104 protein-coding genes, 2 pseudogenes and 1 riboswitch (1 of these 107 running past the window's edge) are annotated in these 115,343 nt (G+C 36.1%); of the genes and pseudogenes, 29 read left to right on the top strand and 77 right to left on the bottom strand.

The features are described from left to right. Positions 1–1,097: the 5' portion of a UDP-glucose dehydrogenase family protein gene (locus tag VF726_RS23800; RefSeq protein WP_440172692.1), read on the bottom strand. Its footprint begins 274 nt before the window's first position; only the first 1,097 of its 1,371 coding nucleotides appear in the window; the start codon lies at positions 1,095–1,097; the stop codon falls past the left edge of the window. A 590-nt stretch (positions 1,098–1,687) separates the two neighbouring features. Between VF726_RS23800 and VF726_RS23795 the strand changes: the two genes are divergently transcribed. The 3 genes from VF726_RS23795 (at position 1,688) to VF726_RS23785 (ending at position 6,479) form a co-directional block, all read left to right on the top strand. Next, a complete protein-coding gene (locus VF726_RS23795; protein WP_016718934.1) occupies positions 1,688–2,761 on the top strand; it encodes a glycosyltransferase family 4 protein in 1,074 nt (357 codons plus the stop codon). A 200-nt stretch (positions 2,762–2,961) separates the two neighbouring features. Further along, positions 2,962–3,699 carry a polysaccharide deacetylase family protein gene (locus tag VF726_RS23790; protein WP_440172689.1) on the top strand — a complete coding sequence of 246 codons (738 nt, stop codon included), beginning with the start codon at positions 2,962–2,964 and terminating at the stop codon, positions 3,697–3,699. Between the two features lie 104 nt (positions 3,700–3,803). Next, positions 3,804–6,479, top strand: a complete 2,676-nt coding sequence (locus VF726_RS23785) for a PRD domain-containing protein (protein ID WP_440172687.1) — start codon at positions 3,804–3,806, stop codon at positions 6,477–6,479. A gap of 139 nt (positions 6,480–6,618) precedes the next feature. Here the strand turns inward: VF726_RS23785 and exsM are convergent, their stop codons facing one another. Beyond that, positions 6,619–7,032 carry an exosporium regulatory protein ExsM gene (exsM, locus tag VF726_RS23780; RefSeq protein ID WP_440172685.1) on the bottom strand — a complete coding sequence of 138 codons (414 nt, stop codon included), beginning with the start codon at positions 7,030–7,032 and terminating at the stop codon, positions 6,619–6,621. 189 nt (positions 7,033–7,221) lie between these two features. Between exsM and VF726_RS23775 the strand changes: the two genes are divergently transcribed. Then, the gene (locus tag VF726_RS23775) at positions 7,222–8,403 is read left to right on the top strand and encodes a chromate transporter (RefSeq protein WP_440172683.1); all 1,182 of its coding nucleotides are present in this window, start codon (positions 7,222–7,224) and stop codon (positions 8,401–8,403) included. A gap of 40 nt (positions 8,404–8,443) precedes the next feature. On the opposite strand, the gene chbG is transcribed toward VF726_RS23775, so the two are convergent. From chbG to VF726_RS23750, 5 genes are all read right to left on the bottom strand, one after another. Beyond that, complete coding sequence (gene chbG / locus VF726_RS23770) at positions 8,444–9,148, bottom strand: chitin disaccharide deacetylase (protein WP_440172681.1); 705 nt, start codon at positions 9,146–9,148, stop codon at positions 8,444–8,446. A gap of 49 nt (positions 9,149–9,197) precedes the next feature. Further along, positions 9,198–10,523, bottom strand: a complete 1,326-nt coding sequence (gene celF, locus VF726_RS23765; RefSeq protein WP_264448429.1) for a 6-phospho-beta-glucosidase — start codon at positions 10,521–10,523, stop codon at positions 9,198–9,200. Positions 10,524–10,526: 3 nt separating this feature from the next. Further along, complete coding sequence (locus VF726_RS23760; protein ID WP_000989050.1) at positions 10,527–10,850, bottom strand: PTS lactose/cellobiose transporter subunit IIA; 324 nt, start codon at positions 10,848–10,850, stop codon at positions 10,527–10,529. Positions 10,851–11,033: 183 nt separating this feature from the next. Next, a complete protein-coding gene (celB, locus tag VF726_RS23755; protein WP_440172678.1) occupies positions 11,034–12,341 on the bottom strand; it encodes a PTS cellobiose transporter subunit IIC in 1,308 nt (435 codons plus the stop codon). A gap of 16 nt (positions 12,342–12,357) precedes the next feature. Further along, positions 12,358–12,660, bottom strand: a complete 303-nt coding sequence (locus VF726_RS23750; protein WP_001023567.1) for a PTS sugar transporter subunit IIB — start codon at positions 12,658–12,660, stop codon at positions 12,358–12,360. Between the two features lie 401 nt (positions 12,661–13,061). On the opposite strand from VF726_RS23750, the gene VF726_RS23745 reads away from it, so the two are divergent. Continuing rightward, positions 13,062–14,354, top strand: a complete 1,293-nt coding sequence (locus tag VF726_RS23745) for a polyamine aminopropyltransferase (protein WP_440172676.1) — start codon at positions 13,062–13,064, stop codon at positions 14,352–14,354. 27 nt (positions 14,355–14,381) lie between these two features. Next, positions 14,382–14,753, top strand: coding sequence for an adenosylmethionine decarboxylase (gene speD, locus VF726_RS23740; RefSeq protein WP_440172674.1), 372 nt, complete (start codon positions 14,382–14,384; stop codon positions 14,751–14,753). A gap of 93 nt (positions 14,754–14,846) precedes the next feature. On the opposite strand, the gene VF726_RS23735 is transcribed toward speD, so the two are convergent. From VF726_RS23735 to VF726_RS23715, 5 genes are all read right to left on the bottom strand, one after another. Continuing rightward, positions 14,847–15,251 (bottom strand): DUF3021 domain-containing protein, encoded by a 405-nt coding sequence (locus VF726_RS23735; RefSeq protein WP_440172672.1) that lies wholly within the window; start codon positions 15,249–15,251, stop codon positions 14,847–14,849. A gap of 3 nt (positions 15,252–15,254) precedes the next feature. After that, the gene (locus VF726_RS23730; protein ID WP_440172670.1) at positions 15,255–15,704 is read right to left on the bottom strand and encodes a LytTR family DNA-binding domain-containing protein; all 450 of its coding nucleotides are present in this window, start codon (positions 15,702–15,704) and stop codon (positions 15,255–15,257) included. Between the two features lie 133 nt (positions 15,705–15,837). Next, entirely contained in the window at positions 15,838–16,155 is a 318-nt protein-coding gene (locus VF726_RS23725; RefSeq protein ID WP_440172668.1) for a PTS lactose/cellobiose transporter subunit IIA, read from the bottom strand. Positions 16,156–16,164: 9 nt separating this feature from the next. Then, entirely contained in the window at positions 16,165–17,466 is a 1,302-nt protein-coding gene (celB, locus tag VF726_RS23720; RefSeq protein ID WP_048528124.1) for a PTS cellobiose transporter subunit IIC, read from the bottom strand. Between the two features lie 14 nt (positions 17,467–17,480). After that, positions 17,481–17,783, bottom strand: coding sequence for a PTS sugar transporter subunit IIB (locus VF726_RS23715; RefSeq protein WP_001023539.1), 303 nt, complete (start codon positions 17,781–17,783; stop codon positions 17,481–17,483). Positions 17,784–18,005: 222 nt separating this feature from the next. Here VF726_RS23715 and VF726_RS23710 point away from each other — a divergent pair, with 222 nt between their 5' ends. From VF726_RS23710 to VF726_RS23700, 3 genes are all read left to right on the top strand, one after another. Then, the gene (locus tag VF726_RS23710; RefSeq protein WP_000649373.1) at positions 18,006–19,223 is read left to right on the top strand and encodes a dicarboxylate/amino acid:cation symporter; all 1,218 of its coding nucleotides are present in this window, start codon (positions 18,006–18,008) and stop codon (positions 19,221–19,223) included. A 147-nt stretch (positions 19,224–19,370) separates the two neighbouring features. Continuing rightward, positions 19,371–20,528 carry an acyltransferase gene (locus VF726_RS23705; RefSeq protein WP_440172665.1) on the top strand — a complete coding sequence of 386 codons (1,158 nt, stop codon included), beginning with the start codon at positions 19,371–19,373 and terminating at the stop codon, positions 20,526–20,528. Between the two features lie 42 nt (positions 20,529–20,570). After that, the gene (locus tag VF726_RS23700; protein ID WP_440172663.1) at positions 20,571–20,951 is read left to right on the top strand and encodes a VOC family protein; all 381 of its coding nucleotides are present in this window, start codon (positions 20,571–20,573) and stop codon (positions 20,949–20,951) included. Positions 20,952–20,991: 40 nt separating this feature from the next. Here VF726_RS23700 and VF726_RS23695 read toward each other — a convergent pair whose 3' ends face one another. Beyond that, positions 20,992–22,992: a YhgE/Pip family protein gene (locus VF726_RS23695; protein WP_440172661.1), complete on the bottom strand. Its 2,001-nt coding sequence runs from the start codon at positions 22,990–22,992 to the stop codon at positions 20,992–20,994. Between the two features lie 135 nt (positions 22,993–23,127). On the opposite strand from VF726_RS23695, the gene VF726_RS23690 reads away from it, so the two are divergent. Beyond that, complete coding sequence (locus tag VF726_RS23690) at positions 23,128–24,012, top strand: LysR family transcriptional regulator (RefSeq protein ID WP_440172659.1); 885 nt, start codon at positions 23,128–23,130, stop codon at positions 24,010–24,012. Positions 24,013–24,058: 46 nt separating this feature from the next. Here the strand turns inward: VF726_RS23690 and VF726_RS23685 are convergent, their stop codons facing one another. Together VF726_RS23685 and VF726_RS23680 are read right to left on the bottom strand one after the other, a co-directional pair. Beyond that, positions 24,059–25,144 carry a transcriptional regulator gene (locus VF726_RS23685; protein WP_440172657.1) on the bottom strand — a complete coding sequence of 362 codons (1,086 nt, stop codon included), beginning with the start codon at positions 25,142–25,144 and terminating at the stop codon, positions 24,059–24,061. A gap of 91 nt (positions 25,145–25,235) precedes the next feature. Further along, entirely contained in the window at positions 25,236–25,385 is a 150-nt protein-coding gene (locus tag VF726_RS23680; RefSeq protein ID WP_166702754.1) for a hypothetical protein, read from the bottom strand. A 255-nt stretch (positions 25,386–25,640) separates the two neighbouring features. Between VF726_RS23680 and cydA the strand changes: the two genes are divergently transcribed. The 3 genes from cydA (at position 25,641) to VF726_RS23665 (ending at position 29,763) form a co-directional block, all read left to right on the top strand. After that, complete coding sequence (gene cydA, locus VF726_RS23675; protein WP_440172655.1) at positions 25,641–26,996, top strand: cytochrome ubiquinol oxidase subunit I; 1,356 nt, start codon at positions 25,641–25,643, stop codon at positions 26,994–26,996. After that, positions 26,989–28,014 (top strand): cytochrome d ubiquinol oxidase subunit II, encoded by a 1,026-nt coding sequence (locus VF726_RS23670; protein WP_440172653.1) that lies wholly within the window; start codon positions 26,989–26,991, stop codon positions 28,012–28,014. The genes cydA and VF726_RS23670 overlap by 8 nt, the downstream gene beginning before the upstream one ends. A 390-nt stretch (positions 28,015–28,404) precedes the next feature. Next, entirely contained in the window at positions 28,405–29,763 is a 1,359-nt protein-coding gene (locus VF726_RS23665; RefSeq protein WP_440172651.1) for an arsenic transporter, read from the top strand. A 254-nt stretch (positions 29,764–30,017) separates the two neighbouring features. Here the strand turns inward: VF726_RS23665 and thiC are convergent, their stop codons facing one another. Beyond that, positions 30,018–31,778 carry a phosphomethylpyrimidine synthase ThiC gene (thiC, locus tag VF726_RS23660; RefSeq protein ID WP_440172649.1) on the bottom strand — a complete coding sequence of 587 codons (1,761 nt, stop codon included), beginning with the start codon at positions 31,776–31,778 and terminating at the stop codon, positions 30,018–30,020. Between the two features lie 114 nt (positions 31,779–31,892). Further along, positions 31,893–32,008: riboswitch (TPP riboswitch) on the bottom strand. A 71-nt stretch (positions 32,009–32,079) separates the two neighbouring features. Beyond that, positions 32,080–33,741, bottom strand: coding sequence for an L-lactate permease (gene lldP, locus VF726_RS23655; RefSeq protein ID WP_440172647.1), 1,662 nt, complete (start codon positions 33,739–33,741; stop codon positions 32,080–32,082). A 296-nt stretch (positions 33,742–34,037) separates the two neighbouring features. Between lldP and VF726_RS23650 the strand changes: the two genes are divergently transcribed. Next, positions 34,038–34,355, top strand: a complete 318-nt coding sequence (locus tag VF726_RS23650; protein WP_440172645.1) for a DUF4870 domain-containing protein — start codon at positions 34,038–34,040, stop codon at positions 34,353–34,355. 117 nt (positions 34,356–34,472) lie between these two features. Here VF726_RS23650 and VF726_RS23645 read toward each other — a convergent pair whose 3' ends face one another. After that, positions 34,473–34,964, bottom strand: a complete 492-nt coding sequence (locus tag VF726_RS23645; RefSeq protein WP_440172643.1) for a metal-binding protein — start codon at positions 34,962–34,964, stop codon at positions 34,473–34,475. 50 nt (positions 34,965–35,014) lie between these two features. Next, the gene (locus VF726_RS23640) at positions 35,015–35,380 is read right to left on the bottom strand and encodes a YkvA family protein (protein ID WP_440172641.1); all 366 of its coding nucleotides are present in this window, start codon (positions 35,378–35,380) and stop codon (positions 35,015–35,017) included. Positions 35,381–35,925: 545 nt separating this feature from the next. On the opposite strand from VF726_RS23640, the gene VF726_RS23635 reads away from it, so the two are divergent. From VF726_RS23635 to VF726_RS23610, 6 genes are all read left to right on the top strand, one after another. Next, positions 35,926–37,854, top strand: coding sequence for an LTA synthase family protein (locus tag VF726_RS23635; protein ID WP_440172639.1), 1,929 nt, complete (start codon positions 35,926–35,928; stop codon positions 37,852–37,854). A gap of 507 nt (positions 37,855–38,361) precedes the next feature. Next, positions 38,362–39,246 carry a D-amino-acid transaminase gene (locus tag VF726_RS23630; RefSeq protein ID WP_440172637.1) on the top strand — a complete coding sequence of 295 codons (885 nt, stop codon included), beginning with the start codon at positions 38,362–38,364 and terminating at the stop codon, positions 39,244–39,246. Positions 39,247–39,456: 210 nt separating this feature from the next. After that, positions 39,457–41,223: an SH3 domain-containing protein gene (locus tag VF726_RS23625; RefSeq protein ID WP_440172635.1), complete on the top strand. Its 1,767-nt coding sequence runs from the start codon at positions 39,457–39,459 to the stop codon at positions 41,221–41,223. Positions 41,224–41,569: 346 nt separating this feature from the next. Then, positions 41,570–42,781, top strand: coding sequence for a NupC/NupG family nucleoside CNT transporter (locus VF726_RS23620; RefSeq protein WP_440172633.1), 1,212 nt, complete (start codon positions 41,570–41,572; stop codon positions 42,779–42,781). A 251-nt stretch (positions 42,782–43,032) separates the two neighbouring features. Beyond that, on the top strand, positions 43,033–43,788 hold the full coding sequence (locus VF726_RS23615) for a dGTP triphosphohydrolase (RefSeq protein ID WP_440172631.1): 756 nt from the start codon (positions 43,033–43,035) through the stop codon (positions 43,786–43,788). After that, the gene (locus VF726_RS23610; protein WP_440172629.1) at positions 43,785–45,086 is read left to right on the top strand and encodes a glycosyltransferase family 2 protein; all 1,302 of its coding nucleotides are present in this window, start codon (positions 43,785–43,787) and stop codon (positions 45,084–45,086) included. Before VF726_RS23615 ends, VF726_RS23610 begins: the two co-directional genes overlap by 4 nt. Before the next feature lie 143 nt (positions 45,087–45,229). On the opposite strand, the gene VF726_RS23605 is transcribed toward VF726_RS23610, so the two are convergent. Further along, complete coding sequence (locus VF726_RS23605; RefSeq protein WP_000833067.1) at positions 45,230–45,364, bottom strand: hypothetical protein; 135 nt, start codon at positions 45,362–45,364, stop codon at positions 45,230–45,232. A gap of 283 nt (positions 45,365–45,647) precedes the next feature. Continuing rightward, positions 45,648–47,165, bottom strand: coding sequence for a glycine betaine transporter OpuD (gene opuD / locus VF726_RS23600; protein ID WP_440172626.1), 1,518 nt, complete (start codon positions 47,163–47,165; stop codon positions 45,648–45,650). A gap of 664 nt (positions 47,166–47,829) precedes the next feature. On the opposite strand from opuD, the gene VF726_RS23595 reads away from it, so the two are divergent. Beyond that, entirely contained in the window at positions 47,830–48,702 is an 873-nt protein-coding gene (locus tag VF726_RS23595) for a cell wall-binding protein EntA (RefSeq protein WP_440172624.1), read from the top strand. A 79-nt stretch (positions 48,703–48,781) separates the two neighbouring features. Then, positions 48,782–49,084: a DUF3910 family protein gene (locus VF726_RS23590; protein WP_440172622.1), complete on the top strand. Its 303-nt coding sequence runs from the start codon at positions 48,782–48,784 to the stop codon at positions 49,082–49,084. Between the two features lie 139 nt (positions 49,085–49,223). Here VF726_RS23590 and VF726_RS23585 read toward each other — a convergent pair whose 3' ends face one another. The 3 genes and pseudogenes from VF726_RS23585 to VF726_RS23575 all read right to left on the bottom strand — a co-directional run. Then, a complete protein-coding gene (locus VF726_RS23585) occupies positions 49,224–50,603 on the bottom strand; it encodes a zinc ribbon domain-containing protein (protein ID WP_440172620.1) in 1,380 nt (459 codons plus the stop codon). 13 nt (positions 50,604–50,616) lie between these two features. After that, positions 50,617–50,834 (bottom strand): annotated as a pseudogene (locus VF726_RS23580) (hypothetical protein); the annotation flags it as partial. Further along, positions 50,835–51,135 (bottom strand): annotated as a pseudogene (locus tag VF726_RS23575) (zinc ribbon domain-containing protein); the annotation flags it as partial. Positions 51,136–51,293: 158 nt separating this feature from the next. Between VF726_RS23575 and VF726_RS23570 the strand changes: the two are divergent. Together VF726_RS23570 and VF726_RS23565 are read left to right on the top strand one after the other, a co-directional pair. Next, positions 51,294–52,913, top strand: coding sequence for an SWIM zinc finger family protein (locus VF726_RS23570; RefSeq protein ID WP_421615307.1), 1,620 nt, complete (start codon positions 51,294–51,296; stop codon positions 52,911–52,913). Continuing rightward, positions 52,897–55,653 carry a DEAD/DEAH box helicase gene (locus VF726_RS23565; protein WP_440172617.1) on the top strand — a complete coding sequence of 919 codons (2,757 nt, stop codon included), beginning with the start codon at positions 52,897–52,899 and terminating at the stop codon, positions 55,651–55,653. Before VF726_RS23570 ends, VF726_RS23565 begins: the two co-directional genes overlap by 17 nt. Before the next feature lie 178 nt (positions 55,654–55,831). On the opposite strand, the gene VF726_RS23560 is transcribed toward VF726_RS23565, so the two are convergent. Beyond that, positions 55,832–56,317 carry a VanZ family protein gene (locus VF726_RS23560; RefSeq protein ID WP_001080718.1) on the bottom strand — a complete coding sequence of 162 codons (486 nt, stop codon included), beginning with the start codon at positions 56,315–56,317 and terminating at the stop codon, positions 55,832–55,834. A 110-nt stretch (positions 56,318–56,427) separates the two neighbouring features. Between VF726_RS23560 and VF726_RS23555 the strand changes: the two genes are divergently transcribed. Together VF726_RS23555 and VF726_RS23550 are read left to right on the top strand one after the other, a co-directional pair. Further along, positions 56,428–56,652: a DUF1659 domain-containing protein gene (locus tag VF726_RS23555; protein ID WP_000257706.1), complete on the top strand. Its 225-nt coding sequence runs from the start codon at positions 56,428–56,430 to the stop codon at positions 56,650–56,652. A 102-nt stretch (positions 56,653–56,754) separates the two neighbouring features. Beyond that, entirely contained in the window at positions 56,755–56,970 is a 216-nt protein-coding gene (locus VF726_RS23550) for a DUF2922 domain-containing protein (protein WP_048528096.1), read from the top strand. Between the two features lie 19 nt (positions 56,971–56,989). On the opposite strand, the gene VF726_RS23545 is transcribed toward VF726_RS23550, so the two are convergent. Beyond that, positions 56,990–57,388, bottom strand: coding sequence for a DUF4359 domain-containing protein (locus VF726_RS23545; protein ID WP_048528095.1), 399 nt, complete (start codon positions 57,386–57,388; stop codon positions 56,990–56,992). A 194-nt stretch (positions 57,389–57,582) separates the two neighbouring features. On the opposite strand from VF726_RS23545, the gene VF726_RS23540 reads away from it, so the two are divergent. Further along, the gene (locus VF726_RS23540) at positions 57,583–58,089 is read left to right on the top strand and encodes a competence protein ComK (protein ID WP_440172614.1); all 507 of its coding nucleotides are present in this window, start codon (positions 57,583–57,585) and stop codon (positions 58,087–58,089) included. Between the two features lie 55 nt (positions 58,090–58,144). On the opposite strand, the gene VF726_RS23535 is transcribed toward VF726_RS23540, so the two are convergent. The 16 genes from VF726_RS23535 to fabZ form a co-directional block, all read right to left on the bottom strand. Then, complete coding sequence (locus tag VF726_RS23535; RefSeq protein WP_440172613.1) at positions 58,145–58,615, bottom strand: sigma-70 family RNA polymerase sigma factor; 471 nt, start codon at positions 58,613–58,615, stop codon at positions 58,145–58,147. A 234-nt stretch (positions 58,616–58,849) separates the two neighbouring features. Beyond that, positions 58,850–59,020 (bottom strand): hypothetical protein, encoded by a 171-nt coding sequence (locus tag VF726_RS23530; protein ID WP_440172611.1) that lies wholly within the window; start codon positions 59,018–59,020, stop codon positions 58,850–58,852. 82 nt (positions 59,021–59,102) lie between these two features. After that, positions 59,103–59,771: a Yip1 family protein gene (locus VF726_RS23525; RefSeq protein WP_440172609.1), complete on the bottom strand. Its 669-nt coding sequence runs from the start codon at positions 59,769–59,771 to the stop codon at positions 59,103–59,105. A 16-nt stretch (positions 59,772–59,787) separates the two neighbouring features. After that, the gene (locus VF726_RS23520) at positions 59,788–60,486 is read right to left on the bottom strand and encodes a Yip1 family protein (protein WP_440172607.1); all 699 of its coding nucleotides are present in this window, start codon (positions 60,484–60,486) and stop codon (positions 59,788–59,790) included. A gap of 127 nt (positions 60,487–60,613) precedes the next feature. After that, positions 60,614–61,816 carry an ABC transporter permease gene (locus tag VF726_RS23515; protein WP_440172605.1) on the bottom strand — a complete coding sequence of 401 codons (1,203 nt, stop codon included), beginning with the start codon at positions 61,814–61,816 and terminating at the stop codon, positions 60,614–60,616. After that, positions 61,813–62,493, bottom strand: coding sequence for an ABC transporter ATP-binding protein (locus VF726_RS23510; protein ID WP_086707035.1), 681 nt, complete (start codon positions 62,491–62,493; stop codon positions 61,813–61,815). Before VF726_RS23510 ends, VF726_RS23515 begins: the two co-directional genes overlap by 4 nt. Continuing rightward, positions 62,490–63,683, bottom strand: a complete 1,194-nt coding sequence (locus tag VF726_RS23505) for an efflux RND transporter periplasmic adaptor subunit (protein ID WP_440172603.1) — start codon at positions 63,681–63,683, stop codon at positions 62,490–62,492. The genes VF726_RS23510 and VF726_RS23505 overlap by 4 nt, the downstream gene beginning before the upstream one ends. A 239-nt stretch (positions 63,684–63,922) precedes the next feature. Further along, a complete protein-coding gene (locus tag VF726_RS23500) occupies positions 63,923–65,257 on the bottom strand; it encodes an MFS transporter (protein ID WP_440172601.1) in 1,335 nt (444 codons plus the stop codon). Between the two features lie 19 nt (positions 65,258–65,276). Further along, positions 65,277–66,311, bottom strand: coding sequence for an ABC transporter substrate-binding protein (locus VF726_RS23495; protein WP_440172599.1), 1,035 nt, complete (start codon positions 66,309–66,311; stop codon positions 65,277–65,279). A 149-nt stretch (positions 66,312–66,460) separates the two neighbouring features. Next, the gene (locus tag VF726_RS23490; RefSeq protein ID WP_440172597.1) at positions 66,461–67,240 is read right to left on the bottom strand and encodes a DUF3919 family protein; all 780 of its coding nucleotides are present in this window, start codon (positions 67,238–67,240) and stop codon (positions 66,461–66,463) included. 66 nt (positions 67,241–67,306) lie between these two features. Then, positions 67,307–68,737 carry a HAMP domain-containing sensor histidine kinase gene (locus VF726_RS23485; protein WP_440172595.1) on the bottom strand — a complete coding sequence of 477 codons (1,431 nt, stop codon included), beginning with the start codon at positions 68,735–68,737 and terminating at the stop codon, positions 67,307–67,309. Positions 68,738–68,748: 11 nt separating this feature from the next. Then, positions 68,749–69,420 carry a response regulator transcription factor gene (locus VF726_RS23480; protein ID WP_151631996.1) on the bottom strand — a complete coding sequence of 224 codons (672 nt, stop codon included), beginning with the start codon at positions 69,418–69,420 and terminating at the stop codon, positions 68,749–68,751. Positions 69,421–69,541: 121 nt separating this feature from the next. Beyond that, positions 69,542–70,534, bottom strand: a complete 993-nt coding sequence (gene galE, locus VF726_RS23475; protein ID WP_097844711.1) for a UDP-glucose 4-epimerase GalE — start codon at positions 70,532–70,534, stop codon at positions 69,542–69,544. Positions 70,535–70,725: 191 nt separating this feature from the next. After that, positions 70,726–71,637: a polyisoprenyl-teichoic acid--peptidoglycan teichoic acid transferase TagU gene (gene tagU / locus VF726_RS23470; RefSeq protein ID WP_440172592.1), complete on the bottom strand. Its 912-nt coding sequence runs from the start codon at positions 71,635–71,637 to the stop codon at positions 70,726–70,728. 395 nt (positions 71,638–72,032) lie between these two features. Then, positions 72,033–72,230: a hypothetical protein gene (locus VF726_RS23465; RefSeq protein WP_000982278.1), complete on the bottom strand. Its 198-nt coding sequence runs from the start codon at positions 72,228–72,230 to the stop codon at positions 72,033–72,035. Positions 72,231–72,615: 385 nt separating this feature from the next. Continuing rightward, positions 72,616–73,050 (bottom strand): 3-hydroxyacyl-ACP dehydratase FabZ, encoded by a 435-nt coding sequence (fabZ, locus tag VF726_RS23460; protein ID WP_000884321.1) that lies wholly within the window; start codon positions 73,048–73,050, stop codon positions 72,616–72,618. 503 nt (positions 73,051–73,553) lie between these two features. Between fabZ and VF726_RS23455 the strand changes: the two genes are divergently transcribed. Next, positions 73,554–73,997, top strand: coding sequence for a CoxG family protein (locus VF726_RS23455; RefSeq protein ID WP_097840467.1), 444 nt, complete (start codon positions 73,554–73,556; stop codon positions 73,995–73,997). A 58-nt stretch (positions 73,998–74,055) separates the two neighbouring features. On the opposite strand, the gene galU is transcribed toward VF726_RS23455, so the two are convergent. The 33 genes from galU to nuoA all read right to left on the bottom strand — a co-directional run bounded on the left by galU (position 74,056) and on the right by nuoA (position 110,691). Beyond that, positions 74,056–74,937 (bottom strand): UTP--glucose-1-phosphate uridylyltransferase GalU, encoded by an 882-nt coding sequence (gene galU, locus VF726_RS23450; RefSeq protein WP_253621686.1) that lies wholly within the window; start codon positions 74,935–74,937, stop codon positions 74,056–74,058. Between the two features lie 197 nt (positions 74,938–75,134). Continuing rightward, complete coding sequence (tagH, locus tag VF726_RS23445; RefSeq protein ID WP_440172589.1) at positions 75,135–76,769, bottom strand: teichoic acids export ABC transporter ATP-binding subunit TagH; 1,635 nt, start codon at positions 76,767–76,769, stop codon at positions 75,135–75,137. Between the two features lie 15 nt (positions 76,770–76,784). Further along, complete coding sequence (locus VF726_RS23440; RefSeq protein ID WP_440172587.1) at positions 76,785–77,591, bottom strand: ABC transporter permease; 807 nt, start codon at positions 77,589–77,591, stop codon at positions 76,785–76,787. Next, positions 77,588–78,871, bottom strand: coding sequence for a nucleotide sugar dehydrogenase (locus VF726_RS23435; RefSeq protein ID WP_440172585.1), 1,284 nt, complete (start codon positions 78,869–78,871; stop codon positions 77,588–77,590). The genes VF726_RS23440 and VF726_RS23435 overlap by 4 nt, the downstream gene beginning before the upstream one ends. Positions 78,872–78,918: 47 nt before the next feature. Beyond that, a complete protein-coding gene (locus VF726_RS23430) occupies positions 78,919–80,571 on the bottom strand; it encodes a DUF6270 domain-containing protein (RefSeq protein ID WP_440172583.1) in 1,653 nt (550 codons plus the stop codon). Between the two features lie 70 nt (positions 80,572–80,641). Continuing rightward, entirely contained in the window at positions 80,642–82,807 is a 2,166-nt protein-coding gene (locus VF726_RS23425) for a CDP-glycerol glycerophosphotransferase family protein (RefSeq protein ID WP_440172581.1), read from the bottom strand. After that, complete coding sequence (locus VF726_RS23420) at positions 82,770–83,957, bottom strand: glycosyltransferase family 2 protein (RefSeq protein ID WP_440172579.1); 1,188 nt, start codon at positions 83,955–83,957, stop codon at positions 82,770–82,772. Before VF726_RS23420 ends, VF726_RS23425 begins: the two co-directional genes overlap by 38 nt. A 4-nt stretch (positions 83,958–83,961) precedes the next feature. Beyond that, positions 83,962–86,685 (bottom strand): bifunctional glycosyltransferase/CDP-glycerol:glycerophosphate glycerophosphotransferase, encoded by a 2,724-nt coding sequence (locus VF726_RS23415; RefSeq protein WP_440172577.1) that lies wholly within the window; start codon positions 86,683–86,685, stop codon positions 83,962–83,964. Between the two features lie 65 nt (positions 86,686–86,750). After that, positions 86,751–88,049 (bottom strand): glycosyltransferase, encoded by a 1,299-nt coding sequence (locus tag VF726_RS23410; RefSeq protein ID WP_440172575.1) that lies wholly within the window; start codon positions 88,047–88,049, stop codon positions 86,751–86,753. Next, positions 88,000–89,259, bottom strand: coding sequence for a glycosyltransferase family 4 protein (locus VF726_RS23405; RefSeq protein WP_440172573.1), 1,260 nt, complete (start codon positions 89,257–89,259; stop codon positions 88,000–88,002). The genes VF726_RS23410 and VF726_RS23405 overlap by 50 nt, the downstream gene beginning before the upstream one ends. A gap of 343 nt (positions 89,260–89,602) precedes the next feature. Further along, positions 89,603–90,604, bottom strand: coding sequence for a rod shape-determining protein (locus VF726_RS23400; protein WP_016085501.1), 1,002 nt, complete (start codon positions 90,602–90,604; stop codon positions 89,603–89,605). A 161-nt stretch (positions 90,605–90,765) separates the two neighbouring features. Further along, positions 90,766–91,038: a sporulation transcriptional regulator SpoIIID gene (gene spoIIID, locus VF726_RS23395; RefSeq protein ID WP_000544012.1), complete on the bottom strand. Its 273-nt coding sequence runs from the start codon at positions 91,036–91,038 to the stop codon at positions 90,766–90,768. A gap of 349 nt (positions 91,039–91,387) precedes the next feature. Beyond that, positions 91,388–92,236 (bottom strand): polysaccharide deacetylase family protein, encoded by an 849-nt coding sequence (locus VF726_RS23390; protein WP_440172570.1) that lies wholly within the window; start codon positions 92,234–92,236, stop codon positions 91,388–91,390. Between the two features lie 165 nt (positions 92,237–92,401). Beyond that, complete coding sequence (locus VF726_RS23385) at positions 92,402–92,536, bottom strand: hypothetical protein (protein WP_000008903.1); 135 nt, start codon at positions 92,534–92,536, stop codon at positions 92,402–92,404. A gap of 141 nt (positions 92,537–92,677) precedes the next feature. Beyond that, positions 92,678–93,583: a peptidoglycan DD-metalloendopeptidase family protein gene (locus VF726_RS23380; protein ID WP_440172567.1), complete on the bottom strand. Its 906-nt coding sequence runs from the start codon at positions 93,581–93,583 to the stop codon at positions 92,678–92,680. 161 nt (positions 93,584–93,744) lie between these two features. Beyond that, complete coding sequence (locus VF726_RS23375) at positions 93,745–94,452, bottom strand: ABC transporter permease (protein ID WP_440172565.1); 708 nt, start codon at positions 94,450–94,452, stop codon at positions 93,745–93,747. Further along, positions 94,452–95,294 (bottom strand): ABC transporter ATP-binding protein, encoded by an 843-nt coding sequence (locus VF726_RS23370; protein WP_000170842.1) that lies wholly within the window; start codon positions 95,292–95,294, stop codon positions 94,452–94,454. The genes VF726_RS23375 and VF726_RS23370 overlap by 1 nt, the downstream gene beginning before the upstream one ends. 180 nt (positions 95,295–95,474) lie before the next feature. Beyond that, complete coding sequence (locus VF726_RS23365) at positions 95,475–96,482, bottom strand: LytTR family transcriptional regulator DNA-binding domain-containing protein (protein WP_440172562.1); 1,008 nt, start codon at positions 96,480–96,482, stop codon at positions 95,475–95,477. A gap of 127 nt (positions 96,483–96,609) precedes the next feature. Then, entirely contained in the window at positions 96,610–97,629 is a 1,020-nt protein-coding gene (gene spoIID, locus VF726_RS23360; protein WP_440172560.1) for a stage II sporulation protein D, read from the bottom strand. A 207-nt stretch (positions 97,630–97,836) separates the two neighbouring features. Next, positions 97,837–99,141, bottom strand: a complete 1,305-nt coding sequence (gene murA / locus VF726_RS23355) for a UDP-N-acetylglucosamine 1-carboxyvinyltransferase (RefSeq protein ID WP_000411268.1) — start codon at positions 99,139–99,141, stop codon at positions 97,837–97,839. 39 nt (positions 99,142–99,180) lie between these two features. After that, positions 99,181–99,885, bottom strand: a complete 705-nt coding sequence (locus tag VF726_RS23350) for a YwmB family TATA-box binding protein (RefSeq protein WP_440172558.1) — start codon at positions 99,883–99,885, stop codon at positions 99,181–99,183. A 51-nt stretch (positions 99,886–99,936) separates the two neighbouring features. After that, entirely contained in the window at positions 99,937–100,173 is a 237-nt protein-coding gene (locus VF726_RS23345; protein WP_000940742.1) for a DUF1146 family protein, read from the bottom strand. 212 nt (positions 100,174–100,385) lie between these two features. Further along, positions 100,386–101,900: an NADH-quinone oxidoreductase subunit NuoN gene (gene nuoN, locus VF726_RS23340; RefSeq protein WP_440172791.1), complete on the bottom strand. Its 1,515-nt coding sequence runs from the start codon at positions 101,898–101,900 to the stop codon at positions 100,386–100,388. A gap of 7 nt (positions 101,901–101,907) precedes the next feature. Then, positions 101,908–103,410 (bottom strand): NADH-quinone oxidoreductase subunit M, encoded by a 1,503-nt coding sequence (locus tag VF726_RS23335; RefSeq protein ID WP_440172555.1) that lies wholly within the window; start codon positions 103,408–103,410, stop codon positions 101,908–101,910. Continuing rightward, on the bottom strand, positions 103,407–105,269 hold the full coding sequence (gene nuoL, locus VF726_RS23330) for an NADH-quinone oxidoreductase subunit L (protein WP_440172553.1): 1,863 nt from the start codon (positions 105,267–105,269) through the stop codon (positions 103,407–103,409). Before nuoL ends, VF726_RS23335 begins: the two co-directional genes overlap by 4 nt. Positions 105,270–105,298: 29 nt before the next feature. After that, complete coding sequence (nuoK, locus tag VF726_RS23325; protein ID WP_440172551.1) at positions 105,299–105,613, bottom strand: NADH-quinone oxidoreductase subunit NuoK; 315 nt, start codon at positions 105,611–105,613, stop codon at positions 105,299–105,301. Beyond that, entirely contained in the window at positions 105,606–106,130 is a 525-nt protein-coding gene (locus VF726_RS23320) for an NADH-quinone oxidoreductase subunit J (RefSeq protein WP_440172549.1), read from the bottom strand. Before VF726_RS23320 ends, nuoK begins: the two co-directional genes overlap by 8 nt. Further along, positions 106,127–106,546 carry an NADH-quinone oxidoreductase subunit NuoI gene (nuoI, locus tag VF726_RS23315; protein WP_000677191.1) on the bottom strand — a complete coding sequence of 140 codons (420 nt, stop codon included), beginning with the start codon at positions 106,544–106,546 and terminating at the stop codon, positions 106,127–106,129. Before nuoI ends, VF726_RS23320 begins: the two co-directional genes overlap by 4 nt. A 25-nt stretch (positions 106,547–106,571) precedes the next feature. Continuing rightward, a complete protein-coding gene (nuoH, locus tag VF726_RS23310; protein ID WP_074651572.1) occupies positions 106,572–107,573 on the bottom strand; it encodes an NADH-quinone oxidoreductase subunit NuoH in 1,002 nt (333 codons plus the stop codon). Continuing rightward, entirely contained in the window at positions 107,573–108,673 is a 1,101-nt protein-coding gene (nuoD, locus tag VF726_RS23305; RefSeq protein WP_440172546.1) for an NADH-quinone oxidoreductase subunit NuoD, read from the bottom strand. Before nuoD ends, nuoH begins: the two co-directional genes overlap by 1 nt. 4 nt (positions 108,674–108,677) lie before the next feature. Next, on the bottom strand, positions 108,678–109,817 hold the full coding sequence (locus VF726_RS23300) for an NADH-quinone oxidoreductase subunit C (RefSeq protein WP_440172544.1): 1,140 nt from the start codon (positions 109,815–109,817) through the stop codon (positions 108,678–108,680). Further along, positions 109,814–110,332 (bottom strand): NADH-quinone oxidoreductase subunit NuoB, encoded by a 519-nt coding sequence (gene nuoB / locus VF726_RS23295; protein ID WP_000236331.1) that lies wholly within the window; start codon positions 110,330–110,332, stop codon positions 109,814–109,816. The genes VF726_RS23300 and nuoB overlap by 4 nt, the downstream gene beginning before the upstream one ends. After that, entirely contained in the window at positions 110,323–110,691 is a 369-nt protein-coding gene (nuoA, locus tag VF726_RS23290; RefSeq protein WP_000179273.1) for an NADH-quinone oxidoreductase subunit NuoA, read from the bottom strand. Before nuoA ends, nuoB begins: the two co-directional genes overlap by 10 nt. 268 nt (positions 110,692–110,959) lie before the next feature. Here nuoA and VF726_RS23285 point away from each other — a divergent pair, with 268 nt between their 5' ends. After that, positions 110,960–113,689 carry a putative bifunctional diguanylate cyclase/phosphodiesterase gene (locus VF726_RS23285; RefSeq protein ID WP_440172541.1) on the top strand — a complete coding sequence of 910 codons (2,730 nt, stop codon included), beginning with the start codon at positions 110,960–110,962 and terminating at the stop codon, positions 113,687–113,689. Positions 113,690–113,722: 33 nt separating this feature from the next. On the opposite strand, the gene VF726_RS23280 is transcribed toward VF726_RS23285, so the two are convergent. Beyond that, positions 113,723–114,376, bottom strand: coding sequence for a DUF975 family protein (locus VF726_RS23280; RefSeq protein ID WP_440172539.1), 654 nt, complete (start codon positions 114,374–114,376; stop codon positions 113,723–113,725). Positions 114,377–114,420: 44 nt separating this feature from the next. After that, positions 114,421–115,215 carry a DUF975 family protein gene (locus tag VF726_RS23275; protein WP_440172537.1) on the bottom strand — a complete coding sequence of 265 codons (795 nt, stop codon included), beginning with the start codon at positions 115,213–115,215 and terminating at the stop codon, positions 114,421–114,423. Positions 115,216–115,343 lie beyond the last annotated feature (128 nt).

Raw genomic sequence — 115,343 nt, 5'->3', positions numbered from 1 at the left:
GCCTTTGGATCATATAGAACTACATCCGCACCCATATGAATTAATTCTTGTATCATAATAAGGGACGGTGCGTCTCTTATATCATCCGTATTCGGTTTAAATGCCGCTCCCAGCACGGCAATCCGCTTCTTTTTCATATTTATTACTTGCTTCGCTTTCTCAATCAATAACAACTGTTGTTTATTATTCACCTCAATGACTGCTTTTAATAAGCGAAAATCATGCGCCACATTCCCTGCAATTTGCACAAGTGCTTTCGTATCTTTTGGAAAACACGATCCCCCATAACCAATGCCCGCATTTAAAAATGACGCACCAATTCTCCTATCCATTCCCATCCCTTTTGCAACATCCAATACATTTGCTCCTACCTTCTCACAAATATTTGAAATTTCATTGATAAAACTAATTTTTGTCGCTAAAAAAGCATTCGATGCATATTTAATCATCTCTGCACTTTTTATATCTGTAACATATGTTTTTAAGCGTAATTCACTATACAAATTCTCAACTTTTCTTGCTGCTTCCTCATTATCTGCTCCAATTACAATACGATCTCCTTGAAAAAAATCGTAAATACCTGAACCTTCCCGTAAAAATTCTGGATTTGATACGATATGTAATTCATATCTATTTTGTAATTTCTCCTCAATCCATCCCCTCATAACATCATTCGTCCCTACAGGAACCGTACTTTTTGTAACAACAATGACATCGTTAGTCGCATATGTTCCAATATCGTCACAAGCACTTCGAATATATGTTAAATCCGCTGTCCCATCTAATAAAGATGGCGTTCCAACTGCAATAAATATAAATTCTGCATCATTAAATGCTTTTACTCTATTTGTTGTAAAAGTTAAATGATTATTCTCACATGCATCATTTATTAATTCATATAAACCAGCTTCATAAATAGGCAAATCCCCTTGCTTTATCCGTTCAATTTTCTCATCATTTATATCAAAACATGTGACCGAGTGGCCTAACATCGCCAATCCTACTCCTGTAATCAATCCAACATATCCGGTACCTATTATTGTAATTTTCATTTCCTTTTCGCACAGGAATATACAATAGAAAATATACGAATACATAGAATTCTCCCTGTGCTTCCCCCTCTCACATTAAAAATGAGAAAACTCTTTTACTTCTTTATTATATGAATTACTTTTCCCATTCTTTTTTAAGTTTTTGTAAAATTAAATGCACCAATATAAAGTGAAATTTTATTCAGTGAAAGAGCATCTATTCTCCGCTCATTATTAGCTAAACCAATCAAGATTTCACAGGAATTAAGGTTCCCACCTCACCTCTTTGCTCCAACTGAATTTTGAGGCGCGAACCTTACTGCCCGTTCATGCGGATAAATTCCCACATTTTAACACGGAACTTACTCATTTCTACGTGTAACACTTATAATACTGAAATAAAAGTATTCACTATTAAAGAAAAAGAGAAAATGTCATATTCCAAAGCCTAATACGATTAACCTTCTCAAATGATTCAACATTCTGTATACAATTGTCATATATTCTATCTGCTTCCATTTACCGTAAATAGAAAAAAAGATTGAATTCTAATCTTTTTGTGATACCATATGTTATGAGCCTGTAAATAAACATCATAATTTTCAGATAAATATATTAAAAAAAATTACGTTAGACTATAAAAGGGTGGGGTATTAATGGACTCACAAGTGATTTATGCCATTTTGGCATCTTTCATCACTGTACTCGTCGTTACTCCTTTAGTTATTAAGTTAGCTTTTAAAATAGGAGCAACAGATAAACCAAACGCTCGTAAAGTGCACCAAAAGATTATGCCTCGTCTTGGCGGGTTAGCGATATTTATTGGTGTAGCTGTAGGATTTGTTGTCGGCGGCTTATACGAACAAAGAATGTTATCGATAACGCTAGGTGCGATTATCATTGTAATCATCGGTATTTTAGATGATATGTACGAGTTATCTGCGAAGGTAAAATTCGGTGGACAACTACTAGTTGCCATTATGATTGTTAAAAGTGGATTATTAGTGCAAGTATTATACATCCCAATCCTCGGGGATACTGAACTTGGATGGCTCGCTTATCCAATTACAGTATTTTGGATTGTAGGTATTACAAATGCGATTAACTTAATTGATGGCTTAGATGGATTATCTGCTGGTATTTCATCTATCGTACTTGCAACGCTAGCATATATGGCCTTCACTAGCCCATGGGGCACTGGAGCTGCTATTATCTTACCACTAGCATTAATTACATTAGCAAGTACAATCGGATTTTTATTCTACAACTTCCATCCAGCAAAAATCTTCATGGGAGATACAGGCGCACTATTTTTAGGATACTGTATTTCTGTTATATCGTTACTTGGGTTATACAAAAGTGTAACGTTATTCAGCTTTATCGTTCCAGTTATCATTTTAGGCGTACCTGTATTTGATACGACATTTGCAATTATTCGTCGTATCGTAAATAAAAAACCTATTTCAGCACCAGATAAATCGCATTTACATCACCGTTTACTTGCAATGGGCTTCTCTCATCGTAAAACGGTACTAATTATATACGCATTCGGTATTTTCTTTAGTGTAAATGCAATTATTTTCTCTAGTGCAACATTATGGTTATCCATTATTCTTCTTTTCGTTTTAATCTTCTTTACAGAGATTATTGCTGAAGTAATCGGGCTTGTACACGAACGTTACAAACCACTTATTTCCTTTTATAAAAAAGTGAAAAAACGCGAAGACTAATGGTAGTATAGCCTTTACAATTAAGAAATATTCAAATAGCATCCTCTTTCTTATAAGAGGATGCTATTTTTTATTCCTTATTTTATATTTCCAAAATATAGTTTGTTTGAGAGTCCCGCTATTGGAGAAAGATATACATAATAAGAAAAGGATTATATTTTCTTTTTTACATCTTGATTGTCAAACTGAGGGTGAATGTTATGATCAAGCGAGTATTTCAATACATGATTTTATTTTTAACGATTACGATGTACGCGTCATCTCATGCAGGGGCAACTACAATTCCCTCTGCTGAACATCATCCAAATACTGAAACTACCTCTTCTATCCAAAAAATCGCGTACTTAACATTTGATGACGGACCAAACAAATATACTACGCAAATTTTAAACATCTTAAAAGAAAAGAAAGGAAAAGCAACTTTCTTTGTTATTGGTGGAAAAGTGCCACATTATAAAAAAACAATGCAACGATTAATTAAAGACGGACATTATATCGGACTTCATAGTATGTCACACGATGTAAAGCGCCTTTACACTGGTGATCCATCTGCTTTAATTACAGAAATGGAACAAACACAAAACATCGTTCAGCAAGTTACAAAATTAAATTCACATCTCGTTCGTGTCCCGTATGGTAGCATGCCTTACTTAAAAAAGAATTACCGTGATGCACTTGTATCAGCTCAGTATAAAATGTGGGATTGGACAATCGATACATACGACTGGAAAAGCTATGATAATCCTTCTGCCATACTTGAAAGAGTACGTAATCAGAGTGATGAACAAGTCGAAGTAATTTTAATGCATGATTCGAGTGTAACTGTACAAATACTGCCACAAGTAATTGATTACTTACAGTCACAAGGATACAAACTTCTTCCCTATAATCCATCTTCCCACCTTGAAGTAAACTTTTGGAAAGACACAAGATTGTAACAGCTTTAGTGCCTATGTGCTAAAGCTGTTTTATTTTTCTCTTCCCACCCTTCCCATTTTTGTGTAAAATTTTAAATAGTGATGAAGTTTCGAGGTGAATAGAAATGAAACGAATAGATCTCATTTTTAACGCAATACAAAAAGGCAATTATACAGAAGGTGTAACCGCATCAGAACTAGCTACCCTGTTACAACTAGATCGCGCCAATGTAAGTAGTGACTTAAACAAACTTGTAAAAGATAAACGTTTATTAAAAACAAATACGCGCCCTGTTCGTTTTTATATAGAAACGAACGGTTCGTTGGAAACGCATTCAAAAGAAGTAACTTCATTAGATACATTTGCAATTGAAAATACGAGCCTTAAAATCGCAATTGAAAAAGCGAAAGCTTCTATTCTCTATCCTCCAAACGGTATGCATACTTTACTGCTCGGAGAAACAGGAGTCGGAAAATCTATGTTCGCTTCTTTAATGCACGAATATGCAATTGAAGTTGAGCAACTTCCTAAAAATGCACCATTTATTGTCTTTAACTGTGCTGATTATGCAAATAATCCACAGCTACTACTCGGGCAGTTATTTGGGATTAAAAAAGGAGCTTATACAGGGGCAAGTGATCAAAAAGGGTTAATTGAAAAAGCACATGAAGGGATCCTTTTCTTAGATGAAGTACATCGTCTTCCTCCAGAGGGACAAGAAATGCTTTTCACCTTTATTGACCGCGGAGTATACCGCCGCCTTGGAGAAACAGAAAACGAACGTAAAGCACAAGTATTAATCATTACTGCAACAACAGAAGAACCAAATTCATTTTTATTAAAAACATTTACAAGACGTATCCCGATGACTGTTACGCTGCCACCACTTCGTGAGCGTACGCATAAAGAACGCTTTGCTTTACTACAACTATTTTTCACAAATGAAGCAATTCGCTTGCGAAAAGAAATTCACGTTAGTCCGAATGCAATGCGAGCTTTCGTCTTTTACAATTGTCCCAATAACATCGGTCAATTAAAAACGGATGTACAAATCGCCTGTGCAAAAGCCTATTCTGACTTCGTGACAAAGAAACGTGATTCTGTCCATGTTTCAAGTACAGATTTACCTTGGTATATGAAAGAAGGGCTATTCATTGAAAGAAAGAGCCGTCATCTATACCAAATACCAAATGAAACATTTATATTTACAGGTAATGAAGGTTGGAGTAATCATAAAATAGAAAATGAAAAACAGTCTTCTATTTACGATTATATTGACTATAAATACGAAGAACTTCAAGCTCGTGGTATTGAAGAGGACGAATTAGAATTACTTATAGAAAATGATCTTCAAAGCTTTTTCGTACAATATTTTAACCAAATGTCCAAAAAAACAAGTCATGAAAATGTTTTTAAAATTGTGGATCGCAATATCGTTTCTGTTTGTGAAAGAATTGCAGAACTTGCTGAAAAGCATTTATCTAAGACGTTTGATGAAAAAGTATTTCTCGCTTTAAGCTTACATGTACAGACAACTCTACAACGTTTGCAAGCTGGGAAACAAATTCATCACCCACAATTAAATCAAATTCGTACAAAATATAAAGAAGCGTTTTCCGTAGCTATGCAATGCATTCAATTACTGGAAGACGAATTACAAATAACAATGCCTATTGATGAAGCGGGCTTTTTAACAATGTTCTTCGTTGTTGACCCAATTCCTTCTTCACAAACAGAAGTAAAAGTATTAATATTAGCGCACGGTAACGGTATCGCAACAGAAATGGCCAACGTCGCAAACGAACTGCTCGGCATTGAGGAAGTAACCGGTATCGATATGCCGTTACATGAATCGCCGAAAGATTTCTTAGAGCGTGTGAAAGTGTATATGAAAACACTCCAAAATGTAAACGGGCTTCTCTTACTCGTTGATATGGGATCGCTCGCTTATATTGGTGATATATTAGAAACTGAGTTCAAAATTCCAGTGCGTGTTCTTTCCATGACGAGCACTCCACATGCACTAGAAGCAGCTCGAAAAGCTCAGCTTGGCTACTCGTTAGATGCCTTATATGAAACAGTGAAGAATTTAACACCGTTTTACTTAAACGTACAAGAAGAAAAGAAAAAGCCACTATCGCCAATGAAATCTGTTATTTTGACAGCTTGTTTAACTGGAGAAGGCAGTGCTTTAGCTATTCAAAAAATGTTAGAGAACTATTTGCGATTTGACAAAGACTTAATTGAAATTATTCCGATTAGTATCGTCCATGAAAAAGATTTAACGAAAATGATTGAGAACATAAAAAAAGAGCGTAATATCATTTGTATCGTCACGAATTTCGATGTGCAGGTGCCATGCTTAACGTACCATTTCCAAGACATTGTAAACTACACAGCAATTCAGCCAATTCAAGAATTAATTACGTATGAAGAAACATATGCAAAAATGGCTGATATTCTTGAACAACAAATGCAGCGTAACGACGGAGCATTACTTATTAAAACGATCCGTTACGCATTGAATACAATTCAAGAATTAATTTCCTTACAGCTAACTCCTGACAGTTTAATGGGTGTTATTCTGCATATGAGCTGTATGGTGGACCGTCTTCAAAAAGGAGAAAGCCTCCTCCCTCATCCAGATAAAGAGAAACGAAGACAAGATGAGTACTGGATGTATATGAAAGTGAAAAAAGCATTGCAACCGATTGAAAATACATTTGAAATACAAATACCCGATGACGAAGTGTTTTATGTTATGGACTTCTTTATTAAAAATCAGCCTGTAAAAAATTAATCGAGGCAGTTTTTTAGTATATCGACTGTAACTTGGATTATATCAGCGATTTTCAAAATATATCGATTTACCGACAATAACCGATAACATTTGCACCTTATAGAAAAAAGGCTGTTCCAAAATATGGACAGCCTTTTTTCTACTTCTTTACCTTCCTGATTCTCCCCCTGATTTCGCCCTTCTTATTGGACTTCGTATACACATTTACATATACATTAGCCTGAATGATTTCTTGTAGTAAGCTATCAAACGCTCTCCCCTGTAAAGGCCCTTCAAAATCATCCACATTGACTACACCGGTCACAACTCCCTCATTTACACTAATCCCTTGCTTTAACGGACCAAATAAACTTAAAACAATTGGACCAATTTGATCCGCTTTTCCTAAATGAATTTGGCATGATGTAACTTTTTCGATGTTTTTCAATATGACCCGATATTGCAATTTCTTTAAATCACCACTAAATATAAACTCTGCTACGCCAAAAGCTTCTGTATTTACAGGAGGTATTTCCCTCTTACCTGTTAACCTCGCAAAGAAATGTGTTGTCATACGGGCATTCTCCTCATATAAATTTCCCAGCACTACTTCTACTACTTTATGGTTTATACATATTCATTTATGACTTTTTCAAGTGTTAATTACGAAGAAAAGATTCACACAATCTTTACATTAGAATCGTTCCTTTTGCTTTACTACCTCTTGTATAATGCACATAGAAAAACATTTTAGGAGGGCATTTTGGAAAATAACAAATACACTTTTCACACATTATTAGAGATTTTTCTCGTCTCATTTAAATTAGGACTTACTTCGTTTGGTGGTCCTGTCGCCCATCTCGGCTATTTCCACCACGAATATGTACAAAAAAGAAAATGGATGGATGAACGAAGCTATGGAGATTTAGTAGCATTATGTCAATTCCTCCCTGGTCCTGCTAGCAGCCAAGTCGGTATGGGTGTTGGATTATTAAGAGGCGGGGTATTAGGAGCTATTATTTCATGGATTGGATTCACTTTACCTTCTGTGCTCGTTTTAGTTTTCTTCGCCTCATTCCTTAATCAGTTCGATCTTGGAAATGCTGGCTGGATTCATGGACTAAAACTTGTAGCCGTCGCTATTGTTGCTCATGCCATATGGGGAATGGCACAAAAATTAACGCCAGACCGAAATCGTGCGACAATCGCTATTATAACTGCCGCAATCGCCTTATTATGGCCAAGCAGCTGGACACAAGTCACCCTCATTATAATATCTGGCTTTATCGGTTGGTTTTTATATCGCAACCAACCAATTAGCCAATCTCAACATATAAAAGTACCTATTTCAAAAAAGATAGCAGTTTCTTGTCTCGTCTTATTCTTTGGACTATTACTGCTGCTACCAATATTAAGACCGTTCTCTTATTACATCGCTTTATTTGATAGTTTCTATCGCTCTGGTGCACTTGTATTTGGAGGCGGACACGTCGTGCTTCCCCTTCTTGAAGGTGAGTTCGTACAAAACGGAATGATGACGAAAGAACAGTTTCTAGCTGGATACGGATTAACACAAGCAATGCCAGGCCCACTATTTACATTTGCTTCTTATATAGGAGCTGTACTAAACGGGGCGCTTGGGGCCATACTCGCAACAATTGCGATCTTTCTTCCTGCTTTCTTACTCGTTATTGGTGTTTTACCATTTTGGGACAGTGTAAGAAAAATATCTTTCATACAAGGGGCACTACTTGGAGTCAATGCAGCTGTCGTCGGTATTTTATTAGCAGCGTTTTATGATCCTATTTGGACAAGCACGATTATGAACGCTGTAGATTTCGTTTTTGCGTCTCTTCTATTTTGCTTGCTCGCTTTTTGGAAAACAGCTCCTTGGGTTATCGTTATACTCGGAGCCTTTGGCGGATATGTTCTATCTATTTTATAAATAAAAAAAACGACGGCATGATGTAGCCGTCGTTTTTCTATTAAAACTTCATAAGCTCTATTCCTTCAGGCAACTCGTTCTCTGTTAAAATACGCAATTCTTTCACGCGATCCATTACGTAAGAAGAACGTTTCACAAGCTCCGGATCAATATAAGCTGGATGAACCATAATTTCTACCGATTGCCCGTCTTGTACGCGTGCTCCTAACTTCTCAAAATAGTCTTCCGTCACACCATCCGCATAAAAGTCACTGTAAAATACGTCAGAAAATGGGCGTACTGCTCGCTCTTTCTCACAACGACGAATTGGAACATTATATGTAGCCGCTAATCTCTCCAGAACATCGTGCAAAATCGGTAAACTGTGCACATGATGATGACTATCTAAATGAGTTGGTGTTAATCCGTAAGATAGGAATTTCTCAATTTGAGCAGTCCATTCTCGCTCGACTTCTTCTGGGTTTATCTTCCCTTCCCATACGACGCTTTGTTTATGAAACAACCCATCGCTACTTACAAGTGATGGTACGTCTCCAAGAAGCGGTTTCCCTGCTGTTAATACGAGATGTACGCCTACTCCGAGTGTGTTATGCTCTTTCGCTAAGCGTACCGCATGCTCTGTTCCTGGCATATTCATCATCATCGTCGTTGAATTTACAAGTCCATTTATATGCCCATCAATAATGCCGTAATTTGTACCTTCTGTAAGACCGAAATCATCTGCATTTACAATTAACTTAATCATCGTAATACCTCCTATTGAAATAAAAAAAGCGGGCTAAATAGCGCCGCTTTTATTTCTCTATCTTTTTGAAGAACTGTGGAAGATGCTCTTTATGCGCTTCCAACATTTCATCTAAAATTTGTTTTGCCACTTTATCTGATGGTACAAGTGGATTAATTGTCATAGCAAGCAGCGCTTTATGATAATCCCCTGTAACAGCAGCTTCAATTGTTGTGCGCTCAAATGATTTAATTTGCTGTACTAAACCGCGAACTGGTACTGGAAGATCTCCGACCGCAATTGGTTTTGGACCTTCTTTCGTAATAATACAGTTCACTTCAACAGCTGAATCATGTGGTAAGCTTGCAATTGTTCCGTTGTTTCGTGTATTAACAGGCTGAATATCACCTTTATTATTGTAAATAGACGTAATTAAGCTACATGCTGCGTCACTATAATAAGCGCCGCCACGTTTTTCTAATTGTGGTGGTTTAATATCTAAGTTCGGGTCTTTATATAACTCGAATAAATCATCTTCTAATTGTTTTACTACTTCTGCACGTGTACCTTTTTCAATCGAAGCTTCTTTCTCTTCTTCTAACATTTCACGTGTTTTGTAGTAGTAACGATGGTATGGACATGGAATTGCACGAAGGCCTCGAATAAAGTCTGGCTCCCAGTTAAGCGCTGCAATATTTTCCATCGTAATTTGCTTTTCTGGATCTGTTACAAGCTCTAACACACGATCCATTACACTTACGCCATCTAAATATACGTCTAATCCGTATACCATGTGATTTAAACCTGCAAAATCAACGTGGACACGACTTGCATCTACTTCAAGTAATCTTGCAAGACCCATGCGGATTCCGATTGGAACGTTACATAGACCAACTACTCTTTGAATATTTGTATAACGAAGGACAGCTTCTGTTACCATACCAGCTGGGTTCGCGAAGTTAATTAACCATGCATTCGGACAAAGCTCCTCCATATCCTTACAAATATCTAAAATAACAGGAATCGTTCTCAATGCTTTGAATAAACCACCAGGACCATTCGTTTCCTGACCGATTACATCATATTTTAATGGGATTGCTTCATCTTTTGCACGAGCTTCTAATAAACCTACGCGAAGCTGCGTTGTTACGAAATCAGCATCTTTTAATGCTTCGCGGCGATCAAGCGTTAAGTGTACCTCAATTGGTAAACCAGATTTTTTCACCATACGTTTCGCTAAGTTACCAACGATTTCTAACTTTTCTTTTCCTGCCTCAATATCTACTAACCAAATTTCACGAACAGGAAGCTCATCATAACGTTTAATAAATCCTTCAATTAACTCTGGTGTATAACTAGACCCACCGCCGATTGTAGCAATTTTAATTCCAGTCATGCTTTATTCCCCTTTCGCTTCTAACTTTTTATAAAGGTCAATAAACTCTGCTGCTAGTTCTTTTACTGTAATCGCATTCATTAAATGATCTTGTGCGTGAATTAAAAGAACACTAATCTCTGTTTTTTCTCCTCTTGCTTCTGATTGTATGAGCTCTGTTTGGAAATGATGCGCTTCATTAATCGCTTCTTTCGCCTTTACCATCGCTTCATCAGCCTCTGCCATTTTCCCCTGTTTGGCAAATTGAAGTGCCTCCATTGCAAAGCTTCGTGCATTACCACTATTTAAAATCAATTGGAATGGAATTTGTTCTGCTGTAGTCATCATAATTACCGCCCTCTCTATTATGGTTCAACCGATTGAAATACCCCTTCAGTTTGAACATGTCTATTAAATTATTATTTTATGAATGATAGTTTGGTGTTCTTGTAGATGGGTTTCATCTTTTTGAACATGATATAAAGGTGATTGTTCTCACAGACAATATTGTCTGTGAGAACAATCCCTATGTTACATAGGTACAGAGTTGTTATTTCCTTGCGCTGCTGCTTTTTCAGTACGAACAACAGAACGGTCGCATAATACAACGAATGGATAGTAGATTACCATCGCAATTACAAAGTTGAATAACTGTAGAATTGCACCTGAAAGATGTCCACCTGTTACAAGATAACCACTAATAATTGGTGGTGTTGCCCATGGAATCATCACAACTGTTTTTGGTACCCATCCAATAGATATAGCTGTATAGGAAGTAATTACTAATACAATTGGTGTTACGATAAACGGTAAGAATAAAATTGGATTTAAAATAATTGGTGTACCAAAGATTACTGGTTCGTTAATGTTAAATGCACCAGGTCCAATTGATAAGCGAGATACACCACGTAATTGTGCACTTTTTGCTACGAGTAATACCACTACTAAGAATGCTAATGTCGCACCAGAACCACCAAGGTATACGAAAGTATCAAAGAATGGTTTTGTAACAATGTTTGGAACATCAAATGCAGATGTACCACCTTTGAATAAATTCATATTTTTTTCTAATGCCGGTAAGTATAATGGCTCAATAATACCACCAACGATATTTGGCCCATGTAAACCGAAGAACCAAAGAAGATGAACAAGGATTACAATGATAATTGCACTTGGTAATGTCCCTGCTAAACTTTGCAGTGGTGATTGAATCGTATTAAAAATAAATTCATGAACACTTGTACCAGCTAATTTCACTGCTAATTGAATACCTGCAACTACTGTTAAAATAACAAATGCTGGAACTATAGCTGCGAAAGATCTTAAAACTGCTGGTGGTACTCCATCAGGCATTTTAAAAGTAATGTTTCTTTGTACAAAGAAACGGAATACTTCAGTAACAAGGAGTGCCACAATAATTGCTACGAATAACCCTTGTGCACCTGTCCAAGCTAAGTTCAATCCGCCTTCTTTCGGTGTTGTTGGCGTAAGAATAATTAACGCACCAAATGAAATAATACCTGCTGACAAACCATCAACGCCGTAAGATTTTGCTAAGTTATAACTTGTTGTAAATGCTATGATTAGTGCTAGAATCGCGAAAGAACCAGTCCACATTCCACCGCCAACTTGTTTCCACGTTTCACCAAACAAACCTTTCATGAAATCTTGGAAAGCTTCAGACGGAAAACCATTAATTAGTGATGCCAGTGCACCAACTAAAATAAGTGGCATAACTGCAATAAATCCGTCACGGATCGCAGCTAAGTGACGTTGCGATCCGATTTTACCAGCGACAGGAACAATATATTTCTCCATGAATGCAATAAACTTTTGCATTTCGCTTCCCCCCTAATTATTTTTTAAGTGTTAATGCGTGATCTAAAACTGCTTCTCCATTCATCATGCCGTAGTGCATTGGATTGATAACGTCGATTCCAACGTTCTTCTCATCAGCAAGCGTTTTCATTGAAGAAAGCATGTAACGAACTTGTGGTCCTAATAATAATACGTCTGCTTGATCGATATTTGTTTTTACTGCATCCCCAGATACAGCCCAAATCTTTCCTTCTAGACCGCGAGCTTTTGCAGCCGCTTCCATTTTTGTAACTAGTAAACTTGTAGACATCCCTGCTGAGCAACATAATAAAATATTCATTTGAAAATCCCCCTTGTGTAGTATAAAAATTTTATGTTTTATTTATTTTTCTTTACGCTATTTATTAATGCAATTAGCGTGCCAACTTTTTAAAACCACTAAAATCAGCACTTTTTCGACTGTTTTCTTTGTGTGTTAACGCTTTCGATTAGTGTGTCACTCAAAAAACACACAGTGTGTTATAAAACAACACGCTTTTCACACATAACTGTATGAAAATAGATTAGTGTTTAGTTGTCTAGTTGTGTTTAAATCAAAAAAACACTAAAAAATTTTTTTAGCGTGAAAATCTAGTAAAAAAATAAACCTTTCTTGAACACACTCTTCTATCTATTGTCCAAGCAAACTCTATTAAATTACATAGAATAGAGTAAAATAACACAATTCGAAAGGGGATTCCTATGCCAAAACATAGAAAACAGAACAAAATAAAGATTTATAGAATAACAAGCTATAAAAAAGACAAGCGTTCTGAATTAGACTCTGACAAATTTGAACTAGAACAAGAAGAAATAGAAAATAAGCAGGACAAACAGGATAAACAAGAAAAACAGAACAAACAGGACAAACAAGACAAACAAGACAAACAGGACAAACAGGATAAACAGGACAAACAGAACAAACAGAACAAACAGGACAAACAGGACAAACAGAACAAACAGGACAAACAGGACAAACAGGACAAACAGAACAAACAGGACAAACAGGACAAACAGGACAAACAAGACAAACAGGACAAACAAGACAAACAGGACAAACAAGACAAACAGAAACAATTGGAACCTATAATAGAAACAAGTTCACACAACTTAGATGTATGGGATGCAATTTCTCTACAACAGATAGAAAATGGCGAGCATACGAGTTTATTTGCAGAACAAAGTAATTATCAAAATATTACTTTGTTACAAGTAAGCGATGTTCGTTTATATTTGGACAAGCAACTACAATTTAGTTCCGTCGATGAGCAAATTTATCATGAAGCACTCGTTCATCCAATTATGTCAAAGGTAATTGACCCAAAGCGTGTTCTCATATTAGGTGGTGGCGATGGTCTTGCCCTGCGAGAAGTTTTGAAATATGAAACTGTCCTACATGTAGACCTTGTTGATTTAGATGGATCGATGATTGATATGGCTCGTAACGTTCCTGAATTAGTTTCTTTAAACAATAGCGCATTTTTTGATAATCGTGTGAATGCACACGTATGTGATGCAAAAGAATTTCTGAATTCTCCTTCCTCTTTATACGATGTAATCATTATTGATTTTCCAGATCCAGCGACAGAGTTGTTAAGTACTTTATATACAAGCGAACTTTTTGCTCGTATAGCTACGTTTTTAACAGAAGATGGCGCGTTCGTCTGCCAATCTAATTCACCTGCTGATGCACCTCTAGTATACTGGAGCATCGGTAACACAATTGAACACGCTGGATTAACTGTGAAAAGCTATCATACAATCGTTCCTTCTTTCGGAACTGACTGGGGTTTTCATATTGCTGCTAACTCTGCCTATGTACTTGATCAAATTGAACAATTATATGTTGTGCCAACTCCTCGAACATTACCTTCTCTTCTCTTTCCTTTATTTCAATTTAAAGAAGAGCATCTTGAACAGCGCAATCTTGCCCTTTTAAATTCAGAATCAAACCTTATCCTACATCAGTGTTATAAAAAAGAAATGGAGTTTTAACGATATTATAGTGAGGAGTGCTACCTTATGGAATACTCTACTTTCGGTAAGCATATAATAGTAGATTTATGGGGAGTGGACTTTTCTCTATTAGATGATGTTCGCTTTTTAGAATATCATTTAGTTACCGCTGCTGATCACTCAGGTGCCCATGTTTTAAACGTAATTGCAAAAGAATTCGATCCGCATGGTGTTACTGTTTTAGTTTTACTATCTGAAAGCCACCTTTCTATTCACACTTATCCAGAAAAAAACTTTGCAGCCATTGACTGTTACACGTGCGGTACGACCGTTGAACCGCAAATAGCGATTGATTATATCGTGAGTATATTAAAACCAAATGAGATGAATATAAAAAAACTAATTCGTGGTATAGGGGAGATTGTTACTACTGATTAAATATGAACCTTACTCATTTGTAAAAAGGAGGATTGTAAATGCCATCAGTGGAACGAACATTCCACTGATGGTACAGAAACATATATATCTTTTTCACCTTAATCGATGATTTAATTTCTTGATTTTTCGTTTCCAATATAACGTCATCATAAACCATATAATGAAGTAAATAACAATAAAACTTCCTATGCAAACAAGAATCGGACCGAAACGGTTTGGAACCCAACCAATCCAAATGGCTGTAGGCAAAAATGCTCCTAGTAAAACAATAAAGTGAATCATCGTCTGCTTTAATACGCTCCATTCTTCTTTTTCAAAAATAAATGAAGCGAAAGAGAAGATAAGTCCTACTAAATTTGCCGTAACTAAATACATAATTAATGTTTTTGTTTCCACTGTTTCCATTCCTTTTACATAACCAATCCATAAAAACAACAAACTATATAACATCGCCATCCCGAGCCCAAAAGCTATTTTATTAACAATTCTATCAAACATCTTTTAACCTCCTCCTATATTTAAAGCCTCTTTAATGAGCGGTACATATTTTCTCGAAACATATTCTTTCATTCCGTTAGAAAAATGAGCACACATACTTCCACTAAAAGACATTTCAAAGCTTGTGACATGACCTAAGTTTGCAAGTATCGACTTAGAAAATCTAGCAAACCGCTTTCCAGCTAACTGTTCCTCTAACTCATATAAACGAGCCTTCACTTCCAGACTCCCTTTCCTTGTTTTCGCCATTACTTTTCTTTCTTCTGTATAAAACCAAAAAATATCATTTAAAGATAATAAATAATACTGCTGATTTAATACACCGACAATTTGATTCACATTCCCTCCTTCAATTATTTTCAAAATCTGCTGAATTTCATCTGTTACTTCGCTTGTCTTTATAATAATTTCTACTTCTTTTTGTGATGGGTCCAATTCGATGCGAACTTTCATCTATTTCCCACCCCCTTTACAATTTCATTTTTACATAAACTTGGAAATAATAAATATAATCCTGCGTAAGTGGTTTTTGTTTCATCATAACTGTCTCTTTATACAACATAAAAAAACCTTGCATACGCAAGGTTCATTCAGACATTGACATCTTCCTATATAATTCTACAAATTCACTCGCTAATTCCTTCACCGTAATCGCATTCATTAAATGATCTTGCGCGTGTACCATCAGAAGGGTAACTTCAGTCTTTTCACCACCAGCTTCTTTTTGTATGAGATCCGTTTGTACACGGTGCGCCTCTTTTAATTCCTCTAACGCTTCTTGTAATTTAGCTTCTGCTTCTATAAATTTTCCACGCTTTGCGCAATCAATTGCTTCCATTGAAAAACTTCGCGCATTTCCCCCATGCAAAATTAAATGAAAAGCTTTCGTTTCTATCGTATCCATTTTAGTTCTTTACTCCCCCTTTTCTTCCGCTACTTTTTGTTTATCCCATATTTTTAAGAACGGTAAATAAATGAAGAATGCAAGCGCAAAGTTAACAAGTTGTAAAACAACACCTGAAAGTTTCCCGCCCGATCCTAAATATCCACTAAAAAGAATCGGTGTCGTCCAAGGTACAGCAGCTCCGCTCGGACGAGCAACTAATCCCCATTCCATTGCAAAGTAAGAAACAATTGTTAATACAACTGGAACCAAAATAAATGGAATTAATAAAATTGGGTTCATGACAATTGGCATCCCAAAAGTTACCATCTCATTAATATTAAATATACCAGGCGCAATTGACAATCGACCTATACTTTTTAATTGCTGACTTCGGGCAAATAATAACATTCCTACAACTAAAGCAAGTGTCGCACCGGAACCGCCCATATAAATCCATAGGTCAAAAAACTGTGCAGTAATCGTATTTGGTATATCTTGCCCTGCTTGGTAAGCAACTCGATTTTGATCCATTAACGACAACCAAACAGGACTCATTACACCACCAACAATAGTAGCTCCATGAATTCCACATGACCAAAGAACATGAACGAGAATAACAGCTATTATTGCACCCCAAAGACTAGCACCAAGTACACTAAGTGGTTCCTGTAAAATTTGCCCCACAATATTATGGATACTGCCGAAAGAAGTATTTTCTATAATTAAACGTAAAATCCAAATAACCGTTACAACAATAAATCCTGGAACAAGTGCGGCAAATGAACGTGTCACAGCTGGCGGAACTGTCTCTGGCATCTTTATAATTATCTTTTTTTGTACAATAAACCGATAAAGCTCAGTAGATATAAGTGCAATAATCATTGCTACAAATAACCCTTGGCTCCCCATTAATGCAGCTGGGATAGCACCTTCTACAAGTACACTCTCTTTTGTACTTGGTATAATATATGCAACTTGAAATGGCGTCGCAAGTAAAAATGTCACAAGCGACAATGCTCCGGATGCTAAAGCGTCCACTTTATAATATTCTCCAAGTCTGTAAGCGATTCCAAAAACAGCTATTAAAGCCATTATATTAAAAGTTGCACTAACTGGATACCCCAAAGCTCTCTGCCAATTCTCCCCAAACAAACCCGCCATAAAATCATTATAACCTGGTATTGGTAAAGCACTAATGATGAGGAAAAATGATCCTATAATTAAGAAAGGCATCGTCAATACAAGCCCATCGCGAATTGCTAACAAATGCCTCTGTTCTGCAACTTTCCCTGCTACCGGCATTACATATTTCTCTAAAAACCGTATCATCTATCCCACTCTCCTCATGGTTTCATTGACAAAGCTGCTTGCAAGATAGCTTCTCCATTACAAAGTCCGTAATGGACGGATTGAATGACATCAACTGGGACTCCCTTCTCCTTACATAACTCTTTCATTTTCGGTAATAAATAACGTACTTGTGGTCCAAGTAAAAGTACATCAGCTTCATCTATATGACTATTTACTTCAGAACCTGATACTGCCCAAATCTTTACCTCTATCCCTCTTGCCTCTGCTGCTTTCTCCATTTTTGTAACAATCAAGCTGGAAGACATTCCCGCTGCACAGCAAAGTAAAATATTCATCCCATTTCCCTCCCCCTTTTTCCAAGCCTAAGTTACGGCGTATCCTTTGCCACCACTAGGTTACAAATATATATGTCTAGATTTCCTGCTGTATGCCGAGCTTAAAAACAAAAATTTCTCGGTTTTCACGCTATTCCATCTATCATTATTCTCCTAGTAAAGAGGACTCTAACTCGCTATAATAATTCAGTATGATTTTTTAATTGATAGGAGGATATATTTATGAAGGCATATCGCTTTCCGCTTATTTTATTATCTTCTATCCTAATTGGTGGTTTCATTGGTTATTTCATGGGTGCCGATGCAGTTGCTTTAAAGCCGCTTGGTGACATTTTCTTAAACTTAATGTTTACGATTGTTGTACCGTTAGTGTTCTTTAGCATCGCGTCATCTATTGCTAATATGGATGGATTAAAACGTTTTGGTAAAATTATGTCTAGCATGGCTGGGACTTTCTTATTCACGAGTATTTTAGCTGCTATTTTTATGATTATTGTCGTGAAAGTGTTCCCGCCAGCACAAGGTGTTGTATTAGAACTAACGCAGCCTGATAAAGCTGAAAAAGCAGTTAGTGTTGCGGATCAAATTGTTGGTATTCTGACAGTATCTGACTTCTCAAAGTTACTATCTCGTGAAAATATGTTAGCTCTTATTTTCTTCTCTATTTTAATGGGGGTTGCAACTTCAGCAGTTGGTGAAAAAGGAAAACCATTCGCTACATTCTTACAAGCTGGTGCAGAAATTTCAATGAAAGTTGTATCTTTCATTATGTACTACGCTCCAATCGGACTTGCTGCTTACTTCGCAGCATTAGTTGGTGAATTCGGACCACAACTTCTTGGAACTTACTTCCGAGCAGCAATGGTATACTATCCAGCGTCTCTCATTTACTTCTTTGTATTCTTCACTTTCTATGCATACCTTGCAGGTCGCAAACAAGGTGTACAAGTATTTTGGAAGAACATGGTCTCTCCTACAGTTACATCACTTGCAACTTGTAGTAGTGCCGCAAGTATTCCGGCGAACTTAGAAGCAACGAAGAAAATGGGTATTTCTTCAGACGTTCGTGAAACAGTTGTCCTTCTTGGATCTACACTTCATAAAGATGGATCTGTTTTAGGCGGCGTATTAAAGATTGCTTTCTTATTCGGTATTTTCAACATGGAATTTGAAGGACCGAAAACATTAGCAATCGCACTTGTTGTTTCTCTATTAGTAGGAACAGTAATGGGTGCTATTCCAGGCGGCGGTATGATTGGTGAAATGTTAATCGTTTCTCTATACGGCTTCCCGCCAGAAGCATTGCCAATTATTGCAGCAATTAGTACAATCATTGATCCTCCTGCAACGATGTTAAACGTAACAGCAGATAACGCTTGTGCCGTAATGACAGCTCGCCTTGTAGAAGGTAAGAACTGGATCAAAAACAAATTTGCTTAATAAATAGAAAGAGGATGCTCCTAACGAGCATCCTCTTTTTTGATGTTAATCCATTCCGCCACAAATTTGTTATAATCTTCACAAATATTCCACACTCATTATCCATTCTCCGTACTATAATCATGTATGGAAAAGGAGATGGACACAATGACAAAAAGCGCACCAGAATTTAAAGTTTTGCAAAGCATTGCATTCCTTGCTGTCGTTTTGCAAAGTTCCTTATTATATACAATGAACCAAGGAAATGTTTTACTTGAGCAATCCCTCATTATGGGTATGCTATTTAACCTTGCAAAATTTTCAGCACCTGCATTCATATTTATCGTCGGCTTTCACTTAATTCGGCAATATACGAAGCAATTAGCCTACACAGAATATATTTATGAAAAAGCCGCACATTTACTCATTCCTTATTTCTTCTGGTCTATTCTTTACTTATTAACAACAAACGATATGATTACACTACAAAGTGGTATCAAAAGTTTATTACTCGGAACGGCTGCACCACATCTTTGGTACGTGATTATGATGTTCCAAATTCACTTATTGTTCCCTTTGCTATGCACGCTATTTTATTGGTTTCAAAAACGAACAGAAAAGAAAAAAGACATATATAAATATATGACCATCTTTGCTTCTCTATATTCCCTCTTAATGTGGTATTCTTCTCACTACATTTTTAATGGAGAGAAATTGACTAGCTCAACCATTTTACATTATACAGATCGTTCCTTCTTCTTCTACTCATTCTATTTCGTCATGGGGGGAATCGCTGCTGTCGCACTAAAAACTTGGCGGCTATTCGTCATGAAACATATCCCGCTTATCACAATATTATTTTTTATCTTATTTTTATTCATCAATTATGAGTTATTTAGTTTTTACGGAGCAAACTCTATTCATTTAACCGTTTCGACTTATTTAAAACCGTCTATGTTTTTATATATCGTATGCGAAATTATTATACTTTACGTGCTGTCTATTACAATTGTACAGCGACGCGGTTTCTTATATAAAGCTTTACGCTTTATCGGGAATTACACGTATGGTGCTTATTTAGCTCACTTTTTCTTCTTGCAACTATGTACAAAATTTCTTTCTTTATTCACTCTACAAGAAAACACTATATTATATAGCCTATTATTATTTACAATAACGGCCACAATCTCAATTTCAGCAATGGTCATTTGCAGCACACTACCATTTCATACGTGGATTACAGGACCTTCTCCTAGGGCAAATATGAAATGGGCGAAGATTGTACTTCGAAAAAATCACGAAAAAGTATGCAAACCATATCTTTGATATAATAGAATTCCATACAAGAAAAGAAAGTAGGACACACCTATGATTAATCAAATTGGACAAATTATGTTATATGTAAATAATCAAGATGAAGCAGTACAATTTTGGACAGAGACAGTAGGATTCCAAATTATTGCGGAAGAAAATAACGGACAAGGGTTTCGTTGGATTGAAATTGCGCCAACAAAAGATGCAGGCACAAGCATCGTCCTTCACGATAAAGCGTTAATTGCGAAGATTCAACCTGAATTAAACTTAGGTACTCCTTCACTTATGTTCTTCGCTAATAACTTGGATCAACTGTATAAAGATCTTTCTGAGAAAAACGTTACTGTTGGACAAGTTGTAGATTTACCTACTGGCAGAGCTTTTAACTTTGCTGATAATGAAAACAATTACTTTGCGGTAATGGAACGCAAATAAAAAAGAAGCTATCCGAAAAAGTCGGATAGCTTCTTTCATTTCAAGAAACTTGTTCTGCATTCGTTTCCCTATGTTGTATATGGCTCGTAATCCAAGCAATTCCACCAGCAACAACGAGATAGCATAACAATATTAAAATTTGCATTTGTAATTGCGACCAATCTCCTAAAGAAATCACATCTTGCAATCCTCTAAGAGAATGGGACATTGGGAGAAATTGTCCAATCTTGCTAAGAACAGCTATATTTAATTCTCCTGGGAAAGTACCCCCGCTCGTCGCTAATTGCAGGACAAGCAACGTTACCGCTAAAAACTTTCCAACAAGACCAAACACCGTTACTAACATAAGAATAAACGTCATGAACGTAAAGGAAATAATGATACTTGATAAAACAAAGAGCGGCACACTTGCAACTTCTAATTTCATAACTCCTAGCACAACCACATCCACAAGTAATGCTTGAATCAGTCCAATTAAATATACTAATCCTAATTTATTAATAAAATGTACCGTTCCGCTTACTTTCATATTTTGTCTACGGCCAAGCGGTAAAATATTTGATGCCATAATGCCGCCAACATAAAATGCAAGCGATAAGAAATATGGTGCAATACCTGAACCGTAATTAGGTACGTCAGAAACTGTTGACTTCACTAATTGAACCGGCTCTGAGAACATCGAATTGCGTGCATCATCATTGCGAACATCCGCTATCTTTTCTGCGCCCTCTCCTAATTTCGTAGAAAGTTCTTTCGCACCATCGTCAAGTTTAACAAGTCCGTTCGTTAACTGGTCAGCACCATGATTCAGCTCCGTTCCGCCACTCGCAAGTTGATTTACACCTTCTTGTAATGATGTAAATCCAGTTCCCCATTTCGTAAATCCACTAGCTAAATTTGTAGCACCATCTGCTATCTTTTTCGTTCCAGCAGTCGCTTCATTTAACTTAGCTCCGAATGTATTCATACCTTTTTCAATCTTATGCTGACCATCTGCAAGCTTCTGCGCACCTTGTGTCAATTGTTGTTGGCTATTATTTAAAGTGTTTGTTGCTTGAGCTAATCCTTTAGAAGTAGCGATAATCTTTTGAAAAGCAGGATCTTGCTGCACTTCTGGATGATTTTTCACGTACTCTTCTAATTGTTGTTTGACACTATTTGCTGCATTGTCCGCTTTCACTTGCCCTTCAGCAAGTTTCTCACTTCCGTTCACCCATTCATTTGTACCGATACTTAATTCACTAACCCCTGATTGTAACGTTTTTTCACCTTGCATCAATAACTCCATACCGCTATGAAGTGAAGTTGCTCCTTGACTTAGCTCATTCGCTCCGTCAGTTAAGGCTGATTTACTAGAAGCAAGTTTTTCACTTCCCTCTTTCACTTTTGATGTCCCGTCACTTAAACGATGAATACCATCTGCAAGCTGATTGGCCCCATTTCTTGCATCTGTCGTTCCTTCATGTAACTTCCCAGCACCATTACTTGCATCACTCAACCCTTGTGCTAAGTCTTGAAACTTTGAAAAGACACCTTCTGTATAAGATTTCGTAATACTATTTGAAATTTTTGTTTTCATATTTTCAACAGCTGTCGTTCCAATTTGCGCTGCTACAAAGTTTTTACCAGGATTTACTTTGTACTGCAATTGTGCTGGTTCTGGTTTCTCATCCATAAGTGTACTTACCTTTTTGGAGAAATCCTCTGGAATCGTAACAACCATATAGTACTTATCTTCTTTTAACCCTTCATCAGCATTTTTTTCTGATACGAAATGAAAAGCCAGTTCTTTATTCTCTTTTAAATTTTTAACAAAATCGTCTCCTGCATGAATTGTTTTCTCATCCATCGCAGCACCTTTATCTAAATTTACAATCGCAACAGGTAATTTATCTAATTTCCCATATGGATCCCAGTATCCAGCTAAAAAGAATCCTGAATAAATTAAAGGAACGATTAATAAAAAAATTAAAGCGATACGTCCATGTTTATGGTGCCACATTGCTTTCCAATCTTTAAATATAAGTTGAATTCCATTCATGAAACATACTCCTTCTCCTAATTTCACACCATTACAATGGTTTAACAGATTTACTATACACGTCACTTTTCATACTGTATAATACATCTTTAATTATAAATTCATTCCTTTTGGTCTATAGATAGGAGAGTCAAAATGGAACTTCTTCAACTAAAATACTTTCAAACAGTTGCACGATTAGAACATATGACAAAAGCCGCTGAAGAATTGCATATCGCACAACCTTCGCTCAGCAAAACAATCGCTAGATTAGAAAAAGACTTAGGCGTCCCGTTATTTGATCGCCAAGGTCGACAGATTACATTAAACTCTTTCGGGAAAGTATTTTTAAAACGAGTAGAGCGCATTTTCCATGAATTAAGTGAAGGTGAACGAGAAATTAAAGATTTAGCTGACTTACAACAAAGCTCTATTACACTGGCAGTTTCTATTCCAAGAATATTACCAGAACTACTCGGTTCTTTTTTACTAGAACATCCTAACGTTCGATTCCAACAGTTTCTCGCATCTACTCCTTCTATGAAACGACAACTAGATAATATAGAAATTGACTTTTGCATTTCTTCTGTGCCAATTGAAGGTGAGGAAATTATGTGGGAACCACTTATTACAGAAGAAATTTTCTTAGTCGTTCCTTCAGGTCATCATTTATCAGGACGCGACAGTATTCACCTGCATGAAGTAAAAGACGAACCATTTATTAGTATGAACACTGGTTATGGATTTCGGCACTTAACAGATGAATTTTGTAAAGAAGCTGGCTTCACTCCACATATCGCTTTTGAAGTAGATGAACCAACCGTGATTAGCGACCTTATTAAGCAAGGCCTCGGCATCGCATTTGTCCCAAGTTTAACTTTATTAAAAAACTCTACTTTAGCATTAAATAAGCTACGTATTATTGAACCCGTTTGTAAGCGAACAATTGGCTTAAGCTGGTCAAAAAAACGTTACTTATCGAAATCCGCCCAGCAATTCCGTGAATTCGTGATTGATTACTTCTCCAATATTAGGACGTAAAATAATATCAAAAAATGAAAGGTGCCATCCCCAAGGGTGGCACCTTTTATTTTTCACTCTTCTCCAATTCCATTTCCGCTAAAAGTGGCAATACGTTATCAAAAATATGCGTATTATTATTTTCGCCTGTTACATACCCACCGTAATATCTACTAAATACATTGTCATTGCGGAATGTGACCATATGATCATATAATTCCTTTGCAAACTTTGTATCACCTGTTTGTAGCACGTACAAAATCGTTAGTCCGTAAGCAGCTGGCGATTCATAATTCACAGTTTGTTTTCCCGTTTCTAAATTGTAACGACCGTATAACTTTCCATCCTCCTGGAATTTCTTCTTTATAAATTCCAAATAAGCATCTGATGAAAGGCCACCTAAAATCCTGTGATAGGCAACATATGATTGGTCAATAAGATTCACTTCTTTATCGTACATAAATGTACCATCTTCTTTATACTCTTTCGGGAATGCCCAGCCATGTCTTGGATAATCCGCTAAAAATTGAACGACTTCCTGATATTGCTGATCAGAAACTTTACCGTACTTCTTCATATAGGAGAATGCGTGCGGATTTAAGTATGATGTCGTTGCAAAATTATTTTGTTTTCCTGCATCTGCATCATAATAATCAACATAATAATTATCTTTCTTATTATAACGAATTACAGCATCACTCAATTGATCTGCCAAGTTTTTATAACGCTCTTCCTTATACATTTCATAAGCACGATATAATTGCTCTATCATACGAAGATCATCTATAAGTGCATTGGTAGCCGACTGTATTTCTCCCTTTTCAGAGATTTTCCATACAACGATTTGATCCTTATGTACAAAGTTATTTTGAATAACCTTAACTTGTTCATCGAATAACGCTTGATCGTCTTTATCGAGTGTATATTGTAGCCATAGTCCTGCTGATTCCGATAAAGCTTCACGGCCTTTCGCTTCACCCGTACCTGCCTTTGTATCCCCTAAACGATATGTAGCAATTGTCCCGTTTTCATTCACCATATGTCTCAAAATAAAATATTCTGTACGGTTTCCTTGTATAGCTGACCAAAATACAATTCCACCTAAAGCGATTAAGAGAATAACTCCAATCCCTATATATATACGTTTCCGCAAACTTTTCACCTCCCTAGTAAGGCTATCCTTAATTTTACCAGAACATACGTAAATGTAAAAAAGACAATCTGTTAGATTGTCTCCCGTTCCTCTATCTCTCACAAGCCTCTTTAGAAGGTCTATATAGCGATTCCACGAGTCGATCATATTCACGACGCGTAATCTCTTTATTATACAGCTTCAATAATAAATCTCTATGCTCTTTTGAAAATGCCATCTTTTTAATGACTTCAGGATACATAAAACATCCTCTCCATTTCACATCAACTTCTTCACCCCGGAAAACAGAACTTACGTTCGCATAAAAGATTATAAAATATTCCTTACTAAAAAACAAACAAAATATTATTAAACATTAACTTCTTTCTTTTTAGAATATTCAAACGTTATATTGCCATATCCACTTTTTAAATACACATATATTTTTGGTAGTTTTTTTGAATAAATCTTCCAATTCAATCAGAAAATAATGGCAAAAAAGAAGAGGAGTTTACATATGGATACGGTAACATTAGCAAGAGCATTTTTCGGTTCTTCATTAGCATTCCACATTATCTTTGCAACACTTGGCGTGGGGCTTTCATTGATGATATTTATAAGTGAAATACTCTATCACTGGAAGAAAGATTCCGACTACGCCATTATGGCGAAAAGATGGACGAAAGCGTTCGCCATCCTTCTTGGTGTAGCAATTCCAACTGGAACAATCGTTGGTGTACAAATTTCACTTCTTTGGCCTGGTTTTGCCAAAATTGTTGGGCAGGTTATCTCTGTTCCCTTTCAAATTGAGATTTTTGCCTTCTTTTTAGAGGCTTTGTTCATGTCCATTTATGTATATGCAGCTGACAAACTACCTCCATTCATGAGATTAATCTCGCTATTCTTCGTCATGATTGGTGCCACGGCATCTGCCGTGCTTATTACATCAGCAAATACATGGATGAATACACCAGCAGGCTTTTCAATGAATCCAGATGGATCTGTTTTTAACGTTGATCCGTGGAAGGCTTTCTTTAATCCGAGTTTTGGCACAAGTGCATTCCATGTCGTTATTACGGCTTATGCAACTGGTGCGGCTGTCATTGCTTCTATCGCTGGATTTAAATTATTAAAGAAAAATTTAAGTAAACGTGAAGTGGCATATCATAAAAAAGGACTACTGTTAGGACTCGTCGTGACATTTATTACAGGTGCTACGATGTGGCTTTCGGGACACGAATCGGCAATTGCTTTACATAAGCATTCTCCTGAAAAACTTGCATCTGCTGAAGCTTTATTTGAAACGACATCACATGCACCGTTATCGATTGGGGGCGTTGTGGATCCTAACACACTTGAACTAAACTATGCACTAGAAATCCCGAACATGCTTAGCCTACTAGTGGGACTAGATCCTAGCACCGTCGTAAAGGGGCTAAATGAATTCCCGCAAGAAACATGGCCACCATTTTACACGCATACATTATTCAACTTAATGGTCGGGACCGCTGCTTTCACCTTTGCAGTTGCAGCAATTGCCCTCCTATATTGGTACTTCGTTTACCGAAAAAAAGGAGCAGAATTACCGAAGTGGCTTCTTTGGGGAGCTGCCGCATGTGGACCAATTATGATGCTCGGCATTGAATTTGGATGGATTTTTAGCTGTAGTGGTCGTCAACCGTGGACTATTTATGGTATGCAGCGTACAGTCGACGCTTCTACACGCGCTGACTTTGTCGGTCCTTTATTTATTCTATTCATCATTTTATATATTGGACTCGGTATTTTAACTGTTTTTGTACTGCGGACATTCTTTAAGAAACATCCGCTTACAAATGATTTACATCACGAAGGAGGCGATTCTCGTGCATGAGGAAAATATTGCAATCATCATCTTGTGGGCTCTTATTTTCGTATACAGTATATTAGGGTCCATCGATTTTGGAGCAGGTTTTTGGGGCATGGTATACGCAAAACATCCAACGCTCGCTGCCAAGCTTGCCAACCGATACTTATCACCGACTTGGGAAGTAACAAATACATTTCTCGTCTTTGTCGTTGTCGCTTTTCTCGGTTTCTTTCCGAAAGCCGCTTTCACTCTGGCAACGGTGATGTTCGTACCCGTTATGTTAATTTTAGTACTCGTGGCAATTCGCAGTACATTCATGGTATTTGCTTATTCCCTACCGAAGTACCAGCACCTTCTTCGTATTATTTCAGGTATTACAGGGCTCTTAATTCCAGCCCTATTAATTACCGTTTTACCCGTTACAGAAGGTGCCTATATTACAATGTCTGAAGGAAAAGAAGTACTCCTATATGGAAAACTTCTTTCTAGTCCGGTTATTTATTGTTATATGCTCTTCGGACTAACTTCGGAACTATTTCTTTCCTCTCTCTTTCTTGCTGATTTTGCGAGAGAACAAGGTTCAGAAGATGCATATAAAATTTATAGAAGAAACGCGATCATCCTTGGTCCTGCAACGCTCGTTACGGCGATTATCGCCCTCGTTGTAATGGATCCGGAAACACACTGGCTTATGCAAGGACTAATAAAGCAATTCCCATGGTTTACAGTTTCTATCGTTTTATTCGTTATCGGGTACTCTTCTCTTTGGTGGACAAACAAGAAGTATGACACACTAGGATACCCTCGCATTGCCGTTTTAGCAGTCGTGGCTCAATATGCATTTGCAAGTTACGCTTACGGTGTCGCTCATTTACCGTATATTATTTATCCTGATGTAACTGTATTTACAAGCTTTACAACGGTCGAAACATTCTATGCATTGCTTATTCTATATGCAATTGGGATTGCAATTTTATTACCAGGATTTATTTTCTTCTGGAATTTATTCTTGAAGGATCGAACTTTTTTGAAGGAAAAATAATATAGCCTTGGAGTCTGTTCCAAAAAGTATTTTGGGATGGACTCTTTTTTTCATGTTTTGTCGATAAGTCGATATATTTTAAAAATCGCTGATATATTTTGAGTTGCGCCGATATATTTCAATAATCGCTGATATATTTTGAGTTGTGCTAGTATATCTCCATAATTGCCCATATAATTTTCATTTACTATCTTACCGCCCCACTAATTTACAGACTCCTCTCACGATAGTTATTTCACCATTCGTGACACTTGTCCTTGAGCTTGAAAAACACATATTCACTTTATTCCATTATACGTCTAGTTCTTCTTATTTTTTGCTGAATATACTATCAATACAAACTTGAGACAAGCTACATTTGTTCAAGGGAAATAGAAAGGTAGGCAAAATATGAGTGTTGAAATATGGATTACTATTATTGTATTCTTCTTAACAATGATTGTTATCTTTTGGCGGCCTCGTGGTTTAAATGAGGCGTGGCCAGCAGCAATTGGCGCTGGCATCATCCTGATTACTGGACTTGTATCAAAACCAGACGTCATGGATATTATTAGTAAGATTGGTGGTGCCTCTATAACAATATTAGCGACCATCGTTATGGCCGTTATATTAGAAAGCTTCGGCTTCTTCCACTGGTCCGCGGCGAAACTCGCAAACTTAGCAAAAGGCTCTGGTCGCCGTTTATACTGGTATATTCAGTTATTATGTTTTCTTATGACTCTTTTATTTAATAACGACGGTAGTATTTTAATTACAACTCCAATTTTAATTCTTCTTCTAAAAAACCTTCAATTAAAACCGCATCAACAAATTCCTTATTTATTAAGCGGTGCCTTAATCGCTACTGCTTCTAGTGCACCAATTGGTGTAAGTAATATCGTAAACTTAATCGCATTAAATATTGTGAATATGACTCTTTATATGCACACAGCTATGATGTTTGTACCTGCAACATTAGGACTATTGTTTATGTCATGGCTTATGTATACAGTTTTAAAGAAAAAACTACCAGAGAAATTACCTGTTTCTTCATATGATATCGAAGAAATTTTCTTCACGAAAAACTTCCATCCGTTAAAAGGAAAAAATTCTGTTGATACGAAACAAAACCGTACAAAATTCATGTTAAAAGTATTAGGCTTCGTCTTCCTTATGCGCTGTCTTCTATTCGTTGCATCCTTCTTATCGATTCCAATCGAAATTGTTGCTGTACTCGGTTCACTCGTTCTTCTCATCTGGAGATGGTATTACTTACGAACAAACCCAGTCGATATTTTGAAAAAGACACCGTGGCACATTTTAATTTTCGCTTTCTCTATGTATGTCATTATTTACGGGCTTCATAACGCAGGATTAACAGCGGCGCTTGTAAATTGGCTTGAGCCAGTAGTAAGTCAACATCTACTCTATGCTAGCTTTGCAATGGGTGGACTCGTCTCCCTCCTCTCTAACGTCTTCAATAACCATCCTGCACTTATGATTGGTACAATCACATTAACAGAAATGGGACTAGACCCAGTCACATTAAAAACTATCTATCTCGCAAATATTATTGGTAGTGACATCGGTTCACTATTATTACCAATCGGTACGCTAGCTTCCCTCATTTGGATGTATATCCTGAAACAAAACAAAATTAAAGTAAAATGGAAAGACTATTTAAGTGTATCCCTTATCGTTATTCCTCTCACAACAGTCGTCACATTATTCCTCTTATACTACTGGGTACACCTCTTCTTCGCCTTATAAAGTGAAACTTTAATCAGTGGGGGTTTTCTTCATCTCCCACTGATTATTAGCCCTCACCAATCGGACTTTTATGGACAGCCCGACCCCCACCCAAATTCTTTACTTTCGCTGAATTTTGAGGTGGGGGTCTTACTGCCCATTAAAGTGGGATAAACGATAGAAGCCCGCTTTGCTACCGTCTTAGCAAAGCGGGCTTCTTCTATATTTAAGTTAGGTACTACAGTGTGATCAATCAAGTAAAGAGGTGTAACATGTTATTGGTATAAATGACTACCAGTGTCTTTAAATTCTTTTGCCTTCTCTTTCATCCCTTTTTCAATTGCTTCTGTCGTTTCTAAATCATTTTCTTTCGCATATTCACGAATATCATGTGAAATTCTCATACTACAGAACTTCGGTCCACACATCGAACAGAAATGAGCTGTTTTCGCTCCTTCTGCTGGCAACGTTTCATCGTGATATTCCATCGCGCGTTCAGGATCTAAAGATAAATTAAATTGATCGCGCCAACGGAATTCAAAGCGTGCTTTCGAAAGTGCATCGTCACGCTGATGAGCCGTTTTGTGTCCTTTCGCAAGATCAGCCGCATGCGCTGCAATTTTGTACGTAATAACCCCCGTGCGAACATCGTCTTTATTTGGCAATCCTAAATGCTCTTTCGGCGTTACGTAACAAAGCATCGCAGTTCCGAACCAGCCAATCATTGCAGCTCCAATTGCCGATGTAATATGGTCATAACCTGGTGCAATATCTGTCGTTAACGGTCCAAGTGTATAGAACGGCGCGCCCTGACAAATATCAAGTTCTTTTTCCATATTCTCTTTAATTAAGTGCATTGGTACATGTCCAGGTCCTTCAATCATCACTTGCACATCATGTTTCCAAGCAATTTTCGTTAATTCACCAAGTGTTTCAAGCTCAGAGAATTGTGCTTCGTCATTTGCATCTGCAATCGATCCTGGACGTAATCCATCTCCAAGAGAGAACGAAACATCGTACTGCTTCATAATTTCACAAATCTCTTCAAAATGAGTATATAGGAAGTTTTCTTTATGGTGGAATAAACACCACTGCGCCATAATCGAACCACCACGCGAAACGATACCTGTCGTACGCTTTGCAGTAATTGGAATGTAATGAAGTAATACACCAGCATGAATCGTAAAGTAATCCACGCCTTGCTCCGCTTGCTCAATTAACGTATCACGATACACTTCCCACGTTAAATCTTCTGCAATTCCATTTACCTTTTCAAGCGCTTGATAAATCGGTACAGTTCCAACTGGTACAGGCGCATTACGAATAATCCACTCACGCGTCGTATGAATGTTTTTACCTGTAGATAAATCCATAATCGTATCTGCACCCCAGCGCGTTGCCCACGTCATCTTCTCTACTTCTTCTGCAATAGAAGAAGATACAGCAGAGTTTCCGATATTTGCATTTACCTTCACGTGGAAATTACGCCCGATAATCATCGGTTCTGCTTCCGGATGATTAATATTCGCTGGTAAAATAGCACGGCCTTCTGCAATTTCCTTACGAACAAACTCAGGCTCTACTCCTTCACGAATCGCAACGTATTCCATCTCAGACGTAATAATGCCATTACGCGCATAATGCATTTGCGTAACATTTGCACCTTGCTTCGCTCTAAGCGGCTGGCGATCCATTTGCGGAAAAACAGGTGTATGTTTCGAAGCCACCTTCACACCATCATCCTCTGGTTTTACTTCGCGCCCTTCGTATGCTTCTACATCCTCGCGCTCTATGATCCAAGAGTGGCGCGGCGCCTGCAACCCCTTTTCCAGCTCCACTTTATACGCCGGATCTGTATAAGGACCGCTCGTATCATATACACGAATTGGTGGATTCGGAATACCGTTCGTTTCACTTTGTTCAATCTCACGCATCGGCACTTTCATACCCGCGCGCGGTCCATCCACATACACTTTCTTACTCCCTGGTAAACTCGATTTCAATTCAATTTGCTCAGCTGAAACAGATTGTTTCATAAACTTTGTTGCCTCCCCTGTTCGTGACAAGGACGAGATATGGCCAGCGCATGCCAAAATAAAAAGAGCCAGGTCCATAAAAAAATAAGGACCTGGCTCATAAAAGACATCATTATGTAAAGCCGTTAACTTCCCTACGCTGGTACGAGCCAGATCAGGTCCAAAGGGTTAAGAAGATCACGCGCTTCTCTCTCAGCCTACGCATACGTTAGGCACCCCTAGTTTATCACTGATTTAATTTTCAATACTTTCCCATCATACACGATAATCTGAAAAATGAAAAGTTTATTTCTTTTTCTCTTTACGGAATCATCCACGTTAAATAATATGCCTGTACATACGTCATAATACCAACAATAATTACGAAGAATAGACTATGCTTCACTGTAAAGCGGAATAAATCTGATTCTTTTCCAGCAAGTCCAACTGCCGCACAAGCAATCGCAATCGATTGCGGAGAAATCATTTTCCCTGTTACACCGCCCGTTGTATTTGCTGCAACGAGAAGTACTTCAGATACACCGACTTGCTGCGCTGTAATTGCTTGCAAATTCGAGAACAGTGCATTCGCTGACGTATCAGATCCTGTTAAGAATACCCCGATCCAGCCTAAGAATGGTGAGAAGAACGGGAATAGTCCGCCAGTTCCAGCAAGCGCTAACGCTAGTGTAGAAGATAAACCAGAATAGTTTGCGATAAATGCAAATCCTAATACGAATCCGATAGATAGAATTGGCATTTTAAGCTCATTTAACGTTTCTTTAAATGTCGCTACTGCATCTTTTGCACTCATTTTCAAAATAAAGATAGAAATAATACAAGCAATTAAGATTGCTGTTCCTGTTGCTGATAATACATCAAATTTCAAAATTGCCTCGTAAGGCGTCGGTTTATTTACAATTGGTTCTGCTTTCATTACTAAATTGTGTAAGCCTGGAATTTCAAACTTAAACACGAGGCTCTCTAGTGCGCCACCTGGAGCAAATAACGCTTTAAAGAAACTTTGGCTCCAAATGACTACCATCACAGTTAAAATAATGAATGGAGACCATGCTTTTACGACTTTTCCTACTGTTAGTTTTGGAATAGACGTTGCCGTCGTTGTCGCAGCTACTTCACTATTTGCTTGTTTAGACTGATAAATTTCTTTTGGCTGCCAAACTTTTAAGAATAGCGATAAACTCACTAAACTTACAAGTGCTGACGTAATATCCGGAAGTTCTGGCCCTAAGAACGTTGCTGTTATGAACTGCGTAATTGCAAAGGAGCTACCTGCTACAAGTAAAGCAGGCCACGTTTGTCTTACCCCTTTCAATCCGTCCATTAAAAACACGATAAAGAACGGAACAAATAATGATAGAAACGGTAATTGATGTCCAGCCATTTGTCCAATTTTATGTGGATCAATACCAGTTACTTGTCCAGCAACTGTAATTGGAATCCCCATTGCTCCGAACGCTACCGGTGCCGTATTTGCGATTAAACAAAGACCCGCTGCATATAAAGGATTTAACCCAAGACCTGCAAGAAGCGCTGCTGTAATCGCTACTGGTGCACCAAATCCTGCTGCTCCTTCTAAAAATGCTCCGAATGAGAAACCGATTAAAATAACGAGTAAACGATGGTCATTCGTAATGGACAATACAGATGCACGAATGACATCAAATTGACCTGTTTTTACAGAGATTTTATATAAAAATACCGACATAATGATAATCCAAGCAATTGGCCATAGTCCGTATAAGAAACCATATCCGGTCGCTGCCATCGCCATTGTGAACGGCATCTTATACGCGAATAACGCCACTAGAATTGTAAGTACAACTGTAATAAATCCTGCCACATACCCCTTCATGCGGAAAACTGCTAAAGCTAAGAAAAAAAAGATAATCGGAATAAGTGCGACCGCTGCAGAAATCCAAATGTTTCCGAACGGATCATAAACTTGTGTCCATGTGTTCATTGTTCTCTCCCCCTAAAGAATCCCCTTTTAAATAGAATAACCTCATCAATAGACTATCAGGTCATCATACCTTTTAGCCTAAAAATAAAAAACGTTTAAGAAAACGTTTTCAATAACTTTCATTTATACTTTAGCACATTATTTTCTTTCAAAAAAGATTTTTTTGAAAATTTTATTATTTCACTAGAAAATCTTACAAAAGCGTCATGTTCTTGTAATGTTTATCGATAGAAAGCTCGTCACATTTCCTGCATAATAAAAGTATAACAACGGACATTATTTATGAGGTGATATATATGAACGGAAACAAAATATTAGCAGCTTTATCATACTTTAGTGTATTATTTGCCCCTATCTTATTCCCAATCATTGTGTGGATTGTGGGCGACTCTGAAACGAAACCACACGCAAAACGCGCTCTATGGACACATATCATTCCAAGTATCGCGACATTCATCGGCGTAACTATTTTAGGAATTATGGGTATCGGATCGGATCAACCAGACGTAACACTTGGAATCGGAGCAATGATTGTTTTATGTATTTGCGGCATTATTAGCTTATACTACTTCATTTGGAACATCGTAAAAGGGATTAAAGTACTGAAAGCTTAAGTTTAAACAAACGTTTGATTAAAATGGTACGCATAATGGCAAACGCAGTCTTATCGGCAATACGATAACCTTTTAATAAGAAAAAACCGTCCCAAAATACCTTTTGGGACGGTTTTTTTATCTTCTGCGTTTCTTCTTTTTTCTCATCATTTTCTTTCGGCGCGTGTTCACTTTATCCGCTATAATGTGAAGCGTGCTTGCGACAACAATTCCCATTACAAACGTTACAATTTCTACTTCATGCTCCTTCGCCATTTCTACTAAATTCCCGTCAAGCGCGATTATATTTAATAGGAATAAAAACGGAGAAAACACAATTAACATGTATGCAATACGAATCACATCACCAAGTATAATCGTATGTGTAAAGAAGGATCGATGTGGCATGACCTTCTTATACGGATACCAAAATATACGCAGGAATCCCCATTTATTATACGCATTACTATACGTATCTAAATCGGGCGTTAAAAATGTAGTACCTACTAAAAAGCCAATTGCAAAAGTTAATAAAAAATCAAAGTTTGTTAATCCATACGAAAAGAGCATAAACAAAACAACCGGAAGGGATATTAAGTTTATTTTCGTATGCGTTCTTCCTGATGGCATAAAGCACTTCCTCGCTTACGTTCGCCCTGTCACCATGTAACAGTTCTCACCTATTGATCTAATTTCTGATCGATAAATGATGTGTCTATATCCGAACCAAACCACTCTGCCAACTTCACTCGTGCCTTATCTTTCACCTCTTCATTGACGTATAACGATGCCTGCAATAGTGCGGCCGTCAACGCCCCTAAATCATCTGTATAACCAACTCCAGCAATGAAATCTGGGATGGCATCAATTGGTGCAATAAAATAAGCAAGTGCTCCAATTACAATAATTTTCACTCGTTTTGGAACATCCGGTTTCTGCAAAACGTAAAACAATAATAAACTTGCATAAATGACCGACTGCCCTGCTTGCTTTGCAACATGTTTTACTTTCTTCCAAAACGCTTCAACTGAAAATTTTTGTTCCATGTAAAAGCCTCCCTATTTTTTAAAAGAAATAAGCTACAATATGTTATCAGTAAAAGTTCATCAAAATTACACATAATCTATCAATGAACTTTCATTGTAACAAACAAACGAAAAAAGAACAAGTGTTCGTTAATTTTTACACAATTCCCTTCATATAATAGGTTTCTAGATAACCACTTACCCATTGTCATTTCTTATTTCTCAACAAGGAAATTTTCACTTTTACTTAACATTCTGCTCTACCTTTGTTATATTTTCTAGTTGACGGACATATAAACGAATGTTAAAGTTTTCTCTGGTAGTGACAAATCTTATACAAAAAATGTAAAATGTTATAGTGTTTCTCAGAAATGAATTTTGTTGTATAATACAAAAATGACGTTATGCTTATGAGCAACACAAGAAACTAAAAGGGTATGCATAGTTATAGTCGTATATGGGTGAATATAGAACCTTTAATTATGGCCAAGAAAACTATGTATTTTTTATTTTAGCATTTTTCGCTCCAAAATCGACCAAGCCTGATAGAGAAAGGGTGGAAATGAATGAAAGAAACCTTGAAATCACAATTTCAAAATGTGCGTTTCACTGTATTCGTAGCTTTAGCCGTATGGTTAAAGACATATCTTATTACTCGCACAAGCTTTGATTTAAAACTTGAATCTTTCATGCAAGAATTCATTTTATTCCTTAGCCCATTAGCAGCATCATTACTGCTTGTTGGCCTTGCATTATTTGCAAAAGGGAAAAAACGTAACTATATAGCACTTGGAATTAATTTTGTTTTAACAATCATTCTTGTTGGTAACGTAATGTTCTACGGATTCTACAACGACTTCGTTACTTTACCTGTACTAGGACAAACATCTAACTTTGGAAGTTTAGGTTCTAGTGTGAAAGAATTATTTAACTACAAAATCATCCTTGCATTTGCTGATATTATCGTATTCTTCATTTTATTGAAGAAGATGAAGAATTTTGCACCGACAGAACGTGTAGCACGCCCAATGCGTTCCCTATACTTCGTGTCAACAATTGCTATTTTCTTCGCAAACTTAGGACTGGCAGAAGCTGAGCGTCCAGAACTATTAACACGTTCATTCGACCGCGTTATGCTTGTTAAAAACTTAGGTTTATATGTACACCAAGTGTATGACCTTGGCTTACAAGCAAAATCAAGTTCACAAAAGGCCTTTGCTGACGGTAGTAAATTACAGGAAACAGAGAACTACGTAAAAACAACGCAAAGCAAACCAGATCCAAATATGTTTGGTACTGCAAAAGGGAAGAACGTAATTGTTGTCTCTCTTGAGTCATTACAAACATTCTTAATTGGTGCAACAGTTAACGGACAAGAAGTTACACCATTCTTAAACCAATTTACGAAAGAAAGTTATTACTTCGATAACTTCTTCCATCAAACTGGTCAAGGAAAAACATCTGACGCTGAATTCTTAGTAGATACTTCAATGTATCCACTAGACCGTGGTGCTGTATTCTTCACACATGGTAATAACGAATATACAGCGACTCCAGAAATTTTACGTGAGCAAGGATATCACACATCGGTATTCCACGCGAACAACGCAACGTTCTGGAACCGTAACATTATGTATCCGGCACTTGGTTATGATCGTTACTACAACGAACTTGACTACAAGATTACACCAGAAACAAAATTAAATTGGGGATTAAAAGATATTGAATACTTCGATCAATCTATCGATATGTTAAAAGAAGTGAAGCAACCGTTCTACACTCGCTTCCTTACTCTAACAAATCATTACCCGTTTTACTTTGATGATGATACGAAATTAATTGAACCTTATAACTCTGGCGATGGCGTATTTGACCGTTACATGGTAACTGCTCGCTATTTAGATGAAGCAATGAAACACTTTATTGAGCGTCTAAAAGCAGAAGGTATTTACGACAACTCAGTTATCGTATTCTACGGTGATCACTACGGTATTTCTGAAAACCATAACCGTGCAATGGCACAGTTCTTAGGAAAAGAGGAAATTACTGCATTTGACCATATGAACTTACAAAAAACACCGATGTTTATTCACGTTCCTGGTCAAAAAGAAGGTAAAACAATTTCAAAACCAACTGGTGAAATTGACATTAAACCAACAATTCTAAACTTACTTGGTGTAGATTCTACGAATCAAATTCAATTTGGTCATGATGTATTCTCACCAGAAAATAAAGGATTTGTTGTTCTTCGTGACGGTAGCTTCGTTACAGATAAATATATGTATACGAACAGTACATTCTACGACCGTACTACTGGTGAAGTTGTACAATTACCAAAAGAAGAATCTCAACCACTTATTGATCGTGCTCAAAATGAATTGAACATGTCTGACAAAATCATTGAAGGTGACTTACTTCGCTTCTCTGAAAGTAACAAGACCAAAACTGGTGAAGTAAAGACAGCTATTAAAGAAGAAAAGAAGAGTGCTGAGTAATCTCAGCCTCTTTTTTTTATATTTCTCCATGCGATCACTTATATTCATTAACTTTAACATTACATAACCTTTACCAAATATTCACATAGCATTAATGAAACATCTCTATAATGAAATATGTAAACGAGGTTCTATATATTTCTTATCTCTCATCTGTAATAAGATCCCTTAAAGAAATATATGAATCGTTTATTTCTACTTTCTTATAATTGTCTTTCAACATGTTTTGTTTCCATACACAAAACATTCAATAAGACGATGTCCCTATGAAAGATAGCTACCCTCCTTGTGCAGCATTCCATAAGAATGTTGCTTTTTTTTATCTAAAAGCAGGATTCTTATTTCTTATTTTCGAATTTGTATATACAAAATGCTGTAAATCACCACTACTTCTCTACCATTTACAAATACATATACGTCATATGTAAAGAAGTACTCACATAAAAATTACTATAGTGATTTTTATTCCGAATGAAAGTTTCACTTTACTTATGCACTTACGAAAGGATGGGACGAAAATTGGCATATGAAAGATTTGTACTTTGGAATGATGCAGTTATTGATACAACGAAAGAAAAAACGTACATAGAACTTGAAGAAAGAGGCTTGCAATTTGGAGATGGTGTCTACGAGGTTATTCGCCTATATAAAGGAAACTTTCACTTATTAGATCCGCATATCACAAGATTATACCGCTCCATGGAAGAAATAGAATTATCACTCCCTTTCTCAAAGGCAGAACTAATTATCCTACTTTACAAACTAATTGAAAGTAATAATTTCCACGAAGATGGAACGATTTATTTGCAAGTAACTCGCGGTGTACAAGCTCGTACCCATACATTCTCATATGATGTCCCGCCGACAATCTATGCCTATATTACAAAGAAAGAAAGACCAGCGTTATGGATTGAATATGGTGTACGTGCTATATCAGAACCAGATACGCGCTGGCTACGCTGTGATATTAAATCATTAAATTTATTACCCAATGTATTAGCTGCTACGAAAGCGGAACGCAAAGGTTGTAAAGAAGCACTTTTCGTACGAAATGGTACTGTAACTGAGGGAAGCTGTTCAAACTTCTTTCTCATAAAAAATGGAACTCTTTACACACATCCAGCTAATCACCTTATTTTAAATGGTATCATTCGTCAATATGTCCTTTCCTTAGCGAAAACCCTTCGTATTCCGGTACAAGAAGAACTTTTCAGCGTTCGTGATGTTTATCAAGCGGATGAATGTTTCTTTACAGGAACAACGATTGAAATTTTGCCGATGACTCATCTTGATGGAACCGCAATTCAAGATGGCCAAGTTGGACCTATTACTAAAATGCTGCAAAGATCTTTTACTCAAAGTTTATTACAATCTAATATGTCATCTTCTTAAACACGTATAATTTCTATCCTTTCTACATTCAATATATGTATTTAAATGGAAATCAAGGTATAGATTTATGCCTTGATTTTTTTTTGTAATCTTTTTGTCATATTCAGATTACCGCATAAGTCTTGACAGTAATCGACATGCTCTTTAGAATTTTTAACAGTTGGTAAATATTTCTTCACTACATTACAGACAGAAAGGAATCGACAAATTATGAAAAAATACCTTGCCGGTCTCGCGGCAGTGTCTGTAGCAGGAGGAGCAGCACCTACACTTGATAGTGTTCAAGCTGCCCCTGAACAAAATACACAAAAAGCTGCTACACAAACTGTCCAAGCTTCCGCATCAAACAGCTCATCTTATACGGTGAATGCTAGCGTACTACATGTTCGTGCAGGATCAGGTACTTCTCACGACATCATCTCACGTGTTTATAATGGTCAATCACTAAACGTGATTGGCGAAGAAAATGGTTGGTTCAAAATTAACCATAATGGACAAACAGGTTTTGTTAGTGGCGAATTTGTATCAAAAAATGGTGCAAAAACAAACAACACTGTAAGCACAGGTGGAAACAATAAAGTTACTGCTGATGTATTACGTGTACGTACCGCTCCTAACACTTCTAGTTCTGTTTCAGGACGTGTATATGAAGGACAAGCACTAAACGTAATTGGTCAAGAAAATGGTTGGGTGAAAATCAACCATAATGGACAAGTTGGTTATGTAAGTGGCGAATTCGTATCTGGTGTTTCTTCTAATGCAGGTTCTTCAAACAACAATACAAATAATAATAACCAAGAATCTGTAAAACCAGCAAGCGGAAACTATACAGTAAATGTATCTTCCCTTCGTGTTCGTACAGGTCCTAGCACTTCTCACACAACTGTAGGTTCTGTTACAAAAGGACAAGTTGTACAAGTTGTTGGCGAAGTTCAAGATTGGTTCAAAATTAATTATGCAGGCCAAACGGCTTACGTGAGCAAAGACTACGTAACAAAAGGCGGTTCTAACGACAACGTTACACAAGGCAACAACCAAGATAACAAACAAGAACAAAATAATAATGTAACTGTTCAAACGGGTGGTACTTACGTTGTTAACGCAACATCTCTACGCGTTCGCACAGGCCCTGCTACTTACCATAGCGTAATTGGTGGCGTATTAAATGGTACGACATTAAACGTAATTGGCTCTGAAGGTAGCTGGTTTAAAGTTAACTACCAAGGAAAAACAGGCTACGTTAGTAGCGAATTCATGAAATTCGTTAAAGGTGGCACTGCTACTCCTGAACAACCGAAACAGCCTGAACAGCCAAAACAACCTGATCAAGGTTCAATTGGTGACTACTACATTAATGCTTCTGCATTAAACGTACGTAGCGGCGAAGGTACAAATTATAGAATCATAGGCGCACTTCCACAAGGACAGAAGGTTCAAGTAATCTCTGAAAACTCTGGATGGAGTAAAATTAACTACAACGGCCAAAATGGTTACATTGGAACACGTTTCCTATCTAAAACACCAGTTGGTGGCGCTGTAAATAATAAGCCTAACGAAAACCAAAATAACAATCAAAACAACAACAACAACAACAACAATACAGGTAATAATAACGGCGATAGTTCTTCCCTACTTGCCTACGCAAAATCAATGCAAGGCGTACCATACGTTTGGGGCGGTACTTCTGCTACTGGTGTTGACTGCAGTGGTTACATCTACCACGTATTTAAGAAATTTGGTCATAACATTAGTCGTCAAAGTGTTGCAGGATATTGGAGTAGCTTACCAAAGACTTCAAGCCCACAACCAGGTGACTTAATTTACTTCCAAAATACTTATAAATCTGGTCCTTCTCATATGGGTATTTACCTTGGTGGTGGATCCTTTATCCAATCTGGGGATAAAGGTGTCGCAATCGCTTCATTAAGCAATTCTTATTGGAGCAAACACTTCTTAGGTTATACGAAAGCACCTTAAGTTATATTTTTAGAGCCTTCTAGATTACTAGAAGGCTCTTTTTAATGTGTATAACCTATATCCCCGAAAAAATAATGTATCTATTTTCCTATTTCATACACTATATTCTACAATAATGATCCATAACGTTATCATAATGCATATTTTTACATAAAAAACATAACCTATTTCATGTCCATTCATTTTATATGTGTTTTTTTAAAGAATTTTCTTTTTATTTAAACTTTTCGTTAGACGTTTGACCTCCGATGTCCATTATGATAAGTTACTTAAGATGTTATATTCGCAAAAGTATAGACAACTGGTTTATACACTTTTTTTACTATGAGGAAGGAGCATACACTGCATGAATCTTTTATGGGGAATTGGCGGCGTGATTGGAGTATTAGCAATTGCTTTCTTACTATCTTCCAACCGCAAAGCTATTAATTGGCGCACAATTTTAATCGCGCTAGCATTACAAATGTCATTTTCATTTATCGTATTACGATGGGATGCCGGAAAAGCAGGTTTAAAACACGCTGCAGATGGCGTTCAAGGATTAATTAATTTTTCTTACGAGGGAATTAAGTTCGTTGCTGGGGATTTAGTCAACGCAAAAGGCCCTTGGGGATTTGTATTCTTTATTCAAGCACTACTTCCAATTGTATTTATTAGTTCATTAGTAGCAATCTTATATCATTTCGGTATTATGCAAAGATTTGTTAGTGTCGTTGGTGGCGCATTAAGCAAACTTCTTGGAACTTCTAAAGCAGAAAGTTTAAACTCAGTAACAACTGTATTTTTAGGACAAACTGAAGCTCCAATCTTAATCAAACCTTACTTAGCACGTTTAACAAATAGTGAATTCTTCGCTATTATGGTAAGCGGTATGACAGCTGTTGCCGGATCAGTTCTTGTCGGCTATGCAGCAATGGGTATTCCGTTAGAACACTTATTAGCAGCAGCAATTATGGCAGCTCCATCAAGTCTATTAATCGCAAAACTAATTATGCCAGAAACAGAAAAAGTAGATAATAACGTTGAACTTTCTACAGAACGTGAAGATGCAAACGTTATTGACGCAGCGGCACGTGGTGCATCTGAAGGTATGCAACTCGTTATTAACGTAGCAGCAATGTTAATGGCTTTCATCGCATTAATTGCTTTATTAAATGGTCTATTAGGATTAATTGGCTCTTTATTCGATATTAAACTTAGCCTTGATTTAATCTTCGGTTACTTACTATCACCATTTGCAATCTTAATTGGGGTTTCTCCTGGTGAAGCTATACAAGCAGCAAGCTTTATCGGTCAAAAACTTGCAATCAACGAATTCGTTGCATACGCAAACTTAGGACCACACATGGCAGAGTTCTCTGACAAAACAAATTTAATTTTAACATTCGCAATCTGTGGATTCGCAAACTTCTCTTCTATCGCAATTCAGTTAGGTGTAACAGGAACATTAGCTCCTACTCGCCGTAAACAAATTGCACAATTAGGGATTAAAGCAGTTATCGCTGGTACATTAGCGAACTTCCTAAATGCAGCAGTTGCAGGTATGATGTTCCTATAAATTTATGCAAACCCTCCTCTTTGTAAAGAGGAGGGTTTTTATTATGTTTTTTCCGTATATATTCAATACTTTATGCCGAAATATAAAAACATTATGATACAATAATTAGTAAGTCTGTTTATTTTTTCTTGCAAAAGAGGGATACTACTTGTGGTTGCTCTGTAAAATAACCTAGTCATCCGGTCTATTTCTTAATAATTGCGCATACTACAAGTATCCTTGCATGAATTACCTTTAAGGAGGAAAGTTTTGTGAAAGATAACTTCTATAAAGTCCTCTCTATGTGGATTTTACAAATTTTATTTTATTTTACAACTGTACATGTAACACAATATGAGCATGCTCTCATTTTTACAATTATATATGTAATTGTTAATGTACTATTTCTATTATTGCCTGATAAAACTGCATTTGTTTTCTTTATATTAGGAACCATTATTTCGGTATTCTACCTGTTCTACCAAGCATGGCTTTACTTATGGAGTACAGCAGAACAATGGGAATACATTATTACCCACTTCCTAATGGCAGCAAACTTCTTCATTGTATATATCTCAACACATTTATTAAAGAAGGTTATTCATGAAAATAAAGAATTAACCGAACGTGTGAGAACATTAGAACAATACATTGGCGAATCAAAATTATTAACAAGACAAGAATTTGAAAGACGACAAGCATTATTAATAAATGCAATGAATCGTCGTAATGAAACAGGCGTTATGATTCACTTCGACTTCACTTCCTTTAGTAAATATACGAAGGAAAGTGTTATGGACCGCGTGGCTTCATTATTAGTTGAAACGATAAGGAATGACTTTGACCTTGCTGCTGAATACGATCATAATACGCTAGTTATTTTATTACAAAACACAAACGAAGCTGGTGCTGACATTGTAATGAACCGCCTAAAGCCAAAAATGGAGCAATGGCTTGCTGCTGAAGCGATCCAAGATATAAAAATTTCACGCGAGCAAATTGGGAACAAAGGACAGACGTTATTATGATGACACTCGTTATTCTGCTTTTATTTCTTCTATTTTGCGTACTCGTGTTTTGGATTAGCATCACATTTTCGATTAAGTATATACTTATTTTTACTGCCTTTCTATTCTCTGGCCTACTTGTTTACTATTCATTCTTAACACTCGCAGGCTTAATTCACCGAAATAGTAAACGAAAAGATCGTACGCTAGAACATTATCCAAGCGTCGATATTTTAATACCTGCCCACAATGAAGGAGTCGTTATTAAAGATACTTTAGAGGCGATGGCGAAGATTGAATATCCAGGTAGACTCACTGTTTATTTATTAAACGATAACTCGCAAGATGAAACACCTGAAATTGGTGACGATTTTGACAAAGCTTATGCTCACATTCGTCACATTCGTGTTCCACCTGGTGAACCAAAAGGGAAATCTCGTGTCTTAAACTATGGTCTTAGTATTTCAGATGGTGAATACTTCTGTGTGTATGATGCAGATAACCAGCCTGAACCACATGCACTTCGAATGCTTGTAGAACACGCTGAAACAACCGAGGATGCTGTTGGAGCTGTTGGTCACGTTCGTACTGTCAATGAAAAAAGAAACTGGCTAACACGAATGATTTCGTTAGAATTTCAAATCTTCCAGCTCCTTATGCAATCCGGACGCTGGTTACTCTTCCAAACAGGTTCACTAACAGGAACAAACATGCTTCTTCGTCGTTCTGCATTAGAAGAACTTGGAGGCTATGACCCTTATGCAATTGCAGAAGACGCTGAATTAACATTACGAATTACACAAAAGGGCTATCTCTTACCAATCGTGCCAGAATCGATTACATGGGAACAAGAACCTGAGCATTTAAAAATCCTTATTAAGCAGCGTACACGTTGGCTCCAAGGGAACTTGTACATTTTAGAAAAAATGTTTTCTTCATTAAGTTTCTTTAAAGGAAAACTTCTCGTCCATTCCTTACAACAAGTTTTAGTGTATGTTGTATTTTGGCTATTCTTAATCATTTCGAACGTTTGGTTTGTAATTGGGTTACTCGGGATATTCCAAATTCAATATAGCATTCCGCTACTATTTATGTGGTATGTCGCATATATTACATATGTTTCTCAATTATTTAGTGCCCAGAGTGTGGAACGAACCTTTACACCAACTAATATTTTTATTAGTGTAATCATGTACTTTACGTACGCACAGCTCTTTACGTACTTATTCATTCGTAGCTTAATTTTGTACTTACGTGCAAAGAGCAAGAAACAAGTCATTGGCTGGGATAAAACAGTTCGATTCAAAAAAGACAAATAAAAATAAGCACAGAGCGCCGTATGCTCTGTGCTTATTTATTGCCGTATAAATTATATATCAGACAATACCCCTTAGCTGAAAGTAATTTCACGTCCATCCCCCAACGAACGATCGACCTTCATTTATATACGAAAAAGTGATTGCTATTTTTGTAGAACCAATTGCTTCTCTTGCTGTTCTTTGCGCGTTTCAGTCTTAGGTTCCGTGCTTTCTTGGACACTACGATGTGCCACACGTTTCAAACAAATATGCTTCCACTTTCTTTCGTAACGTTTCATTATTCTAGATGTCCCCCTTGAATGCGCTTTAAAACTATTTGAAATCGCTTACAGGAAATAATATAGCACATATATATAAACGTGACAACACATTTCCGACAATTTTTTGTCAAAAATACGAATAGAATCCGCAAGATATCGAACATTGTCGAAATGTATCGATTTTTCTCCGTATAAAAGGCATACTACTAATATAGTAAAGTATTTTATTTCCCTGACTTGCAGTTCGAATTCCTTCTATATAAAAAAAGAGCTGATACATAATCAGCTCTTTTTCCTTCTATTATTTATGACGCTTCATACGACCTTCTTTTTGTAACTCTTTAAATAATGCTGCCATCATAAAGAAAATAACGAAGACGAATGGGAATGCTGCAATGATAGCTGCCGTTTGTAAGGCTTCTAATCCACCTACATATAATAAGATAGAAGCTAGAGCAGCTAAAACGATACCCCAGATCATTTTGATGCGGTTTGGTGGATTTAAACTACCATGTGTCGTTAACATCCCTAAAACGAATGTCGCTGAATCTGCAGATGTAATAAAGAATGTAGAAATAAGAAGAATAGCTAGAACAGATAAAGCTGATCCAAAGCTTCCCATCTGGTCAAACATAGCGAATAATCCTACTTCTGTTCCCATCTCTTTCACTTTTTCAAAGATATGTGCATCACCAAACAGCTCCATATGAATACCAGTCCCGCCGAAAACAGAGAACCAAAGGGCACCAATTATTGTCGGTACGAGTAACACACCGATAACAAATTCACGTATGGTACGTCCTCGTGAAACACGAGCAATAAATGTACCTACGAATGGTGACCATGCAATCCACCATGCCCAATAGAAAATTGTCCATGATTGAATCCATTGATTTCCGCCTTCATCTAATGGACTTAATCGGAAACTCATGCTTGGCAATTCCTGAATATAAGAACCGATTGTCGAAGTGAAGTAATTCATAATAAAGTTTGTTGGACCCGCAAATAATACAATAATCATAAGTGCAAACGCAAAAATAATGTTCGTATTACTTAAATATTTAATTCCTTTATCAAGACCTGTTTGTGCAGATAACATAAATAACACTGTTACGATTGCAATAATAACTAACTGAGTCGTTAATGAGTTCGGGATAGATGTTAAATAACTAACACCACCGGCTATTTGTTTGGCGCCAAGACCTAATGATGTTGCCACGCCAAACACAGTCGCGAAAACAGCTAACACATCAAATAAATGAGCAATACGCCCATGGTCCCCGCCCTTAAATAACGGTCCTACTGTCGCACTAATTGTACTTGCTTTTCCTTTTCTAAAAGTAAAGTAAGCAATACATAGCGCTACAAATGCATATAGTCCCCAAGGATGTAATCCCCAATGGAAAAATGAAAAACGCAGTGCAAGACGCGCACTTTCCTCAGTTGCACCTTCTCCAAACGGAGGTGCGTATAAATGGTTTAATGGTTCAGCAACGCCCCAGAAAACTAAGCCGATACCCATACCAGCACTAAATAACATAGCAAACCATGTCATATAACTATAATCAGGTTCGTCATCATCTTTACCTAAACGAATTGAACCGTATTTCGAAACAATTAAAAAGATAGACACACCTAAAATAATAGAAACAGAAATAATATAAAACCATCCAAACTTACTAACTAATGCAGTTTGAATTGCGGTTGTTACATTTCCTAAGCTACCTTTTCCAATAATAGATTCGGGAATAATCCCCCAAATTGTAAATGCAATACATAATGTTAATGAAACGATGAATGTTTTTGTCAGTTTCCTCATCAAATCCCCCTTCGTAGGTTTTGCTTTTATAAATAACATCAATTCCGATATGTAAAATCGGATAGAAAACTATAATTTTGCGGTGATTTTCTTACTTTCACCTTCACCAACTAGAATTCTTATGGGCAGCCTTACCTTCCGTATAACCTTTTTACTCTGCAAGAGCTATAAGATTGAAATACTGCTGTCAAATTGTGCGAGAAAAATGCGGATGGGAATGTTTTTTCCCAAAAAAGGATGTGTTACAGATGTAAAAAAGGGCATTTTTCTTCCTTGCAACCCTTTCTTTTTGTAACAATTATGCGGTTTTTTTGCTAGTATATAGCACTTGTTTATAGTTTCACAAACGAAATGTTTATGTTTATATAACTATATTACCCATAAAACGGTAAAATACTCAAGGAATGTAATCGTTTAGTAAACATCATGTAACACTCCTGTAATATTTTTATTTACGCCGAAAACAATATGTTGTATTAAATATTTTGAATATAAGTAGAAACCTACTAATCATATAGAGTGAAAAACGCTTTCCTATATTTTTTGTTATATTACAGGATATTAACGACTTATTACGAATGGTTTGTAATTGTGTGTTTTCCCGAAATCCGAAAAAATCTGTTGCTATAATGAGGACACGAAAACAAACGCAATGGAGGCTATCATGAAAAAATTAATTGGAATAGCAACAGCAGCAGTTTTTGGTCTTGGGATTTTCACATCATCTGCTAATGCAGAAACTGTTGTAACAACAGACGTACTAAATGTACGCGAAAACCCTACTACTGAATCAAAAGTTGTCGGTAAATTACTAAACGGTAATAAAATAGATGTTCAAAATACAGAGAACGGATGGTCAAAAATCACTTTAGATGGTAAAGACGCATTCGTAAGTGCAGAGTTCACAAAAAGCATCTACTACGTAACAGCTAACGTATTAAACGTACGTGCTGAAGCGAACACAAACTCAGAAATTCTTGGGACGCTTAAGAAAGACGATATGATTGAAACAACGAACCAAGTACAAAATGAGTGGTTACAATTCGAATATAACGGGAAAACTGCTTATGTTCACGTTCCTTTCTTAACAGGTACAGCACCTGTTATTGAGAAACAAGAACAACCTGCTCCCGCTAAAGCGCAAGCACCAGCTAAAGCACCTGCAGCACAAGCAAAACCAGCTGCTAAGCCTGCTGTGAAAGCTGCTGAAACTAGCGAACCTTCTGGTGGTCGTGAGTTAACAGTTGTAGCTACAGCATATACAGCTCACCCGAGCGAGAATGGTGGCACATACGGCGGCCGTGTATTAACTGCAATGGGTCATGACTTAACAGCGAACCCAAACATGAAAATGATCGCTGTTGATCCAAAAGTAATCCCATTAGGATCTAAAGTATGGGTAGAAGGTTACGGAGAAGCTATCGCTGGAGATACTGGCGGTGCAATTAAAGGTAACCGTATCGACATCCTACTTGGATCAGATAGTGCTGCCCAAAAATGGGGACGCAAAACTGTTAAAGTGAAAATTTTAAAATAACCAATGACTGCTGAAGCCAGTTCTCTTTGTTGAGAGCTGGCTTTTATTTTTTTATAATAGCAATAAGGAGGTTATATCCATGAATGTACAAGCAAAAGTAGACTGGATCGGTACACCAAAACCGTATATATATAAAGATGAAGTAACATACGATGCTACTTCCATTGATTTTTCACTCGCTGGCGACGACAATCGATATAAATTAATTGTGCTCAGCTTTGAAAAAAATACACATTACAAATTTGTCCAATATGGAATCAAACCTGGCTCACAAAAGCCATTCCCTATCGACATTCCATTCGAACAAAACATGTTACCAATTATAGAACAAATATTACATGATCCGTATGTGCAAGCGATATTAAAGGAAACGCGCTCATAATTGTAAAAAAGGATATCGCCTCGCCATTTTTTCCGGCTAAGTGATATCCTTTTTATTTTTCCTTCGTGAACAAGAGTAGAGAAAAATAAAATACAAAAAAAGAGGCTGTTCAATAATATTGAACAACCTCTCTCCTTTATTAGCGAGTCGGACCAGATACTTCCTCTGACTTAAGCGTATTATTCGCTCCAAGAGAATGGTACAATATCTTTCCATCTCCATTAACAGTAACGATATGGTCATTATTAAAGCTTTTGAACTTCACAGATCCATCACCGTAACGAATATGATACTCTTCATATGTCGTTACTTTATATTTCGTAGCACTTTGACGCTCTACATTACGAACTTCCATCGTTAATAAGTCTTCTGTAATTCCTTTTTTGTGTAAATATTGTATATAATCACGGTCTTCCTTGTACGACTTCCCGCTCTTATCATAATTATTTTCAACTAGACTAAAATCATTTAATGAAATCGCACGTACATTATCATAAATATGATTTCGTACAAAATCGCCAACTCCTGAACTAGAAGCTTCTTTCGGGAATTTTAAGTAATACGTACTTTGGTCTCCCACTTTCATACTTTCAGATTTAATTACACCGTATTCAGCATTTTTCTCTAAATGTACCTCTACTGTTTCATCTGCTGGTACAGGACCAAGTTTATAACTTCCGCGACTCAACTTACCGCTCTTCTTACCATTTACAAATACAGTTGCATCCTTTTCATCAGAAGAAATAGTTACATAATTTCCTTCAAGTGATAAATTCACTTCTATTGCTCCATCTTTTTCATCCGCTAAATCCACTTCTTTTTCTGTCTCTAATTCAGCAAGTTCCGCCTTCGCCTTTGCTTTTACAACATAAGTACCAGGGAAGTATGGCCCTAATTCTTTCGAAGTTTTATCACTAGAAAGCTCTGCTTCTTTTTTATCATTCACATATATTTCAGCATTCTTCGCAGTTGTACTTACATTCATGTAATAAGCTTTCATGCTGAACTTATACTTCGGATATAAGAACAACTCTTTTCCATCTTCTACAACTTGCCCATCTTTAAAGGACACTTTATCCTTTGCAAGTTCTTGATTTACTGTCTCTTTTTGTAAATAGGACAGCAATTCTTTATTGTACGAAGGATTCTCCTTTAAATAACGTATGTACGCTTTAATATCTTCTGTCTTAACCTTTAAGCTTGGATCATCTACCTTCACAAACTCATCGATTGCATTTACATCTTTATTTTGGAATGCTTCGATCATTGCATTTACTTGCTTTTCCTTCGAAAACTTACTTGCACCAAATTTATATACGCCAAACAAAATAGCAAAAACAATGACAAAACCTATAAGTAAAAACATGTTTTTCTTACTTTTGACTGGCTTTGTTTCTCTCTTTATTTCTAAATGTGAAGAAGCTGTTTGATCAGCAACCTCTTCTACTTTACTTCCGCAACTAGGACAATATTTCACTTGCCCTGCAACTTGTTTATCGCATATTCTACAGAACTTCAAGTATTTCTCCCCCTTATTTTTTTACTAATTTCATAACCGCGAATGTTAATACGTAAGAAATAAGAAAACTACCTACTATTAAATATAGCGTGTTGCTTTGAATAGATAATATCGGTTCAGAACTTCCAGCGAACTCCTTCATCATTTCCTTACTTCCTGAGGCTGTAATATGAATTTTTGCTAATCCATTTACATAAAGCGTCATCCAGTATAAACAGCATTACACACTGCTACTGATAATGGACCACCGCAACTTCACTGCCTTTTTGTTCTCGGCTCTGTAAATTAGACATTTTTTTGCATGTGTTATAAATAGCAACATCAAACTCTTATACTCGTGCTACAATAACTTTCAACAAATCTACTCGAACTTCATCATCACGAAGTTGTATATATACCGTTTAACCAAGTTCAAGTGAAATTTCAGTTTTAGCTTGTAACTTCTCTTGTATAATCTTCTTTAATTGCGCAATTTCCTGTGCTACTTGCAACTTATTCATCCATTACCAAACTTCGATTGCAAATCTGACAAACAAATTCTCTCCTTTTAATTACATGGTAATATATAAAATTAACATTTTATATATTACCATGATTTTCAATTTATGTAATCCAAATTTCATTTTTTCTGTTTTGAGCATTTTTTGTTTATAATGGTAGAGGAAAGAAATATGTGTACGGAGGAATATTATGCTGCAACACTCAATTACGAAAGATGAAATTATGATGATTGCGAATGAGTTCGTTCAAGGACTAGATCCACAGCAAACAGCTGATCAGGAACATGTCGCTACAGCTCGGCACCTATATCGTAGTGGTGTTGTCTACAACGTTGACTTTGATGGTTATACGCTATCAGGAACTGTAGATGCTGAAGGCAGCGTATATAGCGTCCATATCCCGATTCGTAACGTCGCTGAAAGCTATTGTGATTGCTTCGCACCAACGCAATGTGAGCATATGCTCGCTGTGTTACTATCTGCAGCGTCTAGTTTCGGGCAAGTAGGAGATGTATTAACTTTATTTAAAAATAATACGAAACCTTCCCTTCCTCCTATTCGAACTGCAAGACAAGTATTGCAATCATCAGCTTTTGAAGACACGGATTATAAAAGTTGGCAATCCTATTTTGATACCGAATATGAATCATTTAAAAAAGAACAAGCTCGGCTTACTTATAAACAAATGTATTTTCTTATGAGTATTTTTACGGACTTCTATACGAAACTTGAGCGGAAAGCTCCGCGTATTGTTGCGATACATGAATTGTTCAGGTTACATGCAGCGCTTTATTGCTTTCAAAAATTATTAGAAGAAATCCAAGACTTCGAAGCAAATAAAACGTATTCTTATCATCAGCCTGTTAACGTCGTTCGCCTATTTGTAGATAAAGTGGAATCCATCGTTCGGGACTTACAATCAGAAGCGATTCCTTCAGAGTCAGAAGCAATTTTGCAAGAAACAGCTCGTCTCGTTCACGAAGTATTCTTCTCCACCGATGCCTATACACAAGAGAGGTTCTTTATTTATCGTCACATATGGAGTGAACTGTTACACAATAAAGAGCAACTACATGAAGAAGAAAAACGAATTGATACGAAAATCAATCCACTTTCCAAAACATTAGCATCTTCTCATCTACTCTTTTTAAATGACGAAGATCTATTAGCGATGGATTTACTTAAGAAACAACCTGCTTCTGTTGTAAGTCTGTACTTCTATTGGTTAGAAGAGTTATTAAATGCAATGAAATGGGATCGTGCGAAAAATTGGCTTTCTTTTACGTATAAACAAGTGAAGAAAACGATACATGAGCAAGAAAATACAATTTTCATAAAAGATATCGTTCGCTTATTCGTCATCATGTATGAAACGTATGCAACTCATACAAATGAACAAGCCGGACTCGAAATGATTTTGCAAGAGCTATTACCATATAGTTTCGCAAACTATGAGCAATACGTACTCGCGAAAAAGCAGTATCGAACATGGACAGAACTTCAGCTCTTACATGGATTTGAAGCAATTGAACTTTTGAAAGAGCCGCTGAAAGATATTGAAAAAGAAGCACCAGAAGCCGCACTTCCTCTGTATCACCTTGCTGCTACCGAGGCCATTGAAGAGCGAAATCGTAAATCATATAGACGTGCAGTTCGTTACTTAAAAAAATTACGTACATTGTATAAACGATTAAAGCGCACTGATGAATGGGATGCTTTCATTATTCACATCGCAAACTTACATTCACGCTTGCGTGCACTACAAGAGGAATTACGGAAAGGAAAATTAATCGATGATCAATCAAACTGAAGTAACGATTAGGCTCCAGCATGTTAGTCAAGGTTGGTTCCTTTGGGGAGAAGATGACAGCGGTACTCCATTATCCGTAACAAGTTGGAAACGAAATGCATTTACATGGCACTCTACTTCCTTCTACGGCACGTTTCTAAAAGAAGCAACCTTTGAAGGAAAACAAGGTGTTATGCTAACGAACGCACAAGCATTTGAATACATCGCTAATAAACCGATGAACTCCTTTGCCCATATTCAAATGAACGGCCCTATTACAGCACTTACGGAAGATGCGAACGAATTATGGGACGTCTTCACAAGCGGTAGCTTCGTACCAGATATGGAGCGTTGGCCAAAGCAACCATCTTGGAAAGTTCAACATACGCCGATTGAAGATGACACATTAGCATCTCTTTTCTCTTCTGCAGTAAATGAAAGCATATTACAAGATAACCGTTCAAACGACGGATGGGAAGATGCAAAGAGACTTTATGAACATTACGACTTTACGAAAAGACAATTAGATGCAGCACTACATGAAGAAGATTGGCTTCGAAAAATTGGATACATTGAAGATGACCTTCCCTTTACAATTGGACTACGGCTACAAGAGCCGCAAGAAGAATTTGAAATGTGGAAGCTTGAAACAATTGTTACACCAAAGCGTGGTGCTCATCGCATATATGTATATGAAAACATCGATTCTTTACCAAAACGATGGCACGATTATGAAGAGCGTATTCTTGAAACACAAGAAGGTTTCAGTAAGCTTGTACCATGGTTAAAAGAAGGCGATACATTCCGAAGTGAGCTCTTTGAAACAGAAGCGTGGAACTTCTTAACGGAAGCAAGTAACGAATTACTCGCTGCAGGTATTACGATTTTACTACCATCATGGTGGCAAAATTTAAAAGCAACAAAACCAAAATTACGTGTGCAACTGAAGCAAAATGCCACGCAAACACAATCATTCTTCGGTATGAATACACTCGTTAATTTTGACTGGCGTATTTCAACGAACGGCATTGATTTATCAGAAAGCGAATTTTTCGAACTTGTTGAACAAAACAAACGATTATTCAATATAAATGGTCAATGGATGAGACTGGATCCAGCCTTTATTGAAGAAGTACGAAAGCTCATGAGCCGTGCCGATAAATATGGACTCGAAATGAAAGATGTCCTTCAGCAACATTTATCCAACACTGCTGAAACAGAAATTGTAGAAGAAGATAGTCCATTTACCGATATTGAAATCGAACTAGATGGATATTATGAAGAGCTATTCCAAAAACTATTGCACATTGGAGATATTCCAAAAGTAGAGGTCCCTTCTTCACTAAACGCCACACTCCGCCCGTATCAACAACATGGCATTGAGTGGTTATTATATTTAAGAAAGCTTGGATTCGGAGCATTATTAGCGGACGACATGGGACTTGGAAAAAGCATTCAAACAATCACTTACTTACTATATATAACAGAGAACAATCTCAAAACCGGCCCGGCCCTAATTGTGGCACCGACATCTGTTCTTGGAAATTGGCAAAAAGAATTTGAGCGTTTCGCACCAAATTTACGTGTTCAGTTACACTATGGAAGTAACCGAGCGAAAGGCGAATCATTTAAAGAGTTTCTTCAATCAGCAGATGTTGTATTAACATCTTATGCATTAGCTCAGCTTGATGAAGAAGAACTTAGTACGTTATGCTGGGATGCTGTTATTTTGGATGAAGCACAGAATATAAAGAACCCACATACAAAACAGTCAAAAGCAGTGCGAAACTTGCAAGCGAATCACAAAATCGCATTAACTGGGACACCGATGGAAAACCGACTTGCCGAGCTTTGGTCTATTTTCGACTTCATTAATCACGGATATCTTGGCAGCTTAGGGCAATTCCAGCGCCGCTTTGTCTCGCCAATTGAAAAGGACCGTGACGAAGGAAAAATCCAACAAGTTCAACGTTTTATCTCGCCGTTTTTACTGCGTCGTACGAAGAAAGATCAAACAGTCGCATTAAACTTACCAGATAAACAAGAACAGAAAGCTTACTGTCCACTAACTGGTGAACAAGCTTCCTTATATGAACAACTTGTTCAAGATACGTTGCAAAATGTAGAAGGATTAAGCGGGATTGAAAGACGCGGATTTATATTACTCATGCTGAACAAGCTCAAACAAATTTGTAACCATCCCGCTCTTTATTTAAAAGAAACAGAACCAAAAGACATTATAGAACGCTCCATGAAAACGAGCACGTTAATGGAACTCATTGAAAATATAAAAGATCAAAACGAAAGTTGTTTAATCTTCACACAATACATCGGTATGGGGAACATGCTAAAAAATGTGTTAGAAGAACATTTCGGTCAGCGCGTCCTCTTCTTAAACGGTAGTGTACCGAAGAAAGAACGTGACAAAATGATCGAGCAGTTCCAAAACGGAACGTATGACATTTTCATCTTATCGTTAAAAGCAGGTGGAACTGGCTTAAACTTAACCGCTGCCAACCATGTCATTCACTACGACCGTTGGTGGAATCCAGCTGTAGAAAACCAAGCAACAGACCGCGCATATCGTATTGGTCAAAAACGCTTCGTTCACGTTCATAAACTGATTACAACGGGGACACTCGAAGAGAAAATTGATGAAATGTTAGAGAGAAAACAATCATTAAACAATGCCGTCATTACAAGCGATAGTTGGATGACCGAACTATCTACAGATGAACTAAAAGAATTGCTTGGTGTATAAAGTGAAACTTTAATCAGTGGGGAGTTTGTTCATCCCCCACTGATTATTAGCCTTCACCAATCGGGCTTTTACTGGCAGTTGTCCCCCACCTAACTTCTGTGCTTTCGCTGAATTTTGAGGTGGGGGGCTTACTGCCCGGCGAATAGCAGGATAAACAAAAGGAGCTAATCTCAAAAGATTAGCTCCTTTTTCTATTCCAAAACCAATTGCTTATTATAATCCCTGTTAATCCGCCGCACGTATCCAATAATGAATCTTGCCACATCGGTGTACGATCTCCCGTAGTCCATTGATGAATTTCATCAAATGTCGCATATCCCGCAACGAAAAGAAGAGCGTATAGGAAACACCTTTTTCTCGAATAACCCGATCGATGAAAAGCATAATACGTCAATGAACCGAGCATAAAGAACACCATGAAATGAGCACCTTTACGAAGGAAAAACTCAATAAATCCGCCTACACCTTTATTTGCAATGCTAACAGGTGTACCACCGCCGTAATCAATAGATACCCATGAAAAATGCTCTTTCACAAACTCAACATTTACATATTGTTCAATATCTGAACGCATATCCTGCTTTTTATACGGTTGTGCCGAGGAATAGAAAATCAATCCCATCCATAGTAAAACAGGAATCCAAAATAACCATTTACGATTCATTCTTCCGAAACCCCTCTCTTAGTCTTTTAAGCGTACCAAAAAAAAGAAAAAATTTCACGCCAAAACATGACATTCACACCCTATTTATAAAGTGAAAGGGGGTGATAAACATGGCAGTCGAAACAATCGTAATGGACTTAACTTTACGTCTTGTCTTAAACAATGGATTAGATAAGAACGGAAAAACAGTTTTCAAGAACAAACAATTTAAGCGTGTTAAAACAAACGCAAACTTAGAGCAAGTACAAAACGTAGCACGTGCTCTTGCTTCCTTACAAGCATCACCACTTCACGCTGTACAACTTGTTAGCACATCAGATCTTTCTAGTCTATAAGGTGAAACTTTAATCAGCGGGGTGTTCATCCCCCGCTAATTATTAGCCAATATCAATCACCTTGCCCGTATAGCAGAATCAATATAAAGGAGGAAATAACGTATGCAAGTATTAGAATTAATTTTCGCGAAAGAAGATGGAAAAACAGTTGTTTTTTCTATCGAGAAACCTATCACACCTGTCGATGCACAAGTCGTAAATCAAGTAATGGATACGATCCTTGCCTCATCTGTATTTTCATCAATTAATGAAAATACTCGAAAAAAAGGAGCCCGTCTCGTAGAAAAGAATGTATCTGAAGTTCCCATTACGTTATAAATAAAAAGACGAATCTGCATCATTTTGCAGATTCGTCTTTTTTCTTCGGCATTTCAATTGGAATAAAGATGTTTGAAAATCCGACGCATACATATTTATAGTGTTCTCCGCCTATATCAAACTCGGTCGTATATGTTGAGAAGAAAATATAATCATTTCGCTTCGTATAATTCTCGATTAATAATCCAACTTGTGGCTCAACATATTTTTTCGCCAACTTCTTACCAGCCGATGCTAGATCGCCAAGGATGCCCTCTTCATTTTCTTTTTGAACTTCATCTAGCTTCTTACTTACATCATTACGTTTCATAAACTGCTTTGCTGCCCAGTCTGTATATTCTCCTTTACTCGGATTACTATTTGCTAAATATACTAGAAGAACAACAACTAGAGCCATAATAATATACTTTTTCTTCATACTATCTCACCGCCTACTCTTTTCTATTTTCATATATATGTACAAGCGATGCAAATTAGAAAGACTAACATCTATTGATTGTAAACGAATAGCCAAAATTTACAATATGAAACAGAATATTAACAATTAATTTACTTAATTCATATATAATTATATTAAGATTTATTATCATTTATAAAGGGGGAATCAAATTTATGAATGACGAAAACGATATTATTATTTCTAATTCTACAATGATGCTAGAACCATACAAGCACCCTTATTATCAAACAAAGGTGATTGAAAGTAGCGGGAACCATCTTTACTCCTGTCAAACCGCTCTCCAACTCATCAAACAATCTTGTCTAACGAATGTTCACTCTACTTATCAAGGCAGACGGAAAGCAGTTCAAACAAACTTTCATTTCAAACAAAATGTCCCAATTCCAATTAATCATCGAGAATACATTTGTGCTTTCCCGACAGAATCTCCTTCTTCTCCAAACTGTATATGGCTGTTTTATAACCATATAGATGACATAGAGTTTTTCAAAAAGAGTAAAAAAGCTACCATTCATTTTTCAAATGGCACAACTACAATCATACATATCAGTCCCCATAAGTTAAAACAACAATTATTAAAAGCCGGATACGTATTATCACGTATGAACATGCAAGATTCGCTGCAATCTAAAAACCTCTTATTACACTTACTACTGTAACAGAATAAGTAGAATGGAAAGCAATATCCCTTGCCTTCCATTCTTATAATACTATTTATCCTCTTAAACTATTTCGCATTTTCTCAAGTGCTTGCCGATACACCCATCTCACTTGATAATAAGTCATTTCCATCTCGCTAGCGATCTCCCCCATCGTCTTCCCTACAAAAAAACGTTCGAAAATAATGTACTTCTCCTTCTCATCTAATACACTCATAAAGTCCTTCGCTCTTATTTCAACATCTTCAGACGTAAAAATCTCCTCATATTCACCTACATAAACATTCCTTTCTTGCAAGGCGAACTCTTTCTTTAACCTCTCTAATATATAACCTCGCACCGTTACAATTGCATATGCAGGGAAACTCCCCTTCTCCTCATCAAATCTTTCATACGCATACCAAAGACCAATTAAACCACATTGATAATACTCTTCATGATCTTGATAAATACCTAACTTCTTTATTTGATTTACAATCATTCCTTCATACAACACAACTGCCTCTTTAAAAGTTGCTGGTTTCACACAGTACCCACTTCTAAAAGGTATACCTCTTTGTTATTCCGCCGGTACCTCCACAATATAAAAATAAAGAAGCGATTTCACTGTGAGTAATTTCAAATACGACCGCTGAAATTTAAAATTACATGAAGTAGAATTTGAAATTCTGCTGGTCGTATTTGAAATAAGGGTAAAAATAAAAAAAGATTCCTTCTATACATAAGAAGGAATCTCTTGTTTATACATTTTCGATTTATACTATTCTGTAGGTATACGTTTGAAGAATTTATCGATTGCATATAAACCTGTAGCTAAAATACTGCTTATAACGCCAACAAATATATATGGATTCTTATTCGGCATATATTCTAAAGCTAGCAATAATACAACTAACATGAACAAAAAATTTACTAATAATTTCTTAAACATATATATTTTCTCCTTTTAACAAAAATGCAGCAATTACTTTTATAATTGCTGCATTTCTTTCTAGCGACTTAAAATATGGATATTATTGGAACATCCCTTTTACTGCGCCAAATCCAATAGTTAAGATAAAGAATACAACCATAAGAATAGTTGCTTTCTTTTTGCTTAAACCAGCCGTAATTTGAAGACCTAACCACGTGATTACAAATCCCCAAATTGTAAATACTTCAATGCTATTTGCAATACCTTTCAAAGCACCACCACTTGAAGCGAAAATCGGTCCTAAACCAGTATACATTTCTTGACCTGATCCGCCTAACACAAATGCTAAAATGGTATTTATTAATAAACCAATTAATGAAATAATACTTGAATATACAGTAATCGCTAATAATTTTTTATAAGAAGTATCATTGCTCATTAACATCATTAACACTTTGTATACTGCTGCGCTAACAAAGAAACCTATCGCCATACCAATAGCGCCAAATACTACACCTGTCCCAAACGTCATTTCAGGTGAAACAGTAACACCTAAGTCCTTATTAAATTTAATTGCTTCAGGAGTTAAAGAATACACATAAGCAGCAAAACCTGCAACAAGTCCACCTAATACAGTAAGTATCCAAAACGCACCCCAAACTGCATTACTAGTCTTCATTCTCTCAAACTGTAAACCAGGAGATGTAATCATCCCTAATAACGATGGCTTTTTTGAACCTACATCTTGCATATTAATATTCGTTTCCATTATAACGCCTCCTTATTTATACTGGCATATTTGGTAAAAATGCCGCAATTAACATAACAATCGCTGCTAAGAATAACGCTTTAAGGATGAATAAAACGATAATTGGAATTGCTGCTTTCACTTTACTTACTCCTGCTGTAATTTGCAGCCCTAACCAAATTAAAACGATATTCCATAAATAGAACACTTCAATTGTATTACCGATTCCATAAGCTAGTGAACCTTGCTCAAATAGTGGTCCTAAACTTGTATATGCATTTGGTGCTTCACCTAAAATTAAAGCTATAATTCCATTAATAAATCCACCAATAATAGCAACAATGTTCGCATATACAATAATCGTTACTAGTTTTTTATAAGAGGTATCATTCCCATAGAACATCATAAATATTTTATAAATAGCTGCAACAATGAATGTTACCAGCATACCACCTATAGTCCCCGACACAATACTGGAAATAACGTCAGATGTCAGTGAACTCTGTCCCGCAAATTCACCTAGTTCTTTTTTCATTTTCACCATCTCAGGTGACGTATTCGTAACGTACGTAGTAAAAGCACTTAAAAGCCCTTGTAATAGCGCCATTAAGAAGAACATACCCCAAACTTTCTCGCTCGTCTTCATTCTCTCAAACTGTAAACCAGGAGAAGTAATCATTCCAAACAAAGATGGCTTCTCTCCGCCAGCTTTTTGTGTATTCACATTTGCTTCCATTATAACGCCTCCTTCCATTTATATAACCCGTTCTAACGGGCGGTTCACTTCCTCATATAGGAGGCTACGAACCGCCCACTAGAACGGTAATGTGTAGTAGAGAGCCCCCTCTCTACTACACTATTACTTACTCATAACGCAATGCTTCAATTGGATCTAACTTCGCAGCTTTGTTTGCTGGAATTAATCCAAAGATAATACCGAGTGTCATAGAGAACAGTACGCCTCCAACGACAACTTCCCATGAAACGAGTGGTGGCCATTTTGCGAATGTGGAAACGATATATGCCCCGCCATATCCAAGACCAATTCCGATTAAACCGCCTAGAAGTGTTAACATAACTGCTTCAATTAAAAACTGTAATAAAATTTTACTACGCGTTGCTCCCAGTGCTTTACGGATTCCAATTTCGCGCGTACGTTCCGTTACAGATACGAGCATAATGTTCATAACACCGATACCACCAACGACTAACGAAATACCAGCGATACCGCCGATGATCATCGTCATGATGCTAGTGACTTTAGAAACATTTTCTTGTAATTCTTTTAAATTCACCAGTTCATATTTACCAGAAATTTCACTTGGCTTACGACTATTTAATACATCAACAGCTTGTTTCCCAGCTGCTTCTAAATCGTCTACATTTTTAGTTTGAATTGCGATATTTTGAATATCATCTGTTCCGAATAAAACAGGCCATAATGTAAGGGGGATTAACGCCTCTTCCATTTCAAATCCCATAAACTCATTATCAGATGTATACACACCAATAATTTGCATTGGCTGCCCCTTCATCTCAATAATTTGTCCAACTGGGTTTACGTCCTTAAATAGCGTCTCCTCTGTTTTTGTACTAATCATCACAACATTATTTGCATGAGAAATATCTGATTCACTTAAAGTACGTCCCTTTACGACCTTTACTTTATTAACCGCAAAATATTCATTATCAAGACCAATAACATTCAGATTTGCTTTTTTATCATTTACATCCAGTATCTCTGTCGTCGAATTTGTCGTAATAACATGTGAAACATCTTTCACTTGTTTTACTTCCATAATATCTTCTTCCGTTAATTTTGGTACTTCAAATCCGCCTATAGCAAACTCATCATTCATATCTGGCTTAAATTGAATTGGCATCAGGTTATTACCACCAGAACCTGCGAATTTCGACTTCAGCATCGCTTCCCCGCCTTGCCCAATCGCAACGACAGTAATAATAGAACCTACCCCGATAATAATACCGAGCATCGTAAGAGCTGAACGCAGTTTATGAGCTAAAATAGAAGATAGGGCAATTTTTATACTATCTAGTAAACTCATACCGCACACCTTCTATCTTCTGTAATTTTCCCATCTCGCAGTACAATGCGGCGGGAAGAATACGCTGCTACTTCCTCTTCATGTGTAACCATAACAATCGTTGTACCTTCTGCATTAAGCTTCGTGAAAATATCCATAACTTGCTCACCAGACTTCGTATCAAGCGCACCAGTCGGCTCATCGGCCATAATGAACGTTGGATTGTTCGCAATCGCTCTTGCAATTGCTACACGCTGCTTCTGTCCACCTGATAATTCATTCGGTAAATGATGCACGCGATCCGCTAATCCAACTTTACCTAACGCCTCTAACGCACGCTTACGACGCTCTGCTTTCTTCACGCCGCCATATACGAGCGGAAGTTCAACATTTTCCACTGCTGAAAGACGCGGCAGCAAATTAAAATGCTGAAACACAAAGCCAATATATTCATTACGAATTAAAGCAAGCTTTGACTCGTCTGCTGTTAAGATATTCACGTCATTCAGCATATATTCGCCTTCTGTTGGACGATCTAAACAACCGATAATATTCATAAGCGTTGATTTACCAGAACCAGACGGTCCCATAATCGAAACGAACTCACCACTTTGAATCGTTAAACTAATACCGTGCAAAATCGGCACTGCCAATTTTCCTTGATAATACGTTTTAGCAATATTATTTAACGTGATCATTTCTCTTTCACTTCCATTCCGTCATACACATCATCGGAAGGATTTTTAACCACCTTTTGCCCCACTGTTACGCCTTCTACAACCTCTGTCCAGTCTCCATCAGTAGAACCTTTTTTCACATTTTGTTTACGAAGCTTTCCTTTATCCTCAACGTAAACAAATGCATCATCAGCTTTTTCTACAATACTCTTAGTCGGAACAGCAACCATTGTCTTATTCTCTAAACTTACTTGCAGAGAAACGTGATAACCTGGAGATAAACCATCTTGACTATCAAGACTTGCTTTATATGTATATTGGGACATATTTTGAGTTGCTTCACCCATACCGCCTGCTTGAGCCATCTCTGCACTCGTTGGGAATTCACTTACCTCTGTAATCTTACCTGTCCACTTCTTCTTATTATTTGCTTTCGCAGTTACAGTAAATGTTTGATCCTTTTGAATTTGTGACTTTTGAAGCTCAGTTAACGTCCCTTGAACTTGGAATGGATCTTTAGACGCCACTTGTAAAAATGCTTTCCCTTGACCACCTAACGCTTGAGATGAACTTTGCGCCGCATCTTTATCTAACTTTTGAACGATACCAGAAAAATTACTATAAACCGTAAGTTCTTTCTGTTTTTTATTTAATTCTTCTTTTTGCAACTTCCCTTTTTCTTTCTCAAGGTCAGTTGTCTTTTGCGCCATCTCTAACTCACTTACTTGCTCTTCCATCGGATCTGTTACTTCTTTCCCAGCTCCGCTATCTTTCGCTTTCTTAATTTCTTTCTTCAGCGAATCAATCTTCTTCTTCCCTTGATCATAACGCATATCCGCCATCTTCTGATCAAGCTCAGCTTGCTTCATTTGCAAATTAATCTCTTCATTATCATAAGAGAATAACTTCGCACCTTTCTCAACCTCTTGTCCTTCTTTTACCTCAATATCTTTCACTTTTCCTTTAGTTGGATCTGCATAAAAACTTTCAATATTTCCAGGCTTCACCTGACCAGAAATCAGCTTCGTATTATTAAGCTTTCGCTCCGTTACCTTCTCAAAACTCACAGCGTCAGCCGTTGTTGCTGCGCCTTTCTTCTTCCCTTGCATTACAAAAATATTAATTGCTGCTACAATAACAATTAGTGCAATAACCCCGATAATAATCCATTTTTTTTTCTTGTTTGGAGTACGAACCGTATTTGGTACCATTTTCTCGCTCCCTTTATAACTTAATAGTTTAATATAAAAATTGTATAAAACTTTCTGAAAACTAATTACATATTATTACATTCTTTTTACAAAGTTTTACACATTCATTTATATTGTAACAAAAATTCCAATGATTAGAAATATGACATATCGTCTTTTAAGATAGATTTAAGGAAAGGTTATATTAATATAAGAAAAGCCATCCAAAATGATAATTGGATAGCTTTTCGAACAAAATATTATGCTGCGTTAGGAGCTTTTCTCTCATGTCCACGCTGAACAATAAACAAGAAGATTGTTGATAAAATAGCACCTGTTAATAGTAAGATAAAGCAACCATCCCAGCCAGAACGATCAACAATAACACCGATTGCTGCGTTTGCTACAAGACTTCCGCCTACATAACCGAACAGACCACACATACCAACTGTCGTACCTACTGCAAATTTCGGTACTAATTCCATCGCACTTAAACCGATCAAGAACTGTGGTACATAAATTAAACAACCGATAATAGAAACTGCAATACTTACAACAAGTATGCTAGTTGCTTGCCAATATACAAACGTACCAATAACAACTCCGACCATACTAATGATACATAATGGCATACGTTTTCCTTTAAATAATTTATCACTCAAAAGACCAACGATTAATGAACTTGGAATTGCCATACCTTCAAAGATTGCGTACGCTGCGTGTGCTTCATTCTTTGAGAAACCTTTAACTGTCGTTAAATAAAGTGGAACCCAGTTAATAACACCGAAACGAATTAAATAAACAAATGCATTTGCAATACATAAGAACCAAACAAATTTATTTTTCACTACATACTTCATTAAAATTTCTTTTGGTGACATCTTGTTAGCATGATCTGCTTTTTCAAGATTTTCATAGTCATTACGATACTCATCAATTGGAGGAAGACCTTCTGATTCTGGTGTATCCTTCGCATTAATCCAAACAAGAACTGCAATTACCATTGCGATAATCGCAGGGAAAATAAACACGCCACCTTGCCAATGATTTTCACCAAAAATACCTACACCAATTCCAACAAGTGGTGGCACAAGCATTCCGCCAACGTTATGTGAAATATTCCAAAGACCTGTTTTCGTACCACGTTCTTTCTTCGAGAACCATTTCGTCATAACGATACTACAAGGTGGTGCTCCCATACCTTGTACAATACCATTTAGAACAAGTAATGTAACAATCATTCCAAATGACGATGCAAAACCGAAACAAATATTTACAAGCCCTGATAAGAATAAACCGACTGCGATAAAGCGCTGGGCGAAAGCTTTATCTGATAAATTCCCCATAAAAAACTTACTAAATCCATAAACAATTGCCATGATTGAACCTAGTAGACCAATTTGAGCTGTACTAAATCCAAATTCTTCTACTAAATACGTACTTGATAACGTAAAATTACTACGAACTAAATAATAAGCAGCATATCCAACTGAAATTCCCATCAATACACGAATACGTAATAATTTGTATACTCGATCAATCATATCTGCTGGCAATCTTTCAATTGCAGGTGCTGGCTTAAGCCATTTAAACATATTCTTTCGTCTCCTTTTCTCACTTCTGAGAGAGACGCTGTCTATTCCATATCTCGATTATTCCGCTATTTGATATATTTTGGTTTGTTCTTCTAACCGGCTGTCCTTCTATTTCTTGCTCATTCTTCGCAAACATCGTTGGTACGCCAAACGAAACCTTTTCTAAAATGTGCCCCGCTTCTTCTGATAAACAATAATCAATAAATAAATCCGCAATAATACCATTCGGTGCACGTTTTAGTTTCGAAATCGCATTAACAGATAACCCTGTTTGCTCAGGTACAATACTTACAATTGGAAAGCCTTGTTTTTGAAGCATTCTCTGATCTCCCATGAAATTGATGCCTATCATATACTCACCGCTCGCAACTAGTTCCACTGGTATGTAACCATTCACCGTTACTTCACCAATTTGTCCTGCGAGACTCTTCACATATTCCTTCGCTTCCTCTTCACCTACAGTATCAATAAGTGATTGAAAAAACGTATATGCTGTTCCGGATACATTTGGATCTGGCATCACAATCTTTCCCTTATACAATGGATTTAATAAATCTTGCCACCTTGATGGATAAGGAAGTCCGAGCGGCGCTATTTCTTCATTCCACCGCTCTTTATTAATTGCAATTGCCAATTTCTCCACTTCATAACCGTACCAATAACCGTCTTTATCTTTCACAGTTTTTGAAATACGGTTCGCATGCTGACTCGCAACAGGAATAGATAGATTTTTTTGCTTCATCATTTGATGCGCGTCTACCGTACCGCCAATAATAATATCCGCTTTCGGATTTCCAGCTTCCTCTTCTACCCTCCGAAGAAGCTCCTCTGTCGAAAGACGAATAAATTCATACGTACAGCCGCGTGGTTTACAAAATGATGAAAGCAACGCTTCCCCAACTTCCTCGCGAGCTGCTACGTACGCAACAAGATGACGATCATCCAAAATAGGGAGACCATTTTTATTATATTTAATAGAGGTTGTATCTCGAGAGCAACTAGACATCGCTCCTCCAATTACTAGCAAAAAGAAGAAAAAGGCTATCTTTCTCATGACACATTCTCCTTTACAAATAAAGTGAAACTTTAATCAGCGGGGGATCTTCATCCTCCACTGATTATTAGTTGAACCAATCGGACTTTTATGGGCAGTTGATCCCCCACCTAAATTCTTTGCTTCCGCTGACTTTTGAGGTGGGGGTCTTACTGCCCATTAAAGTGGGGTAAATTTGCGAGGGAGCTTTTCATATACATGACATTCCCGTTATTATCACCGAGATATTGCACAACAAAGTACGATGGATACACAGAAATAGTAAGAATGTCTTCTCGCTCATTCTTTATACGCTTCCCTGTTTTATAAGCGGTAATATAAGCAATTGGTTCATTCTGTGATTGTAATAATTTCTGTATTTCTCCGTAATCTGTAATTTGCTTTGCGTACCGAATCGAATCGAGTATGCGCGTAACATTCATCGCACGTTCTACATCACCTTGACGCACTATGACATCCTGTGCTGACGCAAAAAAATCACTAATACGTTCTGGTGTGTAATACAGGCTTAACAAATACGTTTGGAATGCTGAAATCATTGGATCCGTACCATTCTTTCCGTACATATCAGCCCCGTACTGGAACAAGTCACCTACTGCAAAAGTACGTTTCTGTCCATTCAAGTACGTTACTTCTCCAGTAAATACTTGTTCTTGATTCTTAGCTTCTCTCGGTTCTATTTGAATTCGGTCAAAGAATGAAACAATCGTATGCAAACGAACTTCATCTGTTATAACAATTTCTCCCCACTTTTCATGCCTAACCTTCATTTCAGTAGGCAGGGATTCATTCACTCTTTGTAAAACAGTTTGTTTGTCATTCACTATTGTGATTTGATTATATATTTGCTTCTCCATCACATAAAACAAAATAAGAGAAACAATTATACAAAGAACAAACATAAGAATTTGAAATGATAGCCTTTTCATTTCTGCCTACCTCCAAGATAAAAAAACGTTGTTTCGAAAATACCGCATAATTGTTTCATAAATGTATCATTTAACCGCTTTCAAGTTTTTTATGTCTTCCATCCGTCTCGGAAGCAAAAATGTAATAAATATCGTAGTTCCTATTTCTTCACTACTCTCAATACGCATACTTCCGCCCTGCTTATTCATAATCTCCTGACAAATATATAAACCGTAACCATTCCCGTAACTAGAAGGCAATACCTTCCCTTCTGGCGATTCATTCCACTCTGCAAGCACACCTTCATCTATACCAATGCCATCATCATGAACAAAAACCTTCGCCTCACATTCATTTACAATTACATTCATACGAATTTGCGTCGCATCACTATATTTTATCGCATTATCAAGCACGTTTAAGAAGATCTGTTTCGTCTTATCGAAATCCGCAACAACATGTACATCTGTTAACTCATTTATCACTTCAATCTCAAATTTCTGCAGACGAGGTTTCACAATTGAAACTGCCTCTTCTGCTAATTCCTTTATATTCACAACTGTAGGTGACACTTCAAACGTACTCGTCCCGTACTTTGAAGACTGAAGCAATTCCTCTACAAGTGATAATAAACGCTCACTCTCTACAGCTACATAACGCAGGCTCTCCTGTACATCTTCCTTCGCCTTTAACTTCGGAATTAAATCCACATAGCCAATAATCGCCGTTAGCGGTGTTTTCAGCTCATGCGTAATACGGTCTAAAAAATCCTTTTGCTTCTCTTTCTCCTCTTTCAATTGCTTAATATGCAGCTCAATCCCATCGGCCATCGCATTAAAAGATGCTGAAAGCTGAGCAATTTCTACATATTCATTTAGCTCAATCTTACTTTTATAATCACCATTCGCAAGCCGATGCGCCATTTGTCTTAACTGATCGATTGGCTTATGGAGAGACTTCGCCAAACGAATTGCAAAGAAAATACCCGCAGCTACTAAACAAAGAGACGTCATTAAAAACGTCCAACCGACATTTGTTAAAACTTCCTTCTCACCCGTTAACTCATTTATAAAACGAACACTACCAATGACATCGTTTCCATAATACACTGGGCTTGAAAACAAAAGAATTGGAGCTGGGTCTCCCTCTTCAAAAACATAAGATTTCTTCCCCTTCAAAGAGCTCTCAATATCAATATTCCGGTGAAGAAGTGCTCCCTTTTGCGTATCCGCAACAACATCTCCATTCTTCCCAATCATCTGTACACGGACATCCATACGCTTCGCTAAATACGAAGCAATTAAAAGAGAATTCGGACCGAGCGTCTCGACCTCTGCTTCCTTCTCTAAATAATTCATCGTATAAATTTGTGCTTCTACACTTAACTTCTCTAAAGAATTTGCCGCGTTATGATACATATTCTTTTCTAACGTAATATAAACAACCGCGTACAACAGAACAAAAATCGGGATTAACAGTCCAACTATTCCAAACACCATATTTCTTTTTAAAGACATACCATCACCACTTAACAATCCAGTTTATAGCCAACGCCATAAATTGTCTTAATATATTCCCCGCTATTCCCTAACTTCTTCCGCAGTCTTTGCACCATAATATCAACCGCTCTCGTATTTCCGATATACTCAAATCCCCATACCTTCTCAAGTAACTCATCTCTCATAAATACACGCTGCGGATTTGAAACAAACAACTGACATAAATTAAACTCTCTGTACGTTAACTGAATTTCTTGTCCACTCACATGCACTTTTCTTTCCTTAGGACAGATAGTTATCTCTCCCGCGCCGATTACTTCATGACTTACCGTTACCTCTGTCTTCTTCACACGCCGCGTCATATTCTTGACCCGAAGAATAAGCTCCGCATAATTAAACGGCTTCGTCACATAATCATCTGCACCAAGCTGCAACCCAAGCAATTTATCATTCATTTGACTCTTCGCAGTTAACATGAGTACTGGAATATCCCTATTCTTCTCGCGGAACAAACGAAGCAACTCATACCCATCTGTATCTGGAAGCATAACATCCAAAATCAATACATCCGGCCCTTCATTCCATCTCTCTAAAGCTTCTCTCCCGTCAGCCGCAGTGAGCACTTCATACCCTTCCATCTCAAGCTGCATTCGAATCAAATTACGAATACTCGATTCATCATCAACTACAAGTATTTTCATTATTCTCCTCCTTCCATCCTGTATTATAGTACAGTTTAGTATAGCAAAAATCCTATAAAAAAAGAGAGGGTATTGTCGAACGTATGTTGAACGACAATACCCTTTCTTTCACTTATTATATTTATTTAGCATACCCATTAGGTTGCTTCTGATGCCAATTCCAAGCATGCTCAATGATTGTCTTCACATTTACATACTGAGGATCCCATCCTAGCTTCTCTTTTGCTTTCTGAGAAGAAGCAACTAAACGTGCTGGATCTCCCGCACGGCGCGGTGCTACCTCAGCAGGAATTTCATGATTTGTAACTTCACGAACTGCATCAACGATTTCTTTAACACTGAAACCATTACCATTTCCTAAGTTATAGAAATCACTCTCTCCGCCGTTCTGTAGGTCTTTAAGCCCTAAGAAGTGAGCCGCTACTAAATCTTCAACATGAATATAATCACGGATACAAGTACCATCTGGTGTATTATAGTCATCACCGAACATCATAATCTTCTCACGTTGACCTAGCGCCACTTGCAACACAAGAGGAATTAAATGCGTCTCTGGACGATGATCTTCCCCAATAATACCATTTGGCGTTGCACCAGCCACGTTAAAGTATCTGAAAATCTTATAACGTAAATTAGAAGCTTGGCTATACCAATGAAGCATCTTCTCGATTGCTAACTTCGTTTCTCCATATGTATTCGTTGGATTTGTCATCGTTTCCTCAGTAATAAGATCTACATCTACCTCACCATATGTTGCCGCAGTAGAAGAGAAAATAAACTTATCTACCTTAAACTCATCCATTACCTCTAACAAGCAAAGTGCACCATACACATTGTTATTATAATATTGAAGAGGTTTCTCCATACTAACTCCAACTAAAGAATCAGCTGCGAAATGCATAACAGCCTCAATATTTTCTTGTGTAAAAACATCTCTTAAAAATGCTTTATCACGAAGGTCTCCATTATAAAACTTCGCGCCTTCCGTAATTGCATCTTCATGACCAGTTTGTAAATTATCTACTACTACTACAGATAAACCTTCATCTACTAATTTTTTCACAGCGTGAGAACCGATATAACCAGCTCCACCGCAGATTAGAATTGAATTCATTGTCTTCCTCCTACATATATTAGGATTTCTTACTCACTTACTTATTATAAAAGGTATACGATTGCTCGTATACCTTTTGTGTACCTTTATTACTTAGCAACGAAATAATCCGTTACATATTGTGCCCAAACTTCGTGGCCTTTAGCGCTTGGGAAGCCGAATTCAATCTAAAGAATTTGGGTCATTATTTATTACTTAGTCACTTCAAGATGTGCTCTTAATTTATTTGTTAAATCTTGTTTTGCTGCATCTGGAACATAGTAATACCAAATGCCATCGGCAGCCTTGTGACCGTCACCTGAGATTTGGATATCCTCACTATTTTTCAAGCAATCTTTATAGTTCTTTTGCATATCAAACATTTGATCTTGCGTTAAGTTTGTCTTCACATTCTTTTGAATTGCTGTTAATACATCCCCATAACCTGTTAAAGAAGAGAAGCTTGCACCTTTTTTGATAACACCTTGCATCACTTGACGTTGGCGCATCTGACGCCCAAAGTCACCACGTGGATCTTGTTTACGCATACGTGTGAATGCTAGAGCCTGATCACCTGTTAAATGAATATTTCCTTTCGCAAAATGGTGTCCATCCTGCGTAAATTCTAAATCATTAGTTACATCTACTCCACCAACTGCATCGACGATATCTTTAAAGCCTTCCATGTTCACTTCAATATAATAATTAATAGGAACATTCAAGAAGTTTTCTACGGTCGCTACAGACATATCTACTCCGCCGAATGCATAAGCATGATTGATTTTATCGCTTTTACCTTTTCCAACAATTTCTGTATAAGTATCACGAGGAATACTTACTGTTTTCATAGAGTTATTTTTAGGATTTAATGTAATCACCATTAAAGAGTCTGAACGCCCTTTATCATCACCGCGCTCATCTGCCCCTAGTAATAAAATTGACACTGGTTCACTCTTACTAACTTTTTCTCCAACTTTATTGTTGTTTTGATCACGTTTTAAAGGTTGATGAACTTCCTTTAATGTATTAGATACAGAAGAATACACATTATAAGCATAAACTCCCCCGCCTATGATTAGTACCCCAAGAATACCGAGTACCCAAAATAAAATTTTCTTTTTCATACCTTTACCCTCTTTATCAAAATTTAAAAATAATATATCTATTTTTATACTCCCCACTATATTACATTATTCTCGATTAAAAATAAAAGATAAATTAAAAAGAGCAATTAGTATTTGCCATCAAAACAATAAAAACTCCATCAATTAAATGATGAAGTTTTTATTTGCTTCTATATTCATATGAATGTAACTTCTTTATAAAATTTTGCCGTAAGGCATATTATCATATAAAATAATAAGATTCAATCTTCTTACTTCTAATTATTTTGCAGTTCGGCCATACTCTCCCATTAATATAGATTTCTTCTATAATTATAGAAATCCCTTGTTCCATGCATACCAAACACAAGTGATTTAATATTCAGATAACAAATCCTATACATCGTACTTTTTCACTACTTTTCTCTGATATACCAAATATCTTTTGAAATATCTTTGCAACTAACAGCTACATAGTCATCGCTCCAAACAAAATTACCTGATTTAAAAATTGCAATCATCCTTGGGTTATTTTGATATAAAAACATATCGCCATCTTTAAACTTTCCATTCTCATAATCATGTAAAACCTCGTATAGCTTCACATTCATCATCTCTTTTTCTCTATTTTAATAAAATCATTTTATATTCCTTTTACTAAAAAGTTGTATTTTTCTTATGAAATCACTGCGAACTTTTGTAATCTTTTTAAAATCCTGTCCTTATACACTTAACAATTTAATTTATAAATTCCTACATTTGCTTTATTCTTTCATCACACTATAAATACCTGCAAATTTATATAAATTCCCTTCTTATTATTCCAATTTCCCCCTAACTTCTTTAATAAAAACTCTTACTAATATTCTAAAGTGTTACTACTACTAAACTTCTTTGCTAAACAAATCAAATATTACTACACAAATAAAATAGGTGGACACAAGGCTGCAAACTCAGCCCGGTATCCACCTATCTGTATAAAAAAACATTTTACGTTTACTATTCTTTTTTCTCTCCAAGAGCGAACGTTATTTCTGTCTCACAAGCAATTTCACCATCTACAGTAGCAACGGCTTTTCCTTTTCCAATTGACCCACGTACACGCGTCATTTCAACTTCTAAACGAAGCTGATCACCTGGACGGACTTGTCGTTTAAAGCGGCAATTATCGATGCCTGCGAAGAATGCTAAGCGACCACGATTCTCTTCTTTCTTCAACATAGCAACAGCACCAACTTGTGCTAAAGCCTCTACAATTAAAACACCTGGCATTACAGGATAATCTGGAAAATGTCCATTAAAAAATTCTTCATTAGCTGTAACATTCTTTATTCCAATAGCACGCTTTCCTTCTTCTACTTCTAAAACTTTATCCACTAGTAAAAATGGATAGCGATGAGGAATTATTTCTTTAATTTGTTGAATATCTAGCATACACTTCTCTCCTTAAACAAGATTGGTCATACCACCAGAAGTTATACTATCATTATCCCATTTTAAATCTCATTTGTCATTATAAAAAAGGATTTCAAGATTTCTCTTCTAAATAAAAAAATGTATACACTCTTTTCAATATGTATTATCACTGACACGGAGGTTGAAAAGAGTGTATACCCAAGTTAGGGAAAGGCAAATTATATCAAATATATTAAGCCTTAATGTCGTATTCAAGATTCATTATATATGACAAAAATAAGAAATTAAAACCTAATTTTCGACCTTTTTCGCATTAATTCCCTAATATTGCTCATGATTTCTCTATTTTCCTTACATTCTCTTAAATGTGATATTTAGAAATATGAATTTTAATAAAAAATTATTAAAATAAAAGCAAAAAACGCTTGTAATAGAATTTACATACTTATATTATAATAAAATGAATATAGGATTTTGACCTAATTATTCAAATACCTTTATTTTTAGAAAGGGATCAAAAAATGGCAAAAGGTATACATACTATAGAGTTAAATACTTCACCAGATCAAATTTGGAAATTTATTAGTGATATAAACAATTGGGCTCCACTAGTCGCAGGCTATGTTAAACATAAAATTATTGATGACAAACATTCAACTTGGCGTTTGCACGGTGATTTAGGATTTATTAAACGCGACGTTATTCTCAATGTTGAAATTATTGAATGGCAAACGCCTGATAAAATTAGCTTTACGATGAATTCTCCAACAAAAAAATTAGTTGGTAGCGGCTTTTTTCTTGCTGAATCAACCTCTCCTTCTACTACAAAAGTAACAAGTAAGTTAGAATTGCGAACAACTGGTAAGGGAGCCTTTGTTTTTAACAGCGCAATAAAACCATTTGTCCCTAAAATGACAAAGCAACTTTCTAAAAAAGTGGCAGATAAATTAATGAAACAGTTATAAAAAACCATCTCAGAAATTTATTTTACAATAAATTTCCGGGATGGTTTTTTTATGAAAGCTAATTATTAACCATTTCTTTTTTTAATAATTTCTCCATATAGCTTAATAATTCATTCTTTAACTCATCATGCTGTAATGCCATTTCAATTGTTGTTTGAATGAATCCAAGCTTCTCTCCAACGTCGTATCGCTTTCCTTCAAAATCATAAGCAAATACTCTTTGTATCTCATTTAAGCGCTGAATAGCATCCGTCAATTGAATCTCGCCACCTGCTCCTGTTTGCTGATTCTCTAAGAACGTAAAAATCTCAGGTGTTAATACATAGCGCCCCATAATTGCTAAGTTAGATGGTGCTGTTCCTTGATCTGGTTTCTCTACAAACTTACTAACCTGATAACTACGACCTTTTTGTAATAGTGGATCAATAATACCATAGCGATGTGTCTCCGTTTCCGGAACAGTTTGAACACCAATTACCGATGATTGTGTTGCCTCATATTGATCCATTAATTGGCGTAAACATGGTGTCTCAGCTTGTACAATATCATCACCAAGTAAAACAGCGAATGGCTCATTACCAATAAACTTACGAGCACACCATACAGCATGACCTAAGCCTTTCGGTTCTTTTTGACGAATATAGTGGATATTAATTTTAGAAGACTCTTGCACCTTCTTAAGGATTTCATGCTTACCCTTTTCTAGTAAGTTCTGTTCCAGCTCAAAAGAATGATCAAAGTGATCTTCGATAGCACGCTTTCCTTTTCCAGTTACAATAATAATATCCTCAATTCCAGATTGAATCGCTTCTTCTACAATGTATTGAATTGTTGGTTTATCAACAATTGGTAACATTTCCTTTGGCATTGCTTTAGTTGCTGGTAGAAAACGAGTTCCTAATCCAGCTGCTGGTATAATAGCTTTTTTTACTGTTTTCATTCCTACTCCATCCTTACTTAATTACTTTTAGTTTTAATCAAATTTTTGCAAGTTACAAACTACCTTTTACCTATTCACTTTTAAAAGTCTCAATATATATTCAGTTTTAAGTTTCATAATTTTTATCAACTGCTTAATTGTTTAAAATAAGGTTTATCTTTGTAAAAAAGATAAACCTCCAACAAAGCCTACTATTATTACTTTTTCACTATCGATATTGATTGTACTTCTTTATGCGTTTCATCGGAACGTGCGGAAATATAATAACTTTTAGTTTCATAGAAATAATTTTTTTCATTATCATTGTTCATCATTTCGGTACCTAATACTTCATGTAATTTTGCAAATGACATTGAAATATCTTGAAACACAACTTCAACAACCTTATCTTGTGAAATAATAAATTGAATATTTCCATCTTTAACAACTTTTTTCCCAACTTGATTCGGCAATGTAATCAAAGGGCTAGGGTATTCTACTTTTAGTTCATCAATTGCTTTCCCTAAATATCCTGAAGCGGTTGCAACATTCGCACCGTATACACGCTTCAATAAATCGGTTAAATTTGTTAATTTTATATCTTCAGCTATTTCAGTTCCTAATTTAAATGGTTTCATATACTTTGTATTGATCCATCCACTTTCACCATTTAATAGCTTAACTTCTAGCCATTCTTCATTTTTTTCTACGCTCTTATCCTTATTATCTACACTAAAAATCTCACCAAAATTTGCGATACCTATTTTATCACTATTTATCTTCGCTTCTTTACGGATACTAATCCCATTACTCATTACAACATACTTCTGTATCTTTTCTGTTTCGCTTATCTTATTTTCAGATACAGTCTTACTTGAAACAATTTTTTCTGCATTAGTTTCTGCCTTATTAGAAGCTAACAATATATCCTTATAATAAAATCCTGCAGTAATTCCTGCTACTATCATTGTTAAAACAATAGCAGGTATAACAAATTTTTTTCTCTTTACTTTGACTTTACGGTAAGGCTTTCTTTTAATACTTTTAGAATTTGCCTGTAATAATCCGTGTTGACAATTCGATAACTCTTCTTCTTTTTGTTTTTCTCGTTCTTCTACTGTCATTTGATTATATCTCTTTAAAAATCCTTCGTAATGCCCAACTACTTCATGTACATCCCCATACTCTTTAAATTGACCATAATGTAGCCAAAGCGCTTTTGTACAGAAGTTTTTCACTTGAGAAAGTGAATGACTAATAAAAAAGATAGTTTTCCCTTGTTCCTTAAATTCATTCATTTTATCTAAACATTTTTTAGTAAACGTTTGATCTCCAACAGATAAAGCCTCATCAATTACCAAAATATCGGGATTAATATGAACTGAAATCGCAAATCCAATTCTAGACTTCATCCCACTTGAATAAGTCTTCACTGGTTGATACATAAATTTCCCTATATCAGCAAAATCAATAACTTTTGGTGTAATTTCTTTAATTTGTTCTTTCGTAAGCCCCATCATTAAGGCTTTTAGCTCAATGTTTTCAATTCCAGTTAATTGGTTATTTAACCCAGAAGAAATTGCAATCAAAGATGCAGAACCATTAATTGTAACCTTTCCCTTATTTGGAATAGTAACGCCGGCAATTAAATTTGATAGTGTACTCTTCCCTGAACCATTTAAGCCAACAATTCCAACTATTTCTCCTTCTGGTACTTCAAAACTAACATTATTTAAAGCATAATGATAATCACCATTATCATTTCTAAAGAATAAATCCTTTAGTTTATCTGAAGATTTACTATACATTTTATATTTTTTTGTAACATGTTCAAACTTCACTTTATAACTCATTGGATTATTCACCTTTTATAAGTAATCAACAAACTGTTTGCGGAATCTAATGTGTAAAGTAGATCCAATTATAAACAATGTAATAGCAATTGCCCAAAAATATAGTGTATACAACGACCATATAAAACTAACATCACCATGTAATAGCGAGGAACGGTAACCTTCAACTATATAATAAAATGGATTTATTTTCATTAGAAATACAAATATCCATTCCATATTTTCACTCGGCTTCCATAAAACTGGTGTTAAATAAAACAACATACGAGTAATAGACTGTATAAACAAATGAATATCTCTCAAAATAGTCGATAATGTTGATGTAATAAATGCTAAGGAAACTAAAAAGAAGAATGCCGAAAGCAAGCAGTATATAACTCCTATTATTCCAAGAAAACTTAATCCCTTTGTCACTGCAACAATCAATGATAGAACAGCCAATAAGATAACATGTGTGTACAATTGAGCTATTATTATATATGTTGGAATAACACTAAGTGGGAAGTTCATTTTCGAAACAGTATTCAATTTCGCATATATAGAATTAGAACCTTGTAAAATAGAACTATTTATAAAGAACCAAGGAATAATTCCACATATCATCCATACAAAGAATGGTACGCCTTCTACGGGCTTCCCTCCACGAATACCTAAACCAAATACTAACCAATATACAAAAATTTGTGTTAAAGGATTTAGAAAAACCCAAACAATCCCCAGAGCACTCCCAGCATGTGCTTGTTTTAATTCATACACAGAAAGCCTTGTCATTAAATATATATTTTCTAATTGCTCTTGAACAATATTCCTTATTGCTTTCATAAGATACTCACAGTTTCCTGTACTATTTTATATAAATTACCAAAATTAATAATCTTCATATTGCTACTTTCACCTTCTCTTACACAATTACGTGTATCAAAAAGAACTGGATTTCTCATTATACTTGATAAATTATCATAATCTAACTCTTTAAACTCATTGTGATCGGTCAGAATAAGAAGTAAGTCCGCATCTTTTACCGCTTCCTCTGCGGTTACGGTTTGAAAGAATTTGTAATCAATATGAGGATCATGAATTGCAACACTAAAGCCTTCTTTTCTTAATAAATCAATGACTTCCAACGCTGGGCTCTCTCTGATATCATCCACATTTCCCTTATAGGCTACACCAAAAACGGCTACTTTTGAATTTTTATTTTCTTTTAAAATTCCTTTAATACTGTCCACTACATAAGACGGCATAGAAACATTTGTACGCCGTGATAACTGAATTATATTCGATAGTTCCGGTTGCTTTGCTACAATAAAATAAGGATCGACAGCTAAACAATGACCGCCTACCCCAGGACCTGGTTGATGCAAGTTTACACGCGGGTGCTTATTTGCCATCTTAATTACATCCAATACATTAATTTCTAACGAATTACAAACCTTTGTTAATTCATTTGAAAGGGCGATGTTTACATCTCGAAATGTATTTTCCATTAACTTAGACATTTCAGCTGTTTTTGCATCCGTTTTAATAATTTCCCCTTGCACAAATGTATTATATATTTGCGCCCCCATTTCTGCGCACTGTGGTGTAACTCCACCTATAATTCGATTATTATAAACCAATTCTCTCAAAATACTCCCTGGAAGAACACGCTCTGGGCAATGAACCAAATACACATCTTCCCCAACTATGAAACTTGTACTTTCTACTAATGGTTTCACAAAATCATCCATACTACGTGGGGAAATTGTAGATTCAACGATAATTGCATTACCTTTTTTCACATGTGGAAGTACCTGCTCTATTGCTTCTAAAACATGAGATAAATCACAGGATTTATATTGATCTTCATTATTTGGCGTTGGAACAGAAATAATAAAAGCATCTGCAACTTCGGGCTCGAGTGATGCTCGAAATAACCCTTCATTAACTACCTCTTTTACAACTTCTGCTAATCCAGGCTCTTCAATGTGAATTTCCCCTCGGTTTACCTTATCTATCACTTCTGTTCTTACATCTACTCCAACTACTTCAACACCATGCTTTGCAAACATGGCGGAGGTAGGAAGTCCAATATAACCTAAACCTACTACGCAAATCTTCATAAATTGGGTCCTCTCTAAACTTTTCATTAACCTCAAAATATACTATATTATTTTATTACGTCAAAAATTTCTCTATAAACTTCCTTACCTGTAGAAAGATAGTTCGCCAACACCAGTTTATGCAAACTCTTCAAAAAATCACCATAATAATTCATTTCATAATGAACACCAAATACCCCCCAAGGATGTTGTTCATACGAAAAATATTTCTTTTCATTTAAATCAATAAATTGCACATTAAATTTTTCTAATATATATCTATCTAATGTATCCCAATATTTATTTAATTCTTTTACATCTATACTAGGATTCATCTTATTCAATTGATTATTTTTATCATAATAAATATCGGTAAATCTAGCTTTATGTAAGATTATCTTACAATTAGGTAATTCTTCTCTTAAGGTTTCAAATAAATCATTTATAGCATTTTTCCATAACAATAAATAATCTTCTGGTTGCGTCATAATATTGAGATACGTTGGTTTCTTTATTTCTTTAAAGAATTGTGTTGTCCCTAATTTCCAATAATTATTTGTAACATAAGTATCTGCCAACCTTATACATCCAAAAAACACATCTCCAAAAAGGTCCATTATAAGATAATCTGGTTGCTTTTCTTTTAATTGAATCAAAAATGATTTTTCAAAATCTGATCTGACATCATTAGCGTCCCATTGATTTAACTCAGTAATCTTATTTGATGGAAGTTGCACTGGTTTTCCCATTAAACTAATAATTGAAGTTTGATTTTGTAGTAAAACACATTCATAGTAGCGTTTATAATCATAATTAAATTTACTATTAAAATTATCTCTTGTTACACATGAACCTAAGACTGCTACTTTAATTAATTTTGATTCTTCTTTTTTTGAAAATACACTATTTATAGCCAACGGCTTCTCATCACTTGCTTTTGTATAAATACTCAAATACCCTTTATTATTTGCATATGGCTTAACGAAATTAATATTATTAACTTGAGTATACTTATACTTAGCAAAAGGAAAATCTATATGAACTTCTGCATACGAATTATATTGTTCAATTCCAACAAAAATATCTATAATGGTTTCATTTATTAAAGTAAACTGGGTAAAAATCTCTTTAATACTACCAGTGAAACTGCATAAGCCTTCTTTGGCATAAACCTTATACTTTAATACTTCATCGTATCCCTGATCATTTCTTTTTTTGAATACTAACCAATATTCCTTATCTATGATTGAATCATCATGAAACATAGGAAATAAAATTCCCAATCCAGAATCTTCCATTTTAAACTTTGATAATTTAATACTCTTTTGTAATTGATGACCAATAAACGAAAGGGTATTATTTCTTCTTACCTCTAAATACAAAATATCCATAATGGATATTCTATCTTTCTTTTTTTCAAATTCTGATACATCCATTTGAATAGGATAATATCTTCCATTTGATTTGATATAAATATCTATTATACACCCATGTTGAAATAAAAAGTTACATTGTAACATAGCCTTAAGGTCTATATTACAATGTAGTTTCTGCTCTTTTATAACCATTTTTTGAGTGTATTCATGTATATCTGATATATTATTCACATTATGAACAAATACCCCTACTTCAATATTGTTCTCTCTATTAATCATTCCATCTTGAATTACTTCGATAGAGAAGATTGTATTATCAACCTTTATATTATTTAACTTATACATAAATTACCCCAAGAAACTCTTTCTTTAATTATCTGATAAATCCCTTTTACAATTACATCCATCTGCATCTCTACATGTGAGAAGTCTTTTCTTTAATTACTTTATATATTCTCTCAGCATTCTTAGTATCTTTATATTTAAAAATCCTTTTAGAATTCGCTAAATATCTCTTACTAATTTTTAAATTATCATCCATAACTTTATTTATTTGCTTAATTAACGCTTGCTCTTTAGACACAATATAACCTAAGTCACTATATCTAATTTCTTCGCAAGGAGCATGATGATTATTATGCGGATCAAACTGATACATTATAACTGGCTTTTCCATATATAAGAAGTCTGATGACACTGATGAATAATCAGTGATCAATAGTGCACTTTCTTTTAATAATTCCGATACAGTCGCATTACTTTTCACAAGAAATTCTATTTTAGGATGCTTTACTACAAATTCATCCATAAATTTTTGCATTTGACTATGTATATAAAATTTAACTTCTATGTTTTTCTTTTCTATTAAATTTAGAAAGTCTTTGTTCTCAATTAAACTTTTATACACTTTATAATAATCGGACTGTAAAAACTGTGCTTTATTTACATTTAATAAGTGTCTACGCCATGTGGGCATAATGAGAATTTGTTTTTTCGTTTTTCTCTCGTGAAGATTATCAAACCTAGCTAAACCAGTTACAGCCACATCCTTGTCAGGATACCCTAATGTCTTCATAATAATCCGCTTTTCATACTCTGAACTTGAAATAATTAAATCTTGTTTATATCTCTCCTTACTTAAATACGGAGCAATATTATGAATGATTACACCATGTTGCAAACAAATATGATTTTTTTTAGAAACTATATTTCCAAACCATTTAATAAATTGTTGTTTCGGCCTAGGATATGAACATTCTTCAAATACCCAAGCACTTATATATGTACTTGCAGCCAGCATATAAACCTTATGCTTAAAAGAAGAATGATATATAACATTACCATATTGCTCAACTTTATCTAAATGAGGTGAATCTTCATTAATTACATAATATATTTTTTCTGATGGATAGTTTTCGCGACAATACTTGAAGAAGAAGAATCCATTATCTTCAGCCTGATCCTCACGCTCCCCAACTAACCAAATCTCTTTTCCTGCAAAGCGTATCTTTACAAATAAACTCAATAAAAGAATAAGTACTTTATACAATGAATTTTTAATATATCCAAATATCCCTTGAATTCCTCGGATAGGTTTTGTAATTTTCCAAGATAAAGATTCTTCTAAGAGATATGGATTTTTTTCAAAATATGTTTCATACTTTTGTGATTGATTATACCAGTACCTCTTACTCCTAAATATCACCATGTATTTCATTGCTTCATCATATAAACCTAAAGTTATAAGATTTAAAAATCCCTTATATCCTTCATTCCCCTTATAAATACGTTCATCTGAGATAGATAAGAGATCCTTCAACACATTCAATAATGTCTCTTGATGACCTTTTTCTACTTCATTTAAAAAGGTGTTTTTATCCACTAGATTTAATATTTGTTTAAAAAGTATAATTTTTAAATCTTGATTAAACCCTTCTCCATAATCACTTATCAAGGAATCAAAAATATACTGAATGTCTTTTATTGAATTTATTATATACTCTTCATTAAATGGTGTTTTGTTTTTATATTTTATATCAGTTGCAAAATCATAATTTAGGTCTGACAGATATAACTTAACATCCAAATATTTAATGTTTGATTCGTTTAATTGAGAGATAAAATTAAATTCCTTCGTTAACAGAACTTCTTTCCTTATTATTTTTAATGCTGTAATTGTAGCAAAATTACTCTGCATTATATTTTTTTTATTTATAATTTTTTTCTCATTTTTTTCTTCTAAACAAGCAGATATAAAATCTAAATCTTTCTTTTGTGCTGCATTATATAAACGTTCGTATACATTTGGTCTAAACTTTGTATAAAAATCAAAGAAAGTAATATACTCCCCTCTTAATCCTTCTACATCAATCTTTCCTTCTTTTAATACTATATTCAGCTTACAGCTTTCTTTTAATTTTTCTAAAAATCTAACCATTTCTAAAGAAACATTTTCATAATTATAAAAAATAAGCAATTCAAACTCATTAGCATCGATAGTCTGTTTTTGTAACAATTCAAAGGCCTGTTTAATTACACCTTCATCATGAGCCCGTAATTGTATTACTACGCTTAGTTTCATTCAAAAATCTCCCTTTGATAATATCTTTTAATTTAAAATTCCTATTTCTAAGAAATTTAGTAATCCTCCAAGAAAAGCTATTACGGATAGCTGTTTGTTTCCTATATCTTTGTTGTAATTCGGTTCCTTGTTTTAACCACCATCTTCTTGAAATTAACATGCTATTATATGCCAATGCTTCATTTATATAATTTTTTTCAATTAGACTTAAGAAGGGTTCTTCCCAAACTAAATATTTCTTCACTATGTCAATATCATAACCATCTACTACTCTTTTCACTAAATTAATTAATCTCTTCTTCTCTTCAATTGATAGTTTATTAAAATCCGGATCACAAATTTTCCAAAGAATTGACCTTAACGCATTTACCTGAAAATAACTATATTCCTTATCATTTAATTTTGGTTTAATTGCATCTACAGACTGTACATCATTCTCAACAGAAGAAAGAATATCTTGCTGCGTCAACGATAGATTACGATCATCATCACGTGCCCTATAGCTATAAACATTTTGGGGAATATAACTAAACTTTTTAGCTTGTGTAAATAACTGAACATCATAAAATTTATCTTCCCCATTTCTCATTCCCTCGATGAAAGAAATTTTATGTTGTCTAACAAATGCTGTCCTTACTAACTTTAAAGTAATAGCTGTTTTCACCTGTAAAAAGAATGGTGATACCTCGATGTTAGTATTCATATATGGTTTTTGTAAAAGATAGTGTTTAAAAGTTGAATGTTGGAATGTTGATCCATCACTATCATTAAAACTTTCCATTTTCCCCATAACAAAGTCTGATTTATACTCCTCGGCGATATTAAATAAAGTTTCATATGCATCCGCTGGTATATAATCATCTGGATCCATAAATATTAGATATTTTCCTTTCGCAATATCAATACCAATATTTCTTGGTTTACCAGGTGCGCCACAATTATTTTCCAAGTGTATAGCTTTAAAATTATTATAGTTCTCAGCATATTGATCTAAAAATTTTCCCGTATTATCTGTAGAACAATCATTCACCATAATAACTTCCAAATTCTCTACACCAATTGTTTGATTCACTAAAGAATTTAAACACTCCTCTATATACATCTCTACATTGTATATAGGCAAAATCACCGAAATTAGTGGCTTTTTCAACTCTCTACACTCCCTTTATATTTTCAAATAACATTTGACAATGTAACTCTTTTGGCTTAGTAACGTACTTATTTACTTGCTCCAAATTAAGACTTTGCAATGAACCTTCAAAATCTTTTAGTAAAAGGTGTATATCTTTTTCACTTTCTACTCTTTTTCCAAACAACTCTGTCCTATGATTAATCGGGCCTTCATTATAGTGTTTAGAATAAAATTCACCATAGTCAAACTGAAAAAAAATAACAGGCTTATTCATATAAGCAAAATCAAATGAAACTGTAGAATAATCTGTAATTAGTAAACGATGTCGCTTTAATAGACTTTGCACTGTTTCTTCGCCTTGTTTCATGACCTTGATTCGTTCATGAAATACAGGTGTTTCTGCACCTAATTTTTGAGTCTGATAATGTGGAAAGAAAGTCAATATCATGTCTTTCTCTTCTAACATCCGATGAAGCTCTTTACTTTTTAAAAATGACATATAGGTTTGCCAGTACTTAGATTTCATTAATTGGTCTTTCGTTTTAATCCAACTTCTCCAAGTTGGCATGAGTAAAATTTCATTTCCTTTACTTTCATCCTTTAAGGCATCCCAACGTGCAAGCCCCGTTACAATTACTTCTTCTTCGTCATATCCAAATTCCTTGACGATATGCTCCTTCTCAAACTGTGAGGACACAACAAATAGAGAATAGCCCATTCGATTTTTATTTAACACATGATTTACACGACTTACACCTATAACACCATGTTGAATAAAAACCTTCTTATTTTGCTGCCATTCGGGATAGTACTTTAAAATGTGCTTATAATCGTCCGTATACATATTGGCTGTTTCTGAATAACTATTAATTGTTTTATTACAAATTAATAAATAAAATGTATGTTTAAAACTTCCGTATTGGATTATATTCCCTAATCCCTCGATATTTTTATAATCATTACTTTCCTTATTAATAATATAAAAAGCTGGAATATCAGGGTGTTTCTTCCGAATATACGTAAATAAGTGATAGGAATTATCTTGTGCTGTATCTTCTCTTTCACCAATTAACCATATATTCTTTCTACGAAAATATGATCCAAACAATTTATAGAATATAATTGCAAGTAATGCTTTATAATTTTTTCTTTTAAATAATCCTAAATCATAGCGAAGTGATCGCTTAACTTCACTATATGTATTCATCATTCTCTTCATATAGTTAGACTTGTGAATTTGAATTGTAGCTTCACTATTTTTATATAGTATCTTAATATCCAATGAATTTTCATTTTGATACTTTGTATTATTGCGTAACTGCGCTAACAGAACCCTTAGCGGTTCTTCAATAACAGTTTTCCCTATGCTGAGGCGTATTGATATTTTCCATTCTCCCTCTTCTAACAAATCTCTTACATTGACTTCTATTGTTTTAAATCCCGCATCATTATAGTCAATGGTATTATTAGAAAATAAATATGATATATCAGTACGTAAGGAGTTTTTTAGTTGAATTGTTTTAGTGGCTCCATCTTTATAAAATACTAATTCTTTTTTTATTTTTTTAGTTGATACATTTTCAACAAATGCATATCCACTAATTGTAAGAATCTCTTTACGAAGTTTTATTCCTTCAATTTTATGAACTACAGTTAAATCATTAACTTGTAATAATTCTTTATATCGAGGGAAAAATCGATAATAAAAATAATAATATTTTCCATTATCATATACATGTTCTTTTGTAATTAATTCATTCTGAAAGATATTTAATAATTTCTCTAAACCTTTATAATCATTTTCTTTTATCATTTCAGTTATTAATTGGTCCCGCACATTAAAACCTTCTACATGCTTAAAGCTAATTAAGCTTGATAGAAACTCATTTCCTAGTTGAATGACTTCTAAGAGCTTTTCATTTGAAAAATCTTTTCCCTTTAAAACAATGGAATCCACAAAGAATTTCCACTGTCTTGCCTCTATAGTATGGATTAACGCAAGCCTTTTTCTCTCTCTATACATGGCCGTTAATTTCATTTGTAATATAACTAACTGATTAAAAAATGTAATCGTTGTATTTTTAGATAGGTTATTATTACCGTTATCTACTATTCTATAATAGAGCAAGGGTATCTCGCATACGATTACCCTTTCTGAAACCAACAAACATTGTTGGGTAAATAGCAAGTCTTCTCCTACCCAAAGATCTTCATCAAAATGAATCCCATTAAGGACGCACATTTCTCTTTTAAATATCTTATTGCTCGTGGATGGAGTGAAATGTAATTCTAAGTTTTCCGCAACGTTTCTAATTAGTGGGAATTTCTTATTAAATAATTTTTTCATATATGAAAGTGGCCAATTTTTATATTCATTAAAACAAATAATATTGGCAATAACCATATCTGCATTATTTCCGCTCGCAACCTCATACATTTTCTCGTATCCAGCTAAATGTACATAATCATCCGCATCTAAAAATGTAACATATTCCCCGTTTGCTTTTTGTAATCCGGCATTACGAGCAGCACTCACACCCGAATTCTGTTGTCTATAAACTTTCAAATTATTATGTTGTTTTTCATACTGCCCCAATACTGTCATACTATTATCTGTTGAGCCATCATCAACAACAATAATTTCAATCCCCTTTAATGTCTGTTCAACAACAGATTGTAAACACTGAGCTAAATATTGTTCTTTATTATAATTTGTAATTACTACACTTAGCTTTACTTTCTTCAAGAAACCCTCATTCCCATCTTTTAGTTCCTATGGTAACGTAGAAATCAAAAATCTTTTCTCCTATATCATTCCAAATCCTTATATATATTTATAAAGAGTTCTTTTTCATTTTCCCAATTATAATTATTACGGGCAATGAAGCTATTTTCTCTCATTTTTTCTCTTTCTTCTGGATGTTCTAGTATGTAGTTTACTCCTTCAGCAATGGAAGTAGGATTGTGAGAATCTATACAAACCCCAACATATTCATTTTCCACCACACGTTGTATCTCTGGAAAACTACAAGCAACAACTGGAACCCCGCTCATCATATATTCAAATAGTTTATTAGATGAAGCTGAATAATGATTAAAACAAACGTTATTTAAAACTTGAAAACCTAAATAAGCGTTCTTCGTATAGTGTAATAATTCATTTACAGGTACTTTCGGAATGAATTTCACTTTATTTTCCAAACCTAAATCCAATACCATCTTCTGTAACTCAGGTTTAATACGTCCATCGCCAATAAATACAAGTATGCCCTTTTTAAACATTGGAACTGCTTGTACTAGCTTTTCTAGGCCTCTGCCCACTTGAATTCCGCCCTGATACAATAAGATAGGCTCTTCCTGCGGAATCTCTAACACTTCATGCAAATTAATCGAATTACTGTCCTCTGGTTGTGTTACAAAAGGATAATTATGAATGACCTTAGGGTAGAAGCCATATAAATCTTCCCCATATTTTGCACGAGTATGATTTTCCATAATCATCACATCTGTATATTTTAGAAAGAATTTCTCCATAATTCCATAAATTTTACTATTGTATCCGGTACGGCTGGTCTGTACCTCATGTGAATCATAGATTAATTTCTTTTTTCTAAATACTTTCGCACAAAGCCATCCTTGTGGTAGTGTATTTAAATCATTGGAATGATAGAAATCATATTCCTTCTTCAAACCAACCTTAACCATTTGAATCAGTATGTAAGAGCGTACAATTAATGTCCGTAGCTTTCCCATAGAAAATAATGCACCAAATAACAATATCAAACATGTTATCATTGGGAATTTCCACAAACAAAGTGCTGCAATTACTCCAAATAAAAACATTGTAACTATATTTTTCGTTATCAACTGCTTTACTCTTTTTGCTGCACCCAATCCTTTTTGTAAAAGAGATAGTCGATTATTTACACGTGTTACTGTAAATCCTTCTTTTCGCATCTCCCACTTAGGTAAATCATTTTGTTTCCAATCATGAATACATATCAGGTCTACTTCATAATCCTCTTCAGCTAAAGCCGTACATTCCCTTAATACACGAGCATCATTTGTGAAGTGGTTCCATACGAACATACATACTTTCTTCTGTGGCATCATTTTCCTCCATTAAACTTGTTAATACTTTAATATTATTTTTCCATCTCAAATATTGGAAAGCAAATTCATGCCCATTGTTTCCCATTTTCCTACGTAATATCTCATTTTCAGCTAGTTTGATAATGTGTTCTCCTAATTCTTTAGCTGTTCGATCATTTGAAATCAAACCACATTGAGCTTCATTAATAACTTTTTCGGCATATCCAGACACATCACCAATAATAGGCTTTTTCATACACATATAATCAATAACCTTTCCCGGCAAAACGGTTTGAAATACTTTTTCATCTACTAAACTAACATATGCAATATGTGCCTTTGCAACTTCTCTTAAGGTTTTATTACGACTTTTCGCTTTAATAATTTCTATATTAGAAAGTTTTTTTTCTTTAATAACTTCAGCCACCTGATAACTTTTAAACCCATAGCCAATTATTTTAAATTTAATATTTTCCTTTTCTCGTAAATATTCAGCCACCTCAATCAACTTTAGTACATCTTGAGCTAACCCGATATTTCCTGTATAAATTACTTCAACTGTTTTAGCACTCGAATCAGTTATAACTTTTTTAGTTTCTATCATATGTAATTCTTCTTCTGTTAAAGAGTTTGGCATAAATGATACTTTTTCACGTCTAACCCCTTTTAACTCCAAGTATGGAATAAACCCTGCGCTATTTACAATAATTTGATCAGCCACACGATATAACATCTTTTCTAAAGCATATGCTATCGATAATACAAACCGATTTGCAAAAACTCCAACTCCCAACAATGATTCTGGCCATAAATCTCGGACATCTAATAATAATTCAGCTTTCAACTTTTTCTTAGCAAAAAAACCTGCTATACCAATAAAAATAGGCGGAGTTGAAACGAATACATAATCATACTTTTTATCCATACGAAATATAGCCATAATAAAAAGCATTGTGATTTCTAAATACAAAAATAATCTCCTTAGCATATTATTTGTGTATTTTTTTACTCTTGGTTTTACTCTTATAACATCTTCGCTATTTATCGATTCTTCATCCCAAAATTCCTGTTTCTTATATAAATTCTCATTTGGATATCTTGGATCAGTAGTCAAGATTGTAACATCGTATCCTCTTTCACTTAATTCCAAATAAATATTCTTTATTCTATTTGCTGCGCTTCCAATTTCCGGATAAAAATTTTGTGCTATTACTAACACCTTCTTCATTTCTCTATGTCCCTTCTTCCTCCCATATCAAATAATACCCCATTCTATTTCGCCTAATCACTGCCTATTTTTACTATTTTTTAACAAAGTTCGCTTTAAATTTACAAAGTTCGCTTTAAATTTACAAATACAAGGATATCACTAAATCTGACAAAATTGAACCTTTCTAATCAATAATTTAGCTTTTTATACCTAACATAAATAAAGATATATATATAAATAAATAGTATTTAAACCTCAACATTTAATATAAAGTGACCCAATACAAATAAACCTTGAACAGTAGATAATAAAGTCAACTGTTCAAGGTTTACAGTATTTCAAAACATATTAAATTTAATATTTATCGCAAAGCACGACGTGGTAATTTATCGATATTTTCTAACATAATACCTGTACCAACCGCAACGCAGTGCATTGGGTTTTCAGCAATTAATACTGGTACTTTTAGTTCTTCTGCTAGAAGCATGTCGATACCGTGTAGTAAAGCTCCACCGCCTGTTAGAATTACACCGCGGTCGATGATGTCCGCCGATAATTCTGGTGGTGTGCGCTCTAGTACGCCTTTTGCAGCTTGTACAATGACAGCTGCGTCTTCTTTTAGTGCTTCTGTAATTTCTTCAGAGCATACTGTAATTGTACGTGGTAAACCAGTTACCATGTCACGTCCGCGAATTTCAAGCTCTTCACTGCGTGCACCTGGGAATACTGTACCAACTTTAATTTTAATATTTTCTGAAGTACGTTCTCCAATTAATAGCTTATACTTACGTTTAACGTAGTTTAAGATCTCCATATCAAACTTATCGCCAGCCATTTTGATAGAGGAAGAGGTAACAATATCACCCATAGATAATACAGCAATATCCGTTGTACCTCCACCAATATCAACAACCATGTTACCGCTTGGTTGGAAGATTTCCATACCAGCACCAACTGCGGCTACTTTTGGTTCTTCTTCTAAAAATACTGTTTTACCACCTGAACGTTCAGCAGCCTCACGAATTGCTTTTTGTTCTACTGATGTGATATTTGTTGGACAACAAATTAAAATGCGAGGTTTTGAAAAGAAGCTCTTTACGTCCAATTTGTTAATGAAATACTTTAACATTGCCTCTGTAATTTCGAAATCTGCGATTACACCATCTTTAAGTGGACGAATGGCTACAATATTACCAGGCGTACGTCCCACCATACTTCTTGCTTCTTCACCTACTGCTAATACTTTACCTGTGTTACGATCAATTGCAACAACAGATGGCTCATTTAATACAATACCTTTACCTTTAACATGGATTAATACGTTAGCCGTACCTAGGTCAATTCCGATATCTCGCGCAAACATTCCCGTTTTTTCCTCCTCGATATTCAAAATCAGGTTACACCCGAATTCTTTTACACCTAATTTCTGATTTTATCATAAATTTAACAGAAACGTAATATTCGCAAAAAGAATTCTTCTGAAAAATATTACCGAATTGAAACGGAATGTTTGCGATTGCATATTTATTGACGTACCGGCTTTTCTACATCTTCTTTTCTATACTTTTGTTTTGTTGCTTCTCCGCCTCTTAAATGACGAATAGACTTATGATAATCAAGAATTTCTTTCACTTCATTTGCGAGCTCTGGATTAATTTCTGGTAGACGTTCCGTTAAATCTTTATGGACTGTACTCTTTGATACCCCAAATTCCTTTGCAATGACACGCACTGTCTTTCTTGTCTCCACGATATACTTACCAATCTTGATAGTTCTCTCTTTGATGTAATCGTGCACACCACTCGCCTCCCTAAATTGGATGTGAGAAGTGTGAAATGAGCCTCGCTGCATACGACTTAGAAGTAAGTGTGAGTGCTGTTTGTAAGCGTTAAACATTCTTGGATTTATAATGAAATGATTCACGATTTCTCACCTCAAACACTCTCTTTGCTTTGGTTTATACCATTGTATTGCCCACACTACTGATATATGCTACATGTTCAATATTTTTACAGAGAAGATGCTACAAATTTAGTATTTTATCTATATATACATAACCCAATATCAGCACAAAACACCTTAAGATAAAAAAATAAGAGTATGTGGTATTTAATTGAAATCAAATACCACATACTCTTTATCTCGATTATTTATCTTGTTTACCATAATTCCCTTTTACTATTTCAGCGAATGCTTTTATATCTAAATCTGCCTTAATAACAAAACGATTAACTTTTAATATATCACTTTCTTTAGTAGCATAATCAGATGTGTTTACAAATGCCATCTGAAATTTAGAATCCTTTAATTCTTTAACAATCTTATCATTGTATTTTCCAAACGGATAAGAAAGGTAATCTGTCTTTAAAGCATCTTTACTCTTTAAAATGTCTTTTTTAATTTCCGCATTATTCTTATTAAATACCACAGCTTCTCCTTTTTCTAATTTATGCAGAGAATCAGTATGGCTACCAAATTCAAAAACATCTCGCATTTTATCCATTTCAGATTTACTTAGAGATTGGATTTTCTTAGGATCAAATTTCTCTTCTTGATTGTTAATTCTTGATGTAACAACAAAGGAAATCGCATGCATTTTATATTTTTTTAAGATAGGATATGCATAAATATAATTTGACTTTGATGCATCATCAAAAGTAATTAAAACACTTTTTTCTGGAAGATTCTTTTTATTTTTTATAAATTCCTCTAATTCTTTTGCAGTAATTGCTCTATAATTATTATCCGCTAAATATTTTATTTGTTTCTCAAATTGCTCCACCGCTAAAACTGTTCCTTTATTTTTAAAAGCTTCACTATTTTCTTTTTCAGTTCCCTTTAGTAAATGATGATATAATAAAACTGGCACTTTCTCCTGCTTACCTGCAGCATTCATTTTATTAAAAATAAAAAATCCAATCCCAGCGATTAGTGCGACTACAACCGCTATTAAAATAAATAATTTTTTCGAACTCTTGCTTTCTCTTGCTTCCAATTTAAAACTTCCCCCTCAATCACAACAAAAAAACACAGTATTTTAGAGACCTACTGCATTCAAATATCGTTTTCTTATGTAAAAAATCACAATTAGTATTATACGGCTTAGCTTTAAAAATTCCAATAGATGTACAAAAAGAAAAAGACACTCATTCTTAGAGTGTCATTCTTCTCTTTCCAACTCTTCTTCTAATAACTGATGGTGGGGAACCTCTTTCTTACCAGCAATGTAATAATATAAGGTGAATAAAACAAACAATAAAATAATAGCAGTCGACAGAACAAACAAAAATGACACAGTATCCCCTCCCTTTTATAATATATATTCGAGAATCTCGTCATTTTTCCTTGTTATTGCAACTTTTTTCTCGAAATTGAGTATTTTTATATGAAAATAAAAAAATCAGCTCCCCTAGTGGGAACTGATTTTTTCACTTTCTTATTCTTGTGAAGAAGAACTGTTAGATGATTCTGTAGAACCATTTGTTGATTTTTCTTCTTTCTTCGGTTCTTCTTTTTTGTCACTAGTCGAACCGCTAGTTGATTTTTCTTCTTTTTGAGACTTATCTTCTGTTTTACTTTCTGGTTTCGTGCTTGTTGACTTTTCTTCTTTTTGAGATTTGTCATCAGCTTTTTTACCAGAAGCATTCGTTGCTTTTGCAGCACCTGCATCAGCTTTAATTTCTGCTACTGATTTATTTAAGTAGCGCTCAGGGTTCACAGCCACATTGTCTTTACGTACCTCAAAGTGAACGTGAGAACCTGCTTCTTTATTCATTGCACTTAGACCGGATTTTCCTAATACTTCACCTTGTACAACTCGTGCACCTTTTTCTACTTTTACACTGCCTAAGCTTTGATAAGAAGCTGCTACACCATTTCCGCTATCAACTGTTACAACATAACCAAGAAGTGGATCTTTTTCAGCTTTCGTTACTGTACCACTTAAAGCAGCAGTTACATTGAATTCTTTTCCATTCTTCGCAGCAATGTCAATTCCTTTGTTTGGGGAATATGTGTTGTTATAAAAGACAAGTGCTTGTTCTTGTTCCGCCTCTGTTGCTGCATCTTCATAGAACTTCTTCTGTACAACTACTTCCACACTCGCGGCAGCTGGCATTTTCACTACTTCTGAAGACTTCGTTACTGGCACTGCTGGATCTTCCGTTTGTGTATACGGCGTTGCTTGATCTTGGTTCGGAGTCTTCTTCGGATTAGCTCCTTGGAACCATAGCGCAACCATTAAAATTACCGCTGCACAAGCAATGTATAGTGCCGGAAATACCCATCTTTTTTGAAATAAATGTACTACCTTTTGCGATTTTTTATTATTTCTTCCTCTCATTCCATCATCACCTCAGCAATCATTTTGAACAATATTCACATATCCTATACAACGTATAACTAATTAATTTTCGACAAAATCTGTAAAAATATGTATAGGAATTGTAAAATTTCCGAGGAAATGATTGAAAAAAGAAAAAACTGAGCGTTTCAGCTCAGTTTTTAGTCCATTTGTTTCTTTTTGTAAATTACAATACACAGAATAATTGAAAGCACACACCAAATTATAATATTGATTAAATCACCACTAACAGTTGAAAAACCTTTTCCAGCTAGCAGCTTTGGCATTGCATCCGCAAGATGTTTCGTCGGAAGAAAATCGATTGCTTTTTTTACAAAATCACTTTTAATAAATTGCCCGAACATTGGAGCTAAAAGAAAAACAAATAGAATCGGCATACCTACTACTGATGTTGAAGCCGTTGTTTTAGCTATTAATCCAATCGCCGTACCTAGCATAAGGAAGAAAAATATACTAACAAGTAAAAATAGAGTGATTAAAACCATATTCCCCTTTATTACACCTAAAATAGCAAAGTTACTAATACAAATTACAAATGTAATAAGAGCTGTTAATGCGCTTTTTCCTAGCAATACTTCTAATGTTGATGCTGGCGATAACATCATTACACGTAGCGTATGCTTTTCTTTTTCTTCCGCAATTAGAGCGGCTTGAACAAAACTTCCTACCATTGTTAAAGCCATTAAAGTTACCATATTAGCGATTTGTTCTTTCGGTCCATCCATCTGTTGATAAACAAAAGAAAATACAAGTGGCAGTACCGCCATTACGAGTACAGATGCATTTGCTTTAATATCCTGTACCTCTTTCCGAAAAATAGCTGAAAATCGTCTCATTGAAAATGTCATTATAATCCCCTCCCAGTAACTTCAATAAAGATATCGCCTAGCGTTGGTTCGTGTGAATGAATCGATAGTAACTCGCCTTTTTTCATCCATTCTGAAATACGTTTTGCACCTAATTCATCTTTTTGCACGACTTCTTTTTGCTTATCTTTTAACACGACTTGTATTTGATCTTTCGCGTATTGTAAGCGAAGGTTCTCCGGTGTATCAAGTGCTACAATTTCTCCGCCACATAGAAAGGCGATACGGTTACAAAGCGTCTCTGCTTCTTCCATGTTGTGAGTCGTTAAGAAAATCGTTGTTCCTTCTTTATTTAAATCTTTTAAAACTTTATGAATGTTTTGTACGTTAACTGGATCGAGTGCAGATGTTGGTTCGTCTAAGAAGAGGATATCTGGTTTATGAAGGATGGCTCTAGCTAATGTAACGCGCTGCTTCATTCCTTTTGATAGTTTCTTTACTAATGTTTTTTTATCATCTAATAAGTTCACTTGCGCTAGTACTTCATCGATTCGTTCTTTTTTGCAATCATATAAGTCACAAAATAATAGTAAGTTATCATAAATGCTAAGTCTCTCATATAAACCGCTGTTGTCTGTTAAAATACCAATTCGTTTATAATCAATGCTGCTTGGCCCTGTAATATCTTTCCCTAATACCTTTACCGTTCCAACGCTATGAAGTAATTGAGAAGTTAATATTTTTACTGTTGTCGTTTTTCCAGATCCACTCGGTCCGAGGAATCCAAAAATTTCTCCTTGCTTCACTTCAATATTTACATTTCGAAGTGCTGTTTTTTCGTTGAAACTTTTCATTACATCTTTCATTTCAATTGCCAATGTCATCTCGTCATCCCCTTTGTTTTTTCTTTTATAGATGAAAGTCGCTTTAGCGCTTTTCGTTTGTTTGTTTCGCTTTTCTTGACTCAATCATATGAAAAACAAAAGGGTTACGCAGTAAAATACCGGTAAAAGGAGTATTTTTACCAGTGAATGAATCGTATTTTGAGCTTATTGGAGCAATTCTTATAGCCCAATCACACCTTTTAATTCATCCATTCGTCCTTTTGAAAGCGGGATTGAACTTTTTCTTTCGTCATCCAAAATTAAACTAAAACTATTACGAGTCCACGTAATTACTTCTCGTACTCTTTGTAAATTCACAAGGTACGAGCGGTGACATCTAAAGAAACCGAATCCTGTTAATCTCGCTTCTAGTTCGCTTAATGTTAATGCACATACGAAATCACCTTCGCGTACATGAATATGTGTCACTCCGTTTTGCGTTTCAATGAAATGAATTTCCATCGGATCAAGTAAAATGATTTTATCGTTCACTTTCGCTGGAATTCTTTCAAGTTTCATTTGGGGAATCATTTGAACAACTTTTTCTCCATCGACTTCTTCCACTTCTTCTTGTTCAATTTCTATTTTTTTCACACCATCATTGTTTAATATGTATACATCTTCTGTTAACGAAAGGGCGTCGGATAGAAAAGATGACGTAATAAAAATGGCCTTTCCTTGCTCTTTCATTTTCATAATTGATTTCCTGATAATAATCGTGCTCTCTGTATCTACATTTTGCTCCGGCTCTTCCAAAATAACTAAGTCTGGATTATGAATCATAACACGCCCAATATGAAGGCGACGTTTCTCTGAAAATGATAATTTTTCTATTTTAACGTTTAATTTATCTACGAGGCCGACATATTGTATGACTTCTTCCGTGCTCATATTTGATTCATAAATTCCTATTAAAAACTTGAAGTATTCCTTTACCTTCAAACGATCGTATGCTTCATCTTTCAAAAAACAAAAACCAATGCGAGAATAATTTTTCTTTCCAATCGATTCTCCCTCAAATAGCACGTTGCCAGTTGAAGCTTCTTCCTCACCAATAATAATGCGGTGCAACACTTTAGCTGTATGGTTATTACACTGCAAAACAACACATTGCCCCTTCTCAACCTTCAGTTCAACTGCCGGTAACTGATTCGTCTTTCCTAACTGTTTCAACTCCAGTAGTGCCATTCCGTCTCCCCCAAATACTTTTTTATCCTATTATACCAAACAATTAATGGAAAATTTAGATATTTTATGAAGTACCATAAAAAAGAAAGACCGTCCCAGTATAACTCTTGGAACGGTCCCTTTTATCCTACTTCTTCACCATCAATTTTCCTTCATAATCATTCATCGTCTTTATTTCAACGCCTTTGTAGTAATGAGCGACGATATCTGTATATTTCTTACCTTCTGCTGCCATACCATTTGCCCCGTATTGGCTCATGCCAACGCCGTGGCCGAATCCTTTCGTCGTAACAATGATTTTATCTCCCTCTTGCTTCCACGTGAAGTCAGAAGAGCGTAAATCTAACTTTTCACGAACTTGCTTTCCTGTTAATGTTTTCCCTTGAAATGCTACATCTTTTACTCGCTTTCCTTCCGTAAGATCTTTAATATTTCCAACCTTCCCGTCTCCTAGCACTTTCACACCGAGACGTTTTTGAAAGTCAGCGACTGTAAAGGTTTGCTCGCTCGTAAATTTCGGAGAAGCTTCATCCCACGGACTATCTACGCTCTTTAAGTACGGATAATCATTTCCCCAATAATCAGCCGCATTTTCTGTCCGGCCATTACTCGTTGAGAAGAAGGATGCTGAGATTGGTTTTCCATCATACGTTAAAACTTGTCCTGCGGTTTTCGAAACAGCTTCCTCGATTTTCTTCAAATTATTTTCGTAGTTATTGCCCCATTGTTTCTTCAATTCTTCTTTACTTTTGTACACTTGATCTTTCACCGTATCTGTCACGTCCGCATTGTTTTTCTTACCTCCGCTTAGCATACGCTGTACCACAAATGTTCTCGCTGCTAATGCCTGCGCCTTTAGCGCCTCTATTTCAAAACTGGCATTCATCTCAGAAGCTACTACACCGGTTACATACTCCTCCATAGGTAATGACTCTACCTTTTTTTGTTTCTCACGATATACAGCAACTTGAACCGCTGTATCCACTTTCCCTGGAGCTGGTATACTTTCTATCGCTGGAGGAGTTTTGGACGCTGCTTCTTCCCCTACTTTCGCTTTCGCAAATGGAATAACAAGAGCAGCAGGTACAATGATAACGAGCGCTATGAGAAGCGCTACTGTAATAAAAAGTGGCTTTGAAAATTTCATCTTATTTCCCCCAATATGAAAAAGCTTTACTCCATTCATTCTTATGGAACAACTCTTTCTTTTAGAACATACTTAAGGGGACCTGAATAAAACGAAAATTTTCTAAATATTTTTAACGGTACGTGCATAAGTATAGAATTTCTTGACTATAACAGTAATAACCCAAAAAAATAGCCCCTACGTCAAAAGACGTAGAGACTATTTCAATTAAGCGTGAAGATCAGAAACTTCTTGTTCTTTCACTTCTTCTACTTTTTCGTTTACACGTTCAATAGTTGCACCTAATGCAGCTAATTTCTTATGGAAATCTACATAACCACGGTCAAGATGCTTTAACTCAGTTACACGAGTGTAACCTTCTGATACTAAACCAGCTAAGATTAATGCAGCAGCAGCACGTAAGTCAGTTGCGCCTACTTCAGCACCTTGTAAGCTGTTTGGACCGTTCATAATAACAGAACGACCTTCGATTTTAATATCAGCATTCATACGACGGAATTCTTCAACGTGCATAAAGCGGTTTTCAAATACCGTTTCTGTAATCATACTTGTTCCATCAGCTTGTAGTAATAATGCCATCATTTGTGATTGCATGTCTGTTGGGAAACCTGGGTGAGGCATAGTTTTAATATCAACCGCTTTTAACTTATCTGGGCCGATAACACGTACACCTTCATTTTCCTCAATAATTTTAACACCCATTTCTTCCATTTTCGCTGTAATTGAGCGTAAATGTTCAGGTACAGCATTTTCAATTAAGATGTCTCCACCAGTAATTGCTGCTGCAACCATGAATGTTCCCGCTTCAATACGGTCAGGAATAATAGAGTGGTTACCGCCATATAATTTATCAACGCCTTCGATACGAATCGTTCCAGTTCCAGCTCCGCGTACTTTCGCTCCCATCGCATTTAAGAAGTTAGCTAAGTCAACGATTTCTGGTTCTTTCGCTGCGTTTTCAAGGATTGTTGTCCCTTTTGCTAATGTAGCTGCAGACATAATGTTTTCTGTCGCGCCCACGCTTGGGAAGTCTAAATAAATTTTAGCTCCTTTTAGTTCTCCTTCAACGTATGCCTCAACAAAACCATTACCAACCTGTACTTTTGCTCCCATTGCTTCGAAGCCTTTTAAATGTTGGTCAATTGGACGTGAACCAATTGCACATCCACCAGGAAGTGCAATACGAGCACGACCGTTACGTGCAAGTAATGGTCCCATTACTTGAACAGATGCACGCATTTTACGTACATATTCAAATGGTGCTTCAATGTTTAGTTCTTTAGAAGCATCGATTGTTACTTGGTTATTTTCAAATACGACTTCAGCATTTAAATGACGTAATACCTCATTAATTGTGTATACATCAGACAAAACTGGTACTTCAGATAGTACATTCTTTCCATCACTCGCTAATAGGGCTGCAGCGATTATAGGTAATACAGCATTTTTTGCGCCCTCAACACGCACTGTGCCGTTTAACCGCTTTCCGCCACGGACGATGATCTTTTCCAAATTATTCCCCTCCGTGTCCTTTTTTCAGTATCTATTCACTCAATACTCAGAAGTTATGATCGGTGTGCCAACCACAATTGTATCTTTGTTGTCTGTAGAACGTATTGCTATTTGCACATTTATTTTCTCTCTATTTGTTGAAAGAGCGTCATCCCACTTTTTATTGTATGCGGAGACTGACACAAATGCTCTTTCTTCTATCTGTTCGATCGCTCTTGCTGAAAGATCTTTCAAAACCTGATTGGTTTTATTTTGCAAAACACCTTCAATCTTATCATTCAGTACACCTTGAACACAAGTGTAAATTATAGGTTTTTCACTAAAAATTTTATTTGTTTTCTGAATGTACTTCGGGTCCCATTTCGCCCCGCTCACTTCAAAAATAATGAAAGTGTTTTCTTTAGTATTTTCCTTACTCCAAGTTACTACTACTCGTTCTTCATAAGAAGAAAACTTTTTATAGGATGTAGCTTTATATCCATCTGGAGATTGCTCTAATTCCCACTTTTGAATATTTGCCTTGTCCTTCACATCGTTTAACAACTTTTGAAACGTATGTATATTAGAAATTGTTTTTGTTTCTCGCGCTAACCATGACCACTTCTCTACTTTAGCATCATTTTTCTCTAAGGATGCGATCATGCTCTCCATTTTCTGTTCATCGCTGATTGGTTTCATCTCTCTATATCCAACCAAAAATAAAACAACACTTATCACAACAATAAGAATGGCTTTAAGCTTCAATTTCATCCCCTCCTATCCCCATTGTTAACGGAGATATGAGGTTCTATACACTTACTTTACTAAATACGTTAAACTCTTTGAATAGCCTAAATAATCAAGGAAAAAGTTACTTACAGATGTCCCAATTGCAATTGTAATTAGGATAAGTAATACTCTCGTCTGCATCACCTTTCCAGGCTTCATTAAACGCTCAATGTGAATCCCTTGTAGGGCCCACCACGTAATGGTAATAAACAATAAATGCGAAACAATGGCAATCAGTGCTTGTTGCCCTAAAAGATGTGCCAAAAAATCGACCCCTTTTTACCTAGCTACTACTTATGAAATACTATAAAAACGATACCATAATAAGTAGGAGCCACACTTTTTCAAATACAAATAAGCATCTTACATTTCACATCATAATTTTCTCTTAAAAAACGTATACCTATATGCATTTTCAGTTGTAATTCACACAAAATAAAAAGCGCAGAGTAACGACTCCACACCTTTTATTTTCACTATTGTACCATGTTCCCTAGAAAGAAGAAATCTTTCATTAATGGAAAATATTCATAAAAGAAATTGTATCCAATCATCGGCATAATCCCTAGTATTACAATGGAAATTGCGCAAAGGCTCATCACAACCTTTATATTGAGTGGCAAATGAACTTTCTCTTCTGCTTCTCCCGTCCTGAAAAACATTTGCTGTAAAATACGGAAATAATATACGAATGAAATGACTGTCGTTCCCATCATAATAGAAGCTAATACGTAATGAGCTGGCTCTACATGAAGGGCACCTAAGAAGATGTTAATTTTCCCTATAAAACCAGCCGTTCCTGGTATCCCGGCCAACGATAAAATAAAAATGGTCATCACGATGGCTGTAAATGGCGACCGCTTATATAATCCGGTGAAAATGGTGATGTTTTCTTTGTCACTTTGTAAGATTAAGACGTGGATAATTGCAAATGCCCCTATATTCATAAGCATATACGCAAGCATGTAAAACCACATGCTATCCATCGTAAATGGTGATAATGCTACAAGCGGAACGAGTAAATATCCCGCATGCGCAATTCCCGAATAGGCGAATAGGCGTTTTACGTTGTATTGTTTTAAAGCTACTACGTTCCCAATAATCATCGTAATACTCGCTAGCACTGCAATGTATATGCTCATACGCCCGTATAAAGATTGCATGTCTCCTTGCACCGATATAGTTGCAAAAACCATGAGGAACAAGCGAGTAATAAGTAAGAACCCTGCAATTTTAGAAATTGTTCCTAGAAAAGCAGTCACAGGTGTAGCAGCTCCCTCATACACATCCGGTGCCCACATATGAAACGGCACTGTCGCAATTTTGAACGAAAGCCCAACAAGCAGTAGTAGAAATGCGAGGGCTAACAATAACTGAATACCACCAGCAAGTTCCCCTGCGAATACTTTTTGCATATCCACGATATTAGTCGATCCTGTAATACCGTACAAATAACTCATTCCAAAGAGGGTAATTGCCGTTCCGATTCCTCCATTAATAACATATTTCATTGCCGCCTCGTTTGATGCACGGTTCTTTTTACGTATTCCTACTAAAATGTAGGAAGAAAGTGAAAGCAATTCTAAGCCGACGAAAAGTGTAATGAAATCAACGCTAGAAGCCATAAACATCGCCCCAAGAAGTGCCATTAAAAATAAGTAATAATATTCTCCCTTATCTTCAATTGGATTCTTCTTATCATCGCTCATTGCGGTGCATAAGATGAGAGCAGCTCCACCTAATAACAACGTTTTAAACCCTTTTGAAAACCCATCTAACACAAACGATCCGTTTAAAATGTCTCCCGCTGGTTCACCATACAGCGTAACTAATGAGACGATCGCTAATACGATAGCTGTGATTGCGCTAAGTGCTACGTATCTATGGTTCAGCTTAAAAAACAAATCACATATGGAAAGAAGGATGGCAGCTCCGAGAATAATGAATTCTGGCACCATGAGATGCCATGATAGGCTAAGTAACGTATTCATATCCATCCTACTTCACCCCCAATGTTTTCAATGTATTTTGAAGCGGATCCCCTAGTATTTCTGGCATTACTCCGATTGCAATAATGCAGAAGATAAGTAGCAATATAGGGACATACTCCCATCCATGTATATCAGCTTTCGCTTCCCACTCTTTCTTACCGAATGTTATTTGCAGTGTTGCTCTTAACACGTATACAGCGGTTAAAATAATGCCAAGTACTCCGGCCGCTGCAATGACTGGCTCTCCTTGGAACAAACCGAGAAAGGCGAGAAACTCGCTAACAAATCCAGACATGCCCGGCAATCCAAGCGATGCCATTCCTCCCGCTAAGAAAAATCCGCTAAGTACGGGAACACTTTTTGCGAGTCCGCCAAGCGCTGTAATATCCGATGTCCCAAAACGCTGTTCTATAACACCCAGCAAGAAGAAGAGTAAGGCCGCAATTAAACCGTGCGACACAACTTGAAATAGTGCCCCTTGTGTACCTGGTGCATTTAACGCCGCAAGCCCCATTAATACAATGCCCATATGCGAAATACTAGAGTAAGCAAGTACCTTCCTGAAGTCCGTTTGGATAAGCGCTAAGAAGGCTCCGTACAATAAATTAATGACTCCTAAAATCGCAATGAGCGTTGCAAACTCTCGAAAGTATTCCGGGAATAAACCCTGTCCGAAGCGAATCATACCGTATGCTCCAATCTTCAGTAAAACACCTGCATGAAGCATAACTACAGCCGGATGTGCTTCAATATGCACATTGACCATCCAGCGATGTAGTGGGAAAACGGGTAGTTTAATCGCAAAAGCGATCATTATGCTAAGAAATAAACCGAACTGTAAGCTACTTGAGACGGCGCTTCCTCCCCCAGCACCTACACTCGTTAATATTTCTTTAAGCTCTGTAATATTTATTGTACCTGTTTTCGCAAATAAAACCGAGAAAACGATGAGCAAAATAGCGGAGCCAATACCGTTATATATTAAATAACTATAAGCAGCCTTTTCACTCGACAATTTCCCCCACTTCCCAATTAATAAGAACATTGGTGGCAATGTAATTTCAAAGAAGATAAAGAACAACATTAAATTTTGAGCAGCGAAGACGCCGAGCATCCCTATTTCTAACATGAGTAACAGCATATAAAATGCTTTCAAATTCCTTTTAATCGTAAATGCGGCAATTGCTGCAAGCATCGCTAGAAGGGCCGTCAACACCATCATAACGAGCGATAAACCATCAATACCAAGCTCGTAATAAATGGAGAACCATCTTTTATCCACCGCTGTAAAATCCCCAAATTTAATCCATTTTACTTTTTCATCAAATAGCGACAAGCTCTTTCCAGAAGCGTATGTACAAGCGAGGACGATAGCGATTCCAAATGGAAGCGCCGTTCCAAATAAACCGAGCGCTCGCACTGTACGCGATTCTTTTTTCGGTGTTAATGCAAGTAAGAGAATTCCTAAAAGCGGGGAAAAAATGAAGAACGTTAATAACAAATCATTCATCGTAAATCCCCTCCCGTATAGAGCAAAATAATGACGAGTACCGCAAGCGAGACAGCTGTTACAGTCCCGTACACTTGTACATTTCCGTTTTGAAGTCTAGAACCGAATCCGCTTATCCCTTTAACTAGACTCCCTATTAAAACAGCAATTCCTTCAACTACATACACCTCAAACAAGCGAAGCACATGAGCGATTCCTTTCGTAATAGGAAGCACCGTCATATTGTATAGTTCATCCACATAATACTTTTCTTTCAAAAGGGTATAAAGAGGTGCTTCTTCGCTCCCAGCCCAATCTCTAGAAATAGATTTCTTGCCATATATGAAATATGCGAGAGCAATTCCTGCAAATGAAACGATCGTCGCAACAATCATAATCCAAAACGGTCCGTGTGCTTCTCGCGCTTTAAATGTTACATCTTTCGTAAGCCAATCCCCGAGAAATGTCCCAAACCACGGTGTATTTATATAACCTGCCACTACTGCTAGGACTCCGAGAATGACCATCGGATATGTCATAATGCGGGGCGATTCATGCACATCTTCCTTCGTCTTCGCTTCCCCAGTAAAGACGAGAAAGTATAGCCGGAACATGTAGAATGCTGTTAGGAATGCTGCAATTATTGCTAAGATGAATAATACGTAATTGCCGTTCATCCAAGTCGCTGCCAAAATTTCGTCTTTACTAAAGAAACCTGAAAGGAGTGGCACACCACTAATTGCAAGCGTACCGATTAGAAATAGTGCACCCGTTACTTTCATCTTCCTCTGTAAGCCGCCCATCTTATTAATGTTTTGCGTATGCACTGCATGAATGACACTTCCTGCCGCCAAAAATAGTAGTGCTTTAAAAAAGGCGTGTGTTGTTAAATGGAAAACACCAGCTACATAACCAGCAGACCCTAACGCAAGCATCATATACCCGAGCTGGCTAACTGTAGAATAAGCAAGTACTCTCTTTATATCCGTTTGTACAAGACCGATGGAAGCCGCAAATATTGCAGTGAAGGCTCCAACGATTGCCACCGTCTGCATCGCTACCGCACTTGCTGAAAATAGAGGAAACATCGTCGCTACTAAATATACGCCAGCTGCGACCATTGTCGCAGCATGAATAAGTGCCGAAACAGGCGTCGGCCCTTCCATTGCATCTGGTAACCAAGTATGGAGCGGGAACTGACCTGATTTCCCCATTGCACCGATAAAAATTAATATCGCTGTTATTGTAATCATCGTAGGGGTAAGATCCCCAGTATGAATCGCTCTAAAAATTGCGTCATATTCAAAACTACCTGCATGCCAGAAAAGTAAGATCATCCCAATAAATAAACCGACATCGCCAATACGAGTCATAATAAAAGCCTTCTTCGCAGCAGCCTTCGCTTCTTCTTTAAAGAAATAAAAACCGATGAGTAAAAATGAACCAAGTCCTACTAACTCCCAAAATATATAAAGCTGTAATAAATTCGGTGATATAACGAGCCCGAGCATCGCAAATGTAAAGAGCCCTAAATAAGCATAAAAGGTTGGTAATCTTTCCTCACCTTTCATATAACCTTTCGAATACACATGTACAAGTAAACTCACAAGTGTAACGATAAACAACATTAAAGCCCCTAATGCGGTCACCTCAAAACCAAATGTTATATCAATATCTCCAACTCTAAGCCATACCCACTTATGCTTCACGCTTGCTTCTGAAAACCGTTCTATTAATACAAGTACCGCAAATATAAAGGAGAGAAAGACGAAGAAAATACTAAGTACACTGCTTCCTTCTCTAATTTTCTTCCCGAATATAAGTAATAACAAAAACGAAACAAGCGGGAAAAGCGGTATGAGCCATGCATAATCGATCATTGTTTCCTTCCCCCTTTTCGGTCACAATGTTATCCTTTGAGCGTATCCATTTCATCTACATGAACCGTCGTACGATTACGATACAAAGCAATTAAAATGGCGAGTCCTACCGCCGCCTCTGCTGCCGCTACAGCCATCGTAAACAGAGAGAAAATTTGCCCTGTTAAATTTGGAAACAAACCTAATTTACTAAACGCTACTAAATTTAAATTAGCTGCGTTCAGCATTAATTCAATACAAACTAATACAATCACTGTATTTCGCTTCGTTAAAGCTCCAAACAAACCGATGCAAAACAAAATAATCGCAAATGTTAAATATGCAGAAGCAGGAACGCTACTCATTGGAATCCTCCTCCTTCTCATCCTTCTTCGCAAGAATAATCGCGCCAACAAGTGCTACAAGTAAAATAACTGATGTTAACTCAAATGGAATAATATATTCTGAATAGAGAAGTGTACCGATTTGAAGTGTGTTGTTTTCATGGAGAGGTAAACTTCCTTGTGTTCTTTCATTTGCAAAATCAATATTGTTAACAGCGAAATACATAACTGCCCCAAATGCTACAACCGCAAAGAAGATCATCCATTTTCGAAGAGTAAGACGCGATTCATTTTCTGCGTTATGTTTCGTTAACATAATGCCAAAAATCATAATAATTGTAATCGCACCCGAGTAAAGTAAAATTTGTGCAACTCCGATAAATTCGGCCGATAAAAGAAAGTACAAACCTGCGATACTAAGAAATGTCAGAACGAGAGCTAGCATCATATGCATAACTTTCGTTAAGTTCAACATAAGAACGCCGCCGATAATTGCAGACAAGGATAGTATGAAGAATGCTACAAACTCGCCATTCATGCTTTATTCTCCTTCCTGACATTTTCGTCGTTTTCGTCAAGCCACTGTAAGTTTTTAAATAAGTCATCACGTGAATATTCCGCGAGTTCAAAGTTATTTGTCATAACAATCGCCTCTGTCGGACAAACTTCTGTACATAAATCACAAAGAATACAAATTTCAAAATTAATATCATACGTGTCGATAATTTTTCCTTTTTTCGTAGGATCCGGATGTTTTTTCCCTGTTAACTGAATACAGTCTGTCGGACAAATGTTAGAGCACTGGTTACAAACAATACACTTTTCGGGATAAAACTTTTGAATACCTCGAAAACGGTCTGGCAATGGCAACGGTTGATTCGGATAATCATACGTCACCTTCTTCTTACTCAAATTGCTTAATGTATATTTTAATCCTTTAAATAGTCCTTTCATCTCTTACTGGCACCCCCCTCATAGATTAGAAGAATAACTCCTTAATCAATGCCGTTAAGAAAATATTCGCAAGTGCAATTGGCAATAATACTTTCCAACCAAACTCCATTAACTGATCACCTCTTATACGCGGAAACGTAACGCGGAACCAAATTAATAGAAAGACTACACTGCTAAATTTCAAAGCAAACCATACCGATCCAGGGATAAATCCAAGGAACATGACTGGATTCCATCCGCCTAAAAAGAGCACTGTAATTAAAGATGCCATTCCGAAGAAATATACGTACTCTGAAAGCATGAAAAACGCCCAGCGAAATCCTGAGTATTCCGTATGATACCCAGAAACAAGCTCCGACTCGGCTTCTGGTAAATCAAACGGCGTCCTATTTAACTCCGCTACCGCTGCAATTAAAAATACGACGAAACCAATTGGTTGCACGAAAATGTACCAGACATTCTCCTGCGCTGCTACGATTTCATTTAAATTTAGACTACCAGCTAACAAAACGACGCCAATTACACTCATTACGAGCGGAATTTCATAAGAAATCATTTGCGCCGCCGCACGCATCCCTCCTAAAAGGGAATATTTATTATTCGATGCCCACCCTCCGGTCACAACACCAATTGTCGTAATGCCAGAAACAGCAATGTAATACAGTAAGCCTACGCCTATATCCGCAAACTGAAATTTATCAGTAAACGGGATGACTGCAAGCACCATAAATGCTGGCGCGAATGCAATGACAGGCGCTAATATAAACAACGGTTTATCTGCCGCCTTCGGAATACTATCTTCTTTCAGTAATAGTTTTAAAACATCGGCTACTGTTTGCAGCAGACCAAATCGGCCCCCAACTTGGTTTGGTCCAATCCGCCCTTGCATAAAACCCATCACTTTCCGTTCTGCCAAAATACCATATGTAACAAAGCCAAGGACTGCAAATAATAGGAGTACCGCTAATCCGAAAAAAATGAAGAAATTCGTCCAGCTTGAAGGTGATTGTAAGAGCGTTTCAATCATTAGCCATCAACCTCCCCAAGTACAATATCAACTCCACCTAAAATCGTAATTAAATTGGCGATGTTTTCACCTTTCAATAACTTCGGTAAAATTTGCAAATTGTAAAAAGACGGCCTACGAAACTTCAAACGGTACGGCTCTTTCTTTCCGTCACTAGCAATATAGCAACCAATCTCTCCGCGCGGCGATTCTATACGGACGAATGCTTCTCCTTTAGGCGCCTTAATAATCTTCGGCACTTGCGCAAGTACTGCTCCTTCTTTTTGGAACTGCTGGACAGCTTGCTCAACAATTTTTAATGACTCCTCAATCTCTTGCATACGGCAAACGTAGCGATCCCAAGCGTCCCCCACACTTCCAACAGGAATATCGAAATCAAAACGATCATAAATCGAGTACGGTTCATCTTTGCGAAGATCCCAGTTTACTCCCGTACACCGCAAATTCGCTCCGCTTAAAGAATACGAAATCGCTTCTTCCGCGCTATATATACCAACGCCTTTTACACGATTTAAGAAAATCTCATTACCGCTAACGAGATCATGATAACCTGCCAGTTGCTCTCTCATATACGGAACAAACTCTTCCACTTTTTCAATCCAACCGTCCGGCGCATCCCACTTTACACCCCCGACTCTCATATAGTTAAAAGTAAGCCGGGCGCCGCATAATTCATTTAACAAATTAATAATCATCTCTCGCTCACGAAACGCGTACAAAAACGGGCTGACTGCTCCTATATCAAGAAGATTTGTCCCCCACCAAACGAGGTGGCTCGCAATCCTTCCAAGCTCCATTGCAAGCACTCGCAAGTATTCGGCTCGCTCCGGGATTTCAAGCCCCATCATCGTCTCTACAGCGTGGCAAATGACGTAATTATTCGTCATAGCCGATAAATAGTCCATTCGATCTGTATAAGGGATAATTTGCGTATACTGTAGGCTCTCTGCAATCTTTTCGGTCCCGCGATGCAAATATCCAATAACCGGTGTAGCTTCTTTAATAATTTCCCCGTCAATTTTAATAACAAGCCTGAACACACCATGCGTACTCGGATGCTGAGGACCTACATTCAAAAGCATTTCTTCCGTACGGATCATTTAGCTACACCTCCACATCATACGGTTCATAATCTTTTCTAAGTGGATGCCCTATCCAATCATCGGGCATTAAAATACGTGATAAATTCGGGTGCCCCTTAAATACAATGCCGAGCAAATCATACGCTTCCCGCTCTGGCCAGTCCGCTCCTTTCCAAAGCGCTGCCACCGATTCTACTTGCGGTTCTTCCCTATCCAGCTTCACCTTTACCGCTACTGACTGTTTCTTTCCATATGAAAATAAATGAACATACACTTCCATATGTGTCACAAAATCCGTCGCGTGTAGCTCTGACATATAATCAAATGCAAGTCCCTCATGGAATCGCAGTAACTCCATTACTTCATAATATTTGGAGGTCTCGACCACAAGAGTTGGCACATCTTTTGAAAGTTTATTAATGTAGCAATCTACTAATGTATTCTCTCCTACTTTTCCCTTAATAACTTCAACATACTGATTTAAATACGGTTGATTCACAGATGGCTCTTCCGGCTTTGATTCCTCTTCCTTCTTACCTTCAGCACCCTTTGTCTTCGCCCTTGCAGCTGCTGCCGCTTTCGCTTTCGCCTTTTCTTCTTCCGTTACCTCTTCTATTCCTTCTCTTTTTCCCTTCGCTAACGCCGCTGCTTTTGCCGCGGCTGCTGCCTTCGCTTTCGCCTTGGCCTTTTCTTCTTCTGTCACTTCTTCTGTTCCTTCTCTTTTTCCCTTTGCTAACGCCGCTGCTTTTGCTTTTGCCGCGGCTGCTGCCTTCGCCTTCGCTTTGGCTTTTTCCTCTTCCGTTACCTCTTCTATTCCTTCTCTTTTTCCCTTCGCTAACGCCGCTGCTTTTGCTTTTGCCGCGGCTGCTGCCTTCGCCTTCTCTTTAGCCTTTTCGCCTTCTGTTACTTCTTCTGTTCTTTCTCCTTTTTCCTTCGCTAACGCTGCCGCTTTCGCTTTTGCGGCCGCAGCTGCGCGTCGTTTTGCTTCTTCTACAGTCATACCATCACTTTTTGGTAGCGCTTTCTCTTTTTCGCGATTTTCTTCCTCAAGTTTACTTATTTCTGCACCATGTTTCGCAACGAGACGCTTCCTTGCTTCTTCTTTCGCACGCCTAGCCGCCGCTCTTTTCAAATCCTCTAATTCTTTGTTTGAATCACTCATTTATTCGTCACCTGCTTTCCCGTCTTTGCCTCGTAACGAATTTTTTCTTTCAATTTATTAATTCCATAAATTAAAGCGGCAGGATTTGGTGGGCAACCAGGAATATACACATCAACTGGCACAATTTGATCTACACCTTTCACAACAGCATATGAATTTACATATGGACCACCTGCTGTTGCACAAGATCCCATTGCAATAACCCATTTTGGTTCGGGCATTTGATCATATAAGCGCCGAACAATAGGAGCCATCTTCTTCGTTACCGTTCCCGAAACAATCATAACGTCCGATTGCCTTGGTGAAGTTCGAAAAAATGACCCAAATCGATCTAAATCGTAATGTGATGAACCTACGCCCATCATTTCAATCGCACAGCATGCCAGTCCGAATGTCATCGGCCATAAAGAATTGCTCCGTGCCCAACCTTTCAACTGTTCCAATGTAGAAAAAAAGATATTTCGTTCTAATTCCGCTCGCTCATTTGGATGTAATTCCTCAAAATTTATAACCATTGTAACACCTTCTTTTTCCAAGCATACGCTAATCCAACTAGCAACATTACAACAAAGATGAGCATTTCAATGAGTGCAAATAAACCGAGCTTGTCATATGCAACAGCCCATGGATATAAAAATAAAGTTTCTACATCAAAGATGACAAACAATAAAGCAAAAATATAATAACGAGCATGAAACCGAATATTTGCATCATGAAAAGGCTCAATCCCACTCTCATACGTCGTCGCTTTCGCTGCACTTGGTTTGTTTGGGCGCAGCATCCTTCCTAATGTAAGAGCCACTACCGGCAGCAATATGCCTAATAGCAAGAAAATCAAAACGATCATATAACTATTTTCATATACACTTGCCATTGTGAAACCCTCCCCCCTGAATTAAGAACAAGTTCACTTAGTAAACAATATGTCCTAGTTGCAGTAATTATTATTTTTAAATTTTTCTAAATAATGCAACTATTTTAATCATTATAGCAAACTTCAAATTCCTATGTCGATATGTTGGGGACAGAAACGAGAATTATTAAAATCTATTTTTATAATTCTCTATACCTGTGCAAAATAAGTATAGAAACTATAAAAAATAAAAAGAGGAATTTATATGTATATACCGTGGGTGAGATGAATGAAAAAACAAACACATGTAAGTATTCTTATAAGCATTATATTGTTGTCTATAGCCATTCATTACGTGGCAATGCCTTTTCTATATGAATACTCATTTCCTTTTCAAATATTAATTGGAATGAGTACCTTATTCATTGATATTATCGCTTGTAGTTATATACTTTATTTTTCAAACAGGAAAGAAGGGTTACCTCGTTTATTTTGGACCATTTTATGTGTTGGAACCCTCTCTTATTTCATTGGGGATATCGTCGTTGCCTATCAACGTTTAATTTTAAGGGACTACTATACATTCGTTGATCCGTCCGATTTTTTTTACCTACTTTTTTTAATTAGCTTTGCATTTGCCTTTCTATATGAAATCATTTATAACCGAGATTTATTAGAAAAGCTTTTTATGATATGCGATATTTGTATTATTGTTACAGCCCAATTTACTTTAAGTTACTACTTACTTATTGAACGTACCATTCACATCTCTTCAACGTCCTATATCGACATATTTGTTCAACTTACCTATCCAATGGCTGATTTACTCTTTCTTCTCATTGGAATCAATCTATTATTCAAGCCACTGTCCTTATTATCAAAAAAAGTTGGTGCGCTTCTGGGAAGTGCCTTAATTTTATATGCTACTACAGATGCAATTTATGCTTATATTAAATACTTCACGCCAGAGTATTCTATGTTTACAGTTACCCCTCTCTATCAAGTAACTTTAGTACTAGTAGCAATCGCCTGTATTCTTCATACAAAAGAACCTGAAAAACAAGAGCAAGTACTATTAACACCTAAACTTGGTGAATCGATTAGATTGTCATTACCTTATATTTCTGTAGTCATGCTTATTGTCTTTATATTAATTGAATACGTTTTTGCACCTATTGTAGTAATCGGGCTTATGATAACTTTCTCCTTCGTTCTCATACGCCATAGTTTAGTTCGAAAACAAAATAAAATATTATTACTAGCTCAAATGCAATTCAACTCAGAACTCGAAAAACAAATTGAACTACGTACAGAAGATTTAGTAGAACAAAAAAATGAACTATACCACAATCAACAAATGTTTAAATCTTTATATGAGCACCATCCAGATCCAATTTTCACATTAGACTTGTACGGCAATTTTCTCAACGTGAACAACGCTGGTACTACCTTACTCGGTTATCAAACGAATGAATTATTAAAGCAACCATACTATTCACTTACGTATGAAGAAGATTTGGAAGAAATCATTAATGCCTTTCATCATGTAAAAAAGGGGAAATCTTTTTCTTTAGAAGTACGGGCGTATCATAAGAACCGAGATATTTACTACTTGCATGTTACAGCTGTTCCTATCTTTTTAAAAGATCGTATTTCTGGTGTTTATTTAATGATTAAAGATATTACGGAAAGTAAACAACAACAAGAACAAATTAACTTTCTAGCCTATCATGATACTTTAACAGAGCTTGCTAATCGCCGTGCATTTCATCAGTACGTAGAACAAGCAATTGCTCGATCCGAAATATCCAAAAGGCCTTTTGCCGTTATGTTTCTCGACCTAGACCGCTTTAAAGTTATTAATGATACCCTCGGTCATAGGGTAGGAGACCTTCTATTAATTGCAGTAGCCAAAAGACTCGAAGAAATTGCGACACCAAATATGAAGCTTGCCCGGCTAGCCGGGGATGAGTTCACAATCCTTATCGAAAATTATAAAAAAAGGCCAGATGTAAAAAAAATAGCTGATACGATTGTAGCAGCTATGAACGAACCATTCGAAATTGAAAATCAACATCTACAAATCTCACCGAGCATTGGGATTGCAATATATCCTGAAGCAGGTGAAGATCCATTGTCAATTTTACAGCATGCTGATATGGCCATGTACGAGGCAAAAAATAGAGGAAAAAATGGTAGCTCTCTGTACACGAAAGAATTGTATAAAAAAATGGAACGAAAAGCTCGAATTGAAAAAGATTTACCACTCGCTTTAGTAAGTGAAGAATTTTATCTCGTCTATCAACCTCAAATTGATATTACGACAAAAAAAATTATTGGTGCTGAAGCGTTAATACGCTGGAAACACCCACTCCTAGGTGATATTCCGCCATGTGAGTTCATTCCAATTGTAGAAGAAACTCCACAAGTCGTTCCACTCGGTCATTGGGTATTAAAAGAATCTTGTCGCCAGTTAAAAATATGGCATACTTTTGGCTACAAAGATTTAAAAATAAGCGTGAACTTATCCGCAAGAGAGTTCCAGCAAGATCATTTAATCGAGAACATTTCACAAATACTAACAGACGTTAAAGTCGATCCAAAGTATGTAATACTTGAGTTAACAGAACGAATTGCAATGATTGATGAAAAAGAAACATTATCCAGACTAAAACAATTGAAAGAATATGGTATTCAAACGTCCATTGATGACTTCGGTACCGGCTATTCTTCTCTCGCTTATTTATCAATTTTCCCTATCGATACACTAAAAGTACCAAGGGAATTCACGCAACTAGCCGATCACCGTCCCGAGGAAAGAGCTATCGTTTCCACTATCCTTTCCCTTGCAAATACGTTAAATCTTTCCGTCGTTGCTGAAGGAATTGAAACAGAAAAACAACTTAAGTTTCTACAAAAAAATAACTGTAAGTATATGCAAGGTTACTATTTCAGTAAACCACTTGCGAGTCATCAATTTATAAAGTTCCTACAAAAAACACCCAGTATGAACCAATAGCTCATACTGGGTGTTTTTATCATGCCATTTACTTTAAAATGTCGGAGTTTTTTTCTCGTAATATTCCTCTGCAATCTCCTCATAAAAAGCTGCTGACGTCGTATAAAAATATGGAATTAGCCATAGGAACCCAATCCCGAGTGTAATACAACTTAATATAAACCAACCGATAAAGCTTAAACATAAAATGAAATACTCCATCTTATGTCCATCCATCATACGACGGCTTTCTGTAATAGCTTGATTTATAGAATACTCAGGGTGATCATTTATGATAAAGTACGTCATCGAATATGAAAATGATTTAATAATGCCTGGAATAATAAATAATAAAAACCATAAAAAAATATAAATATTCACTACTATATATAATAAAAATGACTTTATAAACTTACTTCCCTCTGTAAACCATCTGAATATATGCCCAATACGTGCCTCTTTTTCACGAATAATATGCAGCGCTAAACAGTAGCCACCTAACGTTAATGGACCTACCATCAATATTGTAATGACGTCTACTGAAAGTGAGTTATTTACTTCTTTCCAATCCCAAACCTGAGCGAAAATGAAATCAATACTTAAACTAAAAGCTGAAATAAGAATCGAAATCAGTAATGTTGCCCCGACAGCTAATCCCCATTTTCCTTCTAATGAATCTAATGCTTCTCCTTTTAAATCACTAATCATGCTCTTCCTCCTATACGTAATAACTCTATTAGTATAGCATGTTCCTACTGCAATTCATCTTTTGAAAGATAGCGATAAAAATGCGCTGTCGTTGTACTCACATACGGACTAAGCCACAGAAACCCTATTCCGAGTGTAAGAATTGCTAAAATGGCCCACCCTATAAAGCTTAGCCATAAAAGAAATAGATCTAATTTGTGCCCCTTCATCAGATTCTTACTTTCTTTCATTGCCTGCGAAACACTATATTCTGGTTTTTCAACCATCACATAATATGTCATCGAATATGAAAAATACAAAATAGCCATTACAACAAACGAAATAGCTAATAAAACAAAGAAAACGATTATGAATGATGGGTTTGCATTCTCATCAAAGAATCCTAATATCCCACATACAATTGTTCCTAGCATTGGAACCCATGTACCTGTATATAACAAAATTGCAAGCATAGCCCACATTGTTTTCATCATTCTTTTAAAACCACGAAATCCTTCAAATAAATAATCTACTCTAGCATCTTCTCGTTTACTTATTTGTAGAAACAAATTCGTATAACCGTATGAGGTAATGCCATAAGCCGCATAACTTAAAATTATCATAAGGCAGTAAAAAAGCCCAAACGTAATAGCAGCTCCAATTGCCATCGCGTCTTCTTCAATGGAACCAGTTGAAATAGACAATAAAAGAACTATTAGAACTGCTGGAATTAATAGGATAAGCATTACAGCCATTGAAACGACGTAACTTATAATATGATATAAAATCGTTGATCCAACACCTAGTCCCCATTTTCCTTTTAAAGAGTGCAATGCTTCTCGCTTCATTTCACCGATCATTTATTCATCCCCTTTATAAATTGTTGTACATTCTCTACTTATACAAGCACCAATATAATTATACCATTTTTGTAAAATTATCCATAAACTACATAATAAAAAAAAAAAAAAAAAAAAAAAAAAAAAAA

The organism is Bacillus sp. Brlt_9 (assembly GCF_051948935.1).
Taxonomy (GTDB): domain Bacteria; phylum Bacillota; class Bacilli; order Bacillales; family Bacillaceae_G; genus Bacillus_A.
The sequence above is the reverse complement of the archived record's forward strand: the minus strand, read 5'-3'. Positions and strand labels throughout refer to the sequence as shown.

What these genes read in the sequence shown, in the direction of transcription:
- VF726_RS23610 (WP_440172629.1), top strand. Translation starts at nt 43,785, where the DNA reads ATGATGACACTCGTTATTCTGCTTTTATTTCTTCTATTTTGCGTACTC.
- nuoB (WP_000236331.1), bottom strand. Translation starts at nt 110,332, where the DNA reads ATGGTTATAAATTTTGAGGAATTACATCCAAATGAGCGAGCGGAATTA.
- spoIID (WP_440172560.1), bottom strand. Translation starts at nt 97,629, where the DNA reads ATGAAATTTTCAAAGCCACTTTTTATTACAGTAGCGCTTCTCATAGCG.
- VF726_RS23630 (WP_440172637.1), top strand. Translation starts at nt 38,362, where the DNA reads ATGGGACGAAAATTGGCATATGAAAGATTTGTACTTTGGAATGATGCA.
- VF726_RS23525 (WP_440172609.1), bottom strand. Translation starts at nt 59,771, where the DNA reads ATGGAAACGAATATTAATATGCAAGATGTAGGTTCAAAAAAGCCATCG.
- VF726_RS23275 (WP_440172537.1), bottom strand. Translation starts at nt 115,215, where the DNA reads ATGATCGGTGAAATGAAGCGAGAAGCATTGCACTCTTTAAAAGGAAAA.
- galE (WP_097844711.1), bottom strand. Translation starts at nt 70,534, where the DNA reads ATGAATTCAATTCTAATCTGCGGTGGAGCTGGTTATATCGGTTCTCAC.
- tagU (WP_440172592.1), bottom strand. Translation starts at nt 71,637, where the DNA reads ATGAAAAAGAAAATTTTATTTTGGGTACTCGGTATTCTTGGGGTACTA.
- VF726_RS23735 (WP_440172672.1), bottom strand. Translation starts at nt 15,251, where the DNA reads ATGTTTGATAGAATTGTTAATAAAATAGCTTTTGGGCTCGGGATGGCG.
- VF726_RS23590 (WP_440172622.1), top strand. Translation starts at nt 48,782, where the DNA reads ATGAATGTACAAGCAAAAGTAGACTGGATCGGTACACCAAAACCGTAT.
- VF726_RS23595 (WP_440172624.1), top strand. Translation starts at nt 47,830, where the DNA reads ATGAAAAAATTAATTGGAATAGCAACAGCAGCAGTTTTTGGTCTTGGG.
- VF726_RS23370 (WP_000170842.1), bottom strand. Translation starts at nt 95,294, where the DNA reads ATGACATTGGCAATTGAAATGAAAGATGTAATGAAAAGTTTCAACGAA.
- VF726_RS23625 (WP_440172635.1), top strand. Translation starts at nt 39,457, where the DNA reads ATGAAAAAATACCTTGCCGGTCTCGCGGCAGTGTCTGTAGCAGGAGGA.
- opuD (WP_440172626.1), bottom strand. Translation starts at nt 47,165, where the DNA reads ATGAGGAAACTGACAAAAACATTCATCGTTTCATTAACATTATGTATT.
- VF726_RS23285 (WP_440172541.1), top strand. Translation starts at nt 110,960, where the DNA reads ATGAAAAAACAAACACATGTAAGTATTCTTATAAGCATTATATTGTTG.
- VF726_RS23300 (WP_440172544.1), bottom strand. Translation starts at nt 109,817, where the DNA reads ATGAGTGATTCAAACAAAGAATTAGAGGATTTGAAAAGAGCGGCGGCT.
- nuoK (WP_440172551.1), bottom strand. Translation starts at nt 105,613, where the DNA reads ATGAGTAGCGTTCCTGCTTCTGCATATTTAACATTTGCGATTATTTTG.
- VF726_RS23495 (WP_440172599.1), bottom strand. Translation starts at nt 66,311, where the DNA reads ATGAGAAAGATAGCCTTTTTCTTCTTTTTGCTAGTAATTGGAGGAGCG.
- VF726_RS23365 (WP_440172562.1), bottom strand. Translation starts at nt 96,482, where the DNA reads ATGGCACTACTGGAGTTGAAACAGTTAGGAAAGACGAATCAGTTACCG.
- VF726_RS23725 (WP_440172668.1), bottom strand. Translation starts at nt 16,155, where the DNA reads ATGGATACGATAGAAACGAAAGCTTTTCATTTAATTTTGCATGGGGGA.
- nuoH (WP_074651572.1), bottom strand. Translation starts at nt 107,573, where the DNA reads ATGATTGAAACGCTCTTACAATCACCTTCAAGCTGGACGAATTTCTTC.
- lldP (WP_440172647.1), bottom strand. Translation starts at nt 33,741, where the DNA reads ATGAACACATGGACACAAGTTTATGATCCGTTCGGAAACATTTGGATT.
- VF726_RS23695 (WP_440172661.1), bottom strand. Translation starts at nt 22,992, where the DNA reads ATGAATGGAATTCAACTTATATTTAAAGATTGGAAAGCAATGTGGCAC.
- VF726_RS23555 (WP_000257706.1), top strand. Translation starts at nt 56,428, where the DNA reads ATGGCAGTCGAAACAATCGTAATGGACTTAACTTTACGTCTTGTCTTA.
- VF726_RS23730 (WP_440172670.1), bottom strand. Translation starts at nt 15,704, where the DNA reads ATGAAAGTTCGCATCGAATTGGACCCATCACAAAAAGAAGTAGAAATT.
- nuoN (WP_440172791.1), bottom strand. Translation starts at nt 101,900, where the DNA reads ATGAATACGTTACTTAGCCTATCATGGCATCTCATGGTGCCAGAATTC.
- tagH (WP_440172589.1), bottom strand. Translation starts at nt 76,769, where the DNA reads ATGAGTTATAAAGTGAAGTTTGAACATGTTACAAAAAAATATAAAATG.
- VF726_RS23425 (WP_440172581.1), bottom strand. Translation starts at nt 82,807, where the DNA reads ATGAAACTAAGCGTAGTAATACAATTACGGGCTCATGATGAAGGTGTA.
- celF (WP_264448429.1), bottom strand. Translation starts at nt 10,523, where the DNA reads ATGACTGGAATTAAAATTGCTACAATCGGCGGTGGGTCTAGTTATACA.
- VF726_RS23520 (WP_440172607.1), bottom strand. Translation starts at nt 60,486, where the DNA reads ATGGAAGCAAATGTGAATACACAAAAAGCTGGCGGAGAGAAGCCATCT.
- VF726_RS23515 (WP_440172605.1), bottom strand. Translation starts at nt 61,816, where the DNA reads ATGAGTTTACTAGATAGTATAAAAATTGCCCTATCTTCTATTTTAGCT.
- VF726_RS23680 (WP_166702754.1), bottom strand. Translation starts at nt 25,385, where the DNA reads ATGTATCCTGAAGTCATTAAAAAGATGGCATTTTCAAAAGAGCATAGA.
- thiC (WP_440172649.1), bottom strand. Translation starts at nt 31,778, where the DNA reads ATGAAACAATCTGTTTCAGCTGAGCAAATTGAATTGAAATCGAGTTTA.
- VF726_RS23455 (WP_097840467.1), top strand. Translation starts at nt 73,554, where the DNA reads ATGGCAAAAGGTATACATACTATAGAGTTAAATACTTCACCAGATCAA.
- VF726_RS23560 (WP_001080718.1), bottom strand. Translation starts at nt 56,317, where the DNA reads ATGAATCGTAAATGGTTATTTTGGATTCCTGTTTTACTATGGATGGGA.
- VF726_RS23785 (WP_440172687.1), top strand. Translation starts at nt 3,804, where the DNA reads ATGAAACGAATAGATCTCATTTTTAACGCAATACAAAAAGGCAATTAT.
- fabZ (WP_000884321.1), bottom strand. Translation starts at nt 73,050, where the DNA reads ATGCTAGATATTCAACAAATTAAAGAAATAATTCCTCATCGCTATCCA.
- VF726_RS23480 (WP_151631996.1), bottom strand. Translation starts at nt 69,420, where the DNA reads ATGAAAATACTTGTAGTTGATGATGAATCGAGTATTCGTAATTTGATT.
- cydA (WP_440172655.1), top strand. Translation starts at nt 25,641, where the DNA reads ATGGATACGGTAACATTAGCAAGAGCATTTTTCGGTTCTTCATTAGCA.
- VF726_RS23550 (WP_048528096.1), top strand. Translation starts at nt 56,755, where the DNA reads ATGCAAGTATTAGAATTAATTTTCGCGAAAGAAGATGGAAAAACAGTT.
- celB (WP_048528124.1), bottom strand. Translation starts at nt 17,466, where the DNA reads ATGATACGGTTTTTAGAGAAATATGTAATGCCGGTAGCAGGGAAAGTT.
- VF726_RS23280 (WP_440172539.1), bottom strand. Translation starts at nt 114,376, where the DNA reads ATGATTAGTGATTTAAAAGGAGAAGCATTAGATTCATTAGAAGGAAAA.
- VF726_RS23705 (WP_440172665.1), top strand. Translation starts at nt 19,371, where the DNA reads ATGACAAAAAGCGCACCAGAATTTAAAGTTTTGCAAAGCATTGCATTC.
- celB (WP_440172678.1), bottom strand. Translation starts at nt 12,341, where the DNA reads ATGCAAAAGTTTATTGCATTCATGGAGAAATATATTGTTCCTGTCGCT.
- VF726_RS23665 (WP_440172651.1), top strand. Translation starts at nt 28,405, where the DNA reads ATGAGTGTTGAAATATGGATTACTATTATTGTATTCTTCTTAACAATG.
- VF726_RS23530 (WP_440172611.1), bottom strand. Translation starts at nt 59,020, where the DNA reads ATGTTTAAGAAATTATTAGTAAATTTTTTGTTCATGTTAGTTGTATTA.
- chbG (WP_440172681.1), bottom strand. Translation starts at nt 9,148, where the DNA reads ATGATTAAGTTAATTGTAAATGCAGATGATTTCGGTCTTACAGAAGGT.
- VF726_RS23635 (WP_440172639.1), top strand. Translation starts at nt 35,926, where the DNA reads ATGAAAGAAACCTTGAAATCACAATTTCAAAATGTGCGTTTCACTGTA.
- VF726_RS23795 (WP_016718934.1), top strand. Translation starts at nt 1,688, where the DNA reads ATGGACTCACAAGTGATTTATGCCATTTTGGCATCTTTCATCACTGTA.
- nuoL (WP_440172553.1), bottom strand. Translation starts at nt 105,269, where the DNA reads ATGATCGATTATGCATGGCTCATACCGCTTTTCCCGCTTGTTTCGTTT.
- VF726_RS23430 (WP_440172583.1), bottom strand. Translation starts at nt 80,571, where the DNA reads ATGTATAAGTTAAATAATATAAAGGTTGATAATACAATCTTCTCTATC.
- VF726_RS23760 (WP_000989050.1), bottom strand. Translation starts at nt 10,850, where the DNA reads ATGATGACTACAGCAGAACAAATTCCATTCCAATTGATTTTAAATAGT.
- VF726_RS23505 (WP_440172603.1), bottom strand. Translation starts at nt 63,683, where the DNA reads ATGGTACCAAATACGGTTCGTACTCCAAACAAGAAAAAAAAATGGATT.
- VF726_RS23465 (WP_000982278.1), bottom strand. Translation starts at nt 72,230, where the DNA reads ATGATGAATGTGAAGCTATACGAGGTTTTACATGATTATGAGAATGGA.
- VF726_RS23435 (WP_440172585.1), bottom strand. Translation starts at nt 78,871, where the DNA reads ATGAAGATTTGCGTAGTAGGTTTAGGTTATATTGGACTTCCTACCTCC.
- VF726_RS23645 (WP_440172643.1), bottom strand. Translation starts at nt 34,964, where the DNA reads ATGCCATCAGGAAGAACGCATACGAAAATAAACTTAATATCCCTTCCG.
- VF726_RS23690 (WP_440172659.1), top strand. Translation starts at nt 23,128, where the DNA reads ATGGAACTTCTTCAACTAAAATACTTTCAAACAGTTGCACGATTAGAA.
- VF726_RS23500 (WP_440172601.1), bottom strand. Translation starts at nt 65,257, where the DNA reads ATGTTTAAATGGCTTAAGCCAGCACCTGCAATTGAAAGATTGCCAGCA.
- VF726_RS23510 (WP_086707035.1), bottom strand. Translation starts at nt 62,493, where the DNA reads ATGATCACGTTAAATAATATTGCTAAAACGTATTATCAAGGAAAATTG.
- VF726_RS23620 (WP_440172633.1), top strand. Translation starts at nt 41,570, where the DNA reads ATGAATCTTTTATGGGGAATTGGCGGCGTGATTGGAGTATTAGCAATT.
- VF726_RS23405 (WP_440172573.1), bottom strand. Translation starts at nt 89,259, where the DNA reads ATGAAGAAGGTGTTAGTAATAGCACAAAATTTTTATCCGGAAATTGGA.
- VF726_RS23545 (WP_048528095.1), bottom strand. Translation starts at nt 57,388, where the DNA reads ATGAAGAAAAAGTATATTATTATGGCTCTAGTTGTTGTTCTTCTAGTA.
- VF726_RS23485 (WP_440172595.1), bottom strand. Translation starts at nt 68,737, where the DNA reads ATGTCTTTAAAAAGAAATATGGTGTTTGGAATAGTTGGACTGTTAATC.
- VF726_RS23380 (WP_440172567.1), bottom strand. Translation starts at nt 93,583, where the DNA reads ATGAGAGGAAGAAATAATAAAAAATCGCAAAAGGTAGTACATTTATTT.
- VF726_RS23540 (WP_440172614.1), top strand. Translation starts at nt 57,583, where the DNA reads ATGAATGACGAAAACGATATTATTATTTCTAATTCTACAATGATGCTA.
- VF726_RS23715 (WP_001023539.1), bottom strand. Translation starts at nt 17,783, where the DNA reads ATGAATATTTTACTTTGCTGTGCAGCGGGAATGTCTTCCAGCTTGATT.
- VF726_RS23320 (WP_440172549.1), bottom strand. Translation starts at nt 106,130, where the DNA reads ATGAATGGCGAGTTTGTAGCATTCTTCATACTATCCTTGTCTGCAATT.
- VF726_RS23640 (WP_440172641.1), bottom strand. Translation starts at nt 35,380, where the DNA reads ATGGAACAAAAATTTTCAGTTGAAGCGTTTTGGAAGAAAGTAAAACAT.
- VF726_RS23570 (WP_421615307.1), top strand. Translation starts at nt 51,294, where the DNA reads ATGCTGCAACACTCAATTACGAAAGATGAAATTATGATGATTGCGAAT.
- VF726_RS23400 (WP_016085501.1), bottom strand. Translation starts at nt 90,604, where the DNA reads ATGTTTGCGCGAGATATCGGAATTGACCTAGGTACGGCTAACGTATTA.
- nuoD (WP_440172546.1), bottom strand. Translation starts at nt 108,673, where the DNA reads ATGATCCGTACGGAAGAAATGCTTTTGAATGTAGGTCCTCAGCATCCG.
- VF726_RS23710 (WP_000649373.1), top strand. Translation starts at nt 18,006, where the DNA reads ATGAAGGCATATCGCTTTCCGCTTATTTTATTATCTTCTATCCTAATT.
- VF726_RS23440 (WP_440172587.1), bottom strand. Translation starts at nt 77,591, where the DNA reads ATGAAAGCAATAAGGAATATTGTTCAAGAGCAATTAGAAAATATATAT.
- VF726_RS23650 (WP_440172645.1), top strand. Translation starts at nt 34,038, where the DNA reads ATGAACGGAAACAAAATATTAGCAGCTTTATCATACTTTAGTGTATTA.
- VF726_RS23375 (WP_440172565.1), bottom strand. Translation starts at nt 94,452, where the DNA reads ATGACATTTTCAATGAGACGATTTTCAGCTATTTTTCGGAAAGAGGTA.
- VF726_RS23745 (WP_440172676.1), top strand. Translation starts at nt 13,062, where the DNA reads ATGCCAAAACATAGAAAACAGAACAAAATAAAGATTTATAGAATAACA.
- galU (WP_253621686.1), bottom strand. Translation starts at nt 74,937, where the DNA reads ATGAAAACAGTAAAAAAAGCTATTATACCAGCAGCTGGATTAGGAACT.
- nuoA (WP_000179273.1), bottom strand. Translation starts at nt 110,691, where the DNA reads ATGGCAAGTGTATATGAAAATAGTTATATGATCGTTTTGATTTTCTTG.
- VF726_RS23490 (WP_440172597.1), bottom strand. Translation starts at nt 67,240, where the DNA reads ATGAAAAGGCTATCATTTCAAATTCTTATGTTTGTTCTTTGTATAATT.
- VF726_RS23565 (WP_440172617.1), top strand. Translation starts at nt 52,897, where the DNA reads ATGATCAATCAAACTGAAGTAACGATTAGGCTCCAGCATGTTAGTCAA.
- VF726_RS23335 (WP_440172555.1), bottom strand. Translation starts at nt 103,410, where the DNA reads ATGAATGATTTGTTATTAACGTTCTTCATTTTTTCCCCGCTTTTAGGA.
- VF726_RS23700 (WP_440172663.1), top strand. Translation starts at nt 20,571, where the DNA reads ATGATTAATCAAATTGGACAAATTATGTTATATGTAAATAATCAAGAT.
- VF726_RS23790 (WP_440172689.1), top strand. Translation starts at nt 2,962, where the DNA reads ATGATCAAGCGAGTATTTCAATACATGATTTTATTTTTAACGATTACG.
- VF726_RS23750 (WP_001023567.1), bottom strand. Translation starts at nt 12,660, where the DNA reads ATGAATATTTTATTATGTTGCTCAGCAGGGATGTCTACAAGTTTACTA.
- speD (WP_440172674.1), top strand. Translation starts at nt 14,382, where the DNA reads ATGGAATACTCTACTTTCGGTAAGCATATAATAGTAGATTTATGGGGA.
- exsM (WP_440172685.1), bottom strand. Translation starts at nt 7,032, where the DNA reads ATGACAACACATTTCTTTGCGAGGTTAACAGGTAAGAGGGAAATACCT.
- VF726_RS23605 (WP_000833067.1), bottom strand. Translation starts at nt 45,364, where the DNA reads ATGAAACGTTACGAAAGAAAGTGGAAGCATATTTGTTTGAAACGTGTG.
- nuoI (WP_000677191.1), bottom strand. Translation starts at nt 106,546, where the DNA reads ATGAAAGGACTATTTAAAGGATTAAAATATACATTAAGCAATTTGAGT.
- VF726_RS23410 (WP_440172575.1), bottom strand. Translation starts at nt 88,049, where the DNA reads ATGCCACAGAAGAAAGTATGTATGTTCGTATGGAACCACTTCACAAAT.